A 110,904-nucleotide genomic window follows, 5' to 3' on the forward strand; every position below is an offset into this window, starting at 1 on the left:
AACGCAAGACCCCGAGTCATCCTCGACGGCGCCACCCCCAGTGAGACACTCGACGAACTGATCACCACGGTCGCACTCACCGACTGAAGCGGCCTCAGTGATACCGGTCGAAACCTGCCACTCGACGTGCCAGCGGACGGGCGGCGGCTCGGTCGGGGCCGACGAGGCGGCTGGTTCGGTGCGAGCCGGCCCGGAGCCGACGGCCCCCGCCCGGCCGGGTCAGCCGGCGGCGGGGGTGCCGACGCGGGCGCCCTCGGGCACCTCGCCGCCCTCCTCGCCGAGCACGGCCTCGCCCACCACGGCGACGTCGGCCCCGAAGGTCCAGTCGCCCTGCACGTCCAGGCTCGTGGCCTCCTTGAGCGAGGGCACGCCCTGAGGGAAGCGAAGCTCGAAGTCCTGGATCAGCTTGTAGGAGCCGGACTCCAGGGACACCGACGGCACGCTCTGAACCTGCTGGACCAGGGCGTTGCGCTCGTCGAGCGCGTAGGCGTCGGAGCGGATCAGGAACAGGTCGCTGGTGGCCTTCACGGGCAGGAACCGGTCGCGGCCCACCACGATCGCGGTCGCGCCGTCGAACACCTCGATCGCGGCGCCCATCGCGGACTCGATCTGGTAGACGGGCGTGGAGGACTTGTCGGAGGGGTCCACGGTCTTCTCGTTGCGGATCAGCGGCAGCCCCATGACGCCGTCGCGCTCCTTGAGGATCGCGTCGAGCTGCTCGAGGTCCCACCACAGGTTGTTGGTGTGGAAGAACGGGTGGCGGTGCTCGTCGGTGAAGTAGTCCATCTCCTCCGTCGGGGTCTGCGCGGTGTCGCGCAGGATGAGCCGCCCGTCGGACTTCCGCACCGCGAGGTGGCCGCCCTTGCGGTCCGCGGGGGTGCGGCGGCACAGCTCGGCGGCGTAGGGCGCGCCGGTGGAGGCGAACCAGGCGGCGAGCACCGGGCTCGGCACGGTGCCGAGGTTGTCGGAGTTGGAGACCGAGGCGTACTTGAAGCCGGCGTCGAGCAGCTGCTGAAGCAGGCCCGAGGTCTGCAGGGCGGTGTAGATGTCGCCGTGACCGGGCGGGCACCACTCGAGGTCGGGGTCCGCCTCCCACTTGACGGGGGTGAGGTCGTCGGTGCGGAGCTTGGGCTCCTTGTTCTGCAGGAAGTCCAGCGGCAGGTCGCCGACGGGCAGGTCGGGGTACTTCGAGAGCACCTCGAGGGTGTCCTCGCGGGTGCGGAAGGAGTTCATGAAGATCAGCGGCAGGCGCGAGTTCGTGCCGCGGCGGGCGGCGAGGACCTGCTCGACGATGAGGTCCAGGAAGCTCTTCCCGTCCCGCACGGGCAGCAGCGACTTCGCCCGGTCCAGCCCCATGGAGGTGCCGAGGCCGCCGTTGAGGTTGATGATCGCGAGCTTGTCGAAGACCTTCTTCGCCTCGGCCACGTCGATCTTCACGTCGTCGAGGTGGGTGGGATCCAGGTACGGCTCGATCGTGTCCTCGGGGATCGTGCCGGTCACCCCCTCCTCGAGCTGCCCGTAGTAGTGGGAGAAGACGTCGATCGCGGTCTGCGCGACCCCGGCGTCCTTCATCTTCTGCTGCGCTGCGGCGAGTCCTTCGTTGCTCATGGTCACAGCGTATCGACTCCCGCTCGCCCGTCCGCGCACCGCGCCGCCTCGCCGAGATCGAGGCGCGGTCAGTGCGCCAGGCGGCGCAGCACGGTGCGGTCGTGGCTGGCGACGACCACGGCCGACGGGGTGCGCTCGAGCGCCTCCAGCAGGTCGTCGACTCCGCTGATGCCGAGGTGGTTGGTGGGCTCGTCCAGAAGCAGCACGTCGGGCCGCTCGGAGAAGAGCCGGGACAGGGCCCGGCGTCGCCGGTCCCCCGGGCTGCCGCGTCGCGGCTCCTGTCGCTCGTCCTCCTGGGCGAGGAGGGCCAGGCGGACACGGCCGAGCACCCGGACCGCCCCTGCGTCCGGCGCGAGGTCGCCCGCGAGCACCCGCAGCAGCGTCGTCTTCCCGGCGCCGTTGGGCCCGACGACGAGCAGGCGATCCCCGCCCTCGAGGCGCAGCGTCGTCTCGGGCAGCCGGGGCGGGGCCGACGGGTCCGGGGTGCGGTCCGCACCGACGGAGTCCGCATCGTCCCTGCTCGCATCGGCCCGGCGCCCATCGGCCCGGTCCACCCGCACGCCGTCGGCGCGCAGCAGCGGGGTCCCGGCGGACGTGCCCGAGTCCGGCAGCGACAGCCTCGGCGGCGGGGGCGGCACGTCCAGGCGGTGCTCCTCGAGCCGGGCGAGCCGGTCGTTCAGGGCACGGACGGTGCCCGGTGCGCGGGACTGCCGCTGGTGCTTGCCGGTGCCCTTGTCGGGTCGCCATCCGGTCGACAGGCGCGAGCGGGCCGCATCGGCTCCCTCCTGGAGGCGACGCTGCTCCTCCTGCTGGGCGCGGTAGGCCTCCTCCCAGGCCGTGCGCGCGCGGCGCCGGGCCTGCTCCCACTCCGCGAGCCCGCCGCCGACGAGCAGGGGGCGTCCGTCCTCGGTGGGGTCGAGGTCGAGCACGGAGGTGGCGACGTCCTCCAGCAGCGCCCGGTCGTGGGAGACCAGGGCGACCGCGCCGGGGTGCTCGCGCAGAACCCGCGTGAGGTGCGCGAGTCCTCTCGCGTCGAGGTGGTTGGTGGGCTCGTCGAGCAGCAGGATCTCGTCGCGGGCGGCGATCACGCCGGCCAGCCGCACCCGGTACCGCTGCCCCACCGAGAGAGCGGTCAGCTCGCGGTCGCGGTCGGTGACGGCGCCGACCTCCTCGAGGGCGACCTCGAGCCGCCGCGGCGCGTCCCAGGCGTCCAGGGCGGTGACCCGGGCGAGGGCGTCGTCGTAGCGTCGCGCGGCCTCGGCGGTGCCGTCGGCGAGCGCGTCGGCGACGGCGTCATGCTCGCGCAGCGCGGCGAGGGGCCGGGCGAGGAGCGCATCGAGCAGGTCGCCGACGGTGCGGGGGCCGTCGGCGTCGGCGGTGGCGAGCTCCTGGCGCACCATGCCGAGGGCGCCGTGGCGCTCCACGGTGCCGGCGTCGGGCTCGAGCGTCCCGGCCAGCGCGTCCAGGAGGGTGGTCTTGCCGCGTCCGTTCTCGCCGACCACGGCGAGCACGGCTCCGGGGACGAGGGTCAGGTCGATGCCGGTGAGGAGGACGCGCCCGCCGCGCGAGAGCTGCAGCTCGCGGGCGCGGAGATGAGAGGTGGTCCGCTGGGACATGGTTCGGGTGCCTTCCGGTGGTGGGTGTCACCGGGCACGGCGGATCGCCGCCCGGTGGAGGTCCGGACGGCAGCGCGGGGTGGTGGAGGGGCGCCGCCGTCAGCGGCGGGCGCGGGGGCGCGCGATGGCGCAGGTGCCGAGGAAGCAGGTCGTCATGGGGCCACCGTAGGAGCGACCCGGCGGCGCTGTCACGCGATTTCCGCCCGGTCGACGCCGGAGGCCTTCCCCCGAGCCTCGAGCGGTGCTTGACTCGTGGTGGAGCGCGCCGGGCACCGCCGTCCGACGCGCGATCCGCTGGAGGCGACATGACCGACCGTCCGCACAGGATTCCTGCCGACGACGTTCCTGCCGACGGCGCCGGCGCTCCCGGTCCCGGCCTGCCCGAGGTGGTGGACCGGGAGGCCTGGGAGGCCGCCCGCGCCGAGCTGCTGCTCGAGGAGAAGGCGCACACCCGCGCCGGCGACGCCCTCGCCGCGAAGCGCCGCCGCATGCCGATGCTCGAGGTCGACGGCGACGCGACGGTGGTGGGGGCCGACGGCCCCGTCCCCTTCCGCAGCCTCTTCGAGGGGCGCGACGAGCTGCTCGTCTACCAGCACATGTGGTGGGACGGCGCGCCGCACCAGGGCCAGTGCGAGGGCTGCACGATGACCGCCTGGCATCTGCACGACGCGTCCTACCTGCGCGCCGCCGGCGTGTCCTTCGCGATCCTCACCACCGGCGCCTGGGAGGAGGTCGCGCCGTTCGTGGCGTTCATGGGCTACACCGAGCCGTGGTTCTCGGTGCGGGAGACGGCCCCGCCGATCGGCGGCGACATGGGCTACCTGCAGTGCTACGTGCGCGAGGGCGACCGCGTCTTCCTCACCTACGCGATCACCGGGCGCGGCACGGAGATCTCCGATCCGACCCTCGCACTGCTGGACCTGACCGCCTTCGGCCGGCGCGAGGCCTGGCAGGACATGCCCGCGGGGCGCATCGCCGAGCGCGACGCCTGCTGGTTCTGGCGCACCGACGTCGACGGGAACCCCACCTGGGGGCCGACGGGACGGCCGGCGGCGCAGTGGACGCGCCCCGGTGCGACCGCGCAGACCACCCTCGGCCGCACCGGCATGCATCACTGAGCCCGTTCCGGCCTCCGCGGCCGATGCACGAGCGTGACGAGCACGACCGACACCATCATCAGCAGCAGCCAGGAGACGAGCTTCGAGGCCGGCACGAGCTCCCAGCCCGCGCGCTGATGCGGGTAGATCCACGCCCCGGCGGCGGTGCCGACGTTCTCCGCGATCCACAGCAGCCCCGCGACGCCGAGGAAGGCGGCGATCACGGGCATCCGCCGCCAGGGCGCCCGGCGATGGACGCGCAGCGACATCGCGCACCGCCCGTAGAGCAGCAGCGTCGCCGCGAGCAGCACCCAGCGGGCGTCGGGCAGGTAGTGGTGGGTGAAGAAGTTCGCGTAGATCGCCGCTGCCAGCGCAGCGGTCGCGAGCAGCGGCGGGTAGCGGGTGAAGCGCAGGTCGAACAGGCGCATCACGCGCACCATGTAGGAGCCGACGGCCGCGTACATGAACCCTGTGTACAGCGGCACCTCGCCGATCCGCAGGAGTCCGTCGGTCTCGTAGGCCCAGGATCCGACCGCCGTCTTGAACACCTCCATCGCGGTCCCGACCAGGTGGAAGAGGGCGATCACGCCCATCTCCCGCAGGCTCTCCAGGCGCAGGGCGAGCATCGCGACCTGCACCGCGACCGCCGCGAGGACGAGCGCGTCGGCGCGAGCGAGCGGCGCATCGTCCGGGTACAGCATTCGCGCGGTCACCAGCAGCACGAGCATCACCGCTCCGAACACGCACGCCCAGGCCTGCTTGAGGCCGAACACGACGAGCTCGACGTGGCGGGCCCGCCTCGTCCCGCCCGCGGTCGCGAGGGCCGAGGTGCGGCGCTGCGCCCACCGGTCGATCCGTTCCTCGAGCGGGGTGAAGGGGACACGGTCAGGGGTCATCCGCCCAGTCTCGTCGCGCGATGCGCAGGTCCTCGCGAGACGTCGTGGGCGTTCCGGGGAGAGCGCGGGGAGCTCCTGAGGAGTCGGGCCGACGGCGGCGGCGCCGTCGTGGTCGGCCCCGACGCCGCACCCCGCGCCTACGATGACCGGATGTCCTCCGACGACACGACGTACACCGATTCCCTGCTCGCCCTGGGAGAGCTCGTCGCCGAGCACGGGATCCGGGTCGTGGTCTCGGACCTGGACGGCGTGCTGCGGGTCTTCGACGCATCGCTGTGGGACGAGCTCGACGCGATGACGGGAACCCCGGACGGGACGAGCTTCCGAGCGGTGCTCGGCCATCCCTACCTCGACGACGTGGTCCGCGGGCGCGGCACCCATGCGCGGTGGCGAGAGCTCGCCGCGGAGCAGCTCGTCGGGGCGGGCAGCGACCCCGCAGCCGCCCGCGAGGCCGTGGACCGCTGGGCAGGGACCCCGGCCGTGGTCGATCAGCGCGTGCGCACGATGCTGCTCCACCTCCGTGCCGCCGGCACCGCAGTGTTCGTCCTCACCAACGGCACCGACCGCGTCCCCGAGGAGCTCGCCGCGCTCGGGCTCGAGGACGTCGTCGGCGAGGACGGCCGGTTCCTGCTGAATACCGCGGACCTCGGCGCCGCCAAGCCCGATCCGGAGGCCTTCGCCCGGGCGAGGGCCCGGATCGGCCGGGTGCTCGGCGAGGAGATCCCGCCGGAGCGGATCGCGTTCCTGGACGACTCGCCGCGTCACGTCGAGGCCGCGGCGAGGTGCGGATGGCACGCGGTGCTGCACCGGGCATCGGGGACGGAACGCGCCGCGCCCCGCCTCCCCTAGAATCGGATCCCATGAGCACAGTCCTGTCCGCGGTCGCCTGGCCGTACGCCAACGGTCCCCGCCACATCGGCCACGTCGCCGGCTTCGGCGTCCCCTCCGACGTCTTCTCGCGCTATATGCGGATGGCGGGCCACGACGTGCTCATGGTCTCCGGCACCGACGAGCACGGCACGCCGATCCTCGTCGAGGCCGACAAGGAGGGCATCTCCGCCCGCGAGCTCGCCGACCGCAACAACCGGCTCATCGTCGAGGACCTGGTCGCGCTCGGCCTGTCCTACGACCTGTTCACCCGCACCACGACCCGCAACCACTACCAGGTGGTGCAGGACATGTTCGTCGCCGTGCGGGACAACGGCTACATGATCGAGCAGACCACCTCGGGCGCGATCTCCCCGTCGACCGGCCGCACCCTCCCCGACCGCTACATCGAGGGCACCTGCCCGATCTGCGGCGCGGGCGGCGCGCGCGGCGACCAGTGCGACAACTGCGGCAATCAGCTGGACCCGACGGATCTCATCGACCCGGTCTCCCGCATCAACGGCGAGACCCCGGAGTTCATCGAGACCTCGCACTGGTTCCTCGACCTGCCGGCGCTCGCCGCGGAGCTCGGCCGCTGGCTCGACGAGCGGGAGGCGACCGGGCTGTGGCGCCCGAACGTGATCCGGTTCAGCCAGAACATCCTCGAGGACATCAAGCCCCGTGCGATGACCCGCGACATCGACTGGGGGATCCCGGTCCCGGGTTGGGAGGACCAGCCGAACAAGCGCCTGTACGTCTGGTTCGACGCGGTGATCGGCTATCTCTCCGCCTCGATCGAGTGGGCGCGCCGCTCCGGGGACCCCGAGGCGTGGCGCCGCTGGTGGAACGATCCCGAGACCCTCGCCTACTACTTCATGGGCAAGGACAACATCGTCTTCCACTCGCAGATCTGGCCGGCGGAGATGATCGCCCAGAACGGCGAGGGCGACAAGGGCGGCGAGCCCGGCCGCTTCGGCGAGCTGACCCTGCCCACCGAGGTCGTCTCCTCCGAGTTCCTCACGATGGAGGGCAAGAAGTTCTCCTCCTCCAAGGGGATCGTCATCTACGTGCGCGACGTGCTCGAGCGCTACCAGCCCGATGCGCTGCGCTACTTCATCTCCGCCGCGGGCCCCGAGAACCACGACGCGGACTTCACCTGGGTCGACTTCGTCTCCCGCACCAACAACGAGCTGGTCGCCGGCTGGGGCAATCTCGTCAACCGCACCGCCGCGATGATCGCGAAGAACGTCGGGGAGATCCCGGCCGCCGGCGAGCTCGAGGACGTCGACACCGCGCTGCTCGACCAGATCCGCACGGGCTTCACGACCGTCGGGAAGCTCATCGAGAGTCACCGCCAGCGCGCCGCGATCGCGGAGATCATGCGCCTGGTGGGCGAGGCGAACGCCTACGTCTCCCGCACAGAGCCGTTCAAGATGAAGGCCGAGGAGCAGCGTCCGCGCCTGCTCACCGTGCTGCACGTGCTCGCCCAGGCGGTCACCGATCTCAACACGATGCTCGCCCCCTTCCTCCCCCACTCGGCCAACGCCGTGGAGAAGGCGCTCGGCGGGGGCCGGGAGATCGCCCCGATGCCCCGCATCGACGAGGTCGAGGACCTCGACGGCGGCCCGGGCTACCCGATCATCACCGGCGACTACACGGCCGTGCCCGCCTGGGAGCACCGCCCGGTGACCGTGGGGCAGACCGTCGTGAAGCCGACCCCGATCTTCGTCAAGCTCGACCCGGCCGTGGCCGAGCAGGAGCTCGAGAGGCTCGAGGCGGAGGCCTCCGACGAGGCCTGACCGCCCGTCGCGGGCCGGGCAACGGTGATCACGACCGCACGGTAGTAACACTTTTTGCGGGAAGTGTTACTACACTGGCGGGGTGAGCACAGATCGCGCACCGCTTCCCGTGCCGCCCGTCGGCCGCCGCCCGGGCCGGTGGAGCGTGCCCGACGACGGGCTCGCCTCCCGTGCGGCGCGCTCCCGCGGCTCCGGCCCCTACGAGGCGACGCTCCCGGCACGGCTCGCCGGGGACGCGCCGCTCGCGCTCGCGCTGCCCGGGGACCTCGCGGCCGACGTCGCCGACGCCGAGCAGGCCCTGACCGCGTTCGACGCGCACGCCCTCGCCCGTCTCGGCAGCGACAGCCCGGCGCTCGGGCCGATGAGCGCGATCCTGCTGCGCACCGAATCGGCCTCCTCCTCGCAGATCGAGGACCTCACCGTCGGCGCCCGCCAGCTCGCCCTCGCCGAGCTCGAGGAGTCCCGCAGCGCGAATGCCCGCGCGGTGGTCGCGAACGTGCGCACCATGGAGGCGGCGCTGCGTCTCGCCGACGCGCTCGATCTCGACGCCGTGCTGGCCATGCATGCGGAGCTGCTCGCCGGGGGCGCCGACGCCGGGCGCCTCCGTGCGCAGCTGGTGTGGGTGGGCCGCAGCGGACGGAGCCCGCTCGGCGCCGCGCACATCGCCCCGGAGGCGGAGGACGTGCCCGCCGCGATGGAGGACCTCGTCGGCTTCCTCGCCCGCGAGGACCTGCCGATCCTGCTGCACGCCGCGCTCGCGCACGCGCAGTTCGAGACGATCCACCCCTTCACCGACGGGAACGGCCGCACGGGCCGAGCGCTGGTCCACGCGATGCTCGCGGGCAAGGGGTTGACCAGCACCACCGCGCCCGTCTCCGCCGGGCTGCTCACGGATCTGGAGGCGTACACCGCGGCGCTGACGGCCTATCGCGTCGGCGACGCCCGGCCGATCGTCGAGGAGTTCGCGCGGGCGGCGCGCTTCGCCGCCGTGACCGGGACCCGGCTGGTGGACGACCTCTCCGCACAGCTGGACGAGGATCGCGAGCGCCTGGCCGGGCTGCGCCGCCACGCCCTCGCCTGGCGGGTGCTCCCGCTGCTGGTCGGGCAGCCGATCGTCACCGCCGCCCACCTGCGGGACGTGCTCGAGGTCCCCGCGATGTCGGCCCAGCGCGCCCTCGCCCAGCTCGCCGAGGCTGGGGTCCTGCACGAGGCGACCGGTCGCACGAGGAACCGCGTCTGGCAGCACCGCGGTCTCCTGGCGATCCTCGACGACTACGCGGAGCAGGTGCGACGCAGCGGGTGAGCGGCAGCCCTCGCCCGCCCCCGGAGGTGTACGGTGACCAGCACCTGGACGATGCGTCGGACGCCGACCCGAGGAGATGGTCCCCATGAGCGCACCCGCACAGACCCTCAACCCGAAGGTGGTCGGGATCAGCATCGCCGCGGCCGTCGGCGGCTTCCTCTTCGGCTTCGACACCTCCGTGATCAACGGCGCGGTCGGTGCCCTCTCCGCGGAGTTCTCGCTCGGGGCGGGCCTGACCGGCTTCGCCGTCTCCTCCGCGCTGCTCGGGTGCGCCGTGGGCGCCTGGTTCGCGGGCTCCCTCGCCAACCGCTTCGGCCGCATTCCGGTGATGGTCATCGCCGCGATCCTGTTCTTCGTCTCCGCGATCGGCTCGGGGCTCGCCGTCGGGGTGTGGGACCTGATCGTGTGGCGCCTCGTGGGCGGGCTCGGCGTCGGCGCCGCGAGCGTCATCGCCCCGGCCTACATCGCCGAGGTCGCACCCGCGAGATACCGCGGGCGCCTCGGCTCGCTGCAGCAGCTCGCGATCGTGCTGGGCATCTTCGCGGCGCTGCTGTCCAATGCGGTGATCGCGAACACCGCCGGCGGCGCCGCGGAGTCCTACTGGTTCGGGGTCGCCGCCTGGCGCTGGATGTTCATTATCGAGGCCGTGCCCGCCGCGGTCTACGGCGTGATGGCCCTGTTCCTGCCGGAGTCGCCGCGCTATCTCATCGGCAAGGGCGAGCGGGACAAGGCCTCGAAGGTGCTCTACGACTTCACCGGCGAGCTCGACGTGAACCTCAAGATCGAGCAGATCAGCCACTCCCTGGAGCGGGAGAGCAGGGAGAGCCTGCGGGACCTGCTCGGCGGCCGCTTCGGGCTGCTGCCGATCGTGTGGCTGGGGATCGCGCTGTCGCTGTTCCAGCAGCTCGTGGGCATCAACGTGATCTTCTACTACTCGACCACGCTGTGGCAGTCGGTCGGCTTCGACGAGTCGCAGGCGCTGCTGACCTCCACCATCACCTCGGTGATGAACATCGTTGCGACGATCATCGCGATCCTGCTGGTGGACCGGGTGGGCCGACGCGTCATGCTGCTCGTCGGCTCGGCGGGAATGGCGGTGTCGCTGGGACTCATGGCGCTGGCCTTCTCGTTCGGGGAGACGGCGGCCGGGGCGGAGTCGGTTTCGCTGCCCGATCCGTGGTCGACCGTGGCGCTGATCAGCGCCAACGCCTTCGTGATGTTCTTCGGCACCACGTGGGGTCCGCTGGTCTGGGTGCTGCTGGGCGAGATCTTCCCCAACCGGATCCGCGCCTCGGCCCTCGCGGTCGCGGCCGCGGCCCAGTGGGGCGCGAACTGGGCGGTCTCGGCGACCTTCCCGACGCTCTCGGAGATCGGTCTGAGCTTCGCCTACGGCCTGTACGCGGCCTTCGCACTGCTGAGCCTGCTGTTCGTGGCGCGCTGGGTGCCCGAGACGAAGGGCCGCGAGCTGGAGGACATGGACCAGCTACGCCTGGGACGGCGGGGGTCGGCCGACGACGTCGCGGCCGACGGCTGAGCACAGTCCCGCCGCCCCTGTGCAGGAGGCTCAGCCCTCCAGCACCGTTCGCGCCGCGCGCGCGATGTGCGCGGCGTCGATGCCGGCCCAGTCCAGCAGCTCCGCGGTGGTGCCGGAGCCCGGCACCCCGTCGACCGCGAGGTGCTCGAGGTGCAGGTCGGCGAGCGGCTCGGCGGCCAGCGCCGCGAGTACCGCGGCACCCAGCCCGCCCTCGCGATGGTGGTCCTCGGCCACCACCACGCGCCCGCCGGTCTCGGCGACGGCCGCGCGGATGCCCTCGGCGTCGATCGGCTTGACGGAGTACGCGTCGATCACGCGGGCCTGCACGCCCTCCTCGGCCAGCGCCTCGGCCGCGCCGAGCGCCTCGTGCAGCGTCACGCCGGCGCCGATGAGGGTGACCGCGTCGTGCGCGCTGCGGCGCAGGGTCTTGGACCCGCCGACGGGGAACTCCTCCTCGGGGCCGTAGAGCACCGGGTAGCCGCCGCGGGTGGTCCGCAGGTAGCTGACGCCGTGCAGGTCCGCCATCGCCGCGACCAGGGCGGCGGTCGAGGTCGCGTCGCTCGGGTACAGCACCGTGGAGCCCTGCGTCGCCGCCATCATGGCGAGGTCCTCCAGGCTCATCTGGGAGGGGCCGTCGGCGCCGATCTCCACCCCTGCGTGCGAGCCGACCAGTCGCAGGTCGGCCCGGGAGACGGGGGCCATGCGGATGAAGTCCGCGGCGCGGCTGAGGAAGGCCGCGAAGGACGAGGCGTAGGCGATGTACCCGCGGGCGGCCAGCCCGGTCGCGGCGGCGACCATCTGCTGCTCGGCGATGAACATCTCGAAGAACCTCTCGGGATGCGCCTGGACGAAGTCGGCGACGCCGGTGGAGTTCGAGACCTCCCCGTCGAGCGCGACCACCCGCGGATCGGCGTCCGCGAGTGCGACCAGGGCGGGACCGTAGGCCTTGCGGGTGGCGAGCTCCTCCCCCACCTCGAAGGTCGGCAGCTCGACCGGCCCGCGCGACGGGGCGGGGCGCTCGACCTCGGGCGGTCGGGGGCCGCGCGCCTGCAGCGAGCGGACGCCGCCGAGCGCGTCGATCGCCTCCTCGGCGCGGTCCTCGGGCATCGGCTTGCCGTGCCAGTCCTCCTCGTCCTCGACCCCGGGGATCCCCTTGCCCTTGACGGTGCGGGCGAGGATCACCAGCGGCCGCTCGAGGTCATCGTCGGCACGGGCGAGGGCGGCGTCGATCGCCTCGACGTCATGTCCGTCGACGACGACCGCCTCCGCGCCGAATGCTTCGACACGGGCGGCATAGGTGTCCATGTCCCATCCCAGCGCGGTCTCGCCGCGCTGGCCGAGCCGGTTCACGTCGACGATGGTCACCAGGTTCGTGAGGCCGTAGTGGGAGGCGGTCGCGAGGGCCTCCCACATCGAGCCCTCGGCGAGCTCGCTGTCGCCGGCGAGCACCCAGACCCGGTACGGGGCCTGCTCGAGCTTCGCGCCCGCCAGAGCGATGCCGACGCCGTCGGGCAGTCCCTGCCCGAGCGAGCCGGTGGCGACGTCGACCCAGGGCAGGACAGGGGTGGGGTGCCCCTCGAGCCGCTGGCCGAAGCGTCGGTAGCCTTCCAGCAGCTCCTGCTCGGACACGACGCCGGCCGCCCGGAACACCGAGTACAGCAGGGGTGAGGCGTGTCCCTTCGAGAAGATCAGGTGGTCGTTGCCGGGGGCGTCGGGGTCGTCCCAGTCGTAGCGCAGGTGGCGCGACATGAGGACGGCCAGCAGGTCAGCGGCGGACAGGCTGGAGGTGGGATGTCCCGAGCCGGCGGCGGTCGAGGAGCGGATCGAGTCGACCCGCAGCTGGGCGGCGAGCTCGCGGACCTGCTCGAGGGAGAGTCCGTCGTGCATGGTCGTGGTCATGGGAGCGTCCTTCCGTGGCGGATCCTGCCTGACCTCCCCACCGTAGGAGCCTGCACGCCGGGCGGCCAGGGGGCGGCCGACCGTTCGGTCCCGCGCTCAGAGCTCGTGCACGCGCAGCACGACGGCGTGCTCGGTGCCCGCGGCGGCGCCGCCTTGGCGGAGGATCTCCGGGATGAACTCCTCCGGGACGGGATGGTCGGTGACGTGCGCGAGATAGGCCTCGTGCGCGTGCAGGGAGGCGACCGCGGCGTCGACCTCGCGCTGTCCGACGGGCTTGGCGTGGGTGGGGGCGGGGTGCCCGGCCACCGCGAGCGTCCTCGTGCTCCAGGGCGCGAGGTGCTCCTGCTCGGCCAGCTCGCGGAACACCCACGGGTTCGCGGCGTCGCGGCAGGCGTCGACGGCGGCGAGGCCCGCGACCCGATGGTCGGCCTGGTTCAGCCCGCCGTACGCCTCGACCTCGAAGTTCGCGGTGAGCACCAGGTCGGGGCGCGCCTGCCGGATCACGCGGGCGATGTCGCGGCGCAGCACCAGGCCGTGCTCGAGCATCCCGTCGGGGTGGTCGAGATGGCGCAGGTCCTCGACGCCCACCTGTGCGCAGGCGCTGCGCTGCTCCGACTCGCGCAGCGGCGCGACGATCTCGGGCGGCTCCGCCATTCCGGCCTCGCCGCGGGTCAGCAGCAGATAGGTCACCTCCACGCCTGCGGCGGTCCAGGCGGCGACGGCGGCGGAGGCGCCGTACTCCATGTCGTCGGGATGCGCGACGACGCACAGCACGCGCTGCAGTCCGTCCTCGGGCAGCGGGGGAAGGGCGGTGGGAGCATCCATGGCGCCACCCTAGGCGCGGACGAGCTCCCGGTCGAGGGAGGCGCCGAGCCCGGCCTCGAGGTCGCTGACCAGGCGGTTCACGGCCGCGCGCCCGGCACGGTTCGCCCCGATCGTGGAGGCGCCCGGGCCGTGGCCGACGAGGTGGATGCGGGGATCGACGGCGACGGCGGTGCCGTCCATCGCGATCCCGCCGAGCGGGCCGGTCAGTCCCAGCGGTCGCAGGTGGCGCAGCTCGTGCCGGAACCCGGTGGCCCAGAGGATCGCGTCCACCGGGGTGCGCGTCCCGTCGGCCTCGATCACGCCGCCCGGCACGATCCGGGAGAACATCGGCCGACGGTCCAGGATCCCGCGGCATGCGGCGCGGCGCAGCGCCGGGGTCCACAGCAGCCCCGTGTGGGAGACGACGCTGCCGACGGGGCGCCCCTCCCGCACCGCGTCCCATACCCCGGCGACGGCCTCGCGCCCGGCCTCCTCGGTGAACTCGTCCTCGCGGACGATCGGTTCGCGGCGCGTGTACCAGCGGGTCTCGCCCACCTCGGCGATCTCCTGCAGGTGGCCGAGCGCGCTGATCCCGCCGCCGACCACCGCGACCCGCTGCCCGGCGAACTCGTCCGCGGCGACGTACTCGGCGGTGTGCAGCTGCCGGCCGCGGAACTCCGCCGCGCCGGGGAGGGCGGGCACGAAGGGCCGGGTCCAGGTGCCGGTCGCGTTCAGCACCGCACGGGTGCGCAGCACGGGCAGCGCCCGTCCGTCGGCCCCGACCGCGCGGACCAGGAGGGGCCCCTGCCGCTGCCCCGCACCCGCCGGATCGTCCTCGACACGGGTGACGCGCACGGGCCGACGGATCGCGAGCCCCGTCCGCGCCTCGAACTCGGCGAAGTAGTCGGGCACCGCGATGTTCGCGGGGACGTCGCCGCCGACCTCCGGGGCCGGGGCGTCGGGCAGCTCGCGGATCCCGTTGACGGTGGCCATGGTGAGACTGTCCCAGCGGTGGCGCCAGGCCCCGCCGGGCCCGTCCTCGGCGTCGAGCACGACGACGTCCTCCATACCGCGTCGGCGCAGGTGGTAGGCGGCGGAGAGGCCGGCCTGCCCGGCCCCGATCACGACGGCGTCGAGGAGTTCCATGTCCGGCTCAACCCGGCTGCGGCCTGCGGTGTTCCCGGAGGCGAGCAGGCTCACGCCGGGACGGCGCGCACCTCCGGCAGCACGGCGCGGGCGGCGTCGAGCCCGCGGGAGAGGTCCGCCCAGAGGTCCTCGAGGTCCTCGAGGCCGACGCTGAGCCGCACGGTCCCCTCCCTCACCCCGCAGGCCTCGCGCTGGGCCGGGGTGAGATGGGAGTGGGTGGTGCTCGCCGGATGGCAGACGAGCGACCGGGCATCGCCCAGGTTCACGGCGAGGGACCACAGCTCCAGCGCGTCGCAGAAGGCCGCCGCCGCGTCCTCGCCGCCGTGCAGGTCGATCGAGAACACGCCCGAGGTGCCGCGGGGGAAGTCCCGGGCGACGAGATGCCGGTCGGGCCGGCCGGGGAGAGAGGGATGGTGCACCTCGGCCACCTCGCAGGCGGCGGCGAGACGTCCAGCGAGCGCGGTCGCATCGGTGCTGATCTTGCGCAGGCGCAGGTCGAGCGTCTCGATGCCGACGAGGATCTGCTGGGCGCTGGTCGCGGGCAGGGTCGCCCCGAGATCGGTGACGTACTTGGCGCGGGCGTAGGCGAGCAGCCCCGAGCCGCCGCGCGCGTACTCGTCGGCAAAGGTGACGCCGAAGCGGCGGTTGCGGGTGGTCAGGCGCTCCCAGCGCTCGGGACATCGCCGCGGGTCGAAGCGTCCGGTGTCCACGATCAGGCCCGCGATCGTGGTGCCGTGGCCGCACAGGTACTTCGTGGCGGAGTGGACGACGACGTCGGCGCCGTGGTCGCCGGGACGGTAGAGGGCGGGGCTGGCGAGGGTCGAGTCGACGATCACCGGGACGTCATGGGCATGGGCGATGGCGGTGAGGGCGTCGAGGTCCAGCAGCTGCGCTCCCGGGTTCGCGATCGACTCGACGATCGCGGCGCGGGTGCGCGGGGTGAACGCCGCCTCCCACGCCTCGAGGTCCCAGGGGTCCGCCACGGTGGTGGTCACGCCGAGGTCGGCGAGGGTGTCGTCGAGCAGCTCGGTGGTGCCGCCGTAGAGGCGCGAGGAGGCGACGACGTGCCCGCCGGGAGCCGCGAGGGCGCACAGCGCGATCGTCGTCGCGGCCTGGCCGGAGGCGACGGCGATCGCCCCGATCCCGCCCTCGAGCGCCGTGATCCGCTGCTCGAGGACCTCGGTGGTGGGGTTCCCCGAGCGGGAGTAGGCGAAGCCGTCGGCGCGGCGCTCGAACAGGGCGCGCAGAGACGAGTGGCTGGTCTGCGCGTAGGCGCTCGAGGCGTAGATCGGTGGGGTGAGGGCGCGGTGCGTGTCTGCCCGCGTCCAGCCCGCGTGGATGCCTGCGGTGCTCATGGCGCCTCCCTGCCGTGCTCGATGTCCGTCCTGTGCGGTCCATCGTGCGGCGGCGCGGGCGGGCGCGGCGAGAAACGTGACGAAGTGTGGCGCGGTGTCAGCCGCGCCGTGTCAAACTCCGCTCACCTGACTGAGCTCCTACCGCTCGTTCCTCGCAGTACGTCGCTCAGACTCCGTCCCTCTTGACTGAGCTCCTACCGCTCGTCCCTCGCAGTACGTCGCTCAGACTCCGTCCCTCTTGACTGAGCTCCTACCGCTCGTCCCTCGCAGTACGTCGCTCAGTCGATAGCCCCGATGGGCTCGCGCTTCTCGGCCTGGAACTGGTCCTCGATGCGTCCCAGCGCCCAGTAGGCGGAGATCGAGATCTGCTCGCGGGGGATGCCGGCGTCCTTGACCAGCAGACGGCGCAGCCGCTTCGTGATGCCGCGCTCGACGTGGCAGAAGACGTCCAGGCCCTCGTGGTCCGAGAGGTCCAGCGCCGCGACCTCGTCGAGCAGCTGCTCGCGCGCGCCGAGCACCCAGCGCAGCTCGACGCCCTCGGGGTGCTCGAGCTCGAGGCGGTCCTCCTCGTGGTCCAGGTGGATCAGGGCCAGACCTCGGGCGTCCGGGTCCATCGCCTCGAGGCCGGCGGCGATCGCGGGCAGCGCGGCGTGGTCGCCGATGAGCAGGTGGCTCGTCGCGTCCGCCGCGGGCGACCAGCCGCCGCCGGCGCCGTTCATGGCGATGAGGTCGCCGGGCTGGGCCTCGTCGGCCCAGCGGGCGGCGACGCCGTGGTCGTCCTCGCCGGACTCGCCGTGCAGGACCACGTCGATCTCGATCGTCTGCGCCGCATCGTCCCAGCGGCGCACGGTGTAGGTGCGGCGGGTCGGGAGCAGCTCGGGGCTCTCCGCGCGCAGGGCGTCGAGGTCGTACGGGGGCTGCAGACCGGAGCCGGGTGCGGGAAGGAGGAGCTTCACGTACGCGTCGGTCTGCTCGTTGCGGTGCAGGGTGGTGAATCCCTCGCCGCCGAGGGTGAGGCGCAGCAGGCGCGGGGAGATGCGGGTCTTGCCCAGCACCTCGAGCACTGCCTGGGGGCGCGGCGCCCGGGGACGGCGCGCGGCGGGCGCCTCGGCGGACGGCGACTGGGCGGTGGTGGTCTGCATGCCCTCCACATTACGCTACTTACGCATTACGTAAATCCGTGCCGGGCTCCCGTCCGCGCCTCGGGACGTGCGCCCTGCCCTGTCGCGGCGCGGCCCACTAGGCTGGCACGCATGAGCACCTCGCCCGCCGCAGAGACGGACGTCGTCGTCGTGGGCTCCGGCCCGAACGGTCTCGCGGCCGCGGTCACCCTGGCCCGGGCCGGCCTCACGGTCCATGTCCTCGAGTCGCAGGAGACGATCGGCGGCGGGGCGCGCACCCTCGACCTGGGCCTCGCGCCCGGCATCGTCCACGACCTCTGCTCCGCGGTGCACCCCCTCGCGCTCGCCAGCCCCTTCTTCGCGGAGTTCGACCTCGCCGCGCGCGGCGTGCGCGCGATCGCCCCCGAGGCCTCCTACGCGCAGCCGCTCGACGACGCCCCCGCCGCGATCGCCTGGCGGGACGTGGAGCGGACCGCCGACGGCCTCGGCGCCGACGGGCCGGCCTGGCGCGCGCTGCTGGGCACGCTCTCCCGCGACCAGGACCTCGTCGTCGAGCTCGCCCTCGGGGACAAGCGCTCGGTGCCCTCCGCGCTGCTGACCCCGCGGACCCTGCGCACCGCCCCGCTGTTCGGTGCGCTGCTCGCCCTCCAGGGGTCCCCGGCCTGGGACCTCCCCTTCCGCACCGAGCGCGCCCGCGCCCTGCTCACCGGGGTGGCGGCGCACGCGATCGGACAGCTGCCCTCCCTCGCGCTCGGCGCCACCGCCTCGTTGCTGGGCACCATCGCGCACGGGGTGGGCTGGCCGATCCCCGTCGACGGCTCCCAGGCGATCGTCGACGCGCTGGTGGCGGACCTGCGCGCCCACGGCGGGACCGTGACCTCCGGGCACCATGTGCGGACCTGGCGGGACGTGCCCCCGGCCCGCGCCGTGCTGCTGGACATCCCCGCGCCCGCCGCCGCGGACGTCCTCACCAACCGTCTCCCCCGCCCCCTGGAGGCGATGCTGCGGAGGGTCCCCTACGGGGACGGCGCCGCGAAGGTCGACTTCGTGCTCTCCGGGCCGGTGCCGTGGCGGGATCCCGACGTCGGCCGTGCCGGGACCCAGCATCTGGGCGGCACCCGCGCCGAGATGGCCCGCACCGAGGCGGAGGTCGCCTCCGGGCGCTTCCCCGACCGTCCTCTCACCCTGGTCAGCGACCCGGCCGTGGTCGACCCGGGCCGGGTCCGGGACGGGCTGCGACCGCTGTGGGCCTATGCGCATGCACCGGCCGGGGACCGCACCGACCCGACCGAGCGCGTCACCGCGCAGATCGAGCGCTTCGCCCCCGGCTTCCGCGACCTCGTCGTCGCCTCCCGCGCCGTGCCCGCGGCGGAGATGATCCACCACAACCCCGCCCTCGTCGGCGGCGACATCTCCCAGGGCAGGGTGACGATGGCGCGGATGGTCGCGCGGCCCACCCCGCTGCCGGACCCCTACCGCCTGGGCCGCACCGGTTGGTACCTGTGCTCCTCGGCAACGCCTCCGGGGCCGGGCGTGCACGGGATGGCGGGGCTGCACGCGGCCTCCCGCGTGCTGCGATCGGAGTTCGGGATCCGGGAGCTGCCGAGCCTCGCCCCCGCCCCGGGGCGGGCACAGGATCCATCAGTCTGAGGGATCGGATCCCGCATTCTGCTCAGCGGGATGGGATGGACTGCTCACATCGCCCGGTCCCTGCGTTGCACCGTGAACGGGTGAGGCGCAGGATGAATGACCGTGAATTCTCCGACACCTCCAGACCCCTCCGTCCATCCCCCTGAGTGGACGCCCGGCGACGCCGCCGGGGTCGCCGTGGACCCCGCCGACACGCCCGAGGCGCACAACCCCAGCGGCCGCACCTTCATGGGCCAGCCCGGCCCGCTCGCGAACCTGTTCAGCGTCGAGCTGTGGGAGCGCTTCAGCTTCTACGGCATGCAGGGCATCCTCGCGATCTACATGTACTTCGCCGCGACCGACGGCGGTCTCGGCATCGACGAGGGCACCGCCCTCGGCATCGTCGGCGCCTACGGCGGCTCCGTCTACCTCTTCTCGATCCTCGGCGCGCTCGTCTCCGACCGCCTGCTCGGCCCGGAGAAGACCCTCTTCGGCTCCGCCGTGATGATCATGTTCGGCCACATCGCCCTGGCGCTGGTCCCGGGCGTGGTCGGCCTCGGCCTCGGCCTGCTGCTGGTCGGCGTGGGCTCGGGCGGTCTGAAGTCCACGGCCGCGACCCTCGTCGGCGCGCTGTACACGCGGGACGACCCGCGCCGCGACGCCGGCTTCTCGATCTACTACATGGGCATCAACATCGGCGGCCTGCTCGGTCCGCTGGTGACGGGCATCGCCCAGCAGCAGTGGGGCTTCCACCTCGGCTTCGGCCTCGCCGCGGTCGGCATGGCGATCGGCCTTCTGCAGTACGTGCTGACCCGCAAGGGACTTCCTGCGAGCGTGCACACCGTCCCGGATCCGCTGCCCCGCGCGCAGCGACCCCTGTGGGCCCTGATCGCCGTCGGCGCCGTGGCCCTCGTGGCAGTGCTCGCCGCGACCGGCGTGCTGAACGCCCAGAACCTCGCGACCGTCGTCGCGGCCCTCGCCGTCGTCGGCGCCGTCGTCATCTTCGCGATCCTGCTCGCCTCGAAGAAGCTCGACTCCGACGAGCGCTCGCGCGTGGTGTCCTTCATCCCGCTGTTCATCGGCACGGCCGCGTTCTTCGCGCTGTTCCAGCAGCAGTTCACGGTCATCACCCTGTACTCCGACACGCGCCTGAACCGCGAGATCCTCGGCTGGGAGATGCCGATCTCGTGGGTGCAGTCCTTCAACCCGTTCTTCATCATCGTGCTCGCCCCGGTGATGGCGGCGCTGTGGACGAAGCTCGGCACCCGTCAGCCGATCACCCCGCGCAAGTTCGGCGTGGGCATCATCCTGATGGGCTCGGCCTTCCTGCTGTTCCTGCCGATGGCCGCCGTCGTCTCGGTGCCGGTGCTCTGGATCGCGATGATCATGCTGGTGGCGACCGTCGGCGAGCTGTGGCTCTCCCCCGTCGGCCTCTCGCTGGCCACGAAGCTCGCGCCGCGGTCGTACCCGGTGATGATGATGGCGCTGTACAACCTCTCCGTGGCGCTCGGCACCGCGCTCTCCGGCGCGCTGGCGGGCTTCTACTCCGCGGAGAACGAGGTGGGCTACTTCGGCGTGCTCGGCGCTGTGACCATCGCGATCGGGGTGCTCATGCTGCTGGTCGCGAAGCCCGTCGGTCGGGCCATGCGCGGGGTGCGCTGACCGACCCCGCTCACGCGCGCATCTCTGGGGAGCCGCTCCACCTCCGGGTGGGGCGGCTCCCGTGCTGTCGGAGACGGTCCGCCCGGTCCTCAGCTGTCGAGGACCGGCGGGGGGCGCGCTTCGGAGGTTGCCATGGAGTCACCGTAGAGCGGCGGGGTCCCGGCGACGATGACGCGTGTCCTGGATTCCCCGGCCGCCGTATGGCATCAGGGCCGGTCGGTCCGGTCCGCCTCCCCGTCGCGGCGCAGCAGGCCGACGAGCGCGAGCATCACCGCCGGGCCGCCGCGGAACACGCCCTCCTCGTGGGTGAGCACCCCGCAGTCGGCGAGGTCGCCGAGGTCGTGCATGACGTGCAGCAGCCGCGCGAGGGCGCGGGGCTCGTGCTCCGGGGGCGGCAGCTCCGGCCCGGGCGGGAGGCGCAGCCCCTCGTCCCCGCAGGCCACCAGGAGCGCCGCGATGGTGTCGGGCATGCCGCGGAACCCGCCGTCCTCGGCGCCGCGGGTCTGACGGCCCAGCAGCGCGGCGGTGATCAGGGCGTGCCCGAACTCGACGAAGCCCTCGGCGTCCTCCGGCGCTGTCGCCGGGACCGGGCCGACGGCGGCGCGGACCCGGCCGTCCGCGAGCTCGAGCCAGCCGCCGTCCAGCAGCGTGGTCCACACCCCGGCCAGCTCCGGCCGGTCCCAGAGGCTGCGGGCGCCGCCGTCGAGGCCGAGGTGCTCGAGCAGCTCCGCGGTGGTCTCCCTCCCCGGCGCGCCGGTCGCGGTCGCGCGCCGTCCCTCGCCGACCACCTCCAGGACGCCCACGGCCCGCCGCACCAGGGGGCAGTCGAGATAGAGGCCGACGCCCTCCTGCTCGGCGAGCTCGCCGAGCGGCTCGCCGTCGTCCTCGAGGGCCGGCAGGAACCAGGGCCAGTCCCGCTCCTCCGCCTCGTCGCGGCGGCGCAGCGCGCGCTCGAGCAGCGGGTCGAAGGGCGTCGAGGGCTGCGCGAGCCGGCCGGTGCCGGAGACGGCCAGGCGCTCCGCGTCGGGCAGGGAGTGGAACCAGTGCAGGTAGTCCGCGAGCGCCTCCTCGTCCTCGAGGTCCACCCCGAGCGAGAGCCCGTGGCCCAGCACGTTGGTGGAGAAGGAGCGGCGGGTGGGATCGTCGGCGGCCTCGAGCGCGGCGAACTCGAGATCGTGCAGCAGCGCCGGCGCCTCGGCCCCTCGCATCGAGCCGGGCGCCCATCGGCCGGTCTCGACGAGGAAGTCGATCAGGCGGCGCAGCACCGGCACCATGTCCATCAGCTGCTCGCGCGGCTGGACGACGGTGCGGGGCACCACCTCGGTCAGCAGCTCCCGGGTGAGTGAGGCGGTCCACAGCCCCACCTCCGGGCTCCCCAGCCGCTCGGCCTTCAGCCGCAGCAAGGTCTCGAGGGTGCGCACCTCCTCCAGCGCGGGGGCGTCCTCGTCGGTCCGCAGGCGCCAGGCCCCGTACTCGGACAGCACTCGGTCCCGCTCCTCCCGTCCCTGCTCCTGCTGCGCCATTCCCCCAGCATGCCGTCCCGCCGCCGGGGATTCCAGCGCTCAGAGGCCGCCGCGCCGGAGCGACCCCGCGTCCAGCAGCTTCTGCGCGCGGGCGATGGTCCCGGAGTCGTAGGCACCGAGGGACCGCGCCTCGTCGAGCGCGTCCTGCTGCACCTCGGCCAGCAGCTGGACGAGCTCCGGGCGCTGGGCCGTGCGGGGGTCCGGGGCTGCGCCCCCGGACGAGCCCGGCAGGGGCCGCCCGAACCTCTCCCGCACCTCCTCGAGCACCTCGGCGTCGAAGCGACCTCCGTCGCGACGACGCAGTTCGGGGTTGTCCAGGACCTGACCGATCGCGGCCTCCTGCAGCTCCGCGATCAGCAGGGACAGCTCGCGCCGGGCCGCCTCCTCGTCGGTCCCCCGGATGCCGAGCACCCGGATCAGCAGCGGAAGGGTCCCGCCCTGGACCACCAGGGTCACGAGCGCGACGACGAAGGCGATGAGCACGAGCTGGGAGCGGTAGGGGAAGTCCATCGGCAGGGACTGGGCCGCGGCGAGGGTGACGACGCCGCGCATCCCGGACCAGGCCAGCCCCGCGCCGCCGCGACCGCGACCAGCTCCAGGTGCTCCACGCTCATGCCCGCTCCTCGCTGTGGTGGGGCCTCGATCGTAGAGCGCGGCACGTGCTGTTCGCGCGCTGTGCAGGCGGTCGTCACCCTCCCGTCGTGCGAGCCCGCGAGAATCCGATGGACCCGCCCGCCCCGGCGGGGGACGATGCACGTGCTCGGTCCTCGAGCCCCTCCAGCGCTCCCGGGCCGTCGCACCTCGACGACGACGGGAAGGAGGCGATGCGATGCCGCAGGTCAGGGTCTACAACCTCGGCTACGACCCGGGGACCGGGATCGGCGAGCTGCTGCACACCACCACCGTGCGCCACGCGATGGGGATGATCCGGCGCGAGGTCGCCGTACCCGTCGAGTTCACGGTGGTCGACGAGCGGATCGTGCCCCTCGCCCTCGAGCTCACCCGCGAGCTGAGCGGCGCCTGGGTCGAGGGGGCGGGGCGCCGCTCCGTCGGCTTCAGCTATCGCGCGGTCCACGAGCGGGACCACTGGACCTGCGCGTACTGCGGCCGCAGCGTCTCGCGCGCGCCGGCGTGCGAGTCGCTGCTGGCCACCGTGGACCACATCCTGCCCGTCTCCCGCGGGGGTCGTTCCTCCTGGACGAACCTCGTCTCGGCGTGCAAGGGGTGCAACAACCGCAAGGCGGACCGCACCCCCGCGGAGGCCGGGATGCCGCTGCGCTTCGCGCCCTACGATCCGGCCGTCTCCTACCGGGTGGGAGGACACGTCGAGGACCTCCCGGTGCTGCTCGGCGCCTGATCAGGGCGCGGCGCCGGCCGACGTGACCAGGAACGCACCGGCCGCGACCTGCTCGTATCTCATCTATGAGTTACTGTCGGCGCATGACTGAGACCACGGAGTTCCTCCCCCGGATCGGCGCTCTGGTGCGCGACGCGCGCCAGCAGTCCGGTCTCACGCAGGCCCAGCTCGCCACGACCCTCGGCACCAGCCAGAGCGCGATCAACCGCATCGAGAAGGGCCAGCAGAACCTCACCCTGGAGATGATCTCCCGGATCGGCAGGGCCCTGGACTCGGAGATCGTGGGCATGGGCACCTCGGGCCCGAGCCACCTGCGCGTGCACGGCGAGACCACGCTCTCCGGCGCGATCGACGTGAAGAGCTCCAAGAACGCCGGCGTCGCGCTGCTGTGCGCCTCGCTGCTGAACACCGGCACCACCGTGCTGCGCAAGGTCGCCCGCATCGAGGAGGTCAACCGCCTGCTCGAGGTGCTGACCTCCATCGGCGTGAAGGCCACCTGGCTGAACGAGCTGGGCGACCTCGAGCTGCGCGTCCCCGCGACCCTCGACCTCAGCTCGATCGACGAGGGCGCCGCGCGCCGCACCCGCTCGATCATCATGTTCCTGGGACCGCTGCTGCACCGCGCGGGGAAGTTCCAGCTCCCCTACGCCGGGGGCTGCGACCTGGGCACGCGCACCGTCGAGCCCCACATGACGGCGCTGCGCCACTTCGGCCTGGACGTCGTCGCGACCGACCACAACTACCAGGCGACCACCGCCGTCGGCACCGGCCCGACCCGCCCGATCGTGCTCACCGAGCGCGGCGACACCGTCACGGAGAACGCCCTGCTGGCCGCCGCCCTGTACGAGGGCGAGACGATCATCCGCAACGCGAGCCCGAACTACATGGTCCAGGACCTGTGCTTCTTCCTCGAGAAGCTCGGCGTGCGGATCCAGGGCATCGGCACCACCACCCTGGTCGTCCACGGCACCTCCTCGATCTCGACCGACGTCGACTACGCCCCGAGCGAGGACCCGATCGAGGCGATGAGCCTGATCTCCGCCGCGATCGTCACCCGCTCCTCGATCACCGTGCGCCGCGTGCCGATCGAGTTCATGGAGATCGAGCTCGCCCTGCTGGAGGAGATGGGCCTGCGCTACGACCGCTCCGAGGAGTACCTGGCGGAGAACGGGAAGACCCGCCTGGTGGACATCACCACCCATCCCAGCGACCTGCGCGCCCCGGCGGACAAGATCCACCCCATGCCCTTCCCGGGCCTGAACATCGACAACCTGCCCTTCTTCGCCGTGATCGGGGCGACCGCGCAGGGGCAGACGCTGCTGCACGACTGGGTGTACGAGAACCGCGCGATCTACCTCACCGAGCTCACCAAGCTCGGCGCGAACGTGAAGCTCATGGACCCGCACCGCGTGCTCCTCGAGGGGCCCACCCGCTGGTCCGGCGCGGAGCTGGTGTGCCCGCCCGCGCTGCGTCCGGCGGTCGTGATCCTGCTGGCGATGCTCGCCGCGAAGGGCACCTCCGTGCTGCGCAACGTCTACGTCATCAACCGCGGCTACGAGGACCTCGCCGAGCGCCTGAATAAGCTCGGCGCGCGCATCGAGACCTTCCGCGACATCTGAGCGGTCCCTCCCGCGCGGCCGACCGTCCGGTGGGTCGTGCGGGAGCCCGGTCCCGGCCTGGATAGGATCGACGGATGACCAGCGAGGAGAAGCGCGCCCGGCCCGTCATCGGACGGGCCGGCTCGTACGAGAAGGGCGTCGCCCGCCGGCAGGAGATCCTCGAGCGGGCCGCCGAGGTGTTCCGCGAGCGGGGGGCCGACGGCACCTCGCTGCGCCGGATCGCGACGGCGATCGGGGTGTCCCATGCAGCGCTGCTGCACTACTTCGACTCCCGCGAGCAGCTGCTGGTGGCGGTCTACGAGCATGCCGAGGCGAAGCGCGACACCTCGGGCGACGCCGCGGAGTCGGCGGTGGACGTGCTGGTCAAGGCCGCGATGATCAACATCGGCGTGCCCGGCATGGTCGAGCTGTACACGACGCTGGTCGCCTCGGCGCTGGCCGCCGACGGCACGCCCTCGAACGAGTTCTTCACCGACCGCTTCGAGCGCATCCGCACGGAGCTGACCGAGCGCCTGTCCGCAGAACAGGCCGCCGGAACGGTCCGCGACGACGTCGAGCCCGCCGATATGGCGGCCCTCCTCATCGCAGCCTCCGACGGCCTGCAGATCCAGTGGCTGCTCGAGCCCTCGGTCGAGCTCGAGCGCACCCTGGCGACCTTCTCCGTGCTGCTGGCTCCCCCGGCTACGTCCTGAGGCTGCCGCGCAGGTCGGGGACGTCGGAGAGCAGGCGCCGGGTGTACTCGGCCTGCGGTGCGAAGATGACCTCCTCCGTCGACCCGCGCTCGACGACCCTGCCCCGCTCCATCACCGCGACCCGGTCCGCCAGATAGCAGGCCTGGCCGATGTCGTGCGTGATGAACAGGACCGTCAGGCCCAGCTCGCTACGCAGGTCGTGCAGCACGTTCAGCACGTTCACCCGCAGCGTCGCGTCCAGCATGCTGGTCGCCTCGTCGGCCAGCAGCACCTTGGGCCGCATCATCAGCGCCCGCGCGATCATGATGCGCTGGCGCTGTCCGCCGGACATCTGGTGCGGGAACTTGTGGAGCACGTCGCGGGGGCGCATGTCCACGTAGCCCAGGCACTCCTCGATCAGCGCATCGGCCTCGTCGGAGGGGATCCTCGCGAGCGCGAGGCTGCGCCGCAGCAGGGAGCCGACGGTGAAGAACTGGTTGAAGGAGGCGAAGGGGTCCTGGAAGACCGCCTGCACCTCCGACCAGTAGTCCCGCAGTCCCTTCCCGGACAGGGAGGTGACGTCCTGGCCGCGGAACGCGATGGTGCCCGAGGTGACGGGCATCAGACGCAGCAGCATGCGGGCGAGGGTCGACTTGCCCGAGCCCGACTCCCCCACCACGGCGAGCACGCTCGCCTCGGGGAACTCGAGGCTGACGTCGTCGACCGCGACCACGGTGCCGCCGGCGACCGAGAACTCCTTGGTCACGTTCGCGCAGGACAGCAGCACCTCGCGCTCCGTGCGGCTGCGGGTGATCATCTCGGGGGTCTCGATCATCGGGCCCCCACCTCCTTCTCGGGCGCGGGCGCTGCAGGAGCGGCGGGTCCGGCGGCGCCCGCGTCGAGGCCGGCGCGCCGCCTCCCCCGCTCCCAGGTCTCCCGGCTGGGGTCCAGCACCGAGGACAGCAGCGTCCTGGTGTAGTCGTGCTCCGGCTGCTCGACGAGCCGACGGGTGGGTCCGGTCTCGACGATCCGCCCGCCGCTCATGATGGCGAGCCGGTCCGAGACCTGCGAGAGCACGGGGAGGTCGTGCGTCACGAAGACGACGCCCGCCATGATCCGCTGCTCCACCATCGCCAGCAGCATCTCCACCAGCATCCGCTGGCTGGAGACGTCGAGCGCCGAGGTGGGCTCGTCCGCGATCAGCAGCCGGGGGTTCTGCAGCGTGGAGATCACCGTGATCATGCGCTGCTTCATCCCGCCGGAGAGCTGGTGCGCGTAGGAGTCGAGCACCCGCACCGGCATCTCGAGCATCTTCAGCCGGTCCCGGGCGAGGTCGAGCGCCTCGTCCCGGCTCACCCGCGGGTCGTGGGCGCGCATCACGTCGTGCACGAGGCTGCGGATCCGCAGGGTGGGGCTGATGGAGTTCATCGCCCCCTGCGGCAGCATCGACACGGTCCGCCCCCGGTAGGGGCGGTGGCGCTTGAGGTCCGCGACCGAGAGGGTGGAGAGATCGATGCTCTCCCCGTCGATCTCGAGGGCGCCGGACAGGACGTACAGCGGCGGGGTCGCGATCATCGCCAGGGCGTTGCCCAGCGTCGTCTTCCCGCAGCCGGACTCCCCGGCCAGTCCCAGGATCTCCCCCTCGCCGAGCTCGAGGGAGACCCCGTCCACGGCGGTGAAGTCTTTCTCCCCGCCGCCGTAGACGCAGCGGATGTCGTGCGCCCGGGCGAGGATCGCCCGCTCCGCGCGGGCGGGGGCGGCGTCGTCGTGGCTCATGCGAGCTCCTTCCCTCGTGGTGCGCCTGCGGGGCCCTGCACGGTGCGGGCGGTCTGCGCGGCGAGCAGCCTCGCCTCCTCGGCGCGCCTGGCCGCCGCCTGCTTCATCTGCTTGCGCTTGCCGCGGCGCAGGCGCGGGTTGAACACCTCGTCGAGGCTGGACTGCAGGAGCAGGAAGCCGAACGAGACCAGGGTCAGCACGATCGTCGGCGGGAGGAAGGCCCACCAGGCGCCGCCGCCCACGGCCTGGAACGCGAGCGCCCAGTGCAGCTGGATGCCCAGCGAGTTCGCTCCCGACGGGCCGAGGCCCAGCATCGACAGGGAGGACTCGGCGAGGATCGCGCCGGCGACCTGCAGGACGAACGCCATCACCGTGTACGACAGGATGTACGGCAGCACGTCCCGCAGGAGGATGCCGGGCAGGCGTGCCCCGGAGAGCCGGGCCACGTCGATGTGCTCCCTCGTCGCGATCGAGGAGGCCTGGGCGCGGACGGCGCGGGCGGTCCAGGGCCACGAGGTGATGCCGATGACCACCGCGAGCGACCAGATGCTGCTCTGGGGCAGCGAGATCGAGATGAGGATCAGCACGATGATCGAGGGGATCGCGAGGACCACGTTGGTGGCGCCCATGAGGAGCTCCTCGAACCAGCCGCCGATGTAGCCGGCGACCAGGCCGACGATCACCCCGATGACGGTGGCGACGATCCCGGCGACCAGGCCGATGATCAGCGAGGTACGGGTGCCAGCCATGAGCACCGCGAGCACGTCGTGGCCGAAGTTGTCCGATCCGAGCGGGAGACCTGCTCCGGGCGGGTCGTACAGCGAGGCGACCTTCTCCCCGGGCCCGGTGGGATAGACGTAGCCGGCCAGGCCCAGCAGGATCACGCCGACGACGAGGACCAGCGCGATCCAGAACCGTCCCGAGAAGTTCAGGGAGCGGAACGGGTTGCCGCGCGGGACGGGCTTCTCGTCGGCGACGGGGGCGTTGGGTGTGCTCATGTCACTTCTCCCCTGCGCTCGCCGCGCGGATGCGCGGGTCGATGATGCCGTAGGCGATCTCCACCAGGAAGTTCGCCACGAGCACCGCGACGGTGATGATCAGCGTGACCGCCTGGATGACCGGGTAGTCGTTCTGCGTGATCGCGTTGAACAGCAGGGTCCCGACCCCCGGATAGCTGAAGACCAGCTCGGTGATCAGCGCGCCTCCCACGAGGGTGCCGATCGCGAGCGCGAGCCCGGTGATCTGCGGGAGCATCGCGTTGCGGAAGATGTACTGGGTGATCCTGTTGTCTCGGATGCCCATGGCGCGGGCGTAGTTGACGTAGTCGCCGCCCAGCTCGTAGATCGCCATGGAGCGCATGCCCACCGCCTGCCCGCCGATGAACACGACCACCAGCGAGAGGAAGGGCAGCCAGTAGTAGCTCACGGCGTCCCAGAGGAACTCGACGGAGAACTCCGGTGTGAGCCCCAGCGAGTAGGCGCCGCCGACGGGGAAGATCCCCGCCACCACCGCGAACCCGTACAGCAGCAGGATGGAGAGGCAGTAGTACGGCATCGCGGAGAGGAACAGGGCGCTGGTGAAGACGCTGCGGTCCCAGTTCCCGCCGCGGAACGCCGCGATCGCGCCGACCAGGTTGCCGGCGATCCATCCGATCAGCACCGCGGGCAGCTGCACCGCGATCGACCAGGGAAGGGCCTGGCCGATCAGGTCGTTGACCGAGGCCGGGTAGTTGGCGAACGAGGTCCCCAGGTCGCCGGAGAACACCTTGCCGAGGTAGGTCAGGAACTGCTGCCACAGGGGCGCGTCCAGACCGAACTCGGCGACGAAGCCTTCGTAGATCGCCTTCTGCTGCTCGCCGGTGACGGAGCCTCCGCGGGCGAGGTTCGAGACGATGACGTCGACGGGATTGCCCGGGACGAGCCGGGGCAGCAGGAAGTTGAGGCTCACTGCTGCCACCAGCGCGACCAGGTACCAGCCCGACTTGCGGGCGATGTATCGGCCGAGGGTCACGGGACGCTCAGCCGCCGATCTTCTTCAGCTGGAAGATCCATTCGTTGCCGGCGCCGCGGAACATCGGCGGGGCGTAGTCGTTGTCCTCGGCGGGCCAGTTCGACCAGTTGCTCGCGTTGAACTCGAAGAACTCGTCGGGACGGTACATCAGCGGGAAGGCGGGTACCTCGGCGCGGTAGATGTCGTCCAGCGCCGTGAGCGCCTCGAGCTTGGTCGCGTCGTCGGAGGCGGCGGCCGCCGCCTCGAGCAGGTCGTTGACCTCCCCGTTCTCCCATCGGCCGTAGTTGCGGTAGGCGGTCTGGCCGAGCTCCGCCATCTCGACGTTGCTCATCACGTCGCTGAAGCGCTGCCACGGGGTGGAAGGTCCTGTGCCGGCGACGTACCAGCAGGCCATGTCGAAGTCGCCGTTCTGGATGGCGGTCTGGGTCTGCGCCTGCTGGGGGAAGTTCGTGCTGGCGTCCACTCCGATGGCCTGGAGGTTCTTGGCGACGACCTCGAGGGCGGCGTTCCAGTCGGTCCAGCCCTGCGGGGTGATGAGCTTCCAGGGGCCGAGCTTCTGGCCGTCCTTGGCGTAGAAGCCGTCGGCGCCCTTGGCGTAGCCGGCTTCCTGGAGCAGGGACTCGGCCTTCGCGGCGTCGAAGGTCCAGCCGTCGGCGGCGGCCTTGTCGCGGTCCAGCCACTGGTCCTCGGCGCCGTCGGGGATGATCAGCGAGGCGAGCACCTGGGAGGAGTAGCCGCTCATGGCGGTCTCCGCGATCGAGGCGTAGTCCACCGCATGCGCGAGGGCCCGGCGCACGGTGGGATCGTCGAGGCCCGGCTTCGTGGTGTTGATCAGCAGCATCGGCATCGAGCCCGGGGAGAAGTACGGCTTCTCGCGCAGGTAGGTGCCCACCGGCTTGCCGCTCTCCCACATCTTCCAGATCTGGGGGACGAACTGCTGCATCACGTCGAGCTCGCCGTTCTGGAACTTCAGGTTGCCGTCCTCGTTGGACTTGAAGATCGGGTGGATGATCTTCGTCATCGCGGGCAGACCGCCGTAGAAGTCCTTGCCCCAGTACTCCTCGTGGCGGGCGAGGATGATCTGGGTCTGGTCCGCGAGCTCGAGGGTGAAGGGCCCGGTGCCCATGGCCTCGGTGGTCTCCCAGCCGGCGATCTTGTTCCCGGTCTCCTGCGCGGCCTTCTCGAACACCGCCTTGGGGACGATGAACTGGGTGGCCAGGGAGTTCAGCACGGCGCCGACGTTCTTGCGCTCCTTGTTCACCGCGATCGAGATCGTGCTGCCGTCGGCCGTCATCTCGTCGACCTCGGTCCAGAAGGCGGCGACGCCCAGGGAGGGGTCGATCTTGCCGAGCTCGAAGGTGTACAGCACGTCCTCGGCCGTGAACTCGCTGCCGTCGTGCCAGGTGATGCCCTCCTGGAGAGTCAGCGTGATCGACTCGCTGCCGGTGATCTCGTGCGAGGCGGCCAGTCCCGGCAGCAGCTCGCCGGTGACGATGTGGAAGCGCAGCAGCGTCTCGTAGATGTACTGGGCGACGTTCGAGGAGGCCGGCCAGGCCGGAGCGCCGGCGAAGGTGTTGAAGTTGGTGGGCGGGCTCCACTGGAAGCCGGCGATGAACAGCTGGTCGGCGCCTTCGCCCGCACGGCCGGTGCCGGCCTGGCCTCCGTTGCCGACGCCGACGAGCTCCTCGCCGCCGCCTCCTCCCCCTCCTCCGCCGCCGGTGGCGCCGCCGCAGGCGGCGAGGGCCGCCGCGCCGCCGAGCGCGCCGGTGCCGGCGAGGAATCGGCGGCGCGAGGCGCCGGGACGAGGGAATGCTGCAGACTCGGACATGGAAGACCTGCCTCTCGGGAATCGCTCCGCCGTTGGAGCGCCGGATCGCCGTCGATCCGTGCAGGAATTGAACCTCGCCCGACCCGAAAACCTCCACTGGTAGGCGTCACGGTCCTATAACGATCGTGATCTCGGTCACTGCTAGGTGCGGTCGTACGCGCACAACCCTCTCCCGGAACAGGTCCTCAGAGGCGCGCCGACACCCGTGCCCGGGCGATGACCTGCCGCGCCGCGACGTCCGCGCCCGCGAGCAGCGGCGAGGGCACCCCCGGGGCCGCCCCGATCGCGGAGCCCGGCTGGGTGGACTGCGCGGGGATGCCGAGCACCACGACCGCCGGATCGACCTCCCCGTCGGCGGAGACCAGGTTGTGGCCGCCCTCGGCGTCCTCGGCGATCTCCGCGCCGGTCGCCTCCATCGAGTGGGTCTCCACCCCGTCCACGGTGTGGATCCGGGCGCGGCCCGAGTCCAGCAGGGCGCGCAGCAGCGGATCGTCCGTGTCCGGGACCTTCCCTTTGGACATCCGCGTCTCGAGCAGCACCTCGGAGGAGACCTCCCGGCCGGTCACGGCGGAGGAGGCGCGGAAGAGCCCCGCGTCCTCGTCGGCCTCGACCGCGGTGCCGGGTCCGAGCAGCTCGACCACCCCTGCCTCCAGCAGCGCCAGCACCAGGCGCACCCGCTCCGCCGGCGGGCCCGAGGCGAGGGCGAGCGAGTCGCCGTCGAACCATCCCAGCACGTCTCGGGCCAGCGAGACGCCCGTGAAGGCGCCGCGGGCGGTGAGGCGACCGACCTCACGCCGCAGCGCCCCCATCGCCCCGTTGACCGCGGCGCGGGGGTGGCGCCAGGGATCGGACATGGAGCCGAGCTCGTCGCGGATCAGACGGCGCACCAGGCGGGCCCAGCCGTCCGGGCCGACCTCCTCGCCGCGGGTGGGCCGATGCAGCTCCTCGAGGGCCCAGGTCCACTCCTCCTCACCGATCGAGGCCTCGAGCACCGCGTCGATCTCCTCGACGGTCGAAGCGGCCTCGAGCCCGGCGAGCCAGTCGCCGCCGACGGCCTGCGGGCGCAGCTCGCCCAGCGCCTCGAGGTAGGCGCGGGCGAACTCGCGGCCGAGCACCGGCCACACCTCGTCGGCGAAGTCGATGCCGCCGCGGGCGGCGAGGGCCGTGAACCACTCCGGGGTCGCCCAGCGCGGCACGAAGGGGCGCACGGAGCGCCCACCTTCGGGCTTGGAGCGGTAGGGGACACCGCGCCGCGAGCCGACCAGCAGACGCGGCTCTCGGCCGCTGGGCAGATAGCGCAGACGGCCGTGCAAATCGCCCTCAACGGGCTCGAACTCGCCGCCCCACTCCTCGGCCAGCTGTCCGAGGACGTCGAAGAGGTTCGCGCCGAGCCCGCGCACCAGCACGTCCTGCCCCGCGGGGAGGCCCGTGAAGTCGCGCTCCGCCGGCATGCCGGGCTCGACGTAGCGCAGGCCGTGACGTGCGGCGAAGCCCGCCAGCTCCTCCACCTCGCGGCTCCGCCGCCCCTGCACCATCCCCTGGGCGAGGACGACGGCGGGCGCGCTCAGCCGGCGACCGTCCTCGAGCACGACGGTGCGCTCCGCGCCCGTGCCCTCGAGGTCGACGGCGCGGCCGAGGACCTCGGTGAGCTCGACGGCGCCCGTCGCCGCGGCGGCCTCGAGCTGGTCGCGGTAGTAGACGCCCTGCAGGCGCCGGGTGGGGAAGGTGGCGCCGGTCAGCGCCGACGCCTCCTCCACCGCCCAATCCCCCGCCGGGTGCGCGCCCTCGGCCCGGACCCGCCGCGCCCAGTCCACGAGATCGGGCCCCGGGGCGGGCGGGCCGCTCATGCGGGTCGAGTCGTCGGGGTGGACGGTCGTCGCGTCGGCCTGGGTGTTGTTGAGGTACGCCGCCGGCTGGTCGAGGCGCCAGGTCGCGCCGGGCCCGATCGCGAGGGCGTCGAGGAGCGCGACGCGCAGCGGCGCGGCTCCCTCGGCGCGGACGCGCGCGACCAGGCGCAGCACGGTGGCGACGCCGCGGGGGCCGCCGCCGACGATCACCGCGTCGAAGTGCTCCGGGCTCATCGGGGCACGGCGGCGACGGCGTCGGCGCGGATCCCGCCGTGCTCGTCGAGCTCGACCAGGCGCGCGCCGGTGCGGGTGAATCCGGCCGCGTCGACCCGGGGGCGCACCTCGACCGCGCCCTCGCGCGCGTCGACCTCCACGTCGACCTCGTACACGCTGCGCAGCACAGGGACCCGGAGCGCCTCCGCGGGGCTGCCGTCGGCGACCAGACGGCCGCCGTGGAGCACGACGATCTGGTCGCAGTAGCGCGCGGCGTGGTTGAGGTCGTGGATCGCGATGAGCGCGCTGATCCCCTCCTCGCGGGTGATCTGACGGACCAGCTGGAGCGTCTCGATCTGGTAGCGGAGGTCGAGGGCGCTGGTGGGCTCGTCCAGGAGCAGCACACGGGTGTCCTGGGCGAGGGCGCGGGCGATCAGGGCGCGCTGCGCCTGCCCGCCGGAGAGCTCGGACATGGAGCGCTCGGCGAGGTCGCCGAGGCCCATCCGGGCGATCGCGTCCTCGACCTTCGCGCGGTCCTCGGCGCGCGGGGCGATCCCGAAGTGCGGGGTGCGGCCGAGCATGACGGCCTCCCGCACGGTGAGGTCGAAGGGCGCGTCCCCGGCCTGAGGCACGTAGCCGACGACTCTCGCGAGCTCGCGGCGGCCGAGGGAGGAGGTCTCGCGTCCCTCGACGGTGACGGTGCCGGACTTCGCGCGGTGCACTCCCGCGATGGCCTTGACCAGGGTGGACTTGCCGGAGCCGTTCGGTCCGAGCAGCGCGCAGAACGCTCCGGGCGCGACCTCGAAGGTGACGTCCTCGAGGATCCTGCGCGGGCCGTAGGAGAAGGACAGGTGCTGGACGGAGAGGCTCACTTCAGGGTGTTCCTTCGCGTGAGGATGAGGTAGATGAACACGGGCCCGCCGATGAAGGCGACCACGATGCCGACGGGCACGACGGCCGGGGCGATCACGGTGCGGCCGACGGCGTCGGCGACCAGGAGCAGCAGCCCGCCCGAGAGCGCCGCGAAAGGAAGGCATATGCAGAGCTTAAGGGTGCCCAAAGGGTGAGTTCTCGCCGGGGAGCTGTGCGTCGGCTCACCCCGCCGGAGCGCTCAGCCCTCGAGCCAGCGCGGCTCGACGAGGGTGATCCGGGGGCTCGCGCCCTCGGTGCGCAGAAGGCGCACGAGCTCGGCGACCGCGAGCTCGCTGATCTCGATCCGACGCGGGTCGACCTGCGGGACGGACGCCAGCAGCGGGCTGACGCCCGAGAGCTCCGAGCCGCTCAGCGCGATGAGCAGCCGGGTGTCGTCCACCAGCGCCCCGGTCGCGGCCATGGCGAAGAGCACCTGGCGGACCCCGGTGATGCCGAAGAGCGCGGTGCGCTGGCCCGGCAGGGTCAGGCGCAGGGCGCGCTCGGGTGCCTCGGCGAGCGCGCCCGCGTCCAGGACGATCTCGAGCGGGGCGTCCTGCGCTCTCTGCTCCACGCCGGCGAGGAAGCGGGCCACGTCGTTGCGGGCGCGCTTGCGCCCGGGCGCCCCGAAGAGCAGCAGACGGTTGCACCCCTCCTCGAGGGCCCGCTCGACGACCATCCGGCCGAGCATCTCGAAGTCGAGGTCGACCACTGAGCCCTGCGGGAACTCCTCGGGCTTGCCGATCGTGACGAAGGGGAGGCCGGACTCGATCACGGGCGCGATGCGCTCGTCGATGCGGTCCAGCTCCATCAGGATCAGTCCCTCGCACACCCCGGTGCTCGTCACGCGGCGGATCCCGTCGGCGCCCTCCTGGGCGGTGACCAGGAGGATGTCGTAGCTGTGCCGTCGAGCTTCGCGGGCGATGGTGGCGACGAAGGTCATCAGCACCCCGTCGTCGCCGTCGGCCTCGGGGACCATCAGGCCGATCACGCCGCTGCGGCGGGATCGGAGGGTGCGGGCGCCGGAGTTGGGGTGGTAGCCGAGCTTCGCGATCGCGTCCTCGACCCGTGCCCGGGTCGACTCGGAGATCGGCCGCGAGCCGGTGAGCACGTAGCTCACCGTGGACTGGGAGACCCCGGCGAGGCGGGCGACGTCCTGGCTCGTCGGAGCCTTCTTCCTCGTCGGCACGGCCGTCCCCTTCCCCGGTGCCGGTCACCTCGCGCCGAGCCCCGAGGCACCAGTCTTCCACGCCTGCAGCGCCCGGCTGCGGCCGTCCGCCGAATCGAGCTCCCGCGCCTCGAGGAGCGCCTCGTCGAGCAGGTCGGCGAGGAGCACGCGGCCGCCGGTGTCGGCGGCGCGCACGGCCGCCTCGACGATCGCCTGAGTCCACACGTTGCGGTGCACCTCGGAGCCGGGCACGGGCCCTCCGCGCAGCGCGGCGCAGAACTCGGCGAGGGAGGCGTCGAGCTCCCAGCGCTCCCGGGGCCCGGGGGCGCGGCCGGGGACGGGGTCGCCGCCGGCCGGGTGGGCCGTCGGCGGCGTCTCCCCGTCCCAGCGGACGGACCCGCCCTCGCAGTGCAGCGCCCACTCGCCGTTCCAGCTGGTCTCGTCCCCCGGCGAGCACCAGGAGCCGGAGTAGGAGTGCACGGCGCCGGTGTCGTAGGCGATGGCGACGGTCGCGGCGGCGTCCCCGGCGTACCAGCTCCATCCCGGGTTGTAGGAGGTCGCGGTGACCGAGACGGGCGTTCCGGCCAGCAGCACGCGTCCGGCGTCGAAGGCGTGGATGGCCATGTCGACCAGGAGCGGGTGCTCCATCTCGTCACGAAAGCCGCCGAAGCGGGGCGCCTTCGCGAAACGGGTGTCGACGATCCCCGCCCCGCCGAGGCCGTCGGCGAGACGCCGCGCCTCGTGGAGGTGGGGGTTGTTCCGACGGGACTGGGAGACCATGAACAGCCTTCCGGTCTCCTCGGCGTGGCCGGCGAGGGAGACGGCCTCCGCGAGGGTCGCCGCGCACGGCTTCTCCCCCAGCACGGGATAGCCCGCGTGCAGGGCGTCGGCGGTGACCTGGTGGTGGGCGGCGGGGATCGTCACGTCGATCACCGCCTCGGCGCCCGAGCGCGCGGCGACCTCGAGCAGCTCGGTGCCGGTCGCGACCTCGGGCTGCTCGTGCTCGGGCACGAGATCCTGCACGGCGCGCTGCGCGGCCCCGTCCACGACGTCCACGACGCCGACGAGGCACGCGGCATCGCTGGCCAGCACGGTGCGGATCCAGGCCCGCCCCATCCCTCCGGCGCCGACGACGAGCACCGGAACGGTCACCGGCCTCCCCTGCGTCACGGCGCTCATGCGTCCTTCCCCGCGGCCTCGGCGTCGCCGACACCCTGCCCGGTCGCGCCGGTGAGGAACCAGTCGGTCTCGAAGCGGTCCAGGAAGGGCGCCTCGCGATCGGCGACGGCGGGGCGGGCCCAGCGCACGCCGTTTGCGATCACGCGGCGCACGTCGCGGTGGTGGTAGACGGGATAGTCCTGGTCCCCCGGGGAGAAGTAGAAGATCTTCCCCTTGCCGCGCCGGAAGGTGCAGCCGGAGCGGAACACCTCTCCCCCGCTGAAGGAGGAGACGAAGATCAGCTCGTCGGGGACGGGGATGTCGAAGTGCTCCCCGTACATCTCCTGCTCGTCGATGACGATCGGGTGCGGGACGCCCTCGGCGATCGGGTGCGAGGGGTTCACGGTCCATACCAGCTCCCGGTCTGCCTCGTTGCGCCAGCGCAGCGTGCAGGTGGTGCCCATCAGTCGGGTGAAGGGCTTGGACCAGTGGCCCGAGTGCAGGACCACCAGGCCCATCCCGGACAGGACGTGGCGCTGGACCCGCTCGGCGACCTCGTCGGAGACCTCGCCGTGGGCCATGTGCCCCCACCAGGTGAGCACGTCGGTGCGGGCGAGCACCTCCTCGCTCAGCCCGTGCTCGGGGTCGTCGAGCAGGGCGACGGAGGTGGTGACGTCCTCGCCGAGGTTCTCCACGATCCCGTCGCGGATCGCGGAGTGCATCCCCTCGGGATAGTGCTCGCGCACGCGCTGGTCGCGCTGCTCGTGGCGGTTCTCGCCCCAGACGGTGACGCGGAGGGGGGTGGTGGTCATGGTGCGGGTCCTTTCGGGACGGGGTGCGGTGGTCATGGGTGAGCGACGCTCATTTCACGGCGCCGCCGGTGGCCCCGGCGGCGATGTACTTCTGGGCGATGATCATGAGGATCACCGCGGGCAGGGAGGACAGGACCGCCGTGGACATCACGGCGCTCCAGTCGGTGTCGTTGGTGCCGATGTAGGTGTACAGGCCCAGCGTGACGGGCCGGATGGTCTCCCCCGTGGTGAGGGTCAGCGCCATCAGGAAGTCGCTCCACGCGAAGAGGAACGAGAAGATCGCAGCGGTGACCAGGGAGTTCTTCGACACCGGCAGGACGATCGACCAGAAGGCCCGCACATGCCCGCAGCCGTCCACGCGGGCCGCCTCGACGATCGAGGACGGGAAGCTCTCCAGATAGGCCCGCATGATCAGGATGGCGAAGGGGATGCCCTGGGAGGCGTCGGCCAGGATCAGTCCGGGGATCGAGTTGATCAGCCCCAGCGGGGAGTAGGCGGTGTACAGCGCGTTCGCGATCACGATCCCCGGGATCATCTGGCTGATCAGCACGAAGAACACCAGCACGCCGGTGCCGCGGATGTTCAGCTGCGCGAGGGCATACGCGCAGGGCGCGGCGATCACGACCGACAGCAGGCAGGCGCCGACGGCGACGATCAGAGAGGTGAGGAGGTTCTGTCCTTGGTCGGCGATCGCCCGTGAGTAGCCCGAGAAGTCCGGGTCCAGCGGGAACCACTGGGTGTTCAGGGCGTTGCCCGCAGGGGCGAGCGAGGCGTTGACCATCCAGTAGACGGGGAACAGCATGACGGCGACCAGCACGATGCCGATCACGGTGTGCAGGGCGGGGTGAGAGGTCCTCATCGGGGTCATCCCTTCTTCGCCGCGCGGGCATTGGCGCGCAGGTAGACGATCGCGAAGGCGAGGGCGATGACGATCAGGATGTTGCTGAGCGCTGCGCCCTGGCCGAAATCGAACTCGACGAAGCTCATCTCGTAGCTTCGGGTGGCGAGGGTCTGGGTGGCGTTGGCCGGTCCGCCTCCGGTCAGGCCGATGATCAGGTCGAGCACCTTGAGGGTGTAGATCACCCCGAGCAGCAGCACGACCGAGACCACCGGGCGCAGCATCGGCAGGGTGATGTACCGGAAGGCCTTCCACCCCGTCGCCCCATCGAGCGCCCCGGCCTCGTAGAGCTCCTCGGGGATGGACTGGAGCCCGCTGTACAGCAGCACGACGTTGAAGGGAATGCCCAGCCAGATGTTCACCCCGATCACTGCGATCAGTGCGGTGTCGGAGCTGACCAGCCACGGGATCGGCTCGGAGATCAGTCCGACGTTCTCGAGGAAGCGGTTGAGCACGCCGTTGTCCTGCTCGAGGATCCACCGCCACACGGCGGCGGAGACGATCATCGGCAGCAGCCAGGGGAGCAGGAGCAGGGAGCGGAGGAACCCGGAGAGCGGGAACCTCTTGCGGAAGTACAGCGCCAGGCCCATCCCGAGCACGAACTGCCCGAGGATCGAGCCGACGGTGAACAGTCCGGTGTTGCGCAGCGCCCGGAGGAAGATCGGGTCGGTGAGGGTCTCGGCGTAGTTCTCCAGGCCGATGAACGGCGCGCTGCCGTTGAAGAAGGTCGCGAAGTCGTAGGCCTGGAAGCTCATCACGAGGTTCTTCACGATGGGGAATCCGAAGAACGCGAGCATGTAGAGCACCGCGGGCACGATGAATCCGATGCGGACCAGGAGGTCGCGGCGTCGTGCGGCGTCCCGGCCGGGGCGCGGGATGTCGGTGGTGGTGGTGGTGGTCATCTCGGTCGTCCTCCTCTCTCAGCTCACGGTCCGTGCGGCCTCGTCGAAGGCCTCTGCCGGGTCGACGCCGTCGACGAGCACGCGCTGGTTCGCGGTGTAGATGGCCTTGGCCGTGGTGGGCCAGTCGGGCCCGAGCTGCGCGGTGCGGGCGCGCGCGGTCGAGACCTGCTCGACGAAGGTGCCGAGGTCGGGGTTCTCCGCGGCGAAGCGCTCGGCCGTCGCGGCGTGGCCGGGGATGGTCGATCGCTCCTGGCCCATGAAGAGCTGGTGCTCCGGGGCGACGAAGGCCTTCAGGAGCTCGGCGGCGCGGGCCTGCTTCTCCTCGTCGCCGGTGATCGGGACGGTCCACACCTCCCCGCCGAGCGGCGCGATCGACGCATCGCCCGCGGAGGGGACCGGGAGTGTCGCCACGCCCCAGTCGAGATCCGGGGTGTCGGCGCGCAGGCCGGCGATGTTCCAGGGTCCGTTGACGACCATCGCGGCGTTCCCGGCCTTGAACTGGTCGATCGCATCGCCCTGCCCCCAGTTCACGACGGAGCGGGATGCGACGCCGTCGCGGACGAGGTCCGCCCACAGCTGGGAGGCGCCGAGGACCCCGTCGCCGCGCAGGTCGGTCTCGTCGCCGCCGTTGGACCACATGAAGGGCATGAACTGGAAGGTGCCCTCGTAGCTGGCGATCGCGGAGAAGGCGATCCCGTAACGGTCCGAGGTCGTCAGCTCCGCGGCCGCCGAGCGCAGCTCGTCCCAGGTCCGGGGCGGCTCGAGCCCCACCTCGTCCAGGGCGGCGATGTCGTAGAACAGCGCGATGGTGTTGACGGTGGGGGCGATTCCGTAGAGGGTCCCCTGGTGCATGCCGAGGTCCGCGACCGCGGGGGTGAACCCGTCGGTGGTGATGCCGTGCGGCTCGAGCGGGGCGAGCGCGCCCGAGGCGGCCACCTGCTGCACGTTGGGGTTGTCGAGCATCAGGAGGTCCGGCATGGTGCGCGAGGACCCCATCTGGAGGACCTTCGCCACGAGCTGGTCGCCGGGGACCCGCTCGCGGGAGAAGCTCAGCCCGAGGTCCGCCGCGCACGACTCGAAGGTGCCCTCGATCGCGACGTCGTCGGCCGGGGTGTTGTAGTAGTCGACGATTCGGATCTCCTGCGTTCCGGTGCCGCGGGAGCCCTGCCCGCAGCCGCCGAGCGCCATCAGGGCCGGGGCCGCGAGGGCTGCGGCACCGAGGGCGCGCCGACTCGGCCGAGGGCGCGTCGGTCTCGCTGACGAGGACGTCATCATCCTTCTCTCTTCTCTGCGTCGACGGCACCGCGCCCATCTTATCGATACGAATCGACACGACCAGCGGATCGTCGATCGGGTGATAGCGGGGAGGTGCCGAGGTCTTCGCCCGCACGCTCGACGGTGAGAGGTGCGCGGCAGGGGCCACCATCATCACCGCGTGTGGCGCCGATTGCAAGCTTTTCATCGATTCGAATCGATGTCGACTCCGGTCGGACCTCATGACCTGCGACCCGACGCGCCCGTGCTCTCGACCACCTGGCGCTCCCGGAAGGCCCCCCGGGACCGTCCGCGTCGGGCCCCGCGGTGCTAGCGTGCCGGGGTGACCGCTTCGGACCCCCGCTCCCCTGCCTCGCCCACCCCCTCCTCCCCCGAGGACCCCGGCGCACGGATCGGGTTCGATCGCGAGAAGTACATCGAGCTGCAGTCCCGCCACATCCAGCAGCGCCGCGAGGAGATCGGCGGGAAGCTCTACCTCGAGATGGGCGGCAAGCTCTTCGACGACCACCACGCCTCCCGGGTGCTGCCCGGCTTCACGCCGGACAACAAGATCGCGATGCTCGAGCGGCTGCGGGACGAGCTCGAGATCCTCGTGTGCCTGAACGCGAAGGACCTCGAACGCCAGAAGGTCCGCGCGGATCTGGGCATCACCTACGAGGACGACGTGCTGCGGCTGATCGACGTCTTCCGCGAGCGCGGCTTCCTGGTCGAGAACGTGGTCCTCACCCAGCTCGAGGAGAAGAACCACATCGCCCACGCCTTCATCGAGCGCCTGCAGCGCCTGGGCCTCACCGTCGCACGCCACGGGGTCATCCCCGGCTATCCGCAGGACACCGCCCGGATCGTCTCGGAGCAGGGCTTCGGCGCGAACGAGTACACGATCACCAGCCGCGACCTCATCGTGGTCACCGCGCCCGGCCCGGGCTCGGGCAAGCTCGCCACCTGCCTCTCGCAGATCTACCACGACCACCAGCGCGGCATCCCCTCGGGCTACGCGAAGTTCGAGACCTTCCCGATCTGGGACCTGCCGCTCGAGCACCCGGTCAACCTCGCCTACGAGTCGGCGACGGCGGATCTCGACGACCTGAACCTCATCGACCCCTTCCACCTCGCCGCCTACGGCGCCCAGGTCACGAGCTACAACCGGGACGTCGAGGTCTTCCCGCTGCTGCGCACCCTGCTCGAGAAGCTCACGGGCTCGTCCCCCTACGCCTCCCCCACCGACATGGGCGTGAACCTCGCCGGATCCTGCATCACGGGCGACGAGGTCTGCCGGGAAGCGGCGCGCCAGGAGATCATCCGCCGCTACTACAAGGCGCTCATGCACGAGCGGATCCAGGACGAGGACGACGTCGTCTCGCAGCGGATCGGGATGGTGATGTCGAAGGCCGGCTGCTCGCCGAGCGACCGCTCGGTCGTCGAGCCGGCGCTCGCGGTCGAGGCGCGCACCGGGGAACCGGGTGCCGCGATCGAGCTGGCCGACGGCACGATCGTCACCGGCAAGACCTCTGCCCTGCTCGGCTGCTCGGCGGCGATGCTGCTGAACGCCCTGAAGCATCTGGCAGGGCTGGACGATGCGGTGCAGCTGCTCTCCCCCTCCTCGATCGAGCCGATCCAGACCCTGAAGACGGAGCACCTCGGCTCGCGCAATCCGCGCCTGCACACCGATGAGGTGCTGATCGCCCTGTCGGTCTCCGCCTCGAGCGACGAGAACGCGCGCCGCGCGGTGGATCAGCTGCGCAGCCTGGCCGGCTGCGACGTGCACACCACCACGATCCTCGGGACGGTGGACGAGGACATCTTCCGCAACCTCGGCATCTCGGTGACCTCCGAGCCGCGCTTCCTGCGCAAGGCGCTCTACCACAAGCGCTGAGCGACGCGCCGCTCCCCCTCGCCCTTGCGCCGCATCGGGCGAATCGGTCCAATGGCGACCGGCCCCACTCGCCGGGGAGACCGAGGCGGGTGCAGCGGTCGGTCGACGAGGGCGCCCGCGAGGAGGTCGTCGCGGAGACCGTCACCTTCGCCGGGGGTTGACCGGTCACCGCCGGCTCCGGGGAGGGTCTGCTAGCGTCCGCGCGCGCCCAGCCCTACCCTGCTCCGTCGTCGACTGCTCCGTCTGCTCGCCGCGCTCCTGACGCTCGTGCTGCTCGCAGCGGCGGGGCTCGTGGTGTGGAGCCGCACCGGGGTGATGGACGCGGAGACCGCGCCGTGGCGGGGAGTGCAGGAGGATCCGCGCATCGCGGAGGAGCGCACCGACGTCGCACTCGTCCTGCGGCCGAGCGAGCCCGAGCCCGCGGGGACGGGGCTCCTCTTCTACCCGGGGGCGAAGGTCGAGCCGGAGGCCTATGCGGCGCGACTCTCCGGCCTGGTCACCGAGCTCGGCGTGACGGTCGTGATCGTCGATCCGCCGCTGAACCTGTCCCTGTTCGACCGGCGCGCTCCCGAACGGTTCACCTCGATCGCGCCGGAGCTCGAGACCTGGCTGGTCGGAGGGCACTCGATGGGCGGGGTGCGGGCCTGTGAGCTCGCCGAGGAGTCGGATGCCCTGGTGCTGTTCGCCTCGTACTGCGCCGGGGACCTCACCACCTCGCAGGTGCCGGTGCTGAGCCTCTCCGGCGGCGAGGACGGACTGTCGACCCCGGAGAAGATCGCCGAGCACCGCGAGGCCCTGCCGGGCAGCGCCGAGTTGGTCGAGATCGCCGGAGCGAGCCATGCGAGCTTCGGGGACTACGGGCCGCAGAGCGGCGACGGCACGGCGACCATCGACGACGCCGAGATGGACGCCGCCGTCGCGGACGCCGTCGCGGAGCTCCTCGGCACGATGCCCTGACTCGGCCGCGGTGACGACCAAGCCATCGGCGACGACGACGTCCAATGTCATGAGATGGGACGTCGGCCTTCCCCTGCTGGTCAGCGCCTACCTGATCTCGCTCGCCCTGCGGGTCGCTCAGGGCTCGGCCACCGTCGCCATCACGACGACGGCCGGCCTCCTCGGCCCGGCGGTCATGGCGGCCGAGGCGAGCCCGGCGCAGCTCGCGCTGCTGATCGTCGCGATGGGAGCGGGCTCGTTCTTCGCCTCCCACGTGAACGACTCCGGGTTCTGGCTCGTCGGCGGCCTGCTCCAGGTCGACACGGCCACGAACCTGCGTCTGTGGACCGTCTTCACTTCGGTGATCTCGCTGACGGCATTCGCCGTCACCGCGCTGCTCTATCTCGTGGTGTGACCACGTCGGCGGGCGGTGCCTCCCCCTTCCGGGGAGCACCGCCCGCTGTCGTTCATGCCGTCGGCAGCTCGATCAGCGCCTGGACGGGGGCGTGGTCGGAGGGGTAGGCGCCGCTCGCGTCGCGCCACACGTTGATCGCCGCCTTGCGGGTGACCAGGTCGTCGGTGGTGAGCACCCAGTCGATGCGGTCGCCGTCCTCGACGGGCTCGTCGTAGCCGGGGAAGGTCCCCCATGCCGGGGTGACGCGCTGCGCGGCGGAGTCCCAGGTGTCGACCGTGGGCCCGTCGGTGACCAGCGTCGTGTAGGCGCCGGAGTCGTGGGCATGGGAGTTGAAGTCGCCGGTGACGATGGTGGGGAGCTCGTCGAGCTCGCCGCCCTGGAAGAGGTCGATCATCGCGTCGGCGCTGCGGATCCGGGCCGGCTCGCTCTGGTGGTCGAAGTGGGTGTTGATCATCGCGAACTCGGCGCCGGAGGCGAGATCGCGCAGCCGCGCCCAGACCACGATGCGGGTGACGGTGTTGCCCCAGGTGGCCGAGCCGATCACGTCGGGGGTGTCGGAGAGCCAGAACTGGTCCCACTGGAGCACCTCGAGGCGGGTGCTGTCGTAGAAGATCGCGGAGTACTCGCCGGCACTGCCGCCCTCACGGCCGTAGCCGATGCTGCGGTGGCGCGGCAGGGCGGACTCGATCGCGGTCAGCTGCCCGTACAGGGCCTCCTGGATGCCGAGCAGGGTGGGCTTCTCCCGCTCGAGCAGCTCGATCAGCAGCGGCCGACGGGTCGGCCAGTGATCGGGGTCGCCCTCCACGGTGCCACCGCCCGAGGAGCGGTCGTAGCGGATGTTGAAGCTCATCACGTGGAGCTCGTCGCGCTTCGCGCGGCCGATCAGCGCTCGGGAGGGGTTCTGCGCGGGTGCGGCGCCCGCCGGGGCGGCGGCCGCGGCGAGAGCGGCGCCTCCGGCGGCGGCGCCGAGGCCGGTGAGGACGGTGCGACGGGCGGGGGCGACGGCCATGGGGCTCTGCTGGGCTCGGGGTCGGGACCGCGACCGACCGTAACGCCGAATTCAGAGGTGACCAGGGGGTTCGCCCGCTTCAGGGCAGGGCTTCACCGAGTCGATGCCCGACGGCCATGGTCGTCCTGGCACCGGCGCCGTGCGGCGAATGCGCGACGGGGCGCCCGCCGTGCGGCGGACGCCCCGTCGTGGGGAAGGCGGGCAGGTGCCCGCGGCCTCAGCCGTCGAGGTTCTCGACGGCGTAGTCGGCCTCCTCCTGGGTGAACTGGTCCCCGTACTCGGAGGAGAGCTGGTCGCGGATCGCCTCGGGCGACATGTCCATCGTGTCGCGGTAGGACTTCGCGGACTCCAGGGCGTTCTGGTTCCAGTCCGCGACGATGGTGTCGATCGCGTACTGGGCCTGCTCCTCGGTGAACTGCTCGCCGTACTCGGAGGTGAGCTGGTCGAAGATGCCCTGCTTGGACATGTGCAGCGTCTCGGAGTAGGACTCCGCCGACTTCAGCGCGTTGTCGTTCCAGTCGGCCTCGAGGTTGTCGACCGCGTACTGCGCCGCCTCCTCGGAGAACTGGTCGCCGTACTCGGAGGTGAGCTGGTCGAAGATGCCCTGCTTGGACATGTGCAGCATCTCGGAGTAGGACTCCGCGCTGTTCAGCGCCGAGGTGTACTCCGCGGGGACGTCGCCCTCGGCCGGTGCCTCCTCCTCGGCGGGGGCCTCCTCCGCAGGAGCCTCCTCCTCGGCCGGCACCTCCTCCTCGATCGCCGCTTCCTCGGGTGCGGCCTCCTCGGCGGGCGCCTCCTCCTCGACCGCGGCGGGAGCGGAGTCGGTGGTGGTCGAGGTGTCCTCGCCGTCGTCGGACCCGTTCATGACGATCGCGGAGCAGCTGGCGACGACCAGCGCGATGATCGCGAGGCAGCCGCATCCGCCGGCGATGAACCACTTGCCGCGCTTCTTCTGCGGGGCCGGGGCGGGGGCGCCGGCGGGCATGCCGAACTGGGGCGCGGAGGAGGGACCGGGAGCGCCGGGCTCCGGGGACGGGGGGAGGGTGCTGTTCACAGCGGGTGTCCTCTCTGGACAGGATTCGGAGGCCCCCAGGCGCGGGGGCGCCGAGGGGTACTGCTGGGAAGAGAGGCCTGCCGCGGTGTGCGGATGCTCCGTGACCGAGTGCGTCGATCGACCGCGCGGGGCCTGCAATTTGAATCTTGCACCAGCGGTGTGACAGACGAAGTCCTGAACACCTGCAATGGAAGGCAGATCACAGGGTAACCACGATCCCCCAGGTCACAGAGAGGTCACGGCATCTCGGTCACTTCGGCGACCCGGTCAGTCCGGGGCCGGGCCGTCCCACAGCGCGGCGTAGCGCTCGGCGAGCAGCGGCCAGATCTGCCGGACGACGTCGGCCGTCGAGGTGATGCCGTCCGCACCCGCGCCGTCGAGCACGAGCTCGTGCGGGATCACGCGTCCGGCCTCGTCGGCGCGGCCCTCGGGATCCCGCAGCCGCACGGCGAGCAGCCCGTCCGTCCTCCAGCAGCCCCCGTCCTCGTCCTCGTGTCCGGAGAAGGCCCGTTCGTACAGCGGCAGCGGATCCGCGTCGGGGCCGGTGCCGTCGACGGGCAGGAAGCGGAAGCCCCAGGTCCGGCCGCGGGTCGCCCAGAGCAGGATCATCGCCTGCTCCGGCGCAGCACGCCCTCGCGCTCGGCGCGCTCGAGATCGATCTTGAAGCCCGTGAGGATCGCGGCGAGGCTCTGCTTCTTCTCGAGCGCCCGGTCGTGGACGCCCCGGAGCTTCTCCCCCGCGAGCGAGGCGGCGTCCTGGACCATGTCCTTGCTGAGCAGCGGAACCACGGTCGCGAGCGCCGTGGAGATCAGGCCGAGCCGGCCCGGGAGGCGGTGGCGGGCTCCGAACATCGCCAGCGCCATCGCCCCGGTGCCGATGGTGCCGGCGTTCTCGGCGAGCTCCCGGGCGACCTTCGCGGGGATCTCCTGCCGCCTGGCCCAGGTGACATGCCGTTCGAAGGGCAGCATCGCGGCGAGCGGGAGGATCACGTCCACCCCGATCCGCTCGCGCACGGCGATGCGTCCCGGCGTGAACCGTGCCGAGGACAGCAGCAGCGCGTCCTCCCCCACGGCGAGCGCCTCGTCGCCGACGACCATCGACTCGATCGCCTCGCGCAGCTGGCCGAGCTCGTCGGCGGCCTTCTCGAGCACGAGCGCCTTGAAGCGGTCCACGTCCATCTCCGGCAGCAGGTCCGCCTTGGACAGGGCGAGCACCCAGATGCGGGGGAAGCGCACCAGTTCCTTCCCGCCGACGAGGATCTCGTCCCGCAGCCTCACCAGGCCCGTGCGCAGCGTGTGGAAGAGCGCCTTGAGGTAGCGCTCCTCCTCACCGGCCGCGTCCTTCAGCTTCTGCCCGTCGACCATCAGCAGCGCGACGTCGGAGACGAGCAGGGCGCGGAAGGCCTCGATGCGTCGACGCTCCTCCTCAGGTCCGCTGACGGAGCGCTCGAACCACTCCCCGGGGTAGTCGTGCCACACCAGCTGCACGGCGTCGACGGGCATCGCCTTGCGCTCGGCGGCGCTGGGGGTGCTGCGCAGCGAGAGGGTGAAGCGGTAGGGCTCGGCGCGGAAGCGGTTCCCGGCGGGCACCTCGGCGGAGTTCTCCATCCGGAAGTAGTTCTTCAGCAGCCGGTCTCCCTGGGTGGTGTCATCGGCGACGAGGTCGTAGAGCTGCGGGGCCTGCGAGTCCTCCCGCCCGGCCTGGTCCTGGGCCGCGCCGTAGAACGAGGACAGCAGCACCGTCTTGCCGCTGCCGCTCTCCCCGAACACGGCGATGTGCTGCTCGAGCTTCCTGCTGCGGGGCGCGGGACGTCGCGGGGTCCGCCGGATCTTCTTCTCGCGAGCTGCCATGTCCCGAGACTAGGGGATCACCTCCGCTCGTCGGGGGTCTCCCCGACCCCTGTCGGCCGATAGCCTAGCCTCACCAGCGAGGACGCCCACGCCGCACCGAGGAGCACCATGCCGCGCACTCTTCCCGAGCAGCCGGACTTCGCCAGCGCCGCCGAGCAGGAGGTGTGGGAGCACCTGACCGAGCAGCTGCCCGCCGAGGCGGTGCTGATCACCGGGCAGCGCGTCACCGCCCGCGGCGAGGAGGTCGAGGCGGATCTGCTGGTGCTCTGGCCGGGCATCGGGATCGCAGTGATCGAGGTGAAGGGCGGACGGATCTCGCTGGAGGACGGCGCCTGGCGGCAGGCGGACCGCTCCGGCTCTCGGGAGCTCGCCCGCTCCCCGATCGATCAGGCCCAGCGCGCGAAGCACCACCTGCTGGAGTACCTCAACGGCGCCTCCTCCCGTCCGGTCGGCCGCGCCGTGCACCTCGCGGTGCTGCCCTACACGCAGCTGCCCGCGGACTGGGACCCGCCCGAGGCGCCGCGCACCCTCGCGCTGGACGCGACCGACCTGCCCCACCTCGCGGACCGGATCGTGCACGCCCTGAACTCGCAGACCCGGGACGCCTATGCCCCGCTGGACGCCGCGCAGTGCGAGCACGTCGTGAAGATGCTGCGCCGCACCCACCGCGCGATCGAGAACCACCAGCTGATCGCGAAGGAGATCGCCGACGAGGGCAACCAGCTCACCCGCGAGCAGGAGCGCGCGATCGCCCTGCTGCGCTTCCAGCACCGCGCGCAGATCATCGGCGGGGCCGGCTCCGGCAAGACGCATCTGGCGATGATCAAGGCCCGCACGCTCGCCCGGGACGGCTTCCGCACCGCGCTGCTGTGCTACTCCCGCGGCCTCGCCCGGCACTTCCAGCTGCTCGCCGCGACCTGGCCGGAGCAGGAGCGTCCCGCCTATGTGGGGCTCTTCCACGACCTGCCGGTGGGCTGGGGCGCCGAGACCGAGCAGGAGTTCGGCGGCTCCCCGGTCGAGTACTACGAGGAGCACCTCCCGGCCCGTCTCGCGCAGCTCGCGGGCGAGACCGACGAGGACGAGCTCTTCGACGCGATCGTCGTCGACGAGGCGCAGGACTTCGCCGACGCCTGGTGGGAGGCGCTGCAGCCCTGCCTGCGCGACCCCGCGGAGGGCGTCCTGTTCGTGTTCGCCGACGAGCACCAGAGCGTCTTCGACCGCGAGGGCCGCGCCCCGATCACGCTGAACCCCTTCCCGCTGGACGACAACCTGCGCAGCACCCGCACGATCGCGCACGCCTTCGCGCCGCTCACCCCGGTGGAGCAGACCCCGCGCCTGCCGGCCGGCGCGCCCGTGCGCTATCTCGCCTCCTCCGCCGAGGACGCGGTCGCGACCGCCGACGACGCGGTCGAGAAGCTGATGGACGAGGGCTGGGAGCCGGGGCAGATCGCCCTGCTGACCACCGGCAGCCGCCACCCGGAGCAGAGGACGCAGATCGAGCACGAGGGGTACGACGGCTACTGGGACGGGTTCTTCTCCGCGACCGACGTGTTCTACGGGCACGTGCTGGGCTTCAAGGGGCTCGAGCGTCCCGTCGTGGTGCTCGCGGTCAACGGCTTCGGCGCCGCGGAGCGGGCGCGGCAGCTGCTCTACGTGGGCCTGTCCCGGGCCCGCTCTCTGCTGGTGGTGGTCGGGGACGGCGGGGAGATCTGGGACGCGGGTGGGCCCGTGGTGTGGGAGCGGATCAGCGGGAGCCGGTGAGCCGGCGCACCACCACGAGCGTGATCACGGTCGCGAGCGCCGGCAGCACGATCCCCAGCAGCACGAAGGCGCCCGCGCTCCCGGTCCGCTCCTGCATCCAGGCGAAGTTCATGCCGAAGAACCCGGTCGCGAGCGTGAGCGGCAGGAAGATCGTCGCGACCAGGGTGAGCCGCTCGTTGACGACGGCGCCCTGCTCCGCCAGCAGATCGCCGAGCACCGTGTGGAGGCGTGCGGCGGCGGAGCCGTTCGCCTCGAACTCGACCGCGGCCCGGCGCAGCCGGTGGCGCAGCTCCTTCGGGAGCTCCTGGGAGAGCTGCTCCTCGGGGAGGCACAGCCGGTGCATCGCGGCCTGGGCCTCCTGGATGCGGAAGAGCTCCGCCCGCCTCCTGCCCAGCAGGCGCCGCTGCGCCGAGGCGGCATAGCCGTCGGCCCGGTCCTCGAACCGCTCGCTCTCGTCCTCGAACCCGTCCAGCACCTCCTCGCCGCGCCGCGCGACGGCCAGCAGCATGCCGACGACCGCCTCGCGGACGCCGTCGGCGGCCCCCGCCTCCGCGCGTACCGCCTCCAGCGCCTCCGTCGCTCCCATGACGAGCACCCCTGCGGCGGCGGCGTGGATCCGCACGGTCAGGTGCTGCGCGCCGTGGTCCGGCAGGAGCAGCACGAGCTCGAGTCGCCCGCCCGTCAGGTGCGCGAAGGGCCGACGGGCGAGCTCGTCGGTGCGCGGACCCTGGATGTCCCAGCTCCGGACGGCCGCCTCGACGACCGGGTCCTGGAGGTCTCGGGCGAACGCGCACCCGGGGGTGTCCCCGAGCGCCTCGAGCGCCGCGACGGTGTCGACGACCTGCATGCGGAGGCCCTCCTCGGACTCAGAGCGAGACGATCACGAGCGTGGCCCCGAAGACGAGCCCCGAGGCGATCAGCACGATCGTGGTGTATCCGAGGATGTCACGCATCTTCAGCCCGGCGATCGCCAGCAGCGGGATCGCCCAGAAGGGCTGGATCATGTTGGTCCACTGGTCGCCGTAGGAGACGGCCATGATCGTGATCGCGGGGTCCACGCCGAGCTCCGCACCGGCGCTGAGCATGATCGGCCCCTGCACGGCGAACTGGCCGCCGCCGGAGGGGACGAAGAAGTTCACGAGCCCTGCCGCGAGCAGCGCGAACAGGCCGAAGGTGGTGGGGGTGGAGATCGAGACGAAGGCGTCGGAGAAGATCTGCACGAGCCCCGAGCCGACCATCATCCCGAGGATCCCGGCGTAGAGCGGGAACTGCAGCAGGATCTCGCCGACGTTGGAGGCGGCGTTCTTGGTGAGGTGGATCAGCTCGAAGGGGTTCCGCACCAGCAGCAGGATGAGGGCAAGGAAGGACCAGTTCACGGTGTCGAGGGTGAGGGTGCCGCCGCGGGAGAAGTGCAGCACCAGGTAGGCCACCAGCGCGAGACCGGTCAGCAGGGTGACCAGGCGGCTCGCGTCCAGCCGGTCCGCGGGGGTGACGACTTCCTCCTGGCCGTCCTCGAGCTCTTCGCGCGCGTCGATGGTCAGCTCGGTCACGCGGTCGCCGCGTCGCGGCGCGACGAGGTACAGCGCGAGCGCCACGACGATGATGGTGGCGAGGGCGGCGAGCATGTTCCAGGTCGAGAAGACGGTCTGGGACATCGGCACGGTCTGCCCGCCGAGGGAGTCCATGAGGAAGGAGCCCTCGGTCGCGGCGGTCAGCGGTCCGGAGGCCGAGTAGCCCATGTGCCACACGACGAAGCCGCCGAAGCCCCCCGCGACCAGCATCGGGAAGTGGAGCGTCAGCCCGCGCTCGCGGCCCTGGTGGGCGACCTCGCGGGCGAGCAGCCCGCCGACCACGAGCCCCAGGCCCCAGGTGATCAGCGAGGCGACCGCCGCGACGACGAACACGAAGACGTAGGCCGCGAGCTCCGTGCGCGGCACCGAGGCGAGCGCGGCGAGAAGCCTGCGGACGGGGCCGGTGTTGGCGAGTATGTGTCCCAGCAGCAGGATCAGCGCCATCTGGGTCATGAAGGCGAGGAGCCCGGCCAGTCCGTCGCCCCAGTGGACGACGAGGTCGGCGGGCGAGGTCGGGGTGAGGACCAGGCCCAGGATCGCGACGATGAAGGTCAGCACGATCGAGAACACGAGCGCCGAGGGGATGAACCTCTCGACCAGATTGTTCAGGGGGCGCATCGCCCGCGAGAGCGGGGTGCCCTCCTTGTGCGGGGTGGCGGACTCGGGCGCGCTGGGCATTGCGGCATCTCCTCGGGGGACACAGGGCCCCGCAGCACGGCGATGTGCTGGTCACGAGCCCCGTCGCGGATGTGACGCGGTCCACTGTAGGGGCGCGACCGCCTCCGACGCGGCCGGGCGCGGCGGAGAGAGGCGCGAGCATGGGCGTAGCCTTCGTCCGTCGCATTCGCCGGTGCGATGCCGCCCGTCGAAGGGATCGCATGTCCGCGCGCTCCGCCCCCGCCCGCGACCCCCGCCTGGACCGTCCCTGGCCCGCGCTGTGGTCGATCGTGCTGGGCTTCTTCATGATCCTGGTCGACACCACGATCGTCACCGTCGCGATCCCGCGGATGCAGGAGGACCTGGGGGCGGACCTGACCGGCCTGCTGTGGGTGACCAGCGCCTATCTGCTCGCCTATGCGGTGCCGCTGCTGATCACGGGTCGGCTCGGGGACCGGCTGGGGCTGAAGTCGGTCTATCTCGTCGGGCTCGTCGTGTTCACCGCCTCGAGCCTGTGGTGCGGGCTCGCGGGGAGCGTGGAGATGCTGATCGTGGCGCGCGTGGTGCAGGGCCTCGGCGCGGGGATGATGACGCCGCAGACCATGTCGATGATCACCCGCATGTTCGCGCCGCAGCGGCGCGGTCAGGCGATGGCCGTGTGGGGAGCGACGGCGGGGGTCGCGAGCCTCGTCGGCCCGGTGCTCGGCGGGCTGCTGGTGGACGGGCCGGGCTGGGAGTGGATCTTCTTCGTCAACGTGCCCGTCGGGGTGCTCGCGATCGCGCTGGTATTCCGCAACGTGCCGCGCTTCCCGCGCCGCTCGCACTCCTTCGACTTGCTCGGCGTGGCGCTCTCGGCGACGGGCCTGTTCCTGCTGGTGTTCGGGATCCAGGAGGGCAACAGCTACGACTGGGGCACGATCACGGACTCCCTCGTGATCGGCCCCGTGGACACGGGGGTGCCCGTGACGGTGCCCGGGATGATCCTCGCCGGCGTGCTGGTGCTGGCGGTGTTCGTCCTCTGGCAGGGGGTGATGCGGCGCGAGCCGCTGGTGCCGCTGTCGCTGTTCCGCGACCGCAACTTCTCGGTCGCGAACGTGGCGATCGCGATGATGGGCGCGACCGTGCTCAGCTTCGCGATCCCCACCACGCTGTTCTTCCAGCAGGTGCTCGGCATGTCGCCGACGCAGGCGGCGCTGATGACGGCACCCTCCGCGGTGCTCTCGCTGGTCCTCGCACCGCTCGTCGGCCGCTGGATGACCAGCCACGACCCTCGACCGCTGGCGCTGATCGGCTTCGCCTCGCTGGCGGGCGGGCTGCTGTGGCTCGCCCTGCTGATGGCTCCGGATGCCTCCGTGCTGGTCCTGCTGCTGCCGTTCGTGCTGATCGGGATCGGGAACGCCTGCATCTGGGGGCCGTTGTCCCTGACCGCGACCCGCAATCTCCCGCCCTCGCAGGCCGGCGCCGGCTCCGGCGTCTACAACGAGATGCGGCAAGTCGGCTCGGTGCTCGGCTCGGCCGGCATCGCGACGCTCATGGCCGACAGGATCGCGGCCCGACTCGGCGAGGCGACCGGGGGCCAGGGCGGTGCCCCTGCGGGTGCGGAGTCCGGAGCAGGCTCCCTGCCCCCGTTCCTGCACGCCCCGTACGCTGCGGCGATGGCCGACGCCATGTGGCTTCCCGTCGGCCTCGCCGCGGTCGGCCTCCTCGCCGCGCTCGCCATCGGCCGACCGATCGACACCGGGGTCTGGGCGAAGGACGAGTGAGAGCACTCCCCACCGCCGTCCACAGCCGGGCCCTCCCGCTCGCGGCCCGTCGGCCCCGCGGCCTAGAGTGGCGGGCATGAGCACCCCTCCTCCCGCCGACACCGTCTCCGCGCTGCGAGAAGGCGACGCCGGACGGACGGAGGAGGCGCTCGCGATACTCTCGCGGGTCTTCGGCTACGACTCCTTCCGGGGCGAGCAGGCCGCGATCATCGACCAGGTCGCGAGCGGCGGGGACGCGGTCGTGCTGATGCCCACCGGCGGCGGCAAGTCGCTGTGCTACCAGATCCCCGCCCTGCTGCGGGAGGGCACCGGAATCGTCGTCTCGCCGCTGATCGCACTGATGGCGGACCAGGTCGCGGCGCTCGAGGCGGTCGGCATCCGCGCCGCGTACCTCAACTCCACCCTCGAGATGCACGAGGCGCAGGCCGTCGAGCAGCAGCTGCTGGCCGGGGAGCTGGACCTGCTGTACATGGCGCCGGAGCGCCTGGTCCTCCCCCGCACCGTCCAGCTGCTGCAGCGCGCGCAGCTGGCGCTGTTCGCGATCGACGAGGCGCACTGCGTCTCCCAGTGGGGCCACGACTTCCGCCCCGACTACCTGGGCCTGTCGATGCTGGCCGACGCCTTCCCCGGCGTGCCGCGGATCGCGCTGACCGCGACCGCGACCGAGGCGACGCACCGCGAGCTCACGGAGCGCCTGCAGATGCAGCAGGCGCGGCACTTCGTCTCGAGCTTCGACCGCCCCAACATCCAGTACCGCATCGAGCCGAAGGCCTCCCCGCGCGAGCAGCTGCTGCGCCTGATCACCGCCGAGCACGAGGGCGACTCCGGGATCGTCTACTGCCTCTCCCGCAAGTCGGTGGAGACCACCGCGCAGTGGCTCGCCGACCGCGGCATCCCCGCACTCCCCTATCACGCGGGCCTGCCGCCGGAGGTGCGCCAGGACCACCAGGAGCGATTCCTGCGTGCCGACGGGCTGATCATGGTCGCGACGATCGCCTTCGGCATGGGGATCGACAAGCCCGACGTGCGCTTCGTCGCCCATCTCGACCTGCCCAAGTCCATCGAGGGCTACTACCAGGAGACGGGCCGCGCCGGCCGCGACGGCCTGCCCTCGACCGCGTGGATGGCCTACGGCCTCGGCGACGTGGTCAGCCAGCGGAAGTTCATCGAGGGCGGCGAGGGCTCCGAGCAGTTCAAGCGCAACGCCCGCTCGCACCTCGACGCGATGCTCGCCCTGTGCGAGACGGTCGACTGCCGGCGCGTGCAGCTGCTGCGCTACTTCGGCCAGGACTCCTCCCCGTGCGGGAACTGCGACACCTGCCTGAACCCTCCGCAGACCTGGGACGCGACGGTCGCGGCGCAGAAGCTCCTCTCCGCCGTGATCCGCCTGGACCGGGAGCGCGGGCAGCGCTTCGGCTCCGGCCAGGTGGTGGACGTGCTGCTGGGCCGCGAGTCCGAGCGCTCCCTGGCCTCCCGCCACCACGAGCTGAGCGTGTGGGGCATCGGCGAGGAGCTCTCGGAGAAGGAGTGGCGCACCGCGATCCGGCAGCTGCTCGCACGGGGGGTCCTCGAGGCGGAGGGCGACTACGGCGTGCTCGTCCCCGGCCCGCAGGCCGGCCCCGTGCTCCGCTCCGAGGAGACCGTGCAGCTCGCCGTCGACCGCGCCCCGCAGCGCGGCGCGCGCGGCGGCGGCCGACACGCCGGCGGCGCCTCCCGCGCCGCCGAGGCCCTCGAACCGGCCCAGCGGGAGCGCTTCGAGGCGCTGCGCGCCTGGCGCACCTCGGTCGCGAAGGAGAAGCAGATCCCGCCCTACATGGTCTTCTCCGACGCGACCCTGGTCGGGATCGTGGAGACGGCGCCGCAGTCCGTCCAGCAGCTCGGCGCGGTCAGCGGGGTGGGCGCGAAGAAGCTCGCCGAGTACGGAGAGGACGTCCTCGAGGCGCTCTCGGGCTCCGACGCCGGCTGAGCACCTCCCCGACTACCCTGTGGACACACGTCCACGAACGACTCCGGGGGAACCACCATGACCGCACCGACGCCGCCCCAGGGCCCTGCCCAGGGAGGGCCGCAGGGCCCTCAGCACTTCGCCCCGCCGCCGGCGGAGCCGGTCTCGCAGTCCTCCGCCCGCAAGAACCTGGTCATCGCCGGCGTGCTCGCCGGGGGCGGCTGCCTGCTGGTGATCCTGGTCGTGATCGCGCTGATCATCTACTTCGCAGTGCGCGGCGGCGACTCCGGGGGCGGCGGCGGGGAGACCGGCGCGGCGGACCTCCCCCCGGAGGAGCAGGCCACCGCGCTGGTGGCGGACTACTTCGACGCCCTGGCCGCAGGAGACGCGGCGACCGCCCTGGAGCTGAACCCGGTGAACGAGGACATGGGCGCCGCGCCGCTGCCCGTCGAGGCGTACACAGCCGCTCTCGAGGCCGCGCCGATCACCGGGGTCGAGCTCGGCACCCCGGTCATCGACGACGGCGGCCTCGCCGAGGGCGAGGTGCCGGTGACCTTCACGGTGGGTGACGAGACCGTCTCCGACACATATCGCGTGCACGACTACGACGACGACGGCGTGATGGAGCTGACCGGCGGCCACACGATGGCCCAGGTCCCGGAGGGCCTCGACGGCCTGGGACTGACGGTCAACGGCGCCGAGGTGACCGCGGGCGAGCCCATCGCCCTGATGCCCGGCGGCTACGAGGTCGCCCTCGGGGCCGAGCACTTCGCGCTGACCTCGACCGATCCGCTGCTCGTCGGCGAGCTGGCCAGTTCCCTCGAGTGGCCGGAGGCGACGCTCACCGAGGAGGGGCTGACGGACTTCCGGGGCGCGGTCGACGAAGCGGTCCAGGCCTGCCTGAAGCAGACCACCCTCGAGGCCGGCTGCGGGATGACCCCGGTGCCGACGACGAGCGATGACGGCTGGACCATGGTGGAGAACACCGTGGAGCGCTCCATCTCCGAGGACACGCAGCGCACGATCGACACCATGGAGGCGACTCCCTCCTCCGACGAGCCGACCTACGTCGAGGGCACCTCGGTCGGCTCGGTCACGACCACCATCGAGTGCACCAAGGACGGCCAGAAGGGCCGGTGCGAGATGTGGCTGGGCGGCGGCATGGGCATCCCGAACGTGGACATGGCCGATCCGGAGCTGCCCGTCACCTGGAGCTGAAGGTCAGCTCACCCCGCCCGGGAACTCGGCCGGCTCGCCCGGCTGGGTGCCGGCGGTGAGATCGATGCCGTAGTCCGAGGCGTGGCGCAGCTCGGTCCCGGCGTAGAACCCCTCGACGCTCTCGTCGAGGCGGAACACGCGGGCGCCGCGCAGGCGGTGGTCCTCGGCGCCGCCGAGGCCGTAGGTGCCGAAGCCGGTGCCCGGCGCGTAGCCGAGCTGGATGCCGTAGTAGTCGGCGACATAGGTGTTGATGTGGTCGTGGCCGACGAACAGGCCCTTCACGTCTCCGCGCTGCAGCATCGCGGCGAACATGCCGGAGTTGAACGGGCCGGGGCACTCGTCCTCGTTGCGCTCCCCGACGATCGAGTGCTTCTGGACCGCGCGGGCGTGATCGGCCTCGGTGCGGGCGTCGACGCTCGCGAACCACGCGAAGCGGTGCTCCCACAGGGCGATGTGCTGGAAGACCAGCCCCGGGACGAGGCCGCGATTGCGCCGCTCGAGCGCGGCGGAGGTGGAGAGATACCACTGCACCTGGTCGGGGCGCAGCCAGTCCCAGTCGGGGTAGCCCTCGAAGTCCTGCCCGGCGATCTGCTCGGGGGCGTAGCGGCCGGAGTCAAGCAGCCACAGTGCGAAGGCCTCGCCCTTGTCGCGGCGGGGCCGGATCGTGAGGACCTGGTTGCCGGTGCCGGTGACGGCGGCGCCGGGGGTGTTGAGGTTGTGGGGGTACTGGCGCACGAAGTCGATGTACGCGCTCTCGTCGAGCCCCGTGACGGGGGTGGAGTCCTCGTCGTGGTTGCCGAAGGTCAGCGCCCACGGGATGCCGCGGTCCTCCATCGGCCGCACCACGTTGTTGATCGCCTGCTTCGCCTCGAGGGCGCTGGTGGGCGAGCCGTTGATGACGTCGCCGTTGATGAGGGCGAAGTCCGGCTGCACGTCGTCGAGCACCGCCTCCTGCAGGGCGACGGTGCGGCGGTCGGTGCGGGGTCCGTCCTGGGTGTCGTTGAACTGGACGACGGTGAAGGTGCCGTCGTCGCGGAAGCGGAGCCGGTTGCGCACGATGCCGTCCTTCCCGGCGGGGGCCGAGGGCGCGGCGGTCGCGGCGCCGGCCGCGCCGGCGGTGGCGAGGCCGGCCACCGCGGCGGCGGTGGAGGTGCGCAGCAGGCCGCGCCGGGAGGGGCTCAGGGAGGGGGTCATGGGAGTGCCTTGTCTCGGGGAGGGATGGGCACCCCTACCGAACCCCGACGGCATGACGTCCACCACCCCGGCATCGGGACGCGGGCCTGAACGTCGGGTGAACTCGCCCGGCCCTCCTCCTCAGCTTTCCGCGCGCCCGCTCCCCCATTCCTGCGCGTACGCCTCGCGCCGCCGCGCCTGCTCGGCCGGGTCGGGAACGGGCAGGGAGGCGATGAGGCGGCGTGTGTACGGGTGCTGGGGCCGCTGCAGCACGTCCGGTCCGTGCCCCTCCTCGACGAGCTCGCCGCGGTAGAGCACCCCGATGCGGTGGGCGAGGGAGTCGACGACGGCGAGGTCGTGGCTGATGAACAGCGCCGCGAAGCCGAGCCGCTGCTGCAGCTCGCGGAACAGGTCCAGCACGGTCGCCTGCACGGAGACGTCCAGGGCGCTGGTCGGCTCGTCGGCGACGAGCAGCTCGGGGCCGAGGACGAGCGCGCGGGCGAGGGAGACCCGCTGGCGCTGCCCGCCGGAGAGCTCGTGGGGGTAGCGCCGTGCGTAGTCGCCCGGCAGCTCCACCGCCTCGAGCAGCTCGCGCACGCGGCGTCCGCGCTCGGCGGCGTCGAGCTGCTGCTCGTGGACGACGAGCGGCTCGGCGATGCACTGCTCGATCGTCAGGTGCGGGTTGAAGGAGGTGGCGGGGTCCTGGAAGACGAAGCCGATCCGCCGCCGCAGCGGGGTGAAGCTCCGCTCCCGCATCCCGCGCATCTCGTGCCCGAGCACGGCGAGGCTCCCGCCGGTGGTGCGCTCGAGCCCCGCGATGGCGCGGCCGATGGTGGTCTTGCCGGAGCCGGACTCCCCCACCAGGCCGTACACCTCGCCGCGGCGGATGGTGAGGTCCACGCCCTTGACGGCGCGGAAGGGGGCGCGGCCCAGCCGGCCCGGGTACTCGACGACGAGGTCGCGGGCGACGACGAGCGGCTCCGCCTCCTCGAGCGCCTGCTGCGCGGCGGGCTCGAGCGCGCTCCAGGCGGAGTCCCGGCCCAGGTGCGGCACGGCCGCGAGCAGCTTCTGCGTGTACTCCTCGCGGGGGTCCGCGAAGAGCTCCGTCGCCGTGGCCCGCTCGACGACGCGCCCGTGGTGCATCACGGCGACGGAATCGGCGAGATCCGCGACCACGCCCATGTTGTGGGTGATCAGGATGATCGAGGTGCCGAAGCGGTCGCGCACGTCGCGCAGCAGGTCGAGGATCTCGGCCTGGACGGTGACGTCGAGTGCGGTGGTGGGCTCGTCGGCGACGATCAGTTCGGCGCCGAGCGCGAGCGCCATCGCGATCATGATGCGCTGCTTCTGCCCGCCGGAGAACTCGTGCGGGTAGCGGTCGATGCGCTCGGCCGCGTCGGGGATCCCCACCGACTCGAGCGCCCGGACGGCCTCGGCCCGGATCTCCTTGCGGGAGATCCGCCCGCGATGGGCGCGCAGCCCCTCCCCGATCTGCCACCAGATCGGGAAGACGGGGTTCAGGGCGCTGGAGGGCTCCTGGAAGATCATCGAGACGTCCTCGCCGCGCAGGCGGCGCATCTGCGCGGCGGTCAGGCGCACGACGTCGGTGCCGGAGACCAGGACGGTGCCGCGGGCCTCCGCCGTCTCCGGCAGCAGCCCCAGCACCGACCGGGCGGTGACGGACTTGCCGGAGCCGGACTCGCCGACGACGGCGAGGATCTCCCCGGGGGCGACCTCGAGGCTGACCCCGTCCACGGCGTGCACCTCGCCGCCGTCGGTCGCGAAGCGGATGTCGAGGTCCCGGATCTCCAGGCGTGCGGTGGTGCCGGTCGTGTCGATGTCGGTCATGCGGGCACCGTCCTCTCGCTGCGCCGACGTCGGCGCCGGGTGCGCAGCCGCGGGTCGTTCAGGTCGTTCACGGACTCGCCCACGAGGGTCACCCCGAGCACGGCCAGCACGATCGCGAGGCCGGGGAACAGTCCCGTCCACCAGATGCCGCTGGTCGCGTCGGACATGGCGCGGTTGAGGTCGTAGCCCCATTCGGAGGCGCTGGTCGGCTCGATGCCGAAGCCGAGGAAGCCCAGCGCCGCGAGGGTCAGGATCGACTCGGAGGCGTTGAGGGTGAAGATCAGCGGGAGGGTGCGGGTGGCGTTGCGCAGCAGGTGGGTGCCCATGATGCGGCGGTGCCCCGTGCCCACCACCTTCGCGGCCTCGACGAAGGGCTCGGCCTTCAGCCGCACCACCTCGGCGCGGATCACGCGGAAGTACTGCGGAACGAACACCACCGTGATCGACAGCGCGGCGGCGAGGATGCCGCCCCAGGCGTCGGACTGCCCGCCGGAGATCACGATCGACATCACGATCGCGAGCAGCAGGGAGGGGAAGGCGTAGATCGCATCGGCCAGCATCACCAGCACCCGGTCCAGCCAGCCGCCCATGTATCCGGAGAGCAGTCCGAGCGCGACGCCGAGGAACAGGGAGGCCGCGACGGCACAGACCATCACGGCGACCGCCGTGCGGGTCCCCCAGATCACGCGGGAGAGCACGTCGAAGCCGGTGACGGTGGTGCCCAGCGGGTGGGCGGCCGACGGGGGCCGCTGGGTGCCGAAGGCCTCGCCGTCCGCCGCGGTGTCGGCGAAGCCGTAGGGGGCCAGCAGCGGTGCGAGCAGCGCGGTCAGCAGCAGCAGGCCCACCAGGACCACGCCGGCCACCAGCATCCCGCGCTGGAGGCCGACGCTGCGGCGCAGGTGGCTGACCACCGGCAGGCGCAGGTACCAGGGCGCGCGGGCGGTCGCGGCGACGGCCGCGGACTCGGCGGCGAGGTCGGTGCCGGCGGCGTCGCCGTCGCCGACGGGCTCGGGGTTCGACAGCGTCATCTCAGTACCTCACCCTCGGGTCGATGAGCGCGGCGATCACGTCGACGACGAAGTTCGAGATCGCGACGATCACGGCGAGCATCATGACGATGCCCTGCACGGCGACGTAGTCGCGGGCCTTCATGTACTCGGCGAGCATGTATCCCAGGCCGTTCCATTCGAAGGTGGTCTCGGTGAGCACGGCCCCGCCGAGCATCATCGCGATCTGCATGCCCATCACGGTGATGATCGGGATCAGCGCCGGGCGCAGGGCGTGGCGGGTGGTCAGGCGCGACTCGGCGACGCCCCGGGAGCGGGCGGACTCGATGTACTGCATCTCGAGCGTGCCGATCATGTTGGTGCGCACCAGGCGCAGGAAGATCCCGCCGGTGAGGATCCCCAGCGCGATCGCGGGGAGGATCGCGTGGGAGACCACGTCGCGCTGCAGCTCCAGGTCCCCCAGCCGCAGCGCGTCCAGCAGGAAGAACGGGCTGGGGTTCAGGATGGTGCTCATCGTGATCTCGCCGCGGGTGGAGATCCGCCCGGCGACCGGCAGCCAGCCGAGCCCGACGGAGAACACGAGCTTCAGCAGCAGGCCGACGAAGAACACCGGGGTGGCGTAGCCGAGGATCGCCACGATCCGCAGCACCGCATCGGGCCAGCGGTCGCGGGTGCGGGCCGCGATCATCCCCAGCGGCACCCCGATCACGAGCGCGACGACGACCGAGTAGACGACCAGCTCGAAGGTCGCCGCCCCGTAGGTGGTGAGGATCTCGGTGACGGGGGTGCGGTCGGTGTAGGTGGTGCCGAAGTCGCCGCGCAGCACCCCGCCGAGGTAGTCGAAGTACTGGATGATCAGCGGCCGGTCGTAGCCGGCCTCGGCGCGGCGGGCGGCGAGCTCGCTCGGGGTGAGCCGGCCGCCGAGCGCGGCGGTGATCGGGTCGCCCGTGATCCGCATCAGGAAGAACACCACCGTCATCAGGATGAAGACGGTCGGGATGATCAGCAGGAAGCGCAGGAGGATGTAGCGGCCGAGGCCGCCCCCCGACGCCCGGCGGCGCGGGCGTCGGGGGGCGTGCTCGACCTCGGTCTCGGCGGCGGCGGTCACTTGGACAGCGGCGAGATGCGGAACTTGAAGGATGAGTCGAGCGTGACGCCCTGGACCTCCGCCGTGGAGACCGCGATCTGCGCGCCCTGCAGCAGCGGCAGGGTCGAGATGTCCTCGGCGACGACGTCCTGGATCTGCACGAACAGCGCCTCGCGCTCGGCGGGGTCCGCGGTGCCGCGCTGCTTCTGGATCAGCTCGTCGACCTCGGGGTTCGAGTAGTGGTTGGCCAGGAAGTTCTCGGTGACGAAAAAGGGCGAGAGGTAGTTGTCGGCGTCGGAGTAGTCGGGGAACCAGCCCAGCTGGTAGGCGGGATAGACGTCGGCGACGCGGTCGTCGCTGTACTGCACCCATTCGGTGGACTTCAGATCCACCGCGAACAGCCCGTCGGCCTCGAGCTGGCCCTTGACCGCCGCGTACTCGTCGCCGGAGGAGTTGCCGTAGTGGTCAGGGTTGTACTGCAGGCTCAGCTGCACCGGGATCTCCACGCCCGCGTCCTCGAGCCGGCCGCGGGCCCGTTCGGCGTCGGGGCCGCCGGAGCCGTCGCCGTACATGTCCTTGAACTGGGTGCCGGCGCCGGGCAGGCCCTCGGGGATGTAGGAGAACAGCGGGGTGTAGGTGTCGTTGTACACGGAGCTGGCGATGGCCTGGCGGTCGATGAGGTCGGCGACCGCCTGGCGGACGGCGCGGGCCTTGTCGGGATCCGGGTCCTCGGTCTTCTCGCCGTAGGGGTTGGTGTGGAAGTTGAAGACGATGTAGCGGATCTCGCCGCCGGGGCCCTCGTGGACCGTCACCGCGTCGTCGCCCTGCAGGTCGGCGATGTCTGTCGCGGAGAGGGAGCGCCACACGCAGTCGATGTTGCCCTGCTGGATGTCCAGCTTCATGTTGTTCTGGTCGGCGTAGTACGACATCGACACGCTCGCAGTCGCCGGCGCGCCGAACAGCCCCTTGTAGCCGTCGAAGGCCTCGAAGGTGACCAGCTCGTTGATCTTCCAGCTGGTGATCGCGTAGGGGCCGCAGAAGGCGTTCCCGTCCACGATCTCGGCGTCGGAGAGCACGGCATCGGCCGGGAACACCTCGGCGTCGACGATCGGGCCGGCCGGGGAGCACAGCACGTAGGGGAAGGTCTGGTCGCCGGGCTCCTTGAGGTGGAACTCGACGGTGAGCTCGTCGACCGCCTCGACCTTCTCGAGGTTGCCCAGCAGGCTCGAGGGGCCGTTGGGGTCGGCGATCGCGAGCTGCCGGTCGAAGGTGTGCTTGACGTCCTCGCTGGTGAGCTCGTTGCCGTTCGCGAAGGTCAGCCCCTCCTTGAGGGTGACGGTGTACACGTTGTCGCTGGTGAACTCCGCGGTCTCGGCGAGGTCCGGCTCGGGGACGCCGTCCTCGGAGCCGACGGAGGTGTTCATCAGGTAGGCGTAGCACTGGGTCCACACCGTCGAGGAGCCGTTGTCGTAGGCGGCGGCGGGGTCGAGCGCGGTGACCTTGTCGGTGGTGCCGATGGTGAGGGCGCCGCCGCCTCCGCCGCCGGATCCGCCGTCGGACCCTCCGTCCTCGGTGGTCTGGGCGCAGGCGGTCACCAGCACGGGGACCCCGGCCATCGTCAGCAGCATGGTGCGTCGCGTGGGGGTCATGGCGGCGTCGAACATCGGGGTCCTCCAGGAGGCCGGTCGGCATCAGGGGTGGTGATGCCGTGCAGGGGACGGGCGGGGATGTGATCCAGCGCACCCGCACAGGGGTGGCCCGCACAGTACCCCTCCCCCAGGGGCGGCCGCGGCGAGTTCGCCCGCAGAGGGCTCACGGTGATCGAACTGTGATCTGCGACGCTGCCCGATCGGGCGGTCGGCTCAGCCCTCGCCCCACCAGCGCAGCACCCGCAGTGCCTGCAGGGTCAGCCACGGCGAGGGCTCCCCCACCGGGACGTCGACCTCGAACCAGACCGCACCGGGCAGGCGGTGCTGCTGAAGCCAGGTGCCGTCCTCCTGCTGCGCGTCGAGGACGGACCGGGCGGCGTCGGCCATCCGCGGATCGCGCAGATCCCGCTCGCGGAAGTGGTCGAGCGCCCGCAGCGCGGAGTAGATGTGCCGCGGCGGGTACAGGAAATGCTCCACCCAGGGGCCGACGATCTCCCCGGTGCTCTCCCGGCGCATGAGGCGCCGCTGCAGGAGGTACTCCTCCGCCTCGCCCCTCGCGGTGCGCAGCACGGGCGAGCCGCCCGTGGCCTGCTCGTGCACGTGCAGGGCCCGCAGCACGTTCAGGGTCGAGTGGAAGCTCGCGCGCGTCGAGCCGTCCTCCCACTCGCAGTTCCAGCCTCCCTCGTCCATGCGGTGGGCGAGGAACCAGCGGGGCAGGGAGGAGACGTCGGCTCCGACCCAGAGGCCGTTGGCCAGCGTCATCGCGTTGATGCAGCAGTCCACCTCGCCACCCCAGTAGGGCAGGGAGGGGTCGTACTCCCAGTGCGCGTGCTCGGCGAGCTTCGCGGCGGTGTCGCGCTCGATGAGCGGGGCGGGGTCCATGCCCCATTCACGCAGAGTGGTGAGGGACCAGGTGGTCGCGGTCCAGGGCTGGCCGGGCAGCTCGAGGTTCTCGGGATCGTCGAAGAACCCGGCGGGGAAGAACGCGCCCCCGGCCCACAGCCCGGTCTCCGGGTCCTGGTGGTCCAGCAGCCTCGCCCCGAAGCCCTCGTGGGGGATGCGCGCGCGGGTCGCCTCCCACACCTCGGGCGGCTGGTCCAGCAGATCGCGCTCGACCTGCCAGCGCAGGGCGGGGTCGGTGTCGAGGAGCCAGGAGACGACGTCGGTGGGAGCCACCCTGGGATCCTCCCCGCGAACCGCGGCGCGGGCAACCCCGCCCGCCGCCTAGTCTGCGCTCATGCTGCGCCCCGTCTCGGCCGGGGTCATCTCCGGTCTCGTCGCGTTCACGAGCTCCTTCGTCGTCGTCCTCGCGGGTCTCGAGGGGGTCGGCGCCTCGCCCGCGCAGGCGGCGAGCGGGCTGCTCGCAGTGAGCGTGCTGATGGGGCTGTGCTCGATGCTGCTCTCCCTGCGCACCCGTCTGCCGATCACGGTGGCCTGGTCCACCCCGGGCGCGGCGCTGCTCGCGGCGACGGGCGCGGTGGACGGCGGCTGGCCCGCCGCAGTCGGTGCGTTCGTGCTGGTCGGGGTGCTGATCGTGCTGACGGGGCTGGTGCCCGCGCTCGGCGCACTGATGGCCCGGATCCCGACCCCGATCGCGCAGGCGATGCTCGCCGGGGTGCTGTTCCAGCTGTGCCTGGGCCCGGTGCTCGGCGTGGCCGCGAATCCGCTCGCGGTGGCGCCGGTGATCGTGGTGTGGGCGCTCGCGCAGCGGCTCTCACCGCGCTGGGCCTCCCCGCTCGCGTTCCTCGCCGCGAGCGTCGTGATCGTCGTGTCCCTGACGGCGGCGCCCTCCCCGTCGGCCGCTCCCCCGCTGCTCCCGGCGGTGGAGCTCACCGTCCCGACGCTGACCGTCGGCGCGGTCGTGGGGGTCGCGCTCCCGCTGTACCTGGTGACGATGGCGTCGCAGAACGTGCCGGGCGTGGCGGTGATGCGGAGCCTCGGCTATGAGGTGCCGTGGCGCGCGTCGATGGTGACCACCGGTCTCGGCACGATGATCGGCGCGCCGCTCGGCGGGCACGGCGTGAATCTCGCGGCGATCACTGCCGCTCTCGCGGCCGGGCCGGAGGCCGGGGAGGATCGGGAGCGGCGCTGGATCGCCTCGACCACGTCGGGCGTGGTGCTGGTGCTGTGCGGTCTCGGAGCGACCGCCTTCGCACAGCTGATCGCGCTCGCGCCGGAGGGCGTGATCCCGGCGGTGGCGGGGCTCGCGCTGCTGGGCACCTTCGTGGCCTCGCTGCGCTCCGCGCTCGCGGAGTCCGAGGAGCAGCTCCCCGCCGGGGTGACGGTGCTGATCGCCGCCTCGGGCATCGCGGCGGCGGGGATCAGCGCGGCGTTCTGGGCGCTGCTGGTCGGGCTCGCGCTGCGGGCGCTGCTGCGGGCGGGGCGCCGGACGGGCTCAGCTCACAGCGGGTAGGGCCCGAAGCGGGACCAGGCCACCACCACCGATCCGAGCGCCAGGAGCATCGAGGGGAGCATGGCGCGGAACGGGTCGCCGCGTCGGGCGTGCACGAGCGCGGCGAAGACCATGGTGATCGCGAGGCCGGCGGCCGCCAGCGGCACCAGGACCGTGGCGATGCCGGTGAGCGCGGGGACGACGAGGCCGAGCGCGCCGAGGATCTCCAGGGCGCCGATCCCCTGGATGACGCTGTGGGGGAAGTCCTCGGCGTAGGGGGTCTTCTCGATCTGCTGCTCGCGCGGTGCGAGGAGCTTCATCGCGCCGCTGGCCACGAAGACCGCGGCGAGGGCGAAGGCGAGGATCCACAGGAACGTGTTCATCGGACGGCCTCCTTGTCCCGGGCACCCCAGTATCCCCCTCTCCGCCTCCTGCTGTCAGGAGAGTTCGGCGAAGTGCTGCACGACGGTGCGCACGAGGGAGCCCATCCTCGCCCGCTCCGCCTCCAGGACGGGCAGGTCACGGGCGGTCAGCGCCGCGGAGGTCACGGGACCGACGCTCGCGAGCACCAGCTCGCCCGCCCGGGCGCGCTCCCTCACGGCATCGAGGGTCCCGGCCCGTGCGGCGGCGTCGAGCCAGCCGGTCGCGCCGGGCCCGGAGGTGAACAGCACGGCGTCGGCCCCTCCGGCGCCGGCGAGCCGGGCCGCGCGGGTGAGCGCGGCGGGATCCGACGGCGGCCCCCAGCGGTAGACGGTCAGGCTGACCACCTCGGCGCCGTGCGCGGTGAGCAGCTCGTCGAGCCCGTCGTCGCCGGAGCCGTGGTGCTGGACGGCGATCCGCAGACCGTCCACCCCCGTGCGCAGCAGCTCCTCGCCGAGCTCGGCCGCGGTCTCGGAGGCCGCGACGAAGACGCTGTCCAGCCCCGCCCCGCGCACCGCGCCGTGGGCCTTGGTGCCGCGGGAGTGGATGCGGGAGGCGCCGAGGGCGGCGCGGACGTCCTCGCCGAGCCCGGCGGCGTCGGCCGCCTCGAGCCAGCCGCGCATCCCGACGCCGGTGAGGACGACCGTCGCGTCCGGCGGCGCGGCGATCAGCGCGCGGGTGCGCTCGAGCAGCGTCTCGTCGTCGACGTGCGGGATCGTGGACATCGCGGCGGCGGGCACGACGCGCGCGCCGTGCCGTTCGAGGGCGGCGGCGAGCTCCTCGGAGCGCCGGTCCACTGCGGTGATGACGGTGCGTCCGGCCAGGGCGTCGGAGAGCAGGGTCGTCATGGCGCGCCGGCCCCCGTCAGTCCTTGGCGCGCACGAGGCGCTCGTGCCCGGTCTCCTCGAGCACGGCGATGTCGGAGTTCGCCTTGAGGAACTCGGAGAAGGAGCGGTAGCCGAGGGCCTTCTCGCTGAAGGAGGGGTCCATGCGGCGCATGTGGGACTTCACGGCCGAGCTGTGCAGCCATTCGCTGTCGCCGCGGCCGCCGAGCTGGAGGGCGCGCTCGAGCAGGCGGGTGGCCGACTCGCGGGGGTCCTCCTCGCCCTCGTCCTCGAGCGTGTCGTCGAGGCGGTCCTCGATCTCCTGCGAGGCGGTGCTCGCGCTGCTGTCGACGCCGCTGTGCCGGCTGCGGCCGCCGCGGCGCGAGCCGGAACCGCCGCTGTTCTCGGTGCTCTCGGCGCTGGTGGAGCTCTCGGTGTTCTCGGTGCTCTCTGCGCCGTCGGTGCCGTCCGTGCTGTCGGCGCCGCCCTGGCCGCGCCGGCTGCGGGAGCGCGAGGTCCCGCGTCCCTCCTCGTCCCCGCCGCCGAGGCGCCGGGAGCGGGAGCGTGCGGGGGCGGAGGGCCGCTCGACGCCGGGGAGGTTCTCGTAGGACTCGAACTCGTCGCAGGCGGCGGCGAGGGACTTCGCGGTGGAGCCGGCGACGCCGAGCGCGATCACGTAGCGGCCGAGGCGGCGGCAGCGCTGGGCGAGGGGGACGTAGTCGGAGTCCCCGGCGACGATCACGACGTGGGTGAGGTCGGGCAGGAGGTAGAGGTCCTCGACGGTGTCGACGGCGAGGCGGATGTCGGCGCCGTTCTTGGCGTAGGCCGCGGCGGGGAACAGCTGGACGAGGTCGACGGCGCGGGCCACGAGCTGGCTGCGGTAGACGGCGTTGACCGGCGAGGACCAGTCCGCGTAGGCGCGGGTGAGGGTGAGGGACCCGAAGGAGGCGGCGAAGTCGATCACGGCGCCGACGTCGACGGTCGCCTTCGCGAGCCGCTCGGCGATCTCGGGCTCGGTGGGGTCCTCCGCGATGCGGTGGCGGTCGCGGCTGTACGCCTGCCGTCCGTGCACCCGGTCGTACCAGGACATGACGATGTTGTCGAAATCGAGATATACCGCGACGCGGGGATCCTGTGGGTCAGCCATGCCCCCAGTCTGCCTGGTCGCGGGGAGGACGCGCGAACTGTGGGGTGCGGTGCGAGGGTGCAGGGGGGAGAGTCGACCGGTCGGCCCCGCGCGCCGGCGGCCGACGGGGAGCGGGCAAGGGCGAGCGGGTGGCGGAGCGGGGCCGGACGCTGACGGAGCGCGACCGCCGGGAGAACGCGAGAGCGTCGGGCCGTCGGACGCGGCCCGAGGCGGAACCGCGATATATCGCCTGGCACATTTCCGCACCGCTCGACCATCATCAGTCGAAAGACCTTGCACACATTTTCGAAGAGGATCTCTTTCGCGCATTCACCGAATGCGACTCTACGGAATAGCGTGAAGACACAACCCACAGCCCCACCCCGCGCGACACGCCCTACACCCTACCCCCGACAGACGACGCACTCCCAGCTCAGAATGTGGATGACGCCCCCGTTCCCCCTCCCCGCGCGCGACCTCCCCTCCCCACACCTCACTTGCCCACACCCCGCACACACCATTCTGTGGATACCCCCGGGAGACATCCGAAACTCATCCACACACCTTTCTTCTGTCACACCGACGCCGTAGTCTCGTGACATTCCGGGACGACCGAGGGGGTGGGGACATGAGCACCGCGACGAGCACGCCGGCGAGCGCCGGCGACGACGACACCCACCGCTCCGACATCGGCGGCACACCCCTCGAGCCTGCCGCCCTCGCCTTCCTCGACTCCATCCCCTCCCGTCTGCGCGTAGTCCGGGCCCGCGCGGCGCGCACGCGGGAGGACCTCCCCGCACGCTCGGGCTGCGAGGAGGACATGCGGCTCGGCGAGGCGGCCCAGCGGGTCTGGGACGCCGAGACGGCGAGCGCCCGCGCCCTGGCCGCGCGCCTCCGCGCCCTCGCCGCGCTGATCGAGTCCGAGGGTGGGGACTGCGCGGACGACGTGGACACCCTCCGCGCCGCGATGGCGCTGCGGGTGACGCACGGCGTCGCGCACCGGGAGCTCCTGGCGGCGCACCGCGCGGTGGACCAGCTGCCGCGCACGCTCGCACGCCTGGAGGCGGGTGCGCTGCCCAGCTGGTGGTTCCAGAAGGTGCTGCGCGAGTCGGAGGATCTCGGCGACGAGTCCCGGAGGCTGCTGGACGCGGCGCTCACCGCCTGGCCCGCCGACATCCCCGTCGAGCGCTTCCTCACCCTGCTGCGCGCGCTGGTGCGGCTGCTCGCCGAGCGGGAGAAGGAGCCTTCAGCGCCGGAGGAGGCTCTGCCGCGGGAAGTCGAGCTCACCCCTGACGGGCGCGCCGGGACCGGAGCGGCGTCGCCGCGCGGGCCGATCCCCGAGGTCCTCGCGTTCTGGAAGCGTCTGGACGAAACCGCGCATGCGATCCAGGCCGCACAGCGCAGCGCCCTGCGGGAGGGGACCGAGATCCCCTATGACCTCGACGGCATCGCGAGCGCGACCCAGCGCCCCGTGCCGCTCGACCGGCTCCGCTACGACCTGATGCTGAACGCCGAGTTCGACACCGACGGCGTGCGGGTGCCCGCGCCGCGCTTCCGCCTGAACGTCACCGTGCCGGTGTTCACCCTGCTGGGCCTCTCCGACGCCCCCGGCATGCTGGAGGGCACGATCCCGCTCCCTCCCGCGGTCGCGAGGGAGATCCCGGCGGCGAGAGCGTCTGGTACCGGATCCTCACCGATGCGTGCACGGGAGCCTTCCTGCCGCTGCCCCCGGACCGCTATCCGCCGACGCAGGCCATGCTCGAGCATCTCCGCCTGCGCAGCTCGACCTGTGCGGTCCCCGGCTGCACACGACCGGTCTCCTGGGCCTCCGAGGCCGACCACATCGAGGAGTTCTTCCACGCCGACCCCGTTCGCGGCGGTCGCACCGAGCTCGAGAACCTCCACCTGCTGTGCTGGCAGCACCATCAGGCGAAGACCGCCGGCGATCTCGACCCGACCAGGCTCCCCGTCCCGGTCAGCGGGCCGGAGCCCGGTGAGGGACGCGGCCCGGGACGCACCCGCTGGCGGATCGGCACCCGCGGCGAGCAGGTCATCACGGCCGACGACATCGACCTCGGCACACGACTCGCCGTCGAGGACCTCGACCGCGCCTGGCGGGCCTTCGTCGACCGCCGGACGGCGTCGGCGCCACTGCCGGCTCAGACTCCTCCGCCGACGTCGCCGGCGAGATCGCCGATCCCGAAGGGGCCTCCCGCCCAGGGCGAGCCGGCTGCGCGAGATGAGGAGCCCGGCAGTTCTCCCTACGAGGATCCGCCACCCTTCTGACCTGCGGCGCCACGTCCGGACGCGGGTGACCGCTGCACCGCGCTCAGTCTCGCGGCCTCTGGATCGTCAGCGACCGGCGGCGCCGGTGCACGGTGAGGTACTCCAGTCCGTCCTCCCCCGCCCGGAACCCGCGCACCGTGCGGCGGGGCAGCAGCGCGACGTCCCCGGCGCGCAGCGGCTCCTCGCCGTCCTCCGTCGTGAGCACGCCCTCGCCGCGCACCACGTGCACGAGCGTGTCCACCTCGGCGCCGATGTGGGCGGGGATCTCCTCCCCGGCGGGCAGTCGGATCAGGTTGGAGTCCAGCTCGCGCTCGGGCACGGCGATGGACCAGACGGCGCCGCGGCGCGGCTGTTCGGGCTGCTCCGCGGTGTTGGTGAGGATCGGCATGTCGCACCCTTCCTGCTCTCGATGTCGCCTCCGAACGTACCCCGGCCGCGCCCTCGGGCCGATGCGGCGCGGAGCGGACGCAGGAGAGGCTCGTCAGCATGAACCACGACAGCGCCCGCCGCCTCCCCGTCGTCGCCCAGCTCGCTCTCGCCCTGCTGGGCATCCCGCGCGTGGTCCTGCACGATCTGGACCTGCTGCACGAGGGGACGGCCGTGAACCTGGTGTTCGTCGCGGTGCCGCTGCTGGTATGGGTCGCGGTGGTGCTGGCCTGCCGCGTGACCCGGCCCTTCACCACGCTGCTGCTGGTGGGGCTGCTGCACGGCGCGATGCTGGTCGTGACCCATCAGCTGCTGTGGAACGCCGCCTTCGACGGGGCCCCGCCGCAGCTCGGCGGGAACCTCGCGGACCTCGACCCGACCGCGCAGGCGATCATCCTCCGCCTCACCTCGGTGCCCTCGGGCCTGGTGACGGGCGCGCTGCTCGGCGCGATCACCGGGGCGGCGGCGTGGCTGCTGTCGCGACGGCGACGAGATCCGCTGCCGGGCCGCTGAGCCGCCGGGGCCCGTTCCACACCGCGGTCAGCGGGCGGCGCAGACGCGAGCCCGCCAGCGGCACCCGCAGCAGCTGCCCGCTCTCGAGCCCGGAGCGGACGGCGAGCATGCTGAGCACCGCGGGCCCAGCACCGGAGGCGACGGCGATGCGGACGGCGGCGTTGCTGCCGAGCTCCTGGACGGGCGGGGTCCCGCCCGCCGCGGGGACGAGCTCCTCGAAGGCGTCGCGCGTGCCGGACCCTCCCTCGCGCACCACGAGCGGGGTCGAGGCGAGCTCGTCGAGCTCGAGCGGCCCCTCGCGCAGCGCCCAGGGATGCTCCGGGGCGACGACCACCACGAGCTCGTCCTCGCGCAGCGTCAGCGTGTGCACGTCCCGCGGGAGGCGGGGCGTCTCGACGAAGCCGAGCCGCAGGTGCCCGTCGTGCACCCCGGCGAGGACCTGGGTGGAGTTGAGCACCTCGAGGTCGACCCGGGTGCGCGGGCTGCGGCGGCGCAGCTCGGCCAGCCAGGCGGGCATCAGGTGCTCCGCGATCGTCATCGACACCCCCACGCGCAGCTCGTGCACGCCCTCCTCGCGGCTGTGCCGCAGCCAGTCGGAGAACTGCTCGGCCGCCTCCAGCAGCTGCCGTGCCTGCGCCGCGTACAGCAGCCCGGCGGAGGTGGGGCGGGAGCCGCGCGGGTCCCGCTCGAGCAGGGCGGTGCCCGCCTGCGCCTCGAGCTGGGCGATCATCCGGCTCGCATTGGGCTGATGGATCCCGGCGCGCCGGGCGCCGGCGCCGAGCCCGCCCTCGTCCACCACGGCCACGAACAGGGCGAGGGCCGACAGGTTCGGCAGAGAGGCTGGCATATCAGAACTATATGCCCTGCTGGTGAACTGCCGACTACCGGCAGGTCAGAGGCGATGGAACCGTGGACGTCATGCCCTCCGCCCCCTCGCACACCCTCTCCTCCGGCGCCGTCCCCTCGACGCCGACGCCCTCGACGTCCCCGGCCCCCTCGATCCTGCCGGGCCTCGCGCTCGCCCTCGGCGTCGCGGTCGTCTCGATGCTCGTCGCACCGCTGCTGCCGGGGATCAGTGCCCTGGTCCTCGCGATCGTCGTCGGCGTGGTGCTCGCGAACGTCGTCCCGCTCCCCCGGGCCGCGGCGCCGGGTCTCGCGATCGCCTCGAAGAAGCTGCTGCGCGCCGGGATCGTGCTGCTGGGACTCCAGGTCGCACTCGGCGACCTGGCCTCCCTCGGCATCGGGATGCTGCTGGTCGTGGTCGCGGTGGTGGGGGTCGGCATCCTCGGGACCGTGCTGCTGGGCCGGCTCGTCGGCGTCGGCCGTCACCTCACCGTGCTGATCGCCTGCGGGTTCTCGATCTGCGGCGCGGCGGCGGTCGCGGCGGCCGCGGGCGTCACGGATCCGGACGACGAGCGCGAGGAGGACACGGTCACGGCCGTGGCGCTGGTGGTGCTGTGCGGTTCGCTGATGATCGTGCTGGTGCCCGCGGCCGCCGCACTGATGGGCCTGCACGGCGAGACCGCCGGTCCCTGGGCGGGCGCCTCCATCCACGAGGTCGCCCAGGTCGTCGCCGCGGGCGGCGCGATCGGCGGGGGCGCGGCGCTCACCGTCGCCGTGATCGTGAAGCTCGCCCGCGTGCTGATGCTCGCGCCGGTGATGGCGGTGATGTCGATGCAGCAGCGCCGGCACGGCGCGAAGGACGGGAAGCAGCCGCCGCTGGTGCAGCTGTTCGTGGTCGGCTTCCTCGCCATGGTGCTCGTGCGGTCCTTCATGCCGCTCCCGGAGCCGGTGCTCGAGGCCGGGTCGCTGCTGCAGACCCTCCTGCTCGCCGCGGCGATGTTCGCGCTCGGCACCGGGGTGAGGATCTCGCTGCTGAAGCAGGTGGGACCGCGCCCCTTCCTCCTCGCCGCGCTCTCGACCGCGCTCGTCGCCTCGGTCGCGCTCGGCGGGGTGCTGCTCGTCGCCTGAGGACTTCCGTCCCATGAACCCGCATCTGCGCCGCTATGGTGGTCCTCATGACGCAGATGCGGGTTCGTGATGCCGCCACCTTCCTCGGGATGAGTGAGGACACCGTGCGACGGTGGATCGAGAAGGGGACCCTCGAGGCGACCCACGACGCGAGCGGCCGGAAGGTGCTCGAGGGGGTCGAGGTCGCGCGCCTCGCCCGGGAGCTGGCGGTGACGCCCGAGCTGCACGGCACGACCGCCTCCTCCGCCCGGAACCGCTTCACGGGGCTGGTCACCCGGGTCGTGACGGACACCGTGATGGCGCAGGTCGAGCTGCAGTGCGGTCCTTTCCGCGTCGTCTCGCTGATGAGCAGCGAGGCCGCCCGGGAGCTCGGGCTGGAGCCCGGCAGGGTCGCCAGCGCCGTCGTGAAGGCCACGCAGGTCGTGATCGAGGCGGAGCCGTCATGAAGACCCTGCTCCGCTCCGCGGCCGCCGCCGCGGCGATCGCGCTGACCGCCGCCGCGTGCGGCTCCGGCGACCCCGCCGAGGACCCGGCCGCCGCACCGGTCACCCTCCACGTCTTCGCCGCCGCCTCCCTGCAGGAGCCCTTCGAGGAGCTCGGCGAGCAGTTCGAGTCCGAGCACGAGGGCGTCACGGTCGAGTTCAGCTTCGCCGGCTCCTCCACGCTGGTCGAGCAGATCCAGCAGGGCGCCCCGGCCGATGTCTTCGCCTCTGCGGACACGAAGAACATGGACAAGCTCACCGACGCCGGCCTCGACGCGGCGGATCCCGTCGACTTCACCACGAACACGCTGAGGATCGCGGTGCCGGCCGGGAACCCCGCGGGCGTCACGGACCTCGCCTCCCTCACCGGCGACCTGAACCTCGTCGTCTGCGCGCCGGAGGTGCCGTGCGGCGCGGCGACCGGGACGATGGAGGAGGCGGCGGGACTCGAGTTCGCCCCGGTCAGCGAGGAGCAGTCCGTCACGGACGTGCTGAACAAGGTCACCAGCGGCGAGGCCGATGCGGGCCTGGTCTACGTCACCGATGTGGAGAAGGCCGGCGACGCCGTCGAGGGGATCGACTTCCCCGAGGCGCAGGAGGCCGTGAACACCTACCCCATCACCACCGTCGACGGCTCGGCGAGCCCGGAGCTGGGCCAGGAGTTCGTCGACCTCGTCACCGGCGAGGAGGGCCAGGAGGTCCTCGCCGGATACGGCTTCGGCGGCGCATGAGGACCCTCCCCCGCTGGATCCTGCTGCCGGCCGGGCTCGGCGCGCTGCTGGTCGTCCTGCCGCTCGCGGCGATGGCGCTCCGGGTCGAGTGGAGCGACTTCTGGGCCCTGATCACCTCGGAGTCCTCGCTCGCGGCGCTGCGGCTGAGCCTGCAGACCTCACTGACCAGCGCCGCGGCCTGCGTGCTGCTGGGCGTGCCGATGGCGCTGCTGCTCGCCCGCACCGACGGACGCGGCATGTCGCTGGTGCGCTCGCTGGTGCTGATCCCGCTGGTCCTGCCGCCGGTGGTCGGCGGCATCGCACTTCTGTACACCTTCGGGCGCCAGGGACTGCTGGGCCGGCACCTGGAGGTGCTGGGTGTGCAGATCGCGTTCTCCACCACCGCGGTGGTGCTCGCGCAGACCTTCGTGGCCCTGCCCTTCCTGGTGCTCAGCCTGGAGGGGGCTCTGCGCACGGCCGGCACCCGCTACGAGCGAGCCGCCGCCTCGCTCGGGGCGCGCCCCTCCCGCGTCCTCACCCACGTCACGCTGCCGCTGGTGCTGCCCGCCCTGCTCTCCGGCACCGTGCTCTCCTTCGCCCGTGCGCTCGGGGAGTTCGGCGCGACGATCACCTTCGCCGGCTCCCTGCAGGGCACCACCCGCACCCTGCCGCTGGAGATCTACCTGCAGCGCGAGAGCGATCCGGAGGCCGCGGTGGCGCTCTCCTTCGTGCTGATGCTCGTCGCGGTCGCGGTGATCGCCCTCGCGCACCGGAGGCGGAGCGCATGAGCCTCGTGCTGCGCGCCGCCGTCGCCGAGCGCCATGTCGAGCTCGACCTCGAGGTCGGACACGGCGAGACCCTCGCCCTCGTCGGCCCGAACGGCGCCGGGAAGTCGACCGCGCTGTCGCTGATCTCCGGGGACCTGCGCCCCAGCTCCGGCTCGGTCTCCCTCGACGGCCGGATCCTGGCCGACGAGGGGACCTGGGTGCCGCCGCATGACCGCCGCGTCACCACCCTGAGCCAGGACCCGGTGCTCTTCCCGCACCTCTCGGCGCTCGGGAACGTCGTCTTCCCGCTGAGGGCCCAGGGCGTCCCGCGCGGGGACGCGAGGCGCCGGGCGCTCGAGCACCTGGACGCCCTGGGCCTCGCCGATCTCGCCGCCCGCCGCCCCGCCCAGCTCTCCGGCGGACAGGCGCAGCGGGTCGCGATCGCGAGGGCGCTCGCGGCGGATCCCCGGCTGCTGCTGCTTGACGAGCCGATGGCTGCGCTGGACGTCGACGTCGCGCCCGCGCTGCGCGAGCAGCTGCGCGGATTCCTCGCAGGCCGCACGGCGATCGTCGTCACCCACGACGTCCTGGACGCGCTCTCGCTCGCCGAACGCGTCGTGGTGCTCGAGCAGGGCCGGCAGGTCGACGCGGGGCCGACGACCGAGGTCCTCGCCCGACCGCGCTCGGCCTTCGCGGCACGGCTGGCGGGGCTGAACCTCGTCGCGGGCCGATGGGACGGGCACCGGATCGAGCTCGAGGGCGGCGGCCGCCTCTCGGCGAAGAGCCCCCTCGTCCCCGGCACCGCGGTGCTCGCCGCCTTCCGCCCCGCCGCGGTGCGCCTCGCCGAGCAGGGGCTCCCCCGCACCGTCCGCTCCCTGACCCCGCACGGCGACCTGGTCCGGGTGCGCACCGAGGATCTCGCCGCGGACCTGTCCCCGCAGGACGCCGCCGCCCGGCATCTCGCCCCCGGCACGGCGGTGCATCTCGCGGTCGCCCCTGAGGACGTGACAACCTACCTCGCATGATCGACCTGCGCGCCCTGCACCGCGAGCTGCTCGCCCGGCACGGCCCGCAGGGCTGGTGGTGGCCCGGCGAGGAGCCCTTCGAGATCGCGCTCGGCGCGGTGCTGGTCCAGCGCTCCCGGTGGGAGCAGGCGGCGCAGGCCCTCGCCGCACTCACCGCCGCCGGACTGCGCGAGCCCGCCCGGCTCGCGTCGGCCGACGAGGAGCACGTGCGGGAGCTGGTCCGCCCGGCCGGCTTCCCGCGCACGAAGCCGCGGCGCATGCAGGCGCTCGCGGCGTGGTGGGCCGGCCGTGCCGCGGCCGCCGACGAGCTGGACGACACCGCCCTCCGCCGAGAGCTCCTCTCCGTCGAGGGCGTCGGCGAGGAGACGGCCGATGCGATCTCGCTGTACTGCTTCGCCCGGCCCGCCTTCCTCTGCGACGAGTACGCGCGGCGGGCCCTGCGCGAGCGCGGCGCAGAGGTCCCGGGCACCTACCGGGCCTTCGCCCGTGCGCTCGTCCCGGCGCTCGAGGAGGCGGCCTTCACCGTGCCGGAGCTGGCGGAGCTGCACGGCCTGATCGTCGAGGAGGGGAAGCTCAGAGCGCGTCCAGCAGCTCCCGCACCGCAGCGTTGAACGCGGCCGGATCCTCGAGGTTCGGATAGTGGCCGACGCCGTCGAGCTCCACGTACCGCCCTCGCGGGGCCGTCTCGGCGAGGCGGCGACCGCTGCGTCGGTGGTCGTCGCCGTCGAGCGCTCCGCCGAGCGCGAGGACGGGGATGCGCAGATCTCCGACGCGCTCCCAGGTCCCGGTCACCGGGGTCGGCGGGTGCGGGGGCACGGGCGCCCCGTTCTCGTCGAGCCGGAGATGCTTGTCCAGCGTGCTCCGTGCCATCTCCTGGATCAGATCGCGGAGAGCGGGGTCGACCTGGTCGAGAGTGCGATGGGGGCCGGCGGTGAAGCGCTGCAGCACGTCGATCCAGGCCTGCGCCGAACCGCCGGACTCGGCGGCCCTCCAGTCGGCGAAGGCCTGCAGGGCCCAGGGATCGGTGAACTCGATCTCGCTGGTCCCGGTCCCGCCCACCAGGATCCCGGCGACGCGCTCCGGGTGCTCGAGGGCGAGGTCGCCGGCGGTGCTCCCGCCCATGGAGATGCCCGCCGCGACCACCGTCTCGATCCCCAGCGCATCGAGCAGGGCGACCACGTCGTCGACGAGCCGGTAGGGCGCCTCCGCGTCGGAGGAGCCGCCGTGCCCGCGGGCATCGGGGACGAGGACGCGCCGCTCGGGGAAGGCGCCGAGCTGCGGACCCCACATCCGGGAGTCGACGGCGCCGCCGTGCAGCAGCAGGAGCGGCAGGGCGTCCGGATCCGTGCCGGGCAGGTCGAGATAGGAGATGCGCTGGTCGGGGAGGTCGAGGTGGATCGGGGCGGGGTGCGTCATCGCAGCGTTCATGACACCCAGGGTGTCATCTCCCGCTGTGGATGACAACCCAGGTGTCATACTGGGTCGATGGACAACCCTCCTCTCGCCCCGGAGGCCCTCGCGCCCCGCCTCGCCGAGGTCTATGTCGCCCTCGGCCCCGTCTACCGCCGCGTCGCTCGCCTCGTGGAGCAGGACGAGCAGGTCAGCGGACTCTCCGTCGGGGTGCGCAACGTCCTGGACCAGCTCCGCCGGGACGGGGAGCGCACGGTCCCGCAGCTCGCCCGCGCCCAGGACCTCAGCCGTCAGTACACCCAGCGCATGGTGGACCAGGCGGCGGCGGACGGCCTCGTCGAACTGATCGAGAACCCCGCCCACCGCCGCTCCCGCCTCGTCCGCCTGACGCCGGCGGGCGACGCCGCGATCACCGCGGTGATCGAGCGCGAGCTCTCCCTGCTCGAGCGGGTCGGCGGCGACCTCACCGCCGCGGAGCTCGACGGCACCCTGCGCGTGCTGCACCATATGGACCTCGCACTGATCGCCCTCGAGGAGGACGACCGATGACCAGCACCCCTCCCTCGCCTACGAGGCGGTCCTCGAGGCGCTCCATCCCCTCGCCTACCGTCTGAAGCTCCGCTCGAAGCAGGAGCTCGGCCGGGGGCGCTGCCTGCAGACCCTGCACATCGGCCCCTACGACGAGGAGGGCCCCGTGCTCGAGCGGATGCACCACGAGAAGATCACCTCCCGGGGACTTGCGATGACGGGGCGTCATCACGAGATCTACCTCGGCGACCCGCGCCGCGCGGCGCCCGAGCGCCTGCGCACGATCCTGCGCCAGCCGGTGCGCTGAGCCTCCCGACACAGCAGAAGGGCCCCGGCTCTGCCGGGGCCCTTCTGACGAGTCACTGTCTCACGAGATTCTCGAGTGGAGCTAAGGGGATTCGAACCCCTGACCTCTTCCATGCCATGGAAGCGCGCTACCAACTGCGCCATAGCCCCGTATCGGGTGCCGCCCCATCAGGCGACTCGTCGAGAATACCCCGCTTCCCCGCTCAGGTGAAATCGGGAGGCAGGTTGTGTGACAGCAACCTCATCAGGCCCTCCGTCGGCTCCGCATGGAGCGGCTCGAGCACCGAGCGGTGGCAGTTCTCGAGCCCGGCGATGCCGCGGAATCCGCGCATGTCCAGACCCAGCAGGGCCGTGATCCCGAGCGTGATCGCCGCGCCGTGGGCGACGACCATGACGGTCCTCTCGGGGTTCTCCTCCAGCAGGCGGCGGCAGCCGGCGGCGACGCGCTCGCCCACCTCGGGGCGGTCCTCGATATCGAGGCCCGTGATCGGCCGATGGGCGCGCCAGTCGGCGTGCTCGGAGGGCCAGCGGCTGCGGATGTCCTCCCCGCGCAGGCCCTCCCACTGCCCGAAGCTGCGCTCGAGGAAGGCCTCATCGGTGGTGACCTGGAGCCCGCAGGCGCGCGCGATCGCCCCGGCGGTGTCGCGGGCGCGCGACAGCGGCGAGGAGACGATGACGTCGGGTGGGGAGGCGGCGACGGTGCGGGCGAGCGTCTCGGCCTGGTGACGGCCGTTCTCGTTCAGGGGGATGTCGACCTGTCCCTGCAGGCGGCCCTCCCGGTTGTGCTCGGTCTGGCCGTGACGCACGAGGACGAGCCGGGTGCGATGGGCGGGCCTCACTCGGGGCGGCCCTCGTCGATCCGGAGATCGAGCACGGGGGCGTCGCGCCACAGCCGCTCGAGGGCGTAGAAGGCGCGGTCCTCGGCGTGCTGGACGTGCACGACGATGTCGCCGTAGTCCAGCAGCACCCAGCGCGCATCGCGCTCGCCCTCGCGGCGCAGCGGCTTGCGGCGGCGCTCGGTCAGCAGCGCCTCCTCCACTCCGTCGACGATCGCGGAGACCTGGCGCTCGGAGTCCCCGCTGCACACCAGGAAGACGTCGGTGATGACCACCAGCTCCGAGACGTCCAGGCCGATGACCTCCTCGGCGAGCTTGTCGGCGGCGGCCTGGCCGGCCACGCGGGCGAGGTCGAGGGATTCTTCGGGAGCGGTCACGCTGCGGGGTCCTCCAGGACGAGGTGGGCGGGAGTCGTGTCGAGCAGGGCGGTGGCGGAGGCCGAGGCCTCCGAGGGCGAGAGCACGCCGGTCAGCAGCAGGGCGACCAGCGCGATCAGCGCGAGCGCGATCAGCACCCACACCAGCCACAGCAGGCGGCGGCCGCCCGCGCTCTCGGGCCGGTGGAGCACCTTGCCGTCGAAGCGCGGTGCGGGGCGCGGATCGGGCGCGTCGGTGACGGAGAGCTCGCCGAGCTCGACGCCGTCGCTGTCGCGGACGATCTCCGCCTCCGCGGCGCGGGGCGCGGGGGCGCCGACGGGCTCCGGGGCGGGCTGGTCGCTGAGCTCGATGATGCGGGCGCGGCGACCGAACTTGCGCAGGGCGGGCACCGGCGCGTCGGCGTCGGGCGGGGGCACGGCACCGCGGCGTCCCGGGGCCTCGGGGCTCGGCTCGGCGCCGGCGAGCTCCTCGGGGCTCAGCGCACGGGCGCGGCGGCCGCGCCGCGGGGTGGTCTCCGGCTCGGTCATCGGCCGTCACCTCCTGTGTAGAGCGCGTACTTGTTGATGTATTGCACGACCCCGTCAGGCACCAGGTACCAGACGGGGGCGCCGGCGGCGACGCGGGTGCGGCAGTCGGTCGAGCTGATCGCCATGGCGGGCACCTCGATCAGGGTGACGCCGTCGTCCGGCAGTCCCGAGGTGTCCAGCTCGTGCCCCGGCCGGGTGACGCCGACGAAGTGCGCGAGCTGGAAGATCTCCTCGGTGTCCTTCCAGGTCAGGATGTTCTGGAGCGCGTCCGCGCCGGTGATGAAGAAGAGGTCCGCGTCGGGGTGCTCGGCGTGCAGCTCGCGCAGCGTGTCGATCGTGTAGGTCGCGCCGGGACGGTCGACGTCCACGCGCGAGACGGTGAAGACCGGGTTCGCGGCGGTCGCGACGACGGTCATCAGGTAACGGTGCTCCGGGTCGGAGATCTCCTGCGACGCCTTCTGCCAGGGCCGGCCCGTGGGCACGAACACGACCTCGTCGAGCGCGAAGACGCTCTGCACCTCGCTGGCGGCGACGAGGTGGCCGTGATGGATGGGATCGAAGGTCCCGCCCATCACGCCGATCCGTCGTCGCTGCAGCTCCACCGGTCTCAGCGGTCGGTGTCGGAGTCGGTGTCCGCGTCGTGCTTCTTGTCGAGGCTGCGGTGGTGCGCACCCCCGGTGAGCCAGGTGATGGCCAGCATGGTCATCAGGATGGCGAACGCACCGATCCCGATGAAGGGTGCGGGGATGCCCTCGCTCGCGCCGGCGCCGGACTCGGCGAGGATCATGAGCTGGTCGATCATCTTCTAGAAGGCCTTTCCTCGAGTGACCGGCCCATCATCCCACAGCGCGGGCGGGGTGCCGGCCGGAACCCGCCGGGTGGGAGTGGGGTCACGGGCGCACGTGGCCCTGACCGACCACGAGCCACTTGGTGGCGGTGATCTCGCTCAGCCCCATCGGGCCGCGGGCGTGGAGCTTCTGGGTGGAGATCCCGATCTCGGCGCCGAATCCGAACTCTCCGCCGTCGGAGAAGCGGGTGGAGGCGTTGGCCATGACCACGGCGGAGTCGACCTCGGCGAGGAAGCGCTGCTGGGAGACGAGGTCGCGGGTGAGGATCGACTCGGTGTGGCCCGAGGAGTGGGCGCGGATGTGCGCGAGCGCCGCGTCGAGGTCGTCGACGACGGCGACGGCGAGCTCGAGGGCGAGATACTCCACGTCCCAGTCCTCCTCCGTCGCGGGGACATGCTCGACGCCCGCCGGCAGCAGCGCGGCCGCCCGCTCGTCCACGTGCAGGCGCACGCCGGCCTCCGCCAGAGCGGTGCCGAGCCGCGGCAGCGCCTCGGCGGCGACGTCCTGGTGGACCAGCAGCGTCTCCAGCGCGTTGCACACCCCGACCCGCTGGGTCTTGGCGTTGAGCACGATCTGCTCGGCCTGGTCGAGGTCGGCGCTCGCGTCCACCAGCACGTGGGTGGTGCCGGTGCCGGTCTCGATGACGGGCACCTGGGCGTTCTCGACCACGCGGCGGATCAGGCCAGCGCCGCCGCGCGGGATCAGCACGTCGACCAGCCCGCGGGCACGCATGAGCACGTCGGCGCCCTCGCGGCCGTGCGCATCGATCCCGACGACGAGATCCTCCGGCAGCCCGCGCTCGGCGAGCACGTCCCGCAGCACCGCGATCAGCGCGGTGTTGGAGTGCAGGGCCGCGGAGCCGCCGCGCAGCACGACGGCGCTGCCGGCCTTGAGCGCGAGGCCGGCGGCGTCGACCGTCACGTTCGGGCGCGCCTCGTAGACCATCCCGATCACGCCCATCGGCACCCGCACCTGGCGCAGCTCGAGGCCGTTGGCGAGCACGGAGCCTCGCACCACCTCGCCGACGGGGTCGGGCAGCGCGGCGGCGTCGCGCAGCTGCTGCGCGATCGACGCGATCCGCTGCGGGTCCAGGGCGAGCCGGTCGCGCAGACCGGCGGCCATGCCGGACTCGTCGGCGGCGGCGAGGTCCTGGGCGTTGGCGGCGACGATCTCGTCGGCGCGGGCGACGAGCGCCTCGGCCATGGCGTGCAGCAACGCGTCCTTCTCGGCGCGGCGGAGGCGGGCGAGCACGGGCTGGGCGTCCTTCGCGGCGCGGGCGGCGCCGCGGACGGCCGACTCGACGGAAAGCAGCTGATCGTCCATGGCCCGAGTCTACGAGCGGGACGTCCAGGGAGCCCGGGGCGTCCGCCCAGGGAACATGCGGCAGGGGACCCTAGCCTCGGTCGGTCCGCCCCTCTCCCGAGCCCCGAGGTGATCGCCTGCATGGACGCCGTACTCCACCTGGTCGAGGTGGTCATGGCCTCGCCGTGGCTGTACGTCCTGCTCTTCGCGGTCGTCGCGGCGGACTCGGTCTTCCCGGTCTTCCCCGGGGAGACGGTGGTGATTACCGCCGGCGCCTATGCGGTCGCGCAGGAGTCGCCGCATGCGCTGGTGCTGATCCCGGTGACGATGGCCGCGGCGCTGAGCGGTGACCTGATCGCCCATCACGTGGGCCGCGGCGCCGGGCCGGTGACCAGACTGCTCCGCGCGCGACGTGCCGGCGACAAGCTCCTGACCTGGGCGGAGAACGGCCTGAACACGCGCGGCGGCGCCCTCATCGTCACCGCCCGGTTCATCCCCGGCGGGCGCACCGCCACCTCGATCGCCTCGGGCATGATCCGCTACCCGCGGCCCCTCTTCGCGGGCTTCGCCCTGCTGGCCGCGACCGCCTGGGCGCTGTACAACGTCGGGATCGGGATGGCCGGCGGGCTGCTGTTCCGCGAGCGGCCGCTGCTGGGCGTGGTGCTCGGCATCGCGCTCGCGCTCGTGCTGAGCTGGCTGATCGAGCGGATCCGCTCCGGCCGGGAGACGCGGTCCCGCGTCCTTCAGAGCACCACCAGCTGATCGCGGTGGATCGCGGGGCGGCGGTACCGCTCCCCCAGCAGCTCCCGCGCCTCGTCGGTGCCGCGCCCCGCCATGGCCCGCAGCTCGTCGGAGCTGAAGGAGGTCAGGCCGCGGCCGATCACGGTGCCGTCCGGGGCGGCGACGTCCACGGGCACCCCCGCGGGGAAGGTCCCCTCCACCCGGGTGACGCCGACGGCGAGCAGCGAGCGACGGCGCGAGCGCACGGCGCCGGCCGCGCCCTCGTCCAGGTGCAGCGTCCCCGCGCCGCGGGTCGCGAAGCGCAGCCACACCAGGCGCGAGCGGCGACGGCCGTGATGGGCGGGGAAGAAGGTGCCGACGTCCCGGCCCTCCACCGCCTCGGCGAAGCGCTCCGCGGAGGTCATCAGCGCCGCGGTGCCGGTGGTGGAGGCGAGCTGGGCGGCCGACAGCTTCGTGACCATGCCGCCGGTGCCGACCTTCGAGCCGACCGAGCCGATGCTCACCCCGGCCAGGCGCGCCACGTCCTCGACCACGCCGATCCGCTCCGCACCGGGTTCGCGGGGCGGGGCGGTGTAGAGGGCGTCGACGTCGGTGAGCAGGATCAGCGCGTCGGCGCCGAGCAGCTGCGCGACGAGCGCCGCGAGGCGGTCGTTGTCCCCGAAGCGGATCTCGTGGGTGGCGGTGGTGTCGTTCTCGTTGACCACCGGCACGGTGCCGAGCTCGAGCAGGGCCTCCAGGGCGCTGCGTACGTTGCGATAGGTCTGGGGGCGGATCACGTCGGACTCGGTGAGCAGGACCTGCCCGGTGGTCCGCTCGTGCACGGCGAAGGCGCGGGACCAGGCGGTGGCGAGCAGGGCCTGGCCCACGCTCGCGGCGGCCTGCTGCAGCGGCACCGAGGTGGGCCGCTCCGGCAGTCCCAGCGGGCCGAGCGCGGCCGCGATCGCCCCGGAGGAGACGAGCACCAGCTCCGTGCCGCGCGCCGCGAGCGTCGCGGCGACCTCCGCGACGCCGTCGAGGCGAGACTGGTCCAGCCTCCCCCGTGCGTCGGTCAGGCTCGAGGAGCCGATCTTCACGACGATGCGGCGGGCGCCGACGAGCTCCTCGCGGGCAGTGAGACGGGCGGGCTGACGCAGCTCCGCCACGCTCACCGCTGACCGTCCCCGTCGCTCGAGGGATCGGCCCAGTGGCCGGACCTCCGCTCCGCCTCCATCGAGGCGAGACGGTCCATGCGGGCGGCGGTGCGGGCCTTCTGCTCCTCGCGCTTCTGCTCGCGGGTGGGGCGGTGGTGGTCCTCGAGCCGGTCGTCGGTGCCGCGGCGGCCGAGCATCTCGGCGCCGCCCACCATCGTCGGCTCCCAGTCGAAGACGACCGCGTCGTCCCCGGGGCCGATCAGCACGGTGGAGCCGGCGACGGCCCCGGCGGAGAACAGCCCGTCCTCGACGCCGAGCTTCGCGAGGCGGTCGGCGAGGAAGCCGACGGCCTCGTCGTTGGTGAAGTCGGTCTGGCGCACCCAGCGCTCGGGCTTGTCGCCGCGGACGCGGAAGGCGGTGCCGCCGTCGTACTGCTCCGTGACGACCTCGAAGGAGGCCCGATCCGCGCCGCGCGGGGTGAGGACGACCGGCGCCGGCTCAGGAGCGGGCAGGGCGGCGCGCGCCTGCTCGACGAGCTCGCCGAGCAGGAAGGACAGCTCCCGCAGCCCCTTGCGGGAGACCGCGGAGACGTCGAGGATCGGCATCTCCCGCTCCCCCAGCCGCTCGCGGACGAGGTCGGCCATGTCGGCGCCGTCGGGCAGGTCGGTCTTGTTCAGCACGACCACGGCGGGCCGCTCCATGAGCGGCACGCGGGTCTCCGCCTCCTCGTCCAGGCTCGCGGCATAGGCGGCGAGCTCGGACTCGATGATCTCGAGGTCGCTGACGGGGTCACGGTCGGACTCGAGCGCGGCGGCGTCCAGCACGTGCACCAGCACGTGGCAGCGCTCGATGTGGCGCAGGAAGTCCAGCCCGAGGCCCTTGCCCTGGCTGGCGCCGGGGATCAGCCCCGGCACGTCGGCGATCGTGTACCGGTGCTCTCCCGCCTCGACCACGCCGAGGTTCGGCACCAGGGTCGTGAACGGGTAGTCGGCGATCTTCGGGCGGGCGGCGCTCATCGCCGCGATGAGCGAGGACTTGCCGGCGCTGGGGTAGCCCACCAGCGCCACGTCCGCGACGGTCTTCAGCTCGAGCACGAGGGTGCGCTCCTGGCCCGGCTCGCCGAGCAGCGCGAAGCCGGGGGCCTTGCGCTGCTTCGAGGCGAGGGCCGCGTTGCCGAGGCCGCCGTTGCCGCCGCGCGCGGCGACGTAGCGGGTGCCGATGCCCACGAGGTCGGCGATCACGGTGCCGTCCTCCTCGGTGACCACTGTGCCGTCGGGCACGGGCAGCACGAGGTCCTCGCCGTTCGCGCCGTGGCGCAGGTCGCCCTTGCCGAAGCCGCCGCCGGTCGCGCGCTGGTGCGGCTTGTGGTGGTACTCCAGCAGCGTCGTGGTCGAGGCGTCGACCTCGAGGATCACGTCGCCGCCGCGGCCGCCGTCGGCGCCGTCGGGGCCCGCGAGGGGCTTGAACTTCTCGCGCCGGATGGAGGCGGCGCCGTGCCCGCCGGATCCTCCGACGACCTGCAGTCGGACGCGGTCGACGAATGTGGCCATGGGTGCTCTCCGAGGGTCGAGGGTGCCGTGGGGGTGGATAAGCGACGAGGGGCGGAGCGATCGGCTCCGCCCCTCGAAGGACGCTGGGTGCCCCGGGTCCGGGGCGGCGTGTCAGACGGTCTCGACGACGCTGACCACGCGACGGTCGCGCTTGCGGCCGAACTCGACGGTGCCCGCGGTGAGCGCGAACAGGGTGTCGTCGTTGCCGCGGCCCACGCCGTCGCCGGGGTGGATCTTGGTGCCGCGCTGGCGGACGAGGATCTCGCCGGCGCCGACGACCTGGCCGCCGAAGCGCTTCACGCCGAGGCGCTGGGCGTTGGAGTCACGGCCGTTCTTGGAGGAGCTGACGCCCTTCTTAGATGCCATCTGGGATCAATCCTTTGTCTGGTCGAGGGATCGCTCAGGCGATGCCCGTGATCTTCAGCCGGGTGAGCTCCTGGCGGTGGCCCTGGCGCTTCTTGTAACCGGTCTTGTTCTTGTAGCGGAGGATGCGGATCTTCTCGCCGCGGAGGTCCTCGACCTTCTCGGCGGTGACCTTGACCTTCGCGAGCTCGGCCTGGGCGGAGGTGACCTTGTCACCGTCGACCAGCAGCACGGGAGCGAGATCGATGCTGTCGCCCGCCTCGCCTGCCACGCGGTTGATCACGATGGTGTCACCGACCGACACCTTCTCCTGACGACCGCCTGCGCGGACGATTGCGTACACCACGTCACGTCTCCATCTTGTGATTCGAATCCAGTCTTCGAGTCGAGCGCCCACTCGGGTGACCACCGCGGACCTGCGACCGTCAACCGTTCCCGGCCGGGGAGCCGGGCGGGAGATGCGGTCGCGCGATGTCCACCGGACGACGACTGCGACGCGTTTGCGCCAGGGGACAGCTTACGATCCCGTGAACAGCCGGTCAACCATGGGACACGCCCCGACCAGCGAGAACGCCGTCACACCGTGTGGAACAGGTCACTGGTCCCCGTCGGGATCGACCACCTGGCCGTCGACGACGACCTCGGGCTGGCTGTGGCTGCCCGAGGCGGCGGCGATCGAGGCGATCGTCGCGCGGGTCAGCGCACGGCTGTCCTCGTCGTCGGCGAGGCGGTGGACGTCGCCGGACTCCTCGGAGCCGCCGGCGTCGCCGCCGTCCTCGTCCTCGTCCTTCGCGCCGCCGCGGCCGCGCCGGCCGCGCCGGCGCGAGGAGCCCTTGGAGCCGTCCTCGCCGCCTCCGCCGCTGCCGCCGCCCTGGGGGTGGCTGTGGCCGCCGTCGGCGTCCATGTCGACCATCATGCCGCGGCCGTGGCAGTGCTCGCAGGTGGTGGAGAAGGTCTCCACCAGGCCCTGGCCCACGCGCTTGCGGGTCATCTGCACCAGGCCCAGCGAGGTCACCTCGGCGACCTGGTGCTTGGTGCGGTCCCGGCCCAGGCACTCCACGAGGCGACGCAGCACGAGATCGCGGTTCGCCTCGAGGACCATGTCGATGAAGTCGATGACGATGATGCCGCCGATGTCGCGCAGCCGCAGCTGGCGCACGATCTCCTCGGCCGCCTCGAGGTTGTTCTTGGTGACGGTCTCCTCGAGGGAGCCGCCGGAGCCGGTGAACTTGCCGGTGTTCACGTCGACGACGGTCATCGCCTCGGTGCGGTCGATGACGAGGGAGCCGCCGGAGGGCAGGTACACCTTGCGGTCCATCGCCTTCAGCAGCTGCTCGTCGATGCGGTGCTTGGCGAAGACGTCCTTCTCGCCGACATGGCGGGTGACGCGCTCGAGCAGGTCGGGGGCGACCTCGGAGACGTAGGAGTGGACGTCGTCGTAGACCTTGCCGCCCTCGACGATCAGGGAGGTGAAGTCCTCGTTGAAGACGTCGCGCACCACCTTGATGGCGATGTCGGGCTCCTGCGAGAGGGCCACGGGCGCGGACCGCGACTTCTGGGACTTCTGGATCTTCTCCCACTGGGCGGTGAGGCGCTCGACGTCGCGGGTGAGCTCCTCCTCGCTCGCGCCCTCGGCGGCGGTGCGCACGATCACGCCCGCGTCCTCGGGGATGATCTGCCGCATGATCTTCTTCAGCCGGTTGCGCTCGGTGTCGGGCAGCTTCCGGGAGATACCGGTCATGGACCCGCCGGGCACGAACACGACGTAGCGGCCGGGCAGGGAGATCTGGCTGGTCAGCCGCGCGCCCTTGTGGCCGATCGGGTCCTTGGTGACCTGGACCAGCACGGGGTCGCCGCTCTTCAGCGCGAGCTCGATGCGGCGCGGCTGGCCCTCGAGGCCCACCGCGTCCCAGTTGACCTCGCCGGCGTAGAGCACGGCGTTGCGGCCCTTGCCGATGTCCACGAAGGCGGCCTCCATGGAGGGCAGAACGTTCTGGACCTTGCCGACGTACACGTTGCCGACCATCGAGGTCTGCGACTTCTGGGCGACGTAGTGCTCGACGAGCACGTCGTCCTCGAGCACTGCGATCTGGGTGCTGCCCTGGCGCTCGCGCACCACCATCGAGCGCTTGACGGACTCGCGGCGGGCGAGGAACTCGGCCTCGGTGATGACGCTGCGGCGACGGCCGGCGTCACGGCCCTCGCGGCGGCGCTGGCGCTTGGCCTCGAGCCGGGTCGAGCCCTTGACGGCCTTGACCTCGTCGCGCGCCTCGCGCACCTTGACCACGGTGTTCGGCGGATCGTCCGGGGAGGAGCCGTCGTCCCCGCTGCTTCCCGAGCGGCGGCGACGGCGGCGACGGCGCGAGCTGGAGCTCGAGCCGCCCGAGGAGGAGCCGGAGCCCTCCTCGCCCGAGCCGTCCTCGGTCTCCTCGTCCTCGGAGGAGTCCTCCTGCGCGCTGTCCTCGGCGCTGCGGTCGCCGCTCTGGGAGTCGTCCTCCCCGCGTCCGCGGCCGCGGCGGCCGCGGCCCCCGCGACGACGGCGGCGGCGCGAGGAGCCCGAGCCGCTCTCGGCGGAGTCGTTGTCGTCGTCGCTGTCGTTCTGGCCCTCGGAGTCGGTGTCCTCGGAGTCGTCCTGGTCCGCGTCCTCGTCCTGCGGCGCGTCCTGCTCGCGGGAGGAGGAGCGGCGGGAGCGGCTGCGGGACCGGCTGCGGCGCGAGGGCTGGGCGTCCTCGTCGCGGGTCTCCTCGGCCTCCTCCTCGTCGCGGGAGTCCGCCTCGTCCTCGTCCTGCGGGGCGACGGTGGTGCGGGGCTGCGGGGTCGGCGCCTGGAAGAGGAGGGAGGCGAAGTCCATCTGGACCTGCTCGCGGCGGCGCGCCCGGTCCTCGTCGACCTCGGGCTCGGCGGCGGAGGACGTCTCGGACGCGGTGCCGGTCGCGGAGGCGAGGGCCTTCAGATCGTCCAGGACCCGGTTCGCGGCGGTCCCCTGCGCCTGCTCCTGCTGCTCGTCGGCCTCGGACTCCGGCGCGGGCTCCGGCTCCTCCGTCGGCTGCGCCGTCGGCGCCTGGAAGGTCGGCGCTCCCGCCGGCGCCCCGGCCCGGCGGCGACGGCGCGTCGGCGCGGCGGGCGCGGGCTCGAGGGGCTCCTCGGACTGGGGGGCGACGACGGTGCGCGGCGCGGCGTCCTCCGGCGCCGCGGCGGGCTCCGGGGTCACGGCGGGGGCGCCGGCCGGGGCTCCCGCGCGGCGGCGTCGCCGCGCCGGGGGCGCTCCGTCGTTCGACGCGTCGTTCTCGGGATTCTGGGTGCTGTCAGCCATGCGGCCGTCTCCTTCTGGAGGGCCAGCGCACCCTGGCCCCGTCTGGTCATCGTCCCTGGGGACGGAAGTCTCTGGCCCTCGCCGTCGCGCAGCTCCACGCGGGAGCGCTGCGATGCCGATCGCGGGGAGCACTGCGGTCGCGGTGAGTCCGCGTGGCCGGTGCTCGACGTCACGACGCCGGGAGGTTCCCCCGCCCGGTACGGAGCAGGAGAGTGCCTCGGCCAGTATGGCACAGCGTGCATCCGCCGCCGCGGAAGGGGGACCATGGTCCCCGGGGCGGTGCGCGCGGCCGCTCTAGTTTTCATGACAGCGTGTCGTCCACTCGGGAGGATCCATGGAAGCCCTCGACCTGGCACGGTGGCAGTTCGGCATCACCACCGTGTACCACTTCATCTTCGTGCCGCTGACGATCGGGCTGTCCCTACTCGTCGCGATCATGAACACCCGCGCCGTGTTCGCGAAGGATCCCGTGCGCAAGGACGCCTGGACCCGGATGACGAAGTTCTTCGGCTCGATGCTGATCGTGAACTTCGGCATCGGCATCGCCACCGGCATCGTGCAGGAGTTCCAGTTCGGGATGAACTGGTCCGAGTACGCCCGCTTCGTCGGCGACGTCTTCGGGGCGCCGCTGGCGCTGGAGGGCCTCGCCGCCTTCTTCCTCGAGTCCGTCTTCCTGGGGCTGTGGATCTTCGGGTGGGGGAAGATGCCCGAGAAGATCCATCTGCTGACGATCTGGGCGGTGGCGCTGGGCACCACGCTCTCGGCCTACTTCATCATCGCCGCGAACTCGTTCATGCAGCATCCCGTCGGCGCGCTGCTGAACCCCGAGACGGGGCGGGCCGAGCTCGACCCCTCGCAGGGCTCGATCCTCGCCGTGCTCACGAACGTCACGGCGATGGCGGCCTTCCCCCACGTCGTCTCCGGCGCCTGGCTCGTCGCCGGTGCGTTCCTCACCGGCGTCGCCTCCTGGCACATGGTGAAGCACCACCGGGCCGCCCGCGAGATGGGGCTCGAGACGGAGGAGGGCCAGGAGCAGCATCGCGCCGCCCGTGACCTCTACCGACCCACCGTCCGCTTCGGCGTGGTGGCGATGTTCGTCTCCGCGATCGTGCTGGTGATCTCCGGCGACTTCCAGGCCCAGATCATGTTCAAGCAGCAGCCGATGAAGATGGCGTCGGCCGAGGCGCTGTGCGAGACGGAGACCGGTGCGAGCTTCTCGATCCTCACCATCGGCGGCCCCGACGCCTTCGCCGAGCAGTGCGGGGACGTCACCCACCTCATCGAGGTGCCGTACGTGACCTCGTTCCTCGCCACCCACACCTTCGATGCGACGCTGCAGGGCGTCGACGACCTCAACGCCCAGTACAAGGAGGAGTTCGGCGAGACCGCGACGAACATCCACGGCGAGGAGGTCGAGGTCGACTACCGCCCGAACCTCTTCGTCACCTACTGGTCCTTCCGCCTGATGATGGGCCTCGCGGCGTTCAGCGGGATCCTCGCCCTCTGGGCGCTGTGGGTCACCCGCGGCAAGGGCGAGAACGCCCGCACGACGGGCTCGAAGGCCTTCCAGTGGTTCGCCGTGCTCGCGATCCCGATGCCGTTCCTCGCCAACTCCGCTGGCTGGGTGTTCACCGAGATCGGGCGTCAGCCCTGGGTCGTCCATCCCAATCCCGACGACCCGACGGTGCGGCTGATGACGCTGCAGGGCGTCTCCGCCCATCCCTCGTGGATGGTGCTCGCCTCGCTGGTCGCCTTCACCCTCGTCTACGGCGTCCTCGCCGTGATCTGGTTCCGGATGATGCAGAAGGCCGCGCTGAAGGGCGCGCCGCTGCCGCAGCGGGACCCGGAGACCGAGGAGCTCGACACGCCCACCCTCTCCTTCGACTACTGAGAAGGGACCCACCTGCTCATGGACACCATGCTCGACCCCACGGTCCTGCAGACCCTCTGGTTCGCGCTGATCGGCTTCTTCTTCCTGGGCTACTTCGTGCTCGAGGGCTTCGACTTCGGCGTGCAGATGAACGTGGCCGCCTTCTGGCGCCGCGGCCCCGGCACCCGCGGCACGATCCTGCGCACGATCGGCCCCGTCTGGGACGGCAACGAGGTGTGGGTGATCACCGGCGGCGCGCTGCTCTTCGCGGCCTTCCCCGAGTGGTACGCCACCCTGTTCTCCGGCTTCTACCTCGCCCTGCTGCTCCTGCTGCTGGTGCTGATCGTGCGGGTGTGCGCCTTCAAGTGGCGCGAGAAGCACGAGGACGACCGCTGGCGCACCTCCTGGGACGTGGTGCACGTGATCGGCGGCTTCGCCCCGGCCCTGCTGTGGGGCGTGGCCTTCTCGAACATCGTCGCCGGCGTCGCGATCGACCAGAACCACTGGGTGACCACCTCGCTGCTGGGTCTGCTGAACCCCTTCGCGCTGCTGGGCGGGCTCGTGTTCGTGCTGCTGTTCTGGCTGCACGGCACCCTGTACCTGACCCTGAAGATCGAGGGCCCGCTGCGCCAGGACGCCCACCGCCTCGCGAGCCGGCTGGTGTGGCCGACGATCGTGGCCGGCGCCGCCTACCTGCTGTGGTTCCAGCTCGCGCACTCGAACACGCCGTGGACCCTGATCCCGCTCGCGATCGCGGCGGCGGCGCTGATCGCGGTGGTGCCGCTGGGCCGTGCCCGTCGTGAGGGCCTCGCCTTCGGAGCGACCACCACCGCGATCGCCGCGGCGACGATCACCCTGTTCGGCGGCCTGTTCCCGTACGTCATGCCGGCCTCGAACGACCCGGCGAACTCGCTCACCGTCGCGAACGCCTCCTCGACCGAGCACACGCTGACGGTGATGCTGATCGCCCTCGCGATCCTGCTGCCGATCGTCATCGCGTACACGATCTGGACCTACCGGGTCTTCCGCCATCGGATCACCGACGAGGACTCCCCCGCCCCCGGCGAGGGCCTCGTCGAGAAGGCGCGGGCGGGCTACCGGGAAGCGTTCGGCCAGGAGTGAGCACCCCCACGCGCGCGCGGCGAGCACCTCTGGACCCCCGACTGGTCCGGGAGGTGCGCGCCGCGCGCGCCCATGTCGCGCGGACCGTGGTCCTCGGGCTCGTCCAGGCCGCGTCCGTGATCGTCACGGCGCTGGTGATCGCGCACCTCGGCGCGCGGCTGCTCGTCGAGCGGGACGTCCCCGCGGACGCCCCGGGGATGCTCGCCCTGCTGGTCCTCGCGCTCGCCGTGCGGGCGGGGGCGGTGCTGGTCGAGGAGGCGACCGCGCACCGCGCCGCGACCGCCGCGATCAGCGATCTGCGCGCCCGCGTCCTCGCCCACGCCGCCCGGCTCGGCCCGCGGGCCGGGGCCGGCCGGGGCGCGGACGTGACGGCGCTGGCGACGACGGGGCTGGAGAAGCTGCGCCCCTATCTGGTGGGCTACGTCCCCCAGCTGATGCTCTCGGCGACGGTCACCCCGCTGTGCCTGCTGACGATCGGGCTGCTCGATCCGCTCAGCGCCGTGATCGCCCTGGTCACGCTGCCGCTGGTGCCGCTGTTCATGATCCTGGTGGGGAAGATGACCGTGGGCCGCTCCGAGAGGCTGCTGGCGGACATGCGCTCCCTGTGGTCCCAGCTGCTGGACCTCGTCGAGGGCCTGCCCACCCTGCGCGCCCTCGGCCGCGAGCACGGCCCGGAGCGGGTGGTGGAGACCCTCGGCGACCGTCACCGCTCCTCCGCCATGGGCTCGCTGAAGTTCGCCTTCCTCTCCTCGATGGTGCTCGAGCTGCTCGCGACCCTGTGCGTGGCGCTGGTCGCCGTCTCGATCGGCATGCGGCTCGTCTACGGGGAGATGGACCTCGCCCCGGCGCTCGCGGTGCTGGTCCTCGCCCCCGAGGTGTACCAGCCGCTGCGCAATGTCGGCTCCCAGTACCACTCCTCCACCGACGGACTCGCCGCGGTCGGCGCGGCCTTCGAGGTGCTCGACGAGCACGCCCCGGCCGACGGGACCCGTCCCGCCCCCGACCTCGCCGGCGCGACCCTCGCCCTGCGCGGCGTGAGCGTCGCCTCGCGCGACGGGCTCGCCCCGCACGCGGCGGAGATCGAGGTCCGCCCCGGCCGCATCACCGCGCTGACCGGCCCCTCCGGAGCCGGGAAGACCACCGCCGTGCAGGTGCTGCTGGGCCTGCTGGAGCCCGAGCAGGGCCGCGCCGAGGTGATCGCCGCCGACGGCACCGCGACCGACGTGCGCGAGCTGGAGCGCCGCAGCCTCTGGGACCAGATCGCGCTGCTCCCCCAGCGGCCCGTGCTCCCGCCCGGCACCCTGCGCGAGGTCCTCGCCGCCGCCCGCCCGGACGCGGACGACGACGAGCTCGGGGCCGCCGCGGCCGCCGTCGGCCTCGACGCCGTCATCGCGCACCGCGGCCTCGACGCGGACCTGGGCCGCCGCGGGCAGGGCCTCTCCCTCGGCGAGCGGCAGCGCCTGGCGCTCGCCCGCGCCCTGCTCTCCCCCGCCCCGCTGGTCGTGCTCGACGAGCCGACCGCCCATCTCGACGGCGCCGCCGAGCAGATCGTGCTGGACCTGCTGGGCGAGCTGCGCGCACAGGGCCGCACCGTGCTCGTCGTCGCCCACCGCTCCCGCCTCGTCGAGGCGGCCGACGACATCGTCTCCGTCGACTCGCGAGCGGAGGTCGCCGCATGACCGCCCAGGCCGCCCCGCTGCGCCGCGCCGAGCGCGCCCTCGCGATCCCGCCCGCGCGGCTCCTCGCCGCGGTCCTCGCCGCGGTCGCGACCCTCGCCTCCGCCTTCGCGCTCGCCGCGGTCTCCGCCTATCTCGTCACCCGCGCCTGGACCATGCCGCCCGTGCTCGACCTGACCGTCGCCGTGGTGATGGTGCGCGCCCTCGGCGTCTCCCGCGGCGTGTTCCGCTGGCTGGAGCGGATGCTCACCCACGACGTGGCGCTGCGGGGCGTGGTCTCGCTGCGCACCTCGCTGTTCACGGCGCTCGCCTCCCGCACCGACGACGCCCTGACGCGGCTGCGGCGCGGCGAGCTGCTCTCCCGGCTGGGCGATGACGCGCAGGAGCTCGGCGACCACGTCATCAAGGCGATCGTGCCCGCCCTGGTCGCGGCCGTGATGCTCGTCGTGGTGCTGGCGACCTTCGCACCGCTGTCCCTGCCCGCGACGGCCGCGATGGCGGCCTCGCTGCTGCTGGCGGCGGTGGCCGCGCCGTACTTCGCGCACCGCGCCGCCGCGCTCACCGAGCAGGCCGTGCTCACCACCCGCGGGGACGTCACCTCCCACTCCCTGGAGATCCTCGACGACGCGACCTCGCTGCGGGTGGACGGCCGGCTCGACGGGGCCCTCGCCCGCCTCGCCGCCGCGCAGTCCGCGCACGACGCCGCGATCGACCGGGCCGCCCGCCCCGCCGCGCTCGCCGCCGCCGCGGTGCCCGCGAGCATGGTCCTCGCGGTGACCGGCTCGCTGCTCGCCGCGGGCGCCGCCTGGACCGCCGGGGACCTCTCCGCCGGGCAGATCGGGATCCTGCTCCTGCTGCCCCTGTCCTCCTTCGAGGCGGCGACCGCCCTGCCCGCCGCGGCGACCCAGCACGCCCGCTCCCGCGCCGCCGCGGAGCGCCTCGACGCCCTGATCGGCGAGGGCGGCGAGGTCGACGGCTCCGCCCCGGTCCCCGCCGACCGTCCCGCCACGGCGACCCTGACCGCCCGCGACCTCACCGCCGGCTGGAGCGCCGAGGCCCCGTGCGTCCGCGGCCTCGACCTCGACCTCGCCCCCGGCTCCCGCCTCGCGGTCGTCGGCCCCTCCGGCAGCGGGAAGTCGACCCTGCTGGCGACCCTCGCCGGGCTCCTCGCCCCGCTGGGCGGCGAGGTCTCGAGCGATGCCGCCTCGCTCCGCGAGGCGGTGACGATGTTCGCCGAGGACGGGCACGTCTTCGCGACCACGCTGCGGGAGAACCTGCGCGTGGTGCGCAGGGACCTCTCCGACGACGAGGCGCTCGCGGCGCTCGCCGCCGTCGGCCTCGACGACTGGCTCGCGACCCTCCCCCACGGACTCGACACGATGCTCGGCCCGGACGGGACCACGGTCTCCGGCGGCGAGCGGCGTCGCCTGCTCCTGGCCCGCGCCGTGGTGCGTCGCGGACCGGTGCTGCTGCTGGACGAGCCGACCGAGCACCTGGACACCGCCCGCGGCGACGCCCTGCTCGCGGCGCTGCTCACCCCGGGCGACGAGTCCCTCGTCCCGGCCTCGACCACGGTCGTCGTCGTCACCCATCGCCCCGAGGCGGTCCCCGCCGACACGCCCGTCCTCAGGATCGGAGAGCCCCGATGAGAGATCGCCCCCGCATCCAGGACCTCGCCGGCGCCGTCCTCGCCGGCGGGGAGACCGAGGACCTGCTGGACCTGATGCTCCGCTCGGCCCGCACCGACCTCGGCGCCCGCAGCGCCGTGCTGGTGATGCCCCTGGCCCGCGAGGCGTGGACGATCGAGATGGTCGACGGGCCCGACGCCCCCGCCCTGCTCGGCGAGCAGGTGCCCGCCGCGCATCCGATCGGGGCGGCGCTCGAGCACGCCGACGCCGATGCGCTCGAGCGGATCGAGACCTTCGCCCTCGGCGAGGAGAGCTGCCGCGTGATGCTCGCGGTGATCGATGCGGCCGAGCACGGCACCGGGCTGCTCGGGGTGCTGCGTCCGGAGGACTCCGCGGAGTTCACCGCCGCGGACCGGGAGCGGCTCGACGCGCTCGCGGGGCTCGTCGGCCTCACCCTGCGCGTCCCGACCCTGCAGGCCGACTCCGAGATCGACGACGAGCGCGGACGGATCGCGCGCGATCTGCACGATCTCGCGATCCAGGAGCTGTTCGCGGTGGGGATGGAGCTCGAGGGGCTGGTGGACTCCCTCGGCTCCCCGGACGTGACCCCGTCGAAGGCGCGGATCCGCTCCTCGGTCGCGGCCTCCGTGCAGGGGGTCGAGAACGCGGTCGCGCAGATCCGGCTGATCGTGCAGTCCCTGCGCCGGGAGCGGGCGGAGGCGACGCTCACCGAGCAGCTGCGCCGCGAGGTGGGTCTCGCGACCGCCGGCCTCGGGTTCGTGCCCTCGCTGCGCCTGCCCCCGCATCCCGCGGAGATGGATTCGGAGCTGCCGCCGGAGATCGCCGACGACGTGGTCGCAGTGGTGCGGGAGTGCCTCGCCAACGCCGCCCGTCACGCGCATGCCAGCGCGGTCGCGGTCTCCGTGAGCGTGTTCTCCGAGGGCGTGGACCGGGTGGTGCAGGTGAACGTCTCGGACAACGGCCGAGGCATCGATCCGACGGTGCGGCGCCGCTCGGGGCTCGCGAACATGTCCTCGCGGGCCCGGCGCCATTCGGGCTGGGTGGACGCGATCACCCTCGAGCCGGGCACGATGATCTCGTGGCGGGTGACGCTGCCGGTGGCGTGACGCCTACTGCGGCTTCCAGCCCGCCCGACGACGGGCCGCGACCATCGCCGCGACCTGGGTGCGGCGCTGCATGCCGAGGGTCTGCAGGATGACGGTGACGCGGTTCTTCACGGTCTTCTCCGCGATGCCGAGGGCGCCCGCGATCTCGCGATTGGAGTGCCCATCGCCGATCAGCTCGACGATCCGCTGGTCGGACTCGGACAGGTCCGGGCCGTCCTCGACGTGATCGGCGGGCCAGACGGGGCGGCCGGCGTGCACGGCCTGGATCGCGTCGACGATCTCCTGGGAGCGCGCGGACTTGAGCATCAGGCCGGCGGCGCCCGCGGCGCGCGACTCGCGCAGCGCGGCGTCGTCGTCGAAGCTGGTCAGCACCAGCATCCTCTGCTCGGGGTCGAGCTCGCGGGCGACCTTCATGACGTCGATGCCGGTGCCGTCGGGCAGCTGGAGGTCGACCAGCAGCACCTGGGGGCGGATGGCGGGGAGGCGCCGGGTCGCCTCGGCGACCGAGGACGCCTCGCCGATCACGGTGAGGGCGGGGCTCGCGTCGATCGCGGTGACGATGCCGCGGCGGACCACCTCGTGGTCGTCGACGAGCATCACGCGGATCGGGCCGTCCTGCTGGGTCGCTGTCACGTGGCGTCCTTCCTCATCTCGGCGGGCACGTCGAAATCTATCGCACCGGGGACGACGCGGGTCTCAGCGTCCCCGCTGGCATCGCGGGCAGAAGTGCGAGGAGCGGTTCGCGTGCATCACGCGCCGCATCACGGTGCCGCAGCGCGGGCACGGCTCGCCCTCCTTGCCGTACGCGTTCAAGCTCCGGGCGAAGTACCCGCTGCGCCCGTCGACGTTCACGTACAGCGCGTCGAAGCTCGTCCCGCCCACCGCGAGCGCCCGCTCCATCACGTCGCGGGCGGCGCGCAGCAGCGCCGGCGCCTGACGGGGGCCGAGCACCTCGCCCGGGGTGTCGTACCGGATCCGCGCCGCCCACAGCGCCTCGTCGGCGTAGATGTTCCCGATCCCGGAGACGATCTCCTGGTTCAGCAGGAGCGTCTTGACTGCGCTCCGCCGAGAGCGCAGCGCCCGGGCGATACCGGACAGGTCCGCCGCCGGGTCGAGCAGGTCGCGCGCGATGTGCGAGGCGTCCTCCGGCAGCAGGGCGTCGGGGCTGCCCACGCCGGCGAGGGCCCCGCCCTCCGCCTCGAGGAGCGGGCTCGTCCACAGCCCGCCGAAGATCCGCTGGTCGACGAAGTCGAGCCGCGCCCCGTCGTCCAGGTGCAAGCTCACCCGGCGGTGCCGCAGCGGGTCGGAGGCCGGGCCCTCGGACAGCTCCACCGACGGCGCGGCCGTCGCGCCGGGCGTGCTCATCCGCAGCTGCCCGCTCATGCCGAGGTGCGCCATCAGCGCCTCCCCGGCCTCGGCCCCGCCCGGCTCCGCGAGGCGCCACCACAGGAACTTCCCGCGCCGCACCACGGCGGTGAGCCGGGAGCCGACGAGGGCCGCGCGCAGGCGGTCCTCTCCCCCGGCCTGTCGGCGCAGGGAGCGGGGCTCGAGCACCTCGAGCGCGGTGATGGTGCGGCCGACGGTGCGGGGCTCGAGGCCGCGCCGCACCACCTCGACCTCGGGCAGCTCGGGCACCGGCTCAGCCCCTGGGGATGAGGGACTCGCCGCGCTCGGCGAGGACGCCGCGCACCGCGTTCTGGGCGGCGGCGAGCTCGGCGTCCTTCTTCGAGGCACCGTCGCCGCGGGCGGTGACGACCCCCTCGACGGTGACGGTCGCGGTGAAGGTCTTCTGGTGCTCTAGGCCCGATTCCGTGAGCGCGTAGACCACGTCCTTGCCCTCCGCGGCGGCGATCTCCTGCAGGCGGGACTTGAAGTCGTAGCCCGCCTCGAGGAACTCGTCGGAGTCGAGCATCGGACTGAGCAGGTCCAGCACGAAGCGACGCGAGACGTCCTGGCCGAGCGCGAGGTGGACCGCGCCGATCACGGCCTCGGTGGTGTCGGCGAGGATCGAGGCCTTGGCACGGCCGCCGGTGAGATCCTCCCCGCGGCCCAGGCGCACGTAGGCGCCGAGGTCGAGGCGGGAGGCGATCACGGCGAGCGCCCGGGTCGAGACGGTCGCGGCGCGGCGTCGGGCCAGGTCGCCCTCGGGCAGCGTGGGGTGGGCGGCGTAGAGGTGCTCGGTGACAGCGAGCTGCAGCACGGCATCGCCCAGGAACTCGAGCCGCTCGTTGTGCGGGAGGCCGTCATGCTCGTAGGAGTAGGAGCGGTGCGTGAGCGCGAGATCGAGCAGCCCGGAGTCCGTGAGGTCCGCGGCCTGCCCGGCGTCCAGCGGCAGCGTGTCCAGCAGGCCCTGCGGGGCGGCGGCCTCGGCGGCGCGGCGCCTGCGCGCCATCAGGCCTTCCCGTCCTGCGCGTCGTCGTCCTTCGGGTCCTCGTCGAACAGGCCCTTCAGCGCGGCGAAGCGCTCGTCGATGACCTCGTGGTGGTGGTCGGGGTCGTCCTCCATGCGGAAGCCGCACTGTGCGCACAGGCCCGGGCAGTCCTCGCGGCACAGGGGGCGCTCGTCGGCCTCCACCGCGAGGGTGTCGCGCACCACGGGGCCGAGGCGCACCTCGTCGTCGACGAGCAGGACGGAGTCCTCGCGCTCCTCGGCCTTCACCTTCTCGGGGTAGAGGAACAGCTCGTCGAAGCGGGTGGCGATGTCCTGGTCGACGGGGTCGAGGCAGCGCGAGCACTCGCCCTCGAGGTGGGCGGTGACGGTGCCGTGGGCGTAGATGCCCTCGACCACGGATTCGAGCTCGAGCTCGATCGCGATGGGGTCGCCCTCGGCGACCTGCATGGCGAGGCCACCGGCCTCGCGGGCCGGGGCGGGGACGGTGTGCTCGACGCGGCGGTGCGTGCCGGTGCGGCCGACGAGGTCGACGGCGTCGAAGCGCAGGGCGTCGTCGAGCGGCGAGGTGGGGGTGGCGTCGGTGGTCATCTGCTCAGCGTAGGTCAGAGGCGGTGCGCAGCGCCTCCAGCGAGGCGGCGGGGAGCATGTCGGAGACGTCACCGCCGAGGGCGTGCACCTCGCGGACGAGGGAGGAGGAGATGTGGGCGAGGGACTGGTCGGTGAGAAGGAAGACGGTGTCGGTCCCGGCGAGGTGGTGGTTCATCCGCGCCATCGGCTCCTCGTAGGAGAGGTCGAGCTGGGAGCGCAGCCCGCGCACGACGGCGCCCGCGCCGACCTCGCGGCAGAAGTCGACGAGCAGGCCGCGGGGCAGGGTGCGCACCTCGGTCCGCTCGGCGAGGCCCTCGTCGGCGAGCGCGGCGCGGATCGCTCCGGTGCGCTGCTCGAGGTCCAGCAGCCCCTTCTTGGAGGGGTTGTGGGAGACGGCGACGATCACGTGGTGGCCGAGAGCCGTCGCGCGCCGTGTGAGGTCGAGGTGGCCCAGGGTGAAGGGGTCGAAGGAGCCGGGCAGGACGACGGTGGTCATGGCCGTCACTCTAGTGCGGGCGGGGAGCCGCTCAGCCCAGCGTGAAGCGCACCTCGTGGCGGCCGTCGTCGTGGATCTCGCCGATCTCGAGGGTGCCGGTGGTGCCGGCGAGGTCGCCGGTGCCGGAGCCGGGGACGATCACGTACTGCAGGGCGGGCGCGCCGCCCGTCATGGTGCCGAGCTGCTGGAGAGCGAGGGTCCCGCTGCGGCCGCCGAGGCTGCCCTCGAAGATCTCGGAGACGACGTAGCCGGCGCTGCCGGTCTCGGGGTCGCCGGCGGTGAGCATGGTGCCGCGGGAGGTGCCCTCGGCCTCGCCGGTCCAGGTCTTGGCCAGGGAGAAGCGGTCGGCGGCGCCGTCGATCGGGGCGCCCGGGGCCATCTGCACGGTGAAGGAGGCGGTGTAGCTGGTCATGGCTCCAGTATGTCGCCGCCGGCGCGGCGGGCGTAGGACGAAGGCGTCATGCCGGTGACGGCGCGGACGTCGCGGATGAAGTGGGACTGGTCGAACCAGCCGAGGTCGTGGGCGTCCTCGCTGCGGCCGCGCCGGAGGGTGAGCAGGTCGGTGTGCAGCGGCCAGTCGAGCTCGTCGAGGGTGCGGGTCATTGCGCCAGGGCACGCGGGCTCAGAAGGGCGGTGGGCCGTAGCCGTCGCGGGGGTCGAGTCCGGGCGGGCCTGGAACGTCGGGGCCGTGGGGACCGTCCGGGTCGTCGGGTTCGGCGCCGCCGGTGTCAGGTCGGGACCAGTACTCCAGGAGATGCTCGCCCCAGCGCTGCTCCTCGATCGCGTCGAGTCGCTCCTGCGGCGATTCGTCGAGCGCGCCGCTGTGCAGGATCGCCTCGAACTCGAGATCGGCCTCGTACTGCTCCCAGGCGCGGCGGAGCTGCTGGCCGAGCTCGCGGGTGACGAGGTCGCCGTCGGGCCTGGAGTCGCAGACGGCGAGCTCGCCGATCCGCCACCGGGTCACACCGGTGGTCTCGTCCCGGACCGGGTCGAGGAGGCCCGCGGTCTTCATGCGGTGGTGACGGCGGCAGAGGCGGTGCAGGTTCTCGATCGTGGTGGGGCCGCCGCGGGCGGGGTGCTCGAGGTCGAACTCCTCGATGTGGTCGCTCTCGCCGACGGTCATGACGTTGCAGTCGCAGCCGGGGACGGCGCAGACGGGGTCGATGAGGCGCAGGTTCTCGGCCATCGCGCGGCTGACCCGGTAGGTCCTCGAGGCGGCGGGGGCGTAGCCGCCCCTGGCCGGGTCGGCGAGGACGCGTTCGAAGGCCGGCGCCTTCGCGGCGAGCTCGCGGGCCATGCGCGCGGGGATCGGGATGGTGCCGTCGAGCGTCGCGGGCGCGTGCGAACGGCCCAGCAGGGTCAGGACCGGCACGACGACGGAGATCCGGAAGGCGGGCTCGGGCACCTCGACGCCGCCGGTCGCGAGCGGGGAGCGTGTCATCACCGCGTAGCGCAGCGCGGGAAGCGGCATGGGCCGGCCCTCGCGGGCGACGTCGCCGTCGAGGTCGAAGGGGATCGGTGCTCCGGTCTCGAGCGCCTGGCGCTGGGCGTCCTGAACGGCGCGGGCGGCGGAGTCGAGACGGCGGCCGAGCGCGAGGAGCTCGGGGATCGGGCCAACGACGGTGAGGCAGCCGGTGCCGCCGCCGTCCGGGGAGGGGGTGAGGTGGACGGCGCGCTGCTCGCGGGGCGTCTCCTGCACGGCGGCGCGGCCGTACCAGTCGATCAGCAGACGCAGCTCGCGGTAGAAGCGCTCGACGTCGATCGCGTCGAGCTGCCAGGCGGCGACCCGTTCGTCGACCTGGCGGCGCTGGTGGGAGGTCAAGCGCAGCACGCTGCGCAGCAGCCACTCGAACCAGTCCACCGGCAGCTCCCCGGCGCCGACGCGGGCGAAGCAGGCGGGCAGGTCGGTGACGGCGACGTGCGCGTCGCGCAGGCGGTTCTCGCCCCGGCCGAGCTTCGTGCGCAGTCCGGCCGCGGCGGCGAGTGCGTGCAGGGTCTTCTCGTCGCCCTCGTCCTCCTCGGTCCAGAGGGAGGCGAGGTCCTGCATCTCGGCGACGTAGAAGGCGGCCTGCTGCTCGCGGCGCCGGCGGTAGATGCGCAGCACCGTCTCTGCCTCGGCGGTGCGGGGTGCGACGTCGGCGCGCTCGACGAGGGACTGCGGTGTCAAGGGCCGGCGGGCCCGCACGGGGCGACGCGGCGGCTCGCCCGGGCGGACGGAGGCGGCAGGGATGGAGGCAACAGGGTCGTCGGGGCGGACGGAGGCGGCGGGGACGGAGGCAACAGGGTCGTCGGGGCGGGCAGATGCGGGGCGCGGCGGCACATCGAGGCGTGGCTCGTCTCCCATCGCTCTTCCTCCCCCGCGTCTTGATGAGCGTTCTTCGTCGACCGCTCCGTGCTCCTCATTCTACGACTGATATCCGACATTCTCCAGAGGCGCCGCCATCTCGCCCGAATTTGTGGATAACCCGGACGTGGGGAGGAAACATTGCGCGGAAATGCACAGCCATTCCACATCGTGTGGATACTCGTGGGTCACCTGCACAGGTCGCGACTCGTCGTGCGTGACGCGCGAACGCCAGGCGCACAACCAGGAGCCAGCCTCACGACATCTCACACGCCCCACCAGGAACATTCTTGACCGTCGTCGGAATACACAAATGCGCGACGAACGCAAGGCGTGGTCCTGAATTGTGGATGGAGCTCTGCCGGACCGAGAATTGCGGGCAGATCGATGTGGACGGAGTGCATGTGCGCCTCGAGGCGCGGCCGACGAGAGCCGAGGCGACTGCGGGCATGATGCGGGGCCGCGGGAGACGCGAGCGTCGCGATCCCGACGGGGCGGCGGTCAGTCCGCGGAGGGAGCGCCGTCCGCCGCGGGCTCGTCCTCGACCAGCGGCCCTCCGAACTGCAGCACGGTCTCGCCGTAGGACTTCGTGCCGTCGTCGGCCCAGCCGTCGGGCCACTCGACGGGGCGGCTGCGGGAGGAGCGCTCGAGGACGACCAGGGCGTCGTCGGTGAGCGCGGGGCGGAGCGTCACGAGGAGCTGCTCGAGCTCGTCGGTGGAGACGTCGTAGGGCGGGTCGAGGAAGACGAGGGTCGCGCCGTGGCCTGCGAGGCCTGCGGCGACCGTGGCGGCCTTCCCGGCGCGCACGTCGACCCGGTCGGAGAGCCCGAGGTCCGCGGCGGTGCGGCGCAGCTGGCGGGCCGTCGGGCCGTGGACCTCGACGAGGACCGCATGGGCGGCGCCGCGGGAGAGGGACTCGAGGGCGAGCGCGCCGGTGCCGGCGTAGAGGTCGAGCACGCGGGCGCCCGCGAGCGCGCCCCAGCCGTCGAGGCGGCTGAACAGGGCCTCGCGCACGCGGTCCGAGGTGGGCCGGGTGCCCTTCCCGGGCGGGCCGGGGATGGTGCGCCCTCCGAGAGCGCCGGAGATGATCCGCGGCATGTCAGCTCCTCTCCACGTCGGGGTCCGCATCGCGCAGACGCGCGGCGACGGCGGCGGCCAGTTCGGGGTGGCCGTCGAGCTCGGGGTCCTCGGCGACGAGGGAGAAGGCGTCCTCGCGGGCGGCCTCGATCCAGCGGGCGTCGCGCAGCATGTCCAGGTGCTTCAGGGTGCGCTGCAGGCCCGACTGCTCCTCCCCCACCAGGTCGCCGGCGCCGCGTCGGCGCAGGTCGAGCTCGGCCAGGGCGAAGCCGTCGGACGCCTCGGCGATCGCGCGCAGGTGCCGCGAGTGCACCTCGTCCACGACCGCGCTGGTGTCGAAGAAGGCGAGGCCGGGGTGCTCGCCGCGGCCCACCCGGCCGCGCAGCTGGTGCAGCTGGGAGACGCCGAAGCGCTCCGCGTCCAGCACGATCATCACCGAGGCGTTGGGGATGTCGACCCCGACCTCGATCACGGTGGTGGAGACGAGCAGGTCGAGCTCGCCGCGCACCATCTGCTCCATGACCTGCTGCTTCTCCTCGCCGCTGAGCCGGCCGTGGAGCACGCCGATGCGGGCGCCCGCGAGCTCGGGGCGCGAGGCGAGGCGCTCGGCGGTCTGGACGACGCCGCGGGCGGGGTCGAGGGCGGGGGTCTTCTCCTTGCCGTTCTCGTCGAGGACGAGCTGCGCGGGGGTGTCGTCGGCCTCGTCCTCGTCGATCCGGGCGCAGACGACGAAGACCTGGCGGCCCGCACGGATCTCCTCGCCGGCGCGCTGCCACATGCGCTGCACCCAGGCGGAGAGCTTCTCGTGGACCACGAAGCTCTCGACGCCGGCGCGGCGGCCGGGGCTCTCGGCGAGGGTGAGCACGTCGAGGTCGCCGACGGTCGCGAGCGCCGCGGTGCGCGGGATCGGGGTCGCGGTCATGACCACGACGTGGGGGCTCATGCCCTGCGGGCCCTTGGCGCGCAGCCGCCGACGGTGGTCGACGCCGAAGCGATGCTGCTCGTCGATGACGACGAGGCCGAGGGAGGCGAACTCGACGCCCTCGGTGAGCAGGGCGTGGGTGCCGACCACGATCCCGGCCTGGCCGGAGGTCACGTCGAGCAGGGTCTCGCGGCGCGCGGAGGTGCGCTGGGAGCCGGTGAGCAGGCGCACCCGGGTCGCCTCGGGCGCACTGTCGAGCTGGCCGGCGCGGCCGAGCTCGCCGAGGAGCTCGAGCACGGTGCGGTGGTGCTGCTCGGCGAGCACCTCGGTGGGGGCGAGCATCACGGCCTGGTGGCCGGAGTCCACGGCGCGGAGCATGGCGCGCAGGGCGATGACCGTCTTGCCGGAGCCGACGTCGCCCTGGAGGAGGGCGCTGGTGGGGTGGCCGTTGCCGATGCGCTCGGCGAGAAGGTCGCCGATCTCGCGCTGGCCGTCGGTGAGGGAGAAGGGCAGGCGCTCGTCGAAGAGCTGCTGGAGCGGTCCCTCGGCGCGCAGCTGCGGGGCGGGGGTGCGCTCGTCCTGGGCGCGGCGCTGGGCGAAGATCGCCTGGAGGACGAAGGCCTCCTCGAAGCGGAGGTGGGCCATGCCGCGGCGGGTGTCGTCCATGGTCAGCGGGGTGTGGACGAGGCGGGCGGCCTCGGCGAGGTCGGGCAGGCTCCGGCGGCGCAGGACCTCCGCGGGGACGGCGCTGGTGGCGGAGCCGGCGAACTCGAGGCCCTTCTCCATCGCGGAGCGCATCGTCGCAAGCGAGATGTTCTGCTTCAGAGGGTAGACGGGGCGGGGACGCTGTGCCCAGGCGCGGCCCTCCTCGGTGTCCTCGACGGTCTCGAAGTCGGGATGGGTGAGCTGGAGGCCGCCGCGGTAGTCGTCCCGGCCCACCGCGCCGTGCACGCCGATGGTGGCGCCGACGGGGAGACGCTTCGCGTACCACTCGACGTGGTGCTGCTTGGGAAGGAAGAAGGTCAGCGGCAGCTCGTCCGAGCCGTCGGAGACGGTGGCCTCGACGATGAAGCCGTAGCGGGACCTCATCTGCCGCGAGCGGAACGACTCCACCTGCACGATGGCGCTGACCTCCTGCCCCTCGGAGATCTCACGCAGGGAGCGCAGCGGGGCGGGCTCGACGTAGCGGCGCGGGACGAAGCGGAGCATGGCGTCGAGATCGCGCACTCCGAAGGAGGCCATCGCCTTGGACTCCTTGGAGGCCAGCAGCTCCGTCAGCGGCATGGAGCCGCGCGTGGCGGAGGTCCTCCTGGCCATCGTGGCGACCCCTTCCGTCCCGGTAGAGTGCTGGTGCGGTGCCCATCGTGCCATTGCCCTGCGACATCGTGAGGGACTCCACAGGACTGTGGACGGGTCCTCCTCTTCAGGCGCCGGGGCATCTGGGCTATGATTCCGTGGTTGCCCTGACCGCCGGGGGCTCGCACCTCCGTGCTCACCCAGGTCACCGACCCCGCCGTTCCGGCGCGGGGGCTGGAGCGGGCACCGCGATCAGAACATCGACGTACCAGGAGACGACAGTGGCTGCTTCCACGTGTGACATCTGCGCCAAGAGCCCGCGCTTCGGCAAGGCCGTGTCCCACTCGCACCGCCGCACCTCGCGTCGCTGGAACCCGAACATCCAGTCGGTCCGCACTGTGATCAACGGCACCAGCAAGCGCGTGAACGTGTGCACCTCCTGCCTCAAGGCAGGCAAGGTCAGCACGCTCGGTGCCTGAGCGAGACCGCAAGGACTCAATTCCACGAGAGCCCCCACCCGATCGGGTGGGGGCTCTCGTGCGTCCGGGGGAGGCTCCGGACCGTACGGGGTGGGTCGCGGGCGAGGGCGCGGTGGGAGACGGCGGAAGGGGGCCGTGCGGGCTCCCTCGGAGGTGTCGAACGCGGGCGCACCCGCCGTCGCTCTCAAATGTTTATCGCTGTATTGAGCGATACCGCCCACCGGCGCTGTACCGCAGGACGGGGCGGCGATCCGTCTCGGGGGCGAGGCGGACCGCCGCCCAGACCGTCACTCCGCCGCGGCGCCCGCGAAGGTGGCGGTGTCGATGACGGCGCGGAAGCGGACGTCGCCGGCGACCACGCGCTCGTAGGTCGCGTCGGCCTCGTCGACCGTGATCGTCTCGATCTTCGCGGCGATGCCGTGCTCGGCGCAGAAGTCGAGCATCTCCTGGGTCTCGGCGATGCCGCCGATGTTGGAGCCGGCGAGCACCTTGCCGCCGCCGATCAGGGAGCCGAAGCTCAGCGCCTGCTTCTCCGGCGGGAGGCCGACGACGGCCATGACGCCGCGCGGGGCGAGCAGGCGCAGGTAGCGGTCCACGGGGATATCGGCGCTGATCGTGTTGAGGATCAGGTCGAACCCGCCGCGGTGGTCACGGAAGAAGTTCTCGTCGGAGGTCGCCAGGACCCGCGTCGCACCGAGGGCGAGGGCGTCCTCCTCCTTGCGCAGCGTGCGGGTCAGGACGGTGACCTCGGCACCCATGGCGGCGGCGATCTGCACGCCCATGTGGCCGAGCCCGCCGAGACCGAGGACGGCGACGCGCTTGGCGCGGCCGGAGACCTGCTCGCCGGCGCCCCAGCGGCGCAGCGGGGAGTAGGTGGTGATGCCGGCGCACAGCAGCGGGGCGGCCTGGTCGAAGGGGATCTCGTCCGGGATCCTCAGCACGAAGCGCTCGTTGACGACGACCTTCTCCGCGTAGCCGCCCTGGGTGATCGTGCCGTCGACGTCCTCCGCGTTGTAGGTGCCGACGTTTCCGGTCAGGCAGTTCTGCTCCTGGTCGGCGAGGCACTCCTCGCAGGTCCCGCACGAGTTCACGAGGCAGCCCACGCCCACGCGGTCGCCGACCTTCCAGTCGGTGACGTCGCTGCCGACGGCGGAGACGGTGCCGGCGATCTCGTGGCCGACGGTGAGCGGGAAGTGCGCCTCGCCCCACTCGTTGCGGATGGTGTGGATGTCGCTGTGGCAGATGCCGGCGGCCTCGATGTCGATGACCACATCGTCCGGACGGGGGTCGCGGCGCTCGATCGTGGTGACGCGGAACGGCTGGTCCGGGCCGGTCTTCTGCAGGGCCTTGACGGTGATCGGCATGGTGGTGGTGCTCCTCCGTGGCGTGCGGGTCGGGCGCGGTCGCGCCGCCGACCAGCCTAGTCCGGGCGGGGCGCGGCGTGCTCAGGCGAAGTGGTCGAAGCCCTCGCCGGGGATCGGGGTGCCGTCGAGGGTCACGACCGGTCCGTCCCCCGCCTCGTGGAGCCGACCGATCGGGCGGAAGCCGGTCGGCACCTCGTCCGGGGCGAAGGCGGCGAGCATCGCGTGCTCCTCGGCGCCGTGGAGGACCCAGGCCCAGGGGTCCTCGCCGAGCTCCTCGGCGAGGGCGGCGAGGGCCTCGGCGTCCGGGGCGAGGGCGGCGCGGTCGAGGTCGATCCGCACCCGCGAGGCGGCGGCGAGGCGGCCGCCGTCGCGGACCAGCCCGTCGGAGAGATCCATCATGGCGTGCGCGGTGCGGCCGGCACTCCAGCCGAAAGACAGGTCGACCTCGGGGGCGTCGTGGTGGCGGACGAGATCGGCGGCGTCGGGGGTGGTGATGTCCTCCAGCGAGATCGAGCCGGCGGCGTCGACGTGGACCTTCCCACCGAGGACCAGGGCGAGGCCGGCGGCGGAGCGGCCCAGGCGCTCCGTGCCGATCGCGAGCACGTCGCCGGGGCGGGCGCCGGAGCGCAGCACGGGCGCGTCGCCGGGCGCCATCGCGCCCATCGCGGTGACGGCGAGGGTGAGGCGGTCGGCGCGGCCCAGGTCGCCGCCGACGATCACCGCACCGTCGGCCGCAGCGCGCTCCGCGAGACCCGCGCTGAGCTCCTCGAAGACGGACGGGTCCGTCCCCGCCGGCGCGGAGAGCGCGACGACGAGGGCGAGCGGGCGGGCGCCCATCGCGGCGACGTCGGCGAGGTTCTGCACCGCGGCCTTCCGACCGATCCAGCGCGGGAGCGTCGCGCCCGGCAGGAAGTCGTGCCCCTCCACCAGCGCATCGGTGGTGACCACGAGACGGTCCGAGGGCAGGCGCACCACCGCGGCGTCATCGCCCGGACCGACCTCGACCTGCTCGCCCGTGGGGAGCTGCGGGAGCACGGCGGCGAGGATCGAGGCCTCGGAGAGGCCGGGGCGGGGGTGCGCGGTCATCGCACCAGTCTGCCCGATCCCGCTTCCCGGATCGCACCGGTACCCTCGGTACGTGCTTCCTCGACGTGCCGCCGCCCTCTCCCTCACCGGGCTGCTCGCCCTCGGCCTCGCCGCCTGCGGCACCGTGCAGGTGCCCGCCGGGGAGGCCGCTGCGGACCCGTTGTGCGCCGACATCGTGCTCGCCGCCCCGCCGCAGGTGCTCGGCATGGACCGGGTGGAGACCTCGAGCCAGGGCACCGCCGCCTGGGGCAGCGGGGAGGAGACGGTGGTGATGCGCTGCGGCGTGACCCCGCCCGGCCCGACCACCGACCAGTGCACCACCCTCGCCGACGAGAACGAGGTCGAGGTCGACTGGGTCGTCAAGGAGATCGAGGGCGACACCTTCCTGTACACGACCTACGGCCGCGAGCCCGCGATCGACGTATCCGTGCCGCGCTCGGCGGCACCGGACCAGCCCTCCGCCGCCGCGCTCGACCTCACCCAGGTGATCACCCGGAACATCGAGGCGACCGCCCGCTGCATCGGCCCCGGGGACGAGGGCTACGAGGGCTGAGAAGGCTCAGCGCCGGCCGAGGCTCAGCGCCGGCCGAGGCTCAGCGCTGGCCGAGGCGGCGCGAGGCGGCCTGGTCCACGAGATCCGCGATCAGATCGGCGTAGCTCAGCCCCATCGACTCCCACAGCACCGGGAACATCGAGTACGGGGTGAAGCCCGGCATGGTGTTGACCTCGTTGACGATCACGCGGTGATCGGCGGTGACGAACATGTCGACCCGGGCGAGGCCCTCGAGGCCGAGCGCCCCGAAGGCGCGCCGGGCGATCTCGCGGGCCTCCTCGAGCACCCCGTCGGGCAGACCCGCGGGCACGTCGATGCTCACGGTGCCCTTGCCGAAGTACTTCGCCTCGTAGTCGTAGAAGTCGAGGTCGGCGCCGACCTTCACCTCGCCGGGCAGCGTGGTGCGGGGCTCGCCGCCGTCGCGCGCGGCGAGCACGCCGCACTCGATCTCGCGGCCGACGAGGCCCTCCTCGATGAGGACCTTGGGATCCTCGCGGAAGGCGGTCTTCATCGCGTGCTCGAGCTGCGAGGCCACCTCGACGCGGCTGACTCCGAGGCTGGAGCCGGCACGGGCCGGCTTGACGAACCAGGGTCGCGGATGATGCTGCTCGAGATGGGCGAGGACGCGGCCGGCGCCGTCGGCCCAGCGGTCCTCGTGCACGACGATGCCGGGGGCGCACTCGATGCCGGCGGCGCGCAGCGCGACCTTCGTCGCGGCCTTGTCCATCGCGGTGGCCGAGGCGAGGATGCCGGAGCCGACGTAGGGGATGTCGAGCATCTCGAGCATGCCCTGGACGGTGCCGTCCTCGCCGTAGGGACCGTGCAGCAGCGGCCAGACGACGTCGACCTCGGCGAGCGGCTCGACGCGTCCCTCGCGCACCACGCGCAGCGCGGTCCGCTCTCCCGCGCGGTGGCGGGAGGAGGGCAGCAGCACCTCGTCGCCGTCGGCGGCGACCTCGGGGGCGCGGCCGTCGACCATCGTCCAGTCCGAGGGGTCGTCGGAGACGTGGACCCAGCGGCCCTCGGGGGTGATGCCGATCGCGACGACGTCGAAGCGGGTGCGGTCGATCGCGGCGAGGATGCCGCCGGCGGTGATGCACGAGATGCCGTGCTCGCCGCTGCGGCCGCCGAACAGGAGGGCGACGGTGGTGCTCATGAGGTCGAGGGTAATCACTCCGGGCGGACCGAGCGTGACAGCAGGGCCGTGGTGACCTCGTCGATCCTCGCGCCGTGGTCCACGACCGCGACCACCGAGCGGGTGATCGGCATGTCGACGCCGTGGCGTGCGGCGATGTCGGCGACGGCGCGGGCGGTGGCGACGCCCTCGGCGGTCTGTCCCACCTCCGCCGCGGCCGCGGCGACGTCCAGCCCGCGACCGAGCGCGAGGCCGAGACGGTGGTTGCGGCTGAGCGGCGAGGAGCACGTCGCGACGAGGTCGCCCATGCCGGCGAGGCCCGGGAAGGTCTCGCGGCGCCCGCCGAGCGCGACGCCCAGACGGGTGATCTCCGCCAGTCCCCGCGTGATCAAGGAGGCGGTGGTGTTGTGGCCGTGGCCGAGCCCCGTCGCGGCGCCGACGGCGATCGCGATGACGTTC

102 protein-coding genes, 1 tRNA gene and 1 pseudogene (1 of these 104 only partly in view) are annotated in these 110,904 nt (G+C 72.7%); 36 read left to right on the top strand and 68 right to left on the bottom strand.

The window, feature by feature from the left end:
* Positions 1-219: 219 nt before the first annotated feature.
* Both DEU31_RS13790 and DEU31_RS13795 read right to left on the bottom strand, forming a co-directional pair.
* The gene (locus tag DEU31_RS13790) at positions 220-1,608 is read right to left on the bottom strand and encodes a UTP--glucose-1-phosphate uridylyltransferase (RefSeq protein ID WP_133677561.1); all 1,389 of its coding nucleotides are present in this window, start codon (positions 1,606-1,608) and stop codon (positions 220-222) included.
* A 68-nt stretch (positions 1,609-1,676) separates the two neighbouring features.
* Positions 1,677-3,224: an ATP-binding cassette domain-containing protein gene (locus DEU31_RS13795; RefSeq protein WP_133677562.1), complete on the bottom strand. Its 1,548-nt coding sequence runs from the start codon at positions 3,222-3,224 to the stop codon at positions 1,677-1,679.
* 305 nt (positions 3,225-3,529) lie between these two features.
* Between DEU31_RS13795 and DEU31_RS13800 the strand changes: the two genes are divergently transcribed.
* A complete protein-coding gene (locus tag DEU31_RS13800; protein ID WP_200716731.1) occupies positions 3,530-4,342 on the top strand; it encodes a DUF899 family protein in 813 nt (270 codons plus the stop codon).
* Here the strand turns inward: DEU31_RS13800 and DEU31_RS13805 are convergent.
* Positions 4,336-5,217 carry a DUF817 domain-containing protein gene (locus DEU31_RS13805; protein ID WP_133677563.1) on the bottom strand — a complete coding sequence of 294 codons (882 nt, stop codon included), beginning with the start codon at positions 5,215-5,217 and terminating at the stop codon, positions 4,336-4,338. The genes DEU31_RS13800 and DEU31_RS13805 overlap by 7 nt on opposite strands.
* 150 nt (positions 5,218-5,367) lie before the next feature.
* On the opposite strand from DEU31_RS13805, the gene DEU31_RS13810 reads away from it, so the two are divergent.
* From DEU31_RS13810 to DEU31_RS13825, 4 genes are all read left to right on the top strand, one after another.
* Positions 5,368-6,066 carry an HAD-IA family hydrolase gene (locus DEU31_RS13810; RefSeq protein ID WP_133677564.1) on the top strand — a complete coding sequence of 233 codons (699 nt, stop codon included), beginning with the start codon at positions 5,368-5,370 and terminating at the stop codon, positions 6,064-6,066.
* Between the two features lie 11 nt (positions 6,067-6,077).
* Positions 6,078-7,883, top strand: a complete 1,806-nt coding sequence (gene metG, locus DEU31_RS13815; RefSeq protein WP_010551726.1) for a methionine--tRNA ligase — start codon at positions 6,078-6,080, stop codon at positions 7,881-7,883.
* 82 nt (positions 7,884-7,965) lie between these two features.
* The gene (locus tag DEU31_RS13820; RefSeq protein WP_029360814.1) at positions 7,966-9,186 is read left to right on the top strand and encodes a Fic family protein; all 1,221 of its coding nucleotides are present in this window, start codon (positions 7,966-7,968) and stop codon (positions 9,184-9,186) included.
* Between the two features lie 76 nt (positions 9,187-9,262).
* A complete protein-coding gene (locus tag DEU31_RS13825; protein ID WP_133677565.1) occupies positions 9,263-10,720 on the top strand; it encodes a sugar porter family MFS transporter in 1,458 nt (485 codons plus the stop codon).
* Positions 10,721-10,750: 30 nt separating this feature from the next.
* Here the strand turns inward: DEU31_RS13825 and DEU31_RS13830 are convergent, their stop codons facing one another.
* The 5 genes from DEU31_RS13830 to DEU31_RS13850 form a co-directional block, all read right to left on the bottom strand.
* Positions 10,751-12,619 (bottom strand): transketolase, encoded by a 1,869-nt coding sequence (locus DEU31_RS13830; protein ID WP_133677566.1) that lies wholly within the window; start codon positions 12,617-12,619, stop codon positions 10,751-10,753.
* Between the two features lie 96 nt (positions 12,620-12,715).
* Positions 12,716-13,444, bottom strand: coding sequence for a PIG-L deacetylase family protein (locus tag DEU31_RS13835; RefSeq protein WP_133677567.1), 729 nt, complete (start codon positions 13,442-13,444; stop codon positions 12,716-12,718).
* Positions 13,445-13,453: 9 nt separating this feature from the next.
* Entirely contained in the window at positions 13,454-14,569 is a 1,116-nt protein-coding gene (locus DEU31_RS13840; RefSeq protein ID WP_166649520.1) for an FAD-dependent oxidoreductase, read from the bottom strand.
* A gap of 50 nt (positions 14,570-14,619) precedes the next feature.
* Positions 14,620-15,924 carry a PLP-dependent transferase gene (locus DEU31_RS13845; RefSeq protein ID WP_133677569.1) on the bottom strand — a complete coding sequence of 435 codons (1,305 nt, stop codon included), beginning with the start codon at positions 15,922-15,924 and terminating at the stop codon, positions 14,620-14,622.
* Between the two features lie 278 nt (positions 15,925-16,202).
* Positions 16,203-17,066, bottom strand: coding sequence for a siderophore-interacting protein (locus tag DEU31_RS13850; RefSeq protein ID WP_166649521.1), 864 nt, complete (start codon positions 17,064-17,066; stop codon positions 16,203-16,205).
* Between the two features lie 111 nt (positions 17,067-17,177).
* Here DEU31_RS13850 and DEU31_RS13855 point away from each other — a divergent pair, with 111 nt between their 5' ends.
* Positions 17,178-18,695, top strand: a complete 1,518-nt coding sequence (locus tag DEU31_RS13855; RefSeq protein ID WP_133677571.1) for an NAD(P)/FAD-dependent oxidoreductase — start codon at positions 17,178-17,180, stop codon at positions 18,693-18,695.
* Positions 18,696-18,923: 228 nt separating this feature from the next.
* Complete coding sequence (locus DEU31_RS13860) at positions 18,924-20,336, top strand: oligopeptide:H+ symporter (RefSeq protein WP_239639383.1); 1,413 nt, start codon at positions 18,924-18,926, stop codon at positions 20,334-20,336.
* Between the two features lie 206 nt (positions 20,337-20,542).
* On the opposite strand, the gene DEU31_RS13865 is transcribed toward DEU31_RS13860, so the two are convergent.
* Both DEU31_RS13865 and DEU31_RS13870 read right to left on the bottom strand, forming a co-directional pair.
* Positions 20,543-21,859: a hypothetical protein gene (locus DEU31_RS13865; RefSeq protein WP_243733848.1), complete on the bottom strand. Its 1,317-nt coding sequence runs from the start codon at positions 21,857-21,859 to the stop codon at positions 20,543-20,545.
* A 39-nt stretch (positions 21,860-21,898) separates the two neighbouring features.
* A complete protein-coding gene (locus DEU31_RS13870; protein ID WP_208109992.1) occupies positions 21,899-22,411 on the bottom strand; it encodes a hypothetical protein in 513 nt (170 codons plus the stop codon).
* Positions 22,412-22,688: 277 nt separating this feature from the next.
* Between DEU31_RS13870 and DEU31_RS13875 the strand changes: the two genes are divergently transcribed.
* The 3 genes from DEU31_RS13875 (at position 22,689) to DEU31_RS13885 (ending at position 25,527) form a co-directional block, all read left to right on the top strand.
* The gene (locus DEU31_RS13875) at positions 22,689-23,216 is read left to right on the top strand and encodes an HNH endonuclease (protein WP_133677572.1); all 528 of its coding nucleotides are present in this window, start codon (positions 22,689-22,691) and stop codon (positions 23,214-23,216) included.
* Positions 23,217-23,299: 83 nt separating this feature from the next.
* Positions 23,300-24,835, top strand: a complete 1,536-nt coding sequence (locus tag DEU31_RS13880) for a UDP-N-acetylglucosamine 1-carboxyvinyltransferase (RefSeq protein WP_010551739.1) — start codon at positions 23,300-23,302, stop codon at positions 24,833-24,835.
* A 74-nt stretch (positions 24,836-24,909) separates the two neighbouring features.
* Positions 24,910-25,527: a TetR/AcrR family transcriptional regulator gene (locus DEU31_RS13885; RefSeq protein ID WP_010551740.1), complete on the top strand. Its 618-nt coding sequence runs from the start codon at positions 24,910-24,912 to the stop codon at positions 25,525-25,527.
* Here DEU31_RS13885 and DEU31_RS13890 read toward each other — a convergent pair.
* The 14 genes from DEU31_RS13890 to DEU31_RS13955 all read right to left on the bottom strand — a co-directional run bounded on the left by DEU31_RS13890 (position 25,517) and on the right by DEU31_RS13955 (position 40,215).
* Complete coding sequence (locus tag DEU31_RS13890; protein WP_126985294.1) at positions 25,517-26,341, bottom strand: dipeptide/oligopeptide/nickel ABC transporter ATP-binding protein; 825 nt, start codon at positions 26,339-26,341, stop codon at positions 25,517-25,519. The genes DEU31_RS13885 and DEU31_RS13890 overlap by 11 nt on opposite strands.
* A complete protein-coding gene (locus tag DEU31_RS13895) occupies positions 26,338-27,282 on the bottom strand; it encodes an ABC transporter ATP-binding protein (protein WP_133677573.1) in 945 nt (314 codons plus the stop codon). The genes DEU31_RS13890 and DEU31_RS13895 overlap by 4 nt, the downstream gene beginning before the upstream one ends.
* A complete protein-coding gene (locus DEU31_RS13900) occupies positions 27,279-28,280 on the bottom strand; it encodes an ABC transporter permease (protein ID WP_133677574.1) in 1,002 nt (333 codons plus the stop codon). Before DEU31_RS13900 ends, DEU31_RS13895 begins: the two co-directional genes overlap by 4 nt.
* 1 nt (position 28,281) lies before the next feature.
* Positions 28,282-29,292 (bottom strand): ABC transporter permease, encoded by a 1,011-nt coding sequence (locus tag DEU31_RS13905; protein WP_062950601.1) that lies wholly within the window; start codon positions 29,290-29,292, stop codon positions 28,282-28,284.
* Positions 29,293-29,299: 7 nt separating this feature from the next.
* Entirely contained in the window at positions 29,300-31,120 is a 1,821-nt protein-coding gene (locus tag DEU31_RS13910; protein WP_133677575.1) for an ABC transporter substrate-binding protein, read from the bottom strand.
* A gap of 185 nt (positions 31,121-31,305) precedes the next feature.
* Entirely contained in the window at positions 31,306-33,201 is a 1,896-nt protein-coding gene (locus DEU31_RS13915) for an FAD/NAD(P)-binding protein (RefSeq protein ID WP_010551746.1), read from the bottom strand.
* Positions 33,198-34,052 (bottom strand): ABC transporter ATP-binding protein, encoded by an 855-nt coding sequence (locus tag DEU31_RS13920; RefSeq protein WP_010551747.1) that lies wholly within the window; start codon positions 34,050-34,052, stop codon positions 33,198-33,200. The genes DEU31_RS13915 and DEU31_RS13920 overlap by 4 nt, the downstream gene beginning before the upstream one ends.
* Entirely contained in the window at positions 34,049-34,240 is a 192-nt protein-coding gene (locus DEU31_RS13925; protein ID WP_208109993.1) for an iron chelate uptake ABC transporter family permease subunit, read from the bottom strand. Before DEU31_RS13925 ends, DEU31_RS13920 begins: the two co-directional genes overlap by 4 nt.
* Before the next feature lie 51 nt (positions 34,241-34,291).
* Positions 34,292-35,278: a LacI family DNA-binding transcriptional regulator gene (locus DEU31_RS13930; RefSeq protein WP_133677576.1), complete on the bottom strand. Its 987-nt coding sequence runs from the start codon at positions 35,276-35,278 to the stop codon at positions 34,292-34,294.
* Positions 35,279-35,302: 24 nt separating this feature from the next.
* On the bottom strand, positions 35,303-36,436 hold the full coding sequence (locus DEU31_RS13935; protein ID WP_133677577.1) for a Gfo/Idh/MocA family oxidoreductase: 1,134 nt from the start codon (positions 36,434-36,436) through the stop codon (positions 35,303-35,305).
* A complete protein-coding gene (locus DEU31_RS13940; protein WP_133677578.1) occupies positions 36,433-37,227 on the bottom strand; it encodes a ThuA domain-containing protein in 795 nt (264 codons plus the stop codon). The genes DEU31_RS13935 and DEU31_RS13940 overlap by 4 nt, the downstream gene beginning before the upstream one ends.
* A 49-nt stretch (positions 37,228-37,276) precedes the next feature.
* Positions 37,277-38,086 (bottom strand): carbohydrate ABC transporter permease, encoded by an 810-nt coding sequence (locus DEU31_RS13945; RefSeq protein ID WP_133677579.1) that lies wholly within the window; start codon positions 38,084-38,086, stop codon positions 37,277-37,279.
* Between the two features lie 5 nt (positions 38,087-38,091).
* On the bottom strand, positions 38,092-39,027 hold the full coding sequence (locus DEU31_RS13950) for a sugar ABC transporter permease (RefSeq protein WP_133677580.1): 936 nt from the start codon (positions 39,025-39,027) through the stop codon (positions 38,092-38,094).
* 18 nt (positions 39,028-39,045) lie between these two features.
* Positions 39,046-40,215, bottom strand: a complete 1,170-nt coding sequence (locus DEU31_RS13955; RefSeq protein WP_243733849.1) for an extracellular solute-binding protein — start codon at positions 40,213-40,215, stop codon at positions 39,046-39,048.
* A gap of 409 nt (positions 40,216-40,624) precedes the next feature.
* Here DEU31_RS13955 and DEU31_RS13960 point away from each other — a divergent pair, with 409 nt between their 5' ends.
* The 3 genes from DEU31_RS13960 to DEU31_RS13970 all read left to right on the top strand — a co-directional run bounded on the left by DEU31_RS13960 (position 40,625) and on the right by DEU31_RS13970 (position 43,526).
* On the top strand, positions 40,625-42,175 hold the full coding sequence (locus DEU31_RS13960) for a DUF1846 domain-containing protein (protein ID WP_133677582.1): 1,551 nt from the start codon (positions 40,625-40,627) through the stop codon (positions 42,173-42,175).
* Between the two features lie 267 nt (positions 42,176-42,442).
* Positions 42,443-43,132, top strand: coding sequence for an alpha/beta hydrolase (locus DEU31_RS13965; protein ID WP_243733850.1), 690 nt, complete (start codon positions 42,443-42,445; stop codon positions 43,130-43,132).
* Between the two features lie 49 nt (positions 43,133-43,181).
* Positions 43,182-43,526 carry a hypothetical protein gene (locus tag DEU31_RS13970; protein ID WP_191460662.1) on the top strand — a complete coding sequence of 115 codons (345 nt, stop codon included), beginning with the start codon at positions 43,182-43,184 and terminating at the stop codon, positions 43,524-43,526.
* A gap of 52 nt (positions 43,527-43,578) precedes the next feature.
* Here the strand turns inward: DEU31_RS13970 and DEU31_RS13975 are convergent, their stop codons facing one another.
* The 4 genes from DEU31_RS13975 to DEU31_RS13990 all read right to left on the bottom strand — a co-directional run bounded on the left by DEU31_RS13975 (position 43,579) and on the right by DEU31_RS13990 (position 47,439).
* On the bottom strand, positions 43,579-44,535 hold the full coding sequence (locus tag DEU31_RS13975; protein ID WP_133677585.1) for an endonuclease/exonuclease/phosphatase family protein: 957 nt from the start codon (positions 44,533-44,535) through the stop codon (positions 43,579-43,581).
* A gap of 217 nt (positions 44,536-44,752) precedes the next feature.
* The gene (locus DEU31_RS13980) at positions 44,753-45,589 is read right to left on the bottom strand and encodes an Ltp family lipoprotein (protein WP_133677586.1); all 837 of its coding nucleotides are present in this window, start codon (positions 45,587-45,589) and stop codon (positions 44,753-44,755) included.
* A gap of 267 nt (positions 45,590-45,856) precedes the next feature.
* The gene (locus DEU31_RS13985; RefSeq protein WP_133677587.1) at positions 45,857-46,198 is read right to left on the bottom strand and encodes a hypothetical protein; all 342 of its coding nucleotides are present in this window, start codon (positions 46,196-46,198) and stop codon (positions 45,857-45,859) included.
* Entirely contained in the window at positions 46,195-47,439 is a 1,245-nt protein-coding gene (locus DEU31_RS13990) for an ATP/GTP-binding protein (protein WP_126985258.1), read from the bottom strand. Before DEU31_RS13990 ends, DEU31_RS13985 begins: the two co-directional genes overlap by 4 nt.
* Positions 47,440-47,547: 108 nt before the next feature.
* On the opposite strand from DEU31_RS13990, the gene DEU31_RS13995 reads away from it, so the two are divergent.
* On the top strand, positions 47,548-49,200 hold the full coding sequence (locus tag DEU31_RS13995) for an NERD domain-containing protein (protein WP_133677588.1): 1,653 nt from the start codon (positions 47,548-47,550) through the stop codon (positions 49,198-49,200).
* Here the strand turns inward: DEU31_RS13995 and DEU31_RS14000 are convergent.
* Together DEU31_RS14000 and DEU31_RS14005 are read right to left on the bottom strand one after the other, a co-directional pair.
* Positions 49,184-50,047 (bottom strand): CorA family divalent cation transporter, encoded by an 864-nt coding sequence (locus tag DEU31_RS14000; protein WP_133677589.1) that lies wholly within the window; start codon positions 50,045-50,047, stop codon positions 49,184-49,186. The genes DEU31_RS13995 and DEU31_RS14000 overlap by 17 nt on opposite strands.
* A gap of 19 nt (positions 50,048-50,066) precedes the next feature.
* Positions 50,067-51,449 carry a TIGR00366 family protein gene (locus DEU31_RS14005; protein ID WP_243733851.1) on the bottom strand — a complete coding sequence of 461 codons (1,383 nt, stop codon included), beginning with the start codon at positions 51,447-51,449 and terminating at the stop codon, positions 50,067-50,069.
* A 200-nt stretch (positions 51,450-51,649) separates the two neighbouring features.
* Between DEU31_RS14005 and DEU31_RS14010 the strand changes: the two genes are divergently transcribed.
* From DEU31_RS14010 to DEU31_RS14020, 3 genes are all read left to right on the top strand, one after another.
* A complete protein-coding gene (locus DEU31_RS14010) occupies positions 51,650-53,191 on the top strand; it encodes a DHA2 family efflux MFS transporter permease subunit (protein ID WP_133677590.1) in 1,542 nt (513 codons plus the stop codon).
* Positions 53,192-53,267: 76 nt separating this feature from the next.
* Positions 53,268-55,157, top strand: coding sequence for a DNA helicase RecQ (gene recQ, locus DEU31_RS14015; RefSeq protein ID WP_133677591.1), 1,890 nt, complete (start codon positions 53,268-53,270; stop codon positions 55,155-55,157).
* 57 nt (positions 55,158-55,214) lie between these two features.
* Complete coding sequence (locus DEU31_RS14020; protein WP_133677592.1) at positions 55,215-56,354, top strand: hypothetical protein; 1,140 nt, start codon at positions 55,215-55,217, stop codon at positions 56,352-56,354.
* A 3-nt stretch (positions 56,355-56,357) separates the two neighbouring features.
* On the opposite strand, the gene DEU31_RS14025 is transcribed toward DEU31_RS14020, so the two are convergent.
* The 6 genes from DEU31_RS14025 to DEU31_RS14050 form a co-directional block, all read right to left on the bottom strand.
* Positions 56,358-57,548: a metallophosphoesterase gene (locus DEU31_RS14025; protein ID WP_133677593.1), complete on the bottom strand. Its 1,191-nt coding sequence runs from the start codon at positions 57,546-57,548 to the stop codon at positions 56,358-56,360.
* A 120-nt stretch (positions 57,549-57,668) separates the two neighbouring features.
* Positions 57,669-59,375 (bottom strand): ABC transporter ATP-binding protein, encoded by a 1,707-nt coding sequence (locus DEU31_RS14030; RefSeq protein WP_133677594.1) that lies wholly within the window; start codon positions 59,373-59,375, stop codon positions 57,669-57,671.
* Positions 59,372-60,403, bottom strand: coding sequence for an ABC transporter permease (locus tag DEU31_RS14035; protein WP_133677595.1), 1,032 nt, complete (start codon positions 60,401-60,403; stop codon positions 59,372-59,374). Before DEU31_RS14035 ends, DEU31_RS14030 begins: the two co-directional genes overlap by 4 nt.
* 1 nt (position 60,404) lies before the next feature.
* A complete protein-coding gene (locus DEU31_RS14040) occupies positions 60,405-61,490 on the bottom strand; it encodes an ABC transporter permease (RefSeq protein WP_133677596.1) in 1,086 nt (361 codons plus the stop codon).
* Positions 61,487-63,133 carry an ABC transporter substrate-binding protein gene (locus DEU31_RS14045; RefSeq protein WP_062950566.1) on the bottom strand — a complete coding sequence of 549 codons (1,647 nt, stop codon included), beginning with the start codon at positions 63,131-63,133 and terminating at the stop codon, positions 61,487-61,489. Before DEU31_RS14045 ends, DEU31_RS14040 begins: the two co-directional genes overlap by 4 nt.
* A 198-nt stretch (positions 63,134-63,331) precedes the next feature.
* Positions 63,332-64,294: a squalene cyclase gene (locus tag DEU31_RS14050; protein WP_133677597.1), complete on the bottom strand. Its 963-nt coding sequence runs from the start codon at positions 64,292-64,294 to the stop codon at positions 63,332-63,334.
* A gap of 61 nt (positions 64,295-64,355) precedes the next feature.
* Here DEU31_RS14050 and DEU31_RS14055 point away from each other — a divergent pair, with 61 nt between their 5' ends.
* Positions 64,356-65,531: a benzoate/H(+) symporter BenE family transporter gene (locus DEU31_RS14055; protein ID WP_133677598.1), complete on the top strand. Its 1,176-nt coding sequence runs from the start codon at positions 64,356-64,358 to the stop codon at positions 65,529-65,531.
* Here the strand turns inward: DEU31_RS14055 and DEU31_RS14060 are convergent.
* The 3 genes from DEU31_RS14060 to DEU31_RS14070 are packed head-to-tail and all read right to left on the bottom strand — an operon-like array spanning position 65,519 to position 67,901.
* Entirely contained in the window at positions 65,519-65,893 is a 375-nt protein-coding gene (locus tag DEU31_RS14060; protein ID WP_126985240.1) for a DoxX family protein, read from the bottom strand. The genes DEU31_RS14055 and DEU31_RS14060 overlap by 13 nt on opposite strands.
* A 54-nt stretch (positions 65,894-65,947) precedes the next feature.
* Positions 65,948-66,778: a uroporphyrinogen-III synthase gene (locus DEU31_RS14065; RefSeq protein WP_133677599.1), complete on the bottom strand. Its 831-nt coding sequence runs from the start codon at positions 66,776-66,778 to the stop codon at positions 65,948-65,950.
* Positions 66,779-66,794: 16 nt separating this feature from the next.
* Positions 66,795-67,901, bottom strand: a complete 1,107-nt coding sequence (locus tag DEU31_RS14070; protein WP_133677600.1) for an NYN domain-containing protein — start codon at positions 67,899-67,901, stop codon at positions 66,795-66,797.
* A gap of 1,734 nt (positions 67,902-69,635) precedes the next feature.
* On the opposite strand from DEU31_RS14070, the gene DEU31_RS16875 reads away from it, so the two are divergent.
* On the top strand, positions 69,636-70,166 hold the full coding sequence (locus DEU31_RS16875) for an HNH endonuclease signature motif containing protein (protein ID WP_166649522.1): 531 nt from the start codon (positions 69,636-69,638) through the stop codon (positions 70,164-70,166).
* A 43-nt stretch (positions 70,167-70,209) separates the two neighbouring features.
* Here DEU31_RS16875 and DEU31_RS14080 read toward each other — a convergent pair whose 3' ends face one another.
* Positions 70,210-70,554, bottom strand: coding sequence for a cupin domain-containing protein (locus tag DEU31_RS14080; RefSeq protein WP_133677601.1), 345 nt, complete (start codon positions 70,552-70,554; stop codon positions 70,210-70,212).
* 98 nt (positions 70,555-70,652) lie between these two features.
* On the opposite strand from DEU31_RS14080, the gene DEU31_RS14085 reads away from it, so the two are divergent.
* Positions 70,653-71,105: a hypothetical protein gene (locus tag DEU31_RS14085; protein WP_133677602.1), complete on the top strand. Its 453-nt coding sequence runs from the start codon at positions 70,653-70,655 to the stop codon at positions 71,103-71,105.
* Here DEU31_RS14085 and DEU31_RS14090 read toward each other — a convergent pair.
* Positions 71,044-71,952 carry a LysR substrate-binding domain-containing protein gene (locus tag DEU31_RS14090; protein ID WP_010551783.1) on the bottom strand — a complete coding sequence of 303 codons (909 nt, stop codon included), beginning with the start codon at positions 71,950-71,952 and terminating at the stop codon, positions 71,044-71,046. The two genes, DEU31_RS14085 and DEU31_RS14090, sit on opposite strands and share 62 nt — an antisense overlap.
* 71 nt (positions 71,953-72,023) lie before the next feature.
* On the opposite strand from DEU31_RS14090, the gene DEU31_RS14095 reads away from it, so the two are divergent.
* Genes DEU31_RS14095 through DEU31_RS14120 form a run of 6 tightly spaced genes read left to right on the top strand, consistent with a single transcriptional unit; the run spans position 72,024 to position 76,671 of the window.
* Positions 72,024-73,076, top strand: coding sequence for a putative sulfate exporter family transporter (locus DEU31_RS14095; protein WP_166649523.1), 1,053 nt, complete (start codon positions 72,024-72,026; stop codon positions 73,074-73,076).
* A 47-nt stretch (positions 73,077-73,123) separates the two neighbouring features.
* Positions 73,124-73,522: a TOBE domain-containing protein gene (locus DEU31_RS14100; RefSeq protein WP_029360837.1), complete on the top strand. Its 399-nt coding sequence runs from the start codon at positions 73,124-73,126 to the stop codon at positions 73,520-73,522.
* Positions 73,519-74,289 carry a molybdate ABC transporter substrate-binding protein gene (modA, locus tag DEU31_RS14105; protein ID WP_010551786.1) on the top strand — a complete coding sequence of 257 codons (771 nt, stop codon included), beginning with the start codon at positions 73,519-73,521 and terminating at the stop codon, positions 74,287-74,289. Before DEU31_RS14100 ends, modA begins: the two co-directional genes overlap by 4 nt.
* Positions 74,286-75,056 (top strand): ABC transporter permease, encoded by a 771-nt coding sequence (locus DEU31_RS14110; RefSeq protein WP_126985224.1) that lies wholly within the window; start codon positions 74,286-74,288, stop codon positions 75,054-75,056. Before modA ends, DEU31_RS14110 begins: the two co-directional genes overlap by 4 nt.
* Complete coding sequence (locus DEU31_RS14115) at positions 75,053-76,060, top strand: ABC transporter ATP-binding protein (protein WP_133677604.1); 1,008 nt, start codon at positions 75,053-75,055, stop codon at positions 76,058-76,060. The genes DEU31_RS14110 and DEU31_RS14115 overlap by 4 nt, the downstream gene beginning before the upstream one ends.
* Positions 76,057-76,671 (top strand): endonuclease III, encoded by a 615-nt coding sequence (locus tag DEU31_RS14120; protein WP_133677605.1) that lies wholly within the window; start codon positions 76,057-76,059, stop codon positions 76,669-76,671. The genes DEU31_RS14115 and DEU31_RS14120 overlap by 4 nt, the downstream gene beginning before the upstream one ends.
* Here the strand turns inward: DEU31_RS14120 and DEU31_RS14125 are convergent.
* Positions 76,634-77,488: an alpha/beta hydrolase gene (locus DEU31_RS14125; RefSeq protein ID WP_166649524.1), complete on the bottom strand. Its 855-nt coding sequence runs from the start codon at positions 77,486-77,488 to the stop codon at positions 76,634-76,636. The genes DEU31_RS14120 and DEU31_RS14125 overlap by 38 nt on opposite strands.
* Before the next feature lie 57 nt (positions 77,489-77,545).
* Between DEU31_RS14125 and DEU31_RS14130 the strand changes: the two genes are divergently transcribed.
* Both DEU31_RS14130 and DEU31_RS14135 read left to right on the top strand, forming a co-directional pair.
* On the top strand, positions 77,546-78,019 hold the full coding sequence (locus tag DEU31_RS14130; protein WP_133677607.1) for a MarR family winged helix-turn-helix transcriptional regulator: 474 nt from the start codon (positions 77,546-77,548) through the stop codon (positions 78,017-78,019).
* Between the two features lie 64 nt (positions 78,020-78,083).
* Positions 78,084-78,305 (top strand): annotated as a pseudogene (locus DEU31_RS14135) (GyrI-like domain-containing protein); the annotation flags it as partial.
* 76 nt (positions 78,306-78,381) lie between these two features.
* Here DEU31_RS14135 and DEU31_RS14140 read toward each other — a convergent pair.
* The 7 genes from DEU31_RS14140 to DEU31_RS14170 all read right to left on the bottom strand — a co-directional run bounded on the left by DEU31_RS14140 (position 78,382) and on the right by DEU31_RS14170 (position 82,215).
* Positions 78,382-78,454 (bottom strand) — tRNA-Ala (locus DEU31_RS14140).
* Between the two features lie 53 nt (positions 78,455-78,507).
* Complete coding sequence (locus DEU31_RS14145; protein ID WP_133677609.1) at positions 78,508-79,143, bottom strand: histidine phosphatase family protein; 636 nt, start codon at positions 79,141-79,143, stop codon at positions 78,508-78,510.
* Complete coding sequence (gene rsfS, locus DEU31_RS14150; protein WP_133677610.1) at positions 79,140-79,517, bottom strand: ribosome silencing factor; 378 nt, start codon at positions 79,515-79,517, stop codon at positions 79,140-79,142. The genes DEU31_RS14145 and rsfS overlap by 4 nt, the downstream gene beginning before the upstream one ends.
* Positions 79,514-80,044 (bottom strand): hypothetical protein, encoded by a 531-nt coding sequence (locus DEU31_RS14155; RefSeq protein WP_010551792.1) that lies wholly within the window; start codon positions 80,042-80,044, stop codon positions 79,514-79,516. The genes rsfS and DEU31_RS14155 overlap by 4 nt, the downstream gene beginning before the upstream one ends.
* The gene (gene nadD / locus DEU31_RS14160; protein WP_082835355.1) at positions 80,041-80,646 is read right to left on the bottom strand and encodes a nicotinate-nucleotide adenylyltransferase; all 606 of its coding nucleotides are present in this window, start codon (positions 80,644-80,646) and stop codon (positions 80,041-80,043) included. Before nadD ends, DEU31_RS14155 begins: the two co-directional genes overlap by 4 nt.
* Before the next feature lie 5 nt (positions 80,647-80,651).
* Positions 80,652-80,846, bottom strand: a complete 195-nt coding sequence (locus DEU31_RS14165; protein WP_010551794.1) for a hypothetical protein — start codon at positions 80,844-80,846, stop codon at positions 80,652-80,654.
* Positions 80,847-80,934: 88 nt separating this feature from the next.
* Positions 80,935-82,215 carry a glutamate-5-semialdehyde dehydrogenase gene (locus tag DEU31_RS14170; protein WP_126985208.1) on the bottom strand — a complete coding sequence of 427 codons (1,281 nt, stop codon included), beginning with the start codon at positions 82,213-82,215 and terminating at the stop codon, positions 80,935-80,937.
* A 120-nt stretch (positions 82,216-82,335) separates the two neighbouring features.
* Here DEU31_RS14170 and DEU31_RS14175 point away from each other — a divergent pair, with 120 nt between their 5' ends.
* The gene (locus DEU31_RS14175) at positions 82,336-82,956 is read left to right on the top strand and encodes a VTT domain-containing protein (RefSeq protein WP_053916715.1); all 621 of its coding nucleotides are present in this window, start codon (positions 82,336-82,338) and stop codon (positions 82,954-82,956) included.
* Here the strand turns inward: DEU31_RS14175 and proB are convergent.
* From proB to DEU31_RS14200, 5 genes are all read right to left on the bottom strand, one after another.
* Positions 82,938-84,083 carry a glutamate 5-kinase gene (gene proB / locus DEU31_RS14180; RefSeq protein WP_133677611.1) on the bottom strand — a complete coding sequence of 382 codons (1,146 nt, stop codon included), beginning with the start codon at positions 84,081-84,083 and terminating at the stop codon, positions 82,938-82,940. The genes DEU31_RS14175 and proB overlap by 19 nt on opposite strands.
* Positions 84,080-85,615: a GTPase ObgE gene (gene obgE / locus DEU31_RS14185; RefSeq protein WP_126985204.1), complete on the bottom strand. Its 1,536-nt coding sequence runs from the start codon at positions 85,613-85,615 to the stop codon at positions 84,080-84,082. Before obgE ends, proB begins: the two co-directional genes overlap by 4 nt.
* Before the next feature lie 111 nt (positions 85,616-85,726).
* On the bottom strand, positions 85,727-85,981 hold the full coding sequence (rpmA, locus tag DEU31_RS14190) for a 50S ribosomal protein L27 (RefSeq protein ID WP_010551799.1): 255 nt from the start codon (positions 85,979-85,981) through the stop codon (positions 85,727-85,729).
* A gap of 34 nt (positions 85,982-86,015) precedes the next feature.
* Positions 86,016-86,324: a 50S ribosomal protein L21 gene (rplU, locus tag DEU31_RS14195; RefSeq protein ID WP_029360839.1), complete on the bottom strand. Its 309-nt coding sequence runs from the start codon at positions 86,322-86,324 to the stop codon at positions 86,016-86,018.
* 249 nt (positions 86,325-86,573) lie between these two features.
* Positions 86,574-89,291: an Rne/Rng family ribonuclease gene (locus DEU31_RS14200; protein WP_133677612.1), complete on the bottom strand. Its 2,718-nt coding sequence runs from the start codon at positions 89,289-89,291 to the stop codon at positions 86,574-86,576.
* 334 nt (positions 89,292-89,625) lie between these two features.
* Here DEU31_RS14200 and DEU31_RS14205 point away from each other — a divergent pair, with 334 nt between their 5' ends.
* From DEU31_RS14205 to DEU31_RS14225, 5 genes are read left to right on the top strand one after another with little or no spacing between them, the layout of a single operon-like run.
* Positions 89,626-91,182, top strand: a complete 1,557-nt coding sequence (locus DEU31_RS14205; RefSeq protein ID WP_029360980.1) for a cytochrome ubiquinol oxidase subunit I — start codon at positions 89,626-89,628, stop codon at positions 91,180-91,182.
* An 18-nt stretch (positions 91,183-91,200) separates the two neighbouring features.
* Positions 91,201-92,283: a cytochrome d ubiquinol oxidase subunit II gene (gene cydB / locus DEU31_RS14210; protein WP_208109994.1), complete on the top strand. Its 1,083-nt coding sequence runs from the start codon at positions 91,201-91,203 to the stop codon at positions 92,281-92,283.
* Positions 92,280-93,962, top strand: coding sequence for a thiol reductant ABC exporter subunit CydD (gene cydD / locus DEU31_RS14215; protein WP_133677613.1), 1,683 nt, complete (start codon positions 92,280-92,282; stop codon positions 93,960-93,962). The genes cydB and cydD overlap by 4 nt, the downstream gene beginning before the upstream one ends.
* The gene (gene cydC / locus DEU31_RS14220) at positions 93,959-95,608 is read left to right on the top strand and encodes a thiol reductant ABC exporter subunit CydC (RefSeq protein ID WP_133677614.1); all 1,650 of its coding nucleotides are present in this window, start codon (positions 93,959-93,961) and stop codon (positions 95,606-95,608) included. The genes cydD and cydC overlap by 4 nt, the downstream gene beginning before the upstream one ends.
* The gene (locus tag DEU31_RS14225) at positions 95,605-96,714 is read left to right on the top strand and encodes a histidine kinase (protein ID WP_133677615.1); all 1,110 of its coding nucleotides are present in this window, start codon (positions 95,605-95,607) and stop codon (positions 96,712-96,714) included. The genes cydC and DEU31_RS14225 overlap by 4 nt, the downstream gene beginning before the upstream one ends.
* A gap of 3 nt (positions 96,715-96,717) precedes the next feature.
* On the opposite strand, the gene DEU31_RS14230 is transcribed toward DEU31_RS14225, so the two are convergent.
* From DEU31_RS14230 to DEU31_RS14275, 10 genes are all read right to left on the bottom strand, one after another.
* Positions 96,718-97,347, bottom strand: coding sequence for a response regulator transcription factor (locus DEU31_RS14230; protein WP_133677616.1), 630 nt, complete (start codon positions 97,345-97,347; stop codon positions 96,718-96,720).
* 63 nt (positions 97,348-97,410) lie between these two features.
* Positions 97,411-98,349: a bifunctional DNA-formamidopyrimidine glycosylase/DNA-(apurinic or apyrimidinic site) lyase gene (mutM, locus tag DEU31_RS14235; protein WP_133677617.1), complete on the bottom strand. Its 939-nt coding sequence runs from the start codon at positions 98,347-98,349 to the stop codon at positions 97,411-97,413.
* Between the two features lie 4 nt (positions 98,350-98,353).
* On the bottom strand, positions 98,354-99,106 hold the full coding sequence (gene rnc, locus DEU31_RS14240; RefSeq protein ID WP_010552233.1) for a ribonuclease III: 753 nt from the start codon (positions 99,104-99,106) through the stop codon (positions 98,354-98,356).
* Positions 99,106-99,693, bottom strand: coding sequence for a YceD family protein (locus DEU31_RS14245; RefSeq protein WP_133677618.1), 588 nt, complete (start codon positions 99,691-99,693; stop codon positions 99,106-99,108). The genes rnc and DEU31_RS14245 overlap by 1 nt, the downstream gene beginning before the upstream one ends.
* A gap of 4 nt (positions 99,694-99,697) precedes the next feature.
* Entirely contained in the window at positions 99,698-100,189 is a 492-nt protein-coding gene (coaD, locus tag DEU31_RS14250) for a pantetheine-phosphate adenylyltransferase (protein ID WP_133677619.1), read from the bottom strand.
* A 31-nt stretch (positions 100,190-100,220) separates the two neighbouring features.
* Positions 100,221-100,601 (bottom strand): DUF3224 domain-containing protein, encoded by a 381-nt coding sequence (locus DEU31_RS14255; protein ID WP_133677620.1) that lies wholly within the window; start codon positions 100,599-100,601, stop codon positions 100,221-100,223.
* Complete coding sequence (locus DEU31_RS16945; protein ID WP_208109995.1) at positions 100,598-100,792, bottom strand: hypothetical protein; 195 nt, start codon at positions 100,790-100,792, stop codon at positions 100,598-100,600. Before DEU31_RS16945 ends, DEU31_RS14255 begins: the two co-directional genes overlap by 4 nt.
* Positions 100,793-100,811: 19 nt before the next feature.
* Positions 100,812-102,356, bottom strand: a complete 1,545-nt coding sequence (locus DEU31_RS14265; protein ID WP_133677621.1) for an HNH endonuclease signature motif containing protein — start codon at positions 102,354-102,356, stop codon at positions 100,812-100,814.
* 678 nt (positions 102,357-103,034) lie between these two features.
* Positions 103,035-103,631 (bottom strand): 16S rRNA (guanine(966)-N(2))-methyltransferase RsmD, encoded by a 597-nt coding sequence (gene rsmD, locus DEU31_RS14270; protein WP_243733852.1) that lies wholly within the window; start codon positions 103,629-103,631, stop codon positions 103,035-103,037.
* Position 103,632: 1 nt separating this feature from the next.
* The gene (locus tag DEU31_RS14275; protein ID WP_133677623.1) at positions 103,633-105,849 is read right to left on the bottom strand and encodes an ATP-dependent DNA helicase RecG; all 2,217 of its coding nucleotides are present in this window, start codon (positions 105,847-105,849) and stop codon (positions 103,633-103,635) included.
* Positions 105,850-106,109: 260 nt separating this feature from the next.
* Here DEU31_RS14275 and rpmB point away from each other — a divergent pair, with 260 nt between their 5' ends.
* Positions 106,110-106,307 (top strand): 50S ribosomal protein L28, encoded by a 198-nt coding sequence (rpmB, locus tag DEU31_RS14280; RefSeq protein ID WP_082358657.1) that lies wholly within the window; start codon positions 106,110-106,112, stop codon positions 106,305-106,307.
* A 287-nt stretch (positions 106,308-106,594) separates the two neighbouring features.
* Here rpmB and DEU31_RS14285 read toward each other — a convergent pair whose 3' ends face one another.
* Positions 106,595-107,671, bottom strand: a complete 1,077-nt coding sequence (locus DEU31_RS14285) for an NAD(P)-dependent alcohol dehydrogenase (protein ID WP_133677624.1) — start codon at positions 107,669-107,671, stop codon at positions 106,595-106,597.
* 81 nt (positions 107,672-107,752) lie between these two features.
* Entirely contained in the window at positions 107,753-108,757 is a 1,005-nt protein-coding gene (gene thiL / locus DEU31_RS14290) for a thiamine-phosphate kinase (RefSeq protein ID WP_133677625.1), read from the bottom strand.
* A gap of 52 nt (positions 108,758-108,809) precedes the next feature.
* On the opposite strand from thiL, the gene DEU31_RS14295 reads away from it, so the two are divergent.
* The gene (locus DEU31_RS14295; protein WP_133677626.1) at positions 108,810-109,310 is read left to right on the top strand and encodes a DUF3515 family protein; all 501 of its coding nucleotides are present in this window, start codon (positions 108,810-108,812) and stop codon (positions 109,308-109,310) included.
* 40 nt (positions 109,311-109,350) lie between these two features.
* Here DEU31_RS14295 and DEU31_RS14300 read toward each other — a convergent pair whose 3' ends face one another.
* Both DEU31_RS14300 and DEU31_RS14305 read right to left on the bottom strand, forming a co-directional pair.
* Positions 109,351-110,466, bottom strand: a complete 1,116-nt coding sequence (locus DEU31_RS14300) for a D-alanine--D-alanine ligase family protein (RefSeq protein ID WP_010552246.1) — start codon at positions 110,464-110,466, stop codon at positions 109,351-109,353.
* Positions 110,467-110,480: 14 nt separating this feature from the next.
* Positions 110,481-110,904, bottom strand: partial view of an NAD(P)H-dependent glycerol-3-phosphate dehydrogenase gene (locus tag DEU31_RS14305; protein WP_133677627.1) — the end only. 584 nt of this gene lie beyond the right edge of the window; 424 of the gene's 1,008 nt are visible here — the last part of the coding sequence; the start codon falls outside the window, past its right edge — the gene reads right to left on this strand; it ends in the stop codon at positions 110,481-110,483.

It is taken from the genome of Brachybacterium sp. AG952, from assembly GCF_004362645.1.
Lineage (GTDB): Bacteria > Actinomycetota > Actinomycetes > Actinomycetales > Dermabacteraceae > Brachybacterium > Brachybacterium conglomeratum.

What these genes read in the sequence shown, in the direction of transcription:
- DEU31_RS13790 (WP_133677561.1), bottom strand. Translation starts at nt 1,608, where the DNA reads ATGAGCAACGAAGGACTCGCCGCAGCGCAGCAGAAGATGAAGGACGCC.
- DEU31_RS13795 (WP_133677562.1), bottom strand. Translation starts at nt 3,224, where the DNA reads ATGTCCCAGCGGACCACCTCTCATCTCCGCGCCCGCGAGCTGCAGCTC.
- DEU31_RS13800 (WP_200716731.1), top strand. Translation starts at nt 3,530, where the DNA reads ATGACCGACCGTCCGCACAGGATTCCTGCCGACGACGTTCCTGCCGAC.
- DEU31_RS13805 (WP_133677563.1), bottom strand. Translation starts at nt 5,217, where the DNA reads ATGACCCCTGACCGTGTCCCCTTCACCCCGCTCGAGGAACGGATCGAC.
- DEU31_RS13810 (WP_133677564.1), top strand. Translation starts at nt 5,368, where the DNA reads ATGTCCTCCGACGACACGACGTACACCGATTCCCTGCTCGCCCTGGGA.
- metG (WP_010551726.1), top strand. Translation starts at nt 6,078, where the DNA reads ATGAGCACAGTCCTGTCCGCGGTCGCCTGGCCGTACGCCAACGGTCCC.
- DEU31_RS13825 (WP_133677565.1), top strand. Translation starts at nt 9,263, where the DNA reads ATGGTCCCCATGAGCGCACCCGCACAGACCCTCAACCCGAAGGTGGTC.
- DEU31_RS13830 (WP_133677566.1), bottom strand. Translation starts at nt 12,619, where the DNA reads ATGACCACGACCATGCACGACGGACTCTCCCTCGAGCAGGTCCGCGAG.
- DEU31_RS13835 (WP_133677567.1), bottom strand. Translation starts at nt 13,444, where the DNA reads ATGGATGCTCCCACCGCCCTTCCCCCGCTGCCCGAGGACGGACTGCAG.
- DEU31_RS13840 (WP_166649520.1), bottom strand. Translation starts at nt 14,569, where the DNA reads ATGGAACTCCTCGACGCCGTCGTGATCGGGGCCGGGCAGGCCGGCCTC.
- DEU31_RS13845 (WP_133677569.1), bottom strand. Translation starts at nt 15,924, where the DNA reads ATGAGCACCGCAGGCATCCACGCGGGCTGGACGCGGGCAGACACGCAC.
- DEU31_RS13850 (WP_166649521.1), bottom strand. Translation starts at nt 17,066, where the DNA reads ATGCAGACCACCACCGCCCAGTCGCCGTCCGCCGAGGCGCCCGCCGCG.
- DEU31_RS13855 (WP_133677571.1), top strand. Translation starts at nt 17,178, where the DNA reads ATGAGCACCTCGCCCGCCGCAGAGACGGACGTCGTCGTCGTGGGCTCC.
- DEU31_RS13860 (WP_239639383.1), top strand. Translation starts at nt 18,924, where the DNA reads ATGGGCCAGCCCGGCCCGCTCGCGAACCTGTTCAGCGTCGAGCTGTGG.
- DEU31_RS13865 (WP_243733848.1), bottom strand. Translation starts at nt 21,859, where the DNA reads ATGGCGCAGCAGGAGCAGGGACGGGAGGAGCGGGACCGAGTGCTGTCC.
- DEU31_RS13870 (WP_208109992.1), bottom strand. Translation starts at nt 22,411, where the DNA reads ATGCGCGGCGTCGTCACCCTCGCCGCGGCCCAGTCCCTGCCGATGGAC.
- DEU31_RS13875 (WP_133677572.1), top strand. Translation starts at nt 22,689, where the DNA reads ATGCCGCAGGTCAGGGTCTACAACCTCGGCTACGACCCGGGGACCGGG.
- DEU31_RS13880 (WP_010551739.1), top strand. Translation starts at nt 23,300, where the DNA reads ATGACTGAGACCACGGAGTTCCTCCCCCGGATCGGCGCTCTGGTGCGC.
- DEU31_RS13885 (WP_010551740.1), top strand. Translation starts at nt 24,910, where the DNA reads ATGACCAGCGAGGAGAAGCGCGCCCGGCCCGTCATCGGACGGGCCGGC.
- DEU31_RS13890 (WP_126985294.1), bottom strand. Translation starts at nt 26,341, where the DNA reads ATGATCGAGACCCCCGAGATGATCACCCGCAGCCGCACGGAGCGCGAG.
- DEU31_RS13895 (WP_133677573.1), bottom strand. Translation starts at nt 27,282, where the DNA reads ATGAGCCACGACGACGCCGCCCCCGCCCGCGCGGAGCGGGCGATCCTC.
- DEU31_RS13900 (WP_133677574.1), bottom strand. Translation starts at nt 28,280, where the DNA reads ATGAGCACACCCAACGCCCCCGTCGCCGACGAGAAGCCCGTCCCGCGC.
- DEU31_RS13910 (WP_133677575.1), bottom strand. Translation starts at nt 31,120, where the DNA reads ATGTCCGAGTCTGCAGCATTCCCTCGTCCCGGCGCCTCGCGCCGCCGA.
- DEU31_RS13915 (WP_010551746.1), bottom strand. Translation starts at nt 33,201, where the DNA reads ATGAGCCCGGAGCACTTCGACGCGGTGATCGTCGGCGGCGGCCCCCGC.
- DEU31_RS13935 (WP_133677577.1), bottom strand. Translation starts at nt 36,436, where the DNA reads ATGAGCGCCGTGACGCAGGGGAGGCCGGTGACCGTTCCGGTGCTCGTC.
- DEU31_RS13940 (WP_133677578.1), bottom strand. Translation starts at nt 37,227, where the DNA reads ATGACCACCACCCCCCTCCGCGTCACCGTCTGGGGCGAGAACCGCCAC.
- DEU31_RS13945 (WP_133677579.1), bottom strand. Translation starts at nt 38,086, where the DNA reads ATGAGGACCTCTCACCCCGCCCTGCACACCGTGATCGGCATCGTGCTG.
- DEU31_RS13950 (WP_133677580.1), bottom strand. Translation starts at nt 39,027, where the DNA reads ATGACCACCACCACCACCACCGACATCCCGCGCCCCGGCCGGGACGCC.
- DEU31_RS13955 (WP_243733849.1), bottom strand. Translation starts at nt 40,215, where the DNA reads ATGGCGCTCGGCGGCTGCGGGCAGGGCTCCCGCGGCACCGGAACGCAG.
- DEU31_RS13970 (WP_191460662.1), top strand. Translation starts at nt 43,182, where the DNA reads ATGAGATGGGACGTCGGCCTTCCCCTGCTGGTCAGCGCCTACCTGATC.
- DEU31_RS13975 (WP_133677585.1), bottom strand. Translation starts at nt 44,535, where the DNA reads ATGGCCGTCGCCCCCGCCCGTCGCACCGTCCTCACCGGCCTCGGCGCC.
- DEU31_RS13985 (WP_133677587.1), bottom strand. Translation starts at nt 46,198, where the DNA reads ATGATCCTGCTCTGGGCGACCCGCGGCCGGACCTGGGGCTTCCGCTTC.
- DEU31_RS13990 (WP_126985258.1), bottom strand. Translation starts at nt 47,439, where the DNA reads ATGGCAGCTCGCGAGAAGAAGATCCGGCGGACCCCGCGACGTCCCGCG.
- DEU31_RS13995 (WP_133677588.1), top strand. Translation starts at nt 47,548, where the DNA reads ATGCCGCGCACTCTTCCCGAGCAGCCGGACTTCGCCAGCGCCGCCGAG.
- DEU31_RS14000 (WP_133677589.1), bottom strand. Translation starts at nt 50,047, where the DNA reads ATGCAGGTCGTCGACACCGTCGCGGCGCTCGAGGCGCTCGGGGACACC.
- DEU31_RS14005 (WP_243733851.1), bottom strand. Translation starts at nt 51,449, where the DNA reads ATGCCCAGCGCGCCCGAGTCCGCCACCCCGCACAAGGAGGGCACCCCG.
- DEU31_RS14010 (WP_133677590.1), top strand. Translation starts at nt 51,650, where the DNA reads ATGTCCGCGCGCTCCGCCCCCGCCCGCGACCCCCGCCTGGACCGTCCC.
- recQ (WP_133677591.1), top strand. Translation starts at nt 53,268, where the DNA reads ATGAGCACCCCTCCTCCCGCCGACACCGTCTCCGCGCTGCGAGAAGGC.
- DEU31_RS14020 (WP_133677592.1), top strand. Translation starts at nt 55,215, where the DNA reads ATGACCGCACCGACGCCGCCCCAGGGCCCTGCCCAGGGAGGGCCGCAG.
- DEU31_RS14025 (WP_133677593.1), bottom strand. Translation starts at nt 57,548, where the DNA reads ATGACCCCCTCCCTGAGCCCCTCCCGGCGCGGCCTGCTGCGCACCTCC.
- DEU31_RS14030 (WP_133677594.1), bottom strand. Translation starts at nt 59,375, where the DNA reads ATGACCGACATCGACACGACCGGCACCACCGCACGCCTGGAGATCCGG.
- DEU31_RS14035 (WP_133677595.1), bottom strand. Translation starts at nt 60,403, where the DNA reads ATGACGCTGTCGAACCCCGAGCCCGTCGGCGACGGCGACGCCGCCGGC.
- DEU31_RS14045 (WP_062950566.1), bottom strand. Translation starts at nt 63,133, where the DNA reads ATGTTCGACGCCGCCATGACCCCCACGCGACGCACCATGCTGCTGACG.
- DEU31_RS14055 (WP_133677598.1), top strand. Translation starts at nt 64,356, where the DNA reads ATGCTGCGCCCCGTCTCGGCCGGGGTCATCTCCGGTCTCGTCGCGTTC.
- DEU31_RS14060 (WP_126985240.1), bottom strand. Translation starts at nt 65,893, where the DNA reads ATGAACACGTTCCTGTGGATCCTCGCCTTCGCCCTCGCCGCGGTCTTC.
- DEU31_RS14065 (WP_133677599.1), bottom strand. Translation starts at nt 66,778, where the DNA reads ATGACGACCCTGCTCTCCGACGCCCTGGCCGGACGCACCGTCATCACC.
- DEU31_RS14070 (WP_133677600.1), bottom strand. Translation starts at nt 67,901, where the DNA reads ATGGCTGACCCACAGGATCCCCGCGTCGCGGTATATCTCGATTTCGAC.
- DEU31_RS16875 (WP_166649522.1), top strand. Translation starts at nt 69,636, where the DNA reads ATGCTCGAGCATCTCCGCCTGCGCAGCTCGACCTGTGCGGTCCCCGGC.
- DEU31_RS14080 (WP_133677601.1), bottom strand. Translation starts at nt 70,554, where the DNA reads ATGCCGATCCTCACCAACACCGCGGAGCAGCCCGAACAGCCGCGCCGC.
- DEU31_RS14085 (WP_133677602.1), top strand. Translation starts at nt 70,653, where the DNA reads ATGAACCACGACAGCGCCCGCCGCCTCCCCGTCGTCGCCCAGCTCGCT.
- DEU31_RS14090 (WP_010551783.1), bottom strand. Translation starts at nt 71,952, where the DNA reads ATGCCAGCCTCTCTGCCGAACCTGTCGGCCCTCGCCCTGTTCGTGGCC.
- DEU31_RS14095 (WP_166649523.1), top strand. Translation starts at nt 72,024, where the DNA reads ATGCCCTCCGCCCCCTCGCACACCCTCTCCTCCGGCGCCGTCCCCTCG.
- DEU31_RS14100 (WP_029360837.1), top strand. Translation starts at nt 73,124, where the DNA reads ATGACGCAGATGCGGGTTCGTGATGCCGCCACCTTCCTCGGGATGAGT.
- modA (WP_010551786.1), top strand. Translation starts at nt 73,519, where the DNA reads ATGAAGACCCTGCTCCGCTCCGCGGCCGCCGCCGCGGCGATCGCGCTG.
- DEU31_RS14110 (WP_126985224.1), top strand. Translation starts at nt 74,286, where the DNA reads ATGAGGACCCTCCCCCGCTGGATCCTGCTGCCGGCCGGGCTCGGCGCG.
- DEU31_RS14115 (WP_133677604.1), top strand. Translation starts at nt 75,053, where the DNA reads ATGAGCCTCGTGCTGCGCGCCGCCGTCGCCGAGCGCCATGTCGAGCTC.
- DEU31_RS14120 (WP_133677605.1), top strand. Translation starts at nt 76,057, where the DNA reads ATGATCGACCTGCGCGCCCTGCACCGCGAGCTGCTCGCCCGGCACGGC.
- DEU31_RS14125 (WP_166649524.1), bottom strand. Translation starts at nt 77,488, where the DNA reads ATGAACGCTGCGATGACGCACCCCGCCCCGATCCACCTCGACCTCCCC.
- DEU31_RS14130 (WP_133677607.1), top strand. Translation starts at nt 77,546, where the DNA reads ATGGACAACCCTCCTCTCGCCCCGGAGGCCCTCGCGCCCCGCCTCGCC.
- DEU31_RS14155 (WP_010551792.1), bottom strand. Translation starts at nt 80,044, where the DNA reads ATGACCGAGCCGGAGACCACCCCGCGGCGCGGCCGCCGCGCCCGTGCG.
- DEU31_RS14165 (WP_010551794.1), bottom strand. Translation starts at nt 80,846, where the DNA reads ATGATCGACCAGCTCATGATCCTCGCCGAGTCCGGCGCCGGCGCGAGC.
- DEU31_RS14170 (WP_126985208.1), bottom strand. Translation starts at nt 82,215, where the DNA reads ATGGACGATCAGCTGCTTTCCGTCGAGTCGGCCGTCCGCGGCGCCGCC.
- DEU31_RS14175 (WP_053916715.1), top strand. Translation starts at nt 82,336, where the DNA reads ATGGACGCCGTACTCCACCTGGTCGAGGTGGTCATGGCCTCGCCGTGG.
- obgE (WP_126985204.1), bottom strand. Translation starts at nt 85,615, where the DNA reads ATGGCCACATTCGTCGACCGCGTCCGACTGCAGGTCGTCGGAGGATCC.
- rpmA (WP_010551799.1), bottom strand. Translation starts at nt 85,981, where the DNA reads ATGGCATCTAAGAAGGGCGTCAGCTCCTCCAAGAACGGCCGTGACTCC.
- DEU31_RS14200 (WP_133677612.1), bottom strand. Translation starts at nt 89,291, where the DNA reads ATGGCTGACAGCACCCAGAATCCCGAGAACGACGCGTCGAACGACGGA.
- DEU31_RS14205 (WP_029360980.1), top strand. Translation starts at nt 89,626, where the DNA reads ATGGAAGCCCTCGACCTGGCACGGTGGCAGTTCGGCATCACCACCGTG.
- cydB (WP_208109994.1), top strand. Translation starts at nt 91,201, where the DNA reads ATGGACACCATGCTCGACCCCACGGTCCTGCAGACCCTCTGGTTCGCG.
- cydC (WP_133677614.1), top strand. Translation starts at nt 93,959, where the DNA reads ATGACCGCCCAGGCCGCCCCGCTGCGCCGCGCCGAGCGCGCCCTCGCG.
- DEU31_RS14225 (WP_133677615.1), top strand. Translation starts at nt 95,605, where the DNA reads ATGAGAGATCGCCCCCGCATCCAGGACCTCGCCGGCGCCGTCCTCGCC.
- rnc (WP_010552233.1), bottom strand. Translation starts at nt 99,106, where the DNA reads ATGGCGCGCAGGCGCCGCGCCGCCGAGGCCGCCGCCCCGCAGGGCCTG.
- DEU31_RS14245 (WP_133677618.1), bottom strand. Translation starts at nt 99,693, where the DNA reads ATGACCACCGACGCCACCCCCACCTCGCCGCTCGACGACGCCCTGCGC.
- coaD (WP_133677619.1), bottom strand. Translation starts at nt 100,189, where the DNA reads ATGACCACCGTCGTCCTGCCCGGCTCCTTCGACCCCTTCACCCTGGGC.
- DEU31_RS14255 (WP_133677620.1), bottom strand. Translation starts at nt 100,601, where the DNA reads ATGACCAGCTACACCGCCTCCTTCACCGTGCAGATGGCCCCGGGCGCC.
- DEU31_RS16945 (WP_208109995.1), bottom strand. Translation starts at nt 100,792, where the DNA reads ATGACCCGCACCCTCGACGAGCTCGACTGGCCGCTGCACACCGACCTG.
- rsmD (WP_243733852.1), bottom strand. Translation starts at nt 103,631, where the DNA reads ATGCCGCGGATCATCTCCGGCGCTCTCGGAGGGCGCACCATCCCCGGC.
- DEU31_RS14275 (WP_133677623.1), bottom strand. Translation starts at nt 105,849, where the DNA reads ATGGCCAGGAGGACCTCCGCCACGCGCGGCTCCATGCCGCTGACGGAG.
- DEU31_RS14285 (WP_133677624.1), bottom strand. Translation starts at nt 107,671, where the DNA reads ATGCCGATCACCGTCAAGGCCCTGCAGAAGACCGGCCCGGACCAGCCG.
- thiL (WP_133677625.1), bottom strand. Translation starts at nt 108,757, where the DNA reads ATGACCGCGCACCCCCGCCCCGGCCTCTCCGAGGCCTCGATCCTCGCC.
- DEU31_RS14300 (WP_010552246.1), bottom strand. Translation starts at nt 110,466, where the DNA reads ATGAGCACCACCGTCGCCCTCCTGTTCGGCGGCCGCAGCGGCGAGCAC.